Annotated in this window: 107 protein-coding genes, 4 tRNA genes and 1 pseudogene (1 of these 112 cut by a window edge); 30 read left to right on the forward strand and 82 right to left on the reverse strand. The window is 38.0% G+C overall.

The window, feature by feature from the left end; translation table 11 throughout:
- Together ME5_RS07455 and cobA are read right to left on the reverse strand one after the other, a co-directional pair.
- Positions 1–561: the 5' portion of a cobyrinic acid a,c-diamide synthase CobB gene (locus ME5_RS07455; protein WP_008039866.1), read on the reverse strand. The gene continues 735 nt to the left of window position 1, outside the view; the window shows 561 of its 1,296 coding nt (coding positions 1–561); it begins with the start codon at positions 559–561; its stop codon lies beyond the left edge, outside the window.
- A 1-nt stretch (position 562) separates the two neighbouring features.
- Complete coding sequence (gene cobA / locus ME5_RS07460; RefSeq protein ID WP_008039868.1) at positions 563–1,366, reverse strand: uroporphyrinogen-III C-methyltransferase; 804 nt, start codon at positions 1,364–1,366, stop codon at positions 563–565.
- Positions 1,367–1,476: 110 nt separating this feature from the next.
- Between cobA and ME5_RS07465 the strand changes: the two genes are divergently transcribed.
- A complete protein-coding gene (locus tag ME5_RS07465; protein ID WP_008039870.1) occupies positions 1,477–2,583 on the forward strand; it encodes a cobalt-precorrin-5B (C(1))-methyltransferase in 1,107 nt (368 codons plus the stop codon).
- Positions 2,570–3,349, forward strand: a complete 780-nt coding sequence (locus ME5_RS07470; RefSeq protein WP_245256510.1) for a cobalt-precorrin-6A reductase — start codon at positions 2,570–2,572, stop codon at positions 3,347–3,349. Before ME5_RS07465 ends, ME5_RS07470 begins: the two co-directional genes overlap by 14 nt.
- Here the strand turns inward: ME5_RS07470 and cobM are convergent.
- From cobM to ME5_RS07485, 3 genes are read right to left on the reverse strand one after another with little or no spacing between them, the layout of a single operon-like run.
- Positions 3,289–4,065, reverse strand: coding sequence for a precorrin-4 C(11)-methyltransferase (cobM, locus tag ME5_RS07475; RefSeq protein WP_008039873.1), 777 nt, complete (start codon positions 4,063–4,065; stop codon positions 3,289–3,291). The genes ME5_RS07470 and cobM overlap by 61 nt on opposite strands.
- Position 4,066: 1 nt before the next feature.
- Positions 4,067–4,432, reverse strand: a complete 366-nt coding sequence (locus ME5_RS07480; protein ID WP_008039874.1) for a cobalamin biosynthesis protein — start codon at positions 4,430–4,432, stop codon at positions 4,067–4,069.
- A 15-nt stretch (positions 4,433–4,447) separates the two neighbouring features.
- Positions 4,448–4,876, reverse strand: a complete 429-nt coding sequence (locus ME5_RS07485) for a tellurite resistance TerB family protein (RefSeq protein ID WP_008039875.1) — start codon at positions 4,874–4,876, stop codon at positions 4,448–4,450.
- Positions 4,877–5,032: 156 nt separating this feature from the next.
- On the opposite strand from ME5_RS07485, the gene ME5_RS07490 reads away from it, so the two are divergent.
- Positions 5,033–5,824: a TSUP family transporter gene (locus tag ME5_RS07490; RefSeq protein ID WP_008039876.1), complete on the forward strand. Its 792-nt coding sequence runs from the start codon at positions 5,033–5,035 to the stop codon at positions 5,822–5,824.
- A 12-nt stretch (positions 5,825–5,836) separates the two neighbouring features.
- Here the strand turns inward: ME5_RS07490 and ME5_RS07495 are convergent, their stop codons facing one another.
- From ME5_RS07495 to ME5_RS07520, 6 genes are all read right to left on the reverse strand, one after another.
- Positions 5,837–6,265, reverse strand: coding sequence for an EamA family transporter (locus tag ME5_RS07495; protein ID WP_196793541.1), 429 nt, complete (start codon positions 6,263–6,265; stop codon positions 5,837–5,839).
- Positions 6,265–6,891, reverse strand: coding sequence for a cob(I)yrinic acid a,c-diamide adenosyltransferase (gene cobO, locus ME5_RS07500; RefSeq protein WP_008039880.1), 627 nt, complete (start codon positions 6,889–6,891; stop codon positions 6,265–6,267). Before cobO ends, ME5_RS07495 begins: the two co-directional genes overlap by 1 nt.
- Positions 6,888–10,619, reverse strand: coding sequence for a cobaltochelatase subunit CobN (gene cobN, locus ME5_RS07505; RefSeq protein ID WP_008039881.1), 3,732 nt, complete (start codon positions 10,617–10,619; stop codon positions 6,888–6,890). The genes cobO and cobN overlap by 4 nt, the downstream gene beginning before the upstream one ends.
- Positions 10,619–11,686 (reverse strand): cobalamin biosynthesis protein CobW, encoded by a 1,068-nt coding sequence (cobW, locus tag ME5_RS07510; protein ID WP_008039882.1) that lies wholly within the window; start codon positions 11,684–11,686, stop codon positions 10,619–10,621. The genes cobN and cobW overlap by 1 nt, the downstream gene beginning before the upstream one ends.
- Positions 11,687–11,691: 5 nt before the next feature.
- Complete coding sequence (gene cobU / locus ME5_RS07515) at positions 11,692–12,204, reverse strand: bifunctional adenosylcobinamide kinase/adenosylcobinamide-phosphate guanylyltransferase (protein WP_008039883.1); 513 nt, start codon at positions 12,202–12,204, stop codon at positions 11,692–11,694.
- A 282-nt stretch (positions 12,205–12,486) separates the two neighbouring features.
- Entirely contained in the window at positions 12,487–13,941 is a 1,455-nt protein-coding gene (locus ME5_RS07520; protein ID WP_196793514.1) for a cobyric acid synthase, read from the reverse strand.
- A 371-nt stretch (positions 13,942–14,312) separates the two neighbouring features.
- Between ME5_RS07520 and ME5_RS07525 the strand changes: the two genes are divergently transcribed.
- On the forward strand, positions 14,313–15,398 hold the full coding sequence (locus ME5_RS07525; RefSeq protein ID WP_008039887.1) for an AbrB family transcriptional regulator: 1,086 nt from the start codon (positions 14,313–14,315) through the stop codon (positions 15,396–15,398).
- 104 nt (positions 15,399–15,502) lie between these two features.
- On the opposite strand, the gene ME5_RS07530 is transcribed toward ME5_RS07525, so the two are convergent.
- The 7 genes from ME5_RS07530 to gyrA all read right to left on the reverse strand — a co-directional run bounded on the left by ME5_RS07530 (position 15,503) and on the right by gyrA (position 23,470).
- A complete protein-coding gene (locus ME5_RS07530) occupies positions 15,503–16,489 on the reverse strand; it encodes an LLM class flavin-dependent oxidoreductase (protein ID WP_008039889.1) in 987 nt (328 codons plus the stop codon).
- An 81-nt stretch (positions 16,490–16,570) separates the two neighbouring features.
- Positions 16,571–17,698 carry a tRNA guanosine(34) transglycosylase Tgt gene (gene tgt / locus ME5_RS07535; protein WP_008039893.1) on the reverse strand — a complete coding sequence of 376 codons (1,128 nt, stop codon included), beginning with the start codon at positions 17,696–17,698 and terminating at the stop codon, positions 16,571–16,573.
- Positions 17,699–17,704: 6 nt separating this feature from the next.
- Complete coding sequence (queA, locus tag ME5_RS07540) at positions 17,705–18,772, reverse strand: tRNA preQ1(34) S-adenosylmethionine ribosyltransferase-isomerase QueA (RefSeq protein WP_008039896.1); 1,068 nt, start codon at positions 18,770–18,772, stop codon at positions 17,705–17,707.
- 301 nt (positions 18,773–19,073) lie between these two features.
- A complete protein-coding gene (locus ME5_RS07545; RefSeq protein WP_008039901.1) occupies positions 19,074–19,589 on the reverse strand; it encodes a peptidylprolyl isomerase in 516 nt (171 codons plus the stop codon).
- 22 nt (positions 19,590–19,611) lie between these two features.
- Positions 19,612–20,205, reverse strand: a complete 594-nt coding sequence (locus tag ME5_RS07550; RefSeq protein WP_008039911.1) for a peptidylprolyl isomerase — start codon at positions 20,203–20,205, stop codon at positions 19,612–19,614.
- Positions 20,198–20,710 (reverse strand): pantetheine-phosphate adenylyltransferase, encoded by a 513-nt coding sequence (coaD, locus tag ME5_RS07555; RefSeq protein ID WP_008039912.1) that lies wholly within the window; start codon positions 20,708–20,710, stop codon positions 20,198–20,200. The genes ME5_RS07550 and coaD overlap by 8 nt, the downstream gene beginning before the upstream one ends.
- Before the next feature lie 36 nt (positions 20,711–20,746).
- Positions 20,747–23,470: a DNA gyrase subunit A gene (gene gyrA, locus ME5_RS07560; protein ID WP_245256553.1), complete on the reverse strand. Its 2,724-nt coding sequence runs from the start codon at positions 23,468–23,470 to the stop codon at positions 20,747–20,749.
- A gap of 282 nt (positions 23,471–23,752) precedes the next feature.
- Between gyrA and ME5_RS07565 the strand changes: the two genes are divergently transcribed.
- Positions 23,753–24,394 carry a MarC family protein gene (locus ME5_RS07565; protein WP_008039914.1) on the forward strand — a complete coding sequence of 214 codons (642 nt, stop codon included), beginning with the start codon at positions 23,753–23,755 and terminating at the stop codon, positions 24,392–24,394.
- A gap of 274 nt (positions 24,395–24,668) precedes the next feature.
- On the opposite strand, the gene ssb is transcribed toward ME5_RS07565, so the two are convergent.
- A complete protein-coding gene (ssb, locus tag ME5_RS07570) occupies positions 24,669–25,190 on the reverse strand; it encodes a single-stranded DNA-binding protein (RefSeq protein ID WP_008039917.1) in 522 nt (173 codons plus the stop codon).
- Positions 25,191–25,523: 333 nt separating this feature from the next.
- Between ssb and uvrA the strand changes: the two genes are divergently transcribed.
- The gene (uvrA, locus tag ME5_RS07575; RefSeq protein ID WP_008039919.1) at positions 25,524–28,433 is read left to right on the forward strand and encodes an excinuclease ABC subunit UvrA; all 2,910 of its coding nucleotides are present in this window, start codon (positions 25,524–25,526) and stop codon (positions 28,431–28,433) included.
- Positions 28,434–28,600: 167 nt separating this feature from the next.
- Here uvrA and ME5_RS07580 read toward each other — a convergent pair whose 3' ends face one another.
- Both ME5_RS07580 and ME5_RS07585 read right to left on the reverse strand, forming a co-directional pair.
- Positions 28,601–29,839 (reverse strand): porin, encoded by a 1,239-nt coding sequence (locus ME5_RS07580; RefSeq protein WP_008039922.1) that lies wholly within the window; start codon positions 29,837–29,839, stop codon positions 28,601–28,603.
- Positions 29,840–29,948: 109 nt separating this feature from the next.
- A complete protein-coding gene (locus ME5_RS07585) occupies positions 29,949–31,556 on the reverse strand; it encodes a bifunctional ADP-dependent NAD(P)H-hydrate dehydratase/NAD(P)H-hydrate epimerase (RefSeq protein WP_008039924.1) in 1,608 nt (535 codons plus the stop codon).
- A 194-nt stretch (positions 31,557–31,750) separates the two neighbouring features.
- On the opposite strand from ME5_RS07585, the gene ME5_RS07590 reads away from it, so the two are divergent.
- The 3 genes from ME5_RS07590 (at position 31,751) to ME5_RS07600 (ending at position 34,363) form a co-directional block, all read left to right on the forward strand.
- The gene (locus tag ME5_RS07590; protein WP_008039925.1) at positions 31,751–32,089 is read left to right on the forward strand and encodes a P-II family nitrogen regulator; all 339 of its coding nucleotides are present in this window, start codon (positions 31,751–31,753) and stop codon (positions 32,087–32,089) included.
- A gap of 166 nt (positions 32,090–32,255) precedes the next feature.
- A complete protein-coding gene (gene glnA / locus ME5_RS07595) occupies positions 32,256–33,665 on the forward strand; it encodes a type I glutamate--ammonia ligase (protein WP_008039926.1) in 1,410 nt (469 codons plus the stop codon).
- Positions 33,666–33,817: 152 nt separating this feature from the next.
- The gene (locus tag ME5_RS07600; RefSeq protein ID WP_008039927.1) at positions 33,818–34,363 is read left to right on the forward strand and encodes a hypothetical protein; all 546 of its coding nucleotides are present in this window, start codon (positions 33,818–33,820) and stop codon (positions 34,361–34,363) included.
- A 111-nt stretch (positions 34,364–34,474) separates the two neighbouring features.
- On the opposite strand, the gene ME5_RS07605 is transcribed toward ME5_RS07600, so the two are convergent.
- From ME5_RS07605 to ME5_RS07615, 3 genes are all read right to left on the reverse strand, one after another.
- Complete coding sequence (locus tag ME5_RS07605) at positions 34,475–34,903, reverse strand: organic hydroperoxide resistance protein (RefSeq protein WP_008039928.1); 429 nt, start codon at positions 34,901–34,903, stop codon at positions 34,475–34,477.
- 116 nt (positions 34,904–35,019) lie between these two features.
- On the reverse strand, positions 35,020–35,787 hold the full coding sequence (locus ME5_RS07610) for an ATP12 family chaperone protein (protein WP_008039929.1): 768 nt from the start codon (positions 35,785–35,787) through the stop codon (positions 35,020–35,022).
- Between the two features lie 128 nt (positions 35,788–35,915).
- The gene (locus tag ME5_RS07615; protein WP_008039930.1) at positions 35,916–36,899 is read right to left on the reverse strand and encodes an RluA family pseudouridine synthase; all 984 of its coding nucleotides are present in this window, start codon (positions 36,897–36,899) and stop codon (positions 35,916–35,918) included.
- Positions 36,900–37,099: 200 nt separating this feature from the next.
- Here ME5_RS07615 and ME5_RS07620 point away from each other — a divergent pair, with 200 nt between their 5' ends.
- Positions 37,100–38,938: a glucan ABC transporter ATP-binding protein/ permease gene (locus ME5_RS07620; protein WP_008039932.1), complete on the forward strand. Its 1,839-nt coding sequence runs from the start codon at positions 37,100–37,102 to the stop codon at positions 38,936–38,938.
- 265 nt (positions 38,939–39,203) lie between these two features.
- Here the strand turns inward: ME5_RS07620 and alaS are convergent, their stop codons facing one another.
- The 36 genes from alaS to rpsL form a co-directional block, all read right to left on the reverse strand.
- Positions 39,204–41,870 carry an alanine--tRNA ligase gene (gene alaS, locus ME5_RS07625; protein WP_008039933.1) on the reverse strand — a complete coding sequence of 889 codons (2,667 nt, stop codon included), beginning with the start codon at positions 41,868–41,870 and terminating at the stop codon, positions 39,204–39,206.
- Positions 41,871–42,295: 425 nt separating this feature from the next.
- On the reverse strand, positions 42,296–43,378 hold the full coding sequence (gene recA / locus ME5_RS07630) for a recombinase RecA (protein WP_008039934.1): 1,083 nt from the start codon (positions 43,376–43,378) through the stop codon (positions 42,296–42,298).
- 222 nt (positions 43,379–43,600) lie between these two features.
- The gene (locus ME5_RS07635) at positions 43,601–44,272 is read right to left on the reverse strand and encodes a YiaD family glycine zipper/OmpA-like lipoprotein (RefSeq protein WP_008039935.1); all 672 of its coding nucleotides are present in this window, start codon (positions 44,270–44,272) and stop codon (positions 43,601–43,603) included.
- Positions 44,273–44,378: 106 nt separating this feature from the next.
- The gene (locus ME5_RS07640; RefSeq protein ID WP_155799385.1) at positions 44,379–45,677 is read right to left on the reverse strand and encodes a replication-associated recombination protein A; all 1,299 of its coding nucleotides are present in this window, start codon (positions 45,675–45,677) and stop codon (positions 44,379–44,381) included.
- 35 nt (positions 45,678–45,712) lie between these two features.
- A complete protein-coding gene (locus tag ME5_RS07645) occupies positions 45,713–47,107 on the reverse strand; it encodes a DegQ family serine endoprotease (RefSeq protein ID WP_008039937.1) in 1,395 nt (464 codons plus the stop codon).
- A 372-nt stretch (positions 47,108–47,479) separates the two neighbouring features.
- Positions 47,480–47,905 (reverse strand): 50S ribosomal protein L17, encoded by a 426-nt coding sequence (gene rplQ / locus ME5_RS07650; protein WP_008039938.1) that lies wholly within the window; start codon positions 47,903–47,905, stop codon positions 47,480–47,482.
- A gap of 23 nt (positions 47,906–47,928) precedes the next feature.
- Positions 47,929–48,942 (reverse strand): DNA-directed RNA polymerase subunit alpha, encoded by a 1,014-nt coding sequence (locus tag ME5_RS07655; protein WP_008039940.1) that lies wholly within the window; start codon positions 48,940–48,942, stop codon positions 47,929–47,931.
- Between the two features lie 96 nt (positions 48,943–49,038).
- On the reverse strand, positions 49,039–49,428 hold the full coding sequence (rpsK, locus tag ME5_RS07660) for a 30S ribosomal protein S11 (protein ID WP_008039942.1): 390 nt from the start codon (positions 49,426–49,428) through the stop codon (positions 49,039–49,041).
- Positions 49,429–49,626: 198 nt separating this feature from the next.
- Complete coding sequence (gene rpsM, locus ME5_RS07665) at positions 49,627–49,995, reverse strand: 30S ribosomal protein S13 (RefSeq protein WP_008039943.1); 369 nt, start codon at positions 49,993–49,995, stop codon at positions 49,627–49,629.
- A 174-nt stretch (positions 49,996–50,169) separates the two neighbouring features.
- Complete coding sequence (locus tag ME5_RS07670) at positions 50,170–50,748, reverse strand: adenylate kinase (protein WP_008039945.1); 579 nt, start codon at positions 50,746–50,748, stop codon at positions 50,170–50,172.
- The gene (gene secY, locus ME5_RS07675; protein WP_008039946.1) at positions 50,745–52,091 is read right to left on the reverse strand and encodes a preprotein translocase subunit SecY; all 1,347 of its coding nucleotides are present in this window, start codon (positions 52,089–52,091) and stop codon (positions 50,745–50,747) included. Before secY ends, ME5_RS07670 begins: the two co-directional genes overlap by 4 nt.
- A 202-nt stretch (positions 52,092–52,293) precedes the next feature.
- The gene (gene rplO / locus ME5_RS07680; RefSeq protein ID WP_008039948.1) at positions 52,294–52,764 is read right to left on the reverse strand and encodes a 50S ribosomal protein L15; all 471 of its coding nucleotides are present in this window, start codon (positions 52,762–52,764) and stop codon (positions 52,294–52,296) included.
- A gap of 22 nt (positions 52,765–52,786) precedes the next feature.
- Complete coding sequence (rpmD, locus tag ME5_RS07685; protein WP_008039950.1) at positions 52,787–52,993, reverse strand: 50S ribosomal protein L30; 207 nt, start codon at positions 52,991–52,993, stop codon at positions 52,787–52,789.
- Positions 52,994–53,027: 34 nt separating this feature from the next.
- Positions 53,028–53,591 carry a 30S ribosomal protein S5 gene (gene rpsE, locus ME5_RS07690; protein ID WP_008039952.1) on the reverse strand — a complete coding sequence of 188 codons (564 nt, stop codon included), beginning with the start codon at positions 53,589–53,591 and terminating at the stop codon, positions 53,028–53,030.
- 80 nt (positions 53,592–53,671) lie between these two features.
- Positions 53,672–54,034, reverse strand: a complete 363-nt coding sequence (gene rplR / locus ME5_RS07695; RefSeq protein ID WP_008039959.1) for a 50S ribosomal protein L18 — start codon at positions 54,032–54,034, stop codon at positions 53,672–53,674.
- Between the two features lie 12 nt (positions 54,035–54,046).
- A complete protein-coding gene (rplF, locus tag ME5_RS07700) occupies positions 54,047–54,580 on the reverse strand; it encodes a 50S ribosomal protein L6 (RefSeq protein WP_008039960.1) in 534 nt (177 codons plus the stop codon).
- A gap of 39 nt (positions 54,581–54,619) precedes the next feature.
- Positions 54,620–55,018, reverse strand: a complete 399-nt coding sequence (rpsH, locus tag ME5_RS07705; RefSeq protein ID WP_008039962.1) for a 30S ribosomal protein S8 — start codon at positions 55,016–55,018, stop codon at positions 54,620–54,622.
- 14 nt (positions 55,019–55,032) lie between these two features.
- Positions 55,033–55,338 carry a 30S ribosomal protein S14 gene (gene rpsN / locus ME5_RS07710; RefSeq protein WP_008039964.1) on the reverse strand — a complete coding sequence of 102 codons (306 nt, stop codon included), beginning with the start codon at positions 55,336–55,338 and terminating at the stop codon, positions 55,033–55,035.
- A 24-nt stretch (positions 55,339–55,362) separates the two neighbouring features.
- Positions 55,363–55,920, reverse strand: a complete 558-nt coding sequence (gene rplE / locus ME5_RS07715; protein ID WP_008039966.1) for a 50S ribosomal protein L5 — start codon at positions 55,918–55,920, stop codon at positions 55,363–55,365.
- Positions 55,913–56,227 carry a 50S ribosomal protein L24 gene (gene rplX / locus ME5_RS07720; protein ID WP_008039970.1) on the reverse strand — a complete coding sequence of 105 codons (315 nt, stop codon included), beginning with the start codon at positions 56,225–56,227 and terminating at the stop codon, positions 55,913–55,915. Before rplX ends, rplE begins: the two co-directional genes overlap by 8 nt.
- A gap of 12 nt (positions 56,228–56,239) precedes the next feature.
- Positions 56,240–56,608: a 50S ribosomal protein L14 gene (rplN, locus tag ME5_RS07725; protein ID WP_008039971.1), complete on the reverse strand. Its 369-nt coding sequence runs from the start codon at positions 56,606–56,608 to the stop codon at positions 56,240–56,242.
- Between the two features lie 147 nt (positions 56,609–56,755).
- Positions 56,756–56,995, reverse strand: a complete 240-nt coding sequence (rpsQ, locus tag ME5_RS07730) for a 30S ribosomal protein S17 (RefSeq protein ID WP_008039972.1) — start codon at positions 56,993–56,995, stop codon at positions 56,756–56,758.
- A gap of 11 nt (positions 56,996–57,006) precedes the next feature.
- Positions 57,007–57,207 carry a 50S ribosomal protein L29 gene (gene rpmC, locus ME5_RS07735; protein WP_008039973.1) on the reverse strand — a complete coding sequence of 67 codons (201 nt, stop codon included), beginning with the start codon at positions 57,205–57,207 and terminating at the stop codon, positions 57,007–57,009.
- Between the two features lie 10 nt (positions 57,208–57,217).
- Entirely contained in the window at positions 57,218–57,631 is a 414-nt protein-coding gene (rplP, locus tag ME5_RS07740) for a 50S ribosomal protein L16 (RefSeq protein WP_008039974.1), read from the reverse strand.
- A 36-nt stretch (positions 57,632–57,667) separates the two neighbouring features.
- On the reverse strand, positions 57,668–58,378 hold the full coding sequence (gene rpsC, locus ME5_RS07745) for a 30S ribosomal protein S3 (protein ID WP_008039975.1): 711 nt from the start codon (positions 58,376–58,378) through the stop codon (positions 57,668–57,670).
- On the reverse strand, positions 58,378–58,767 hold the full coding sequence (gene rplV, locus ME5_RS07750) for a 50S ribosomal protein L22 (RefSeq protein WP_008039976.1): 390 nt from the start codon (positions 58,765–58,767) through the stop codon (positions 58,378–58,380). Before rplV ends, rpsC begins: the two co-directional genes overlap by 1 nt.
- 2 nt (positions 58,768–58,769) lie before the next feature.
- On the reverse strand, positions 58,770–59,048 hold the full coding sequence (rpsS, locus tag ME5_RS07755; RefSeq protein ID WP_008039981.1) for a 30S ribosomal protein S19: 279 nt from the start codon (positions 59,046–59,048) through the stop codon (positions 58,770–58,772).
- A 15-nt stretch (positions 59,049–59,063) separates the two neighbouring features.
- Positions 59,064–59,897: a 50S ribosomal protein L2 gene (rplB, locus tag ME5_RS07760; RefSeq protein ID WP_008039983.1), complete on the reverse strand. Its 834-nt coding sequence runs from the start codon at positions 59,895–59,897 to the stop codon at positions 59,064–59,066.
- 20 nt (positions 59,898–59,917) lie between these two features.
- On the reverse strand, positions 59,918–60,211 hold the full coding sequence (locus tag ME5_RS07765) for a 50S ribosomal protein L23 (protein WP_008039984.1): 294 nt from the start codon (positions 60,209–60,211) through the stop codon (positions 59,918–59,920).
- A complete protein-coding gene (gene rplD / locus ME5_RS07770) occupies positions 60,208–60,828 on the reverse strand; it encodes a 50S ribosomal protein L4 (RefSeq protein WP_008039992.1) in 621 nt (206 codons plus the stop codon). The genes ME5_RS07765 and rplD overlap by 4 nt, the downstream gene beginning before the upstream one ends.
- Positions 60,828–61,565, reverse strand: coding sequence for a 50S ribosomal protein L3 (gene rplC, locus ME5_RS07775; protein WP_008039994.1), 738 nt, complete (start codon positions 61,563–61,565; stop codon positions 60,828–60,830). The genes rplD and rplC overlap by 1 nt, the downstream gene beginning before the upstream one ends.
- A 27-nt stretch (positions 61,566–61,592) precedes the next feature.
- The gene (gene rpsJ / locus ME5_RS07780; protein WP_007477064.1) at positions 61,593–61,901 is read right to left on the reverse strand and encodes a 30S ribosomal protein S10; all 309 of its coding nucleotides are present in this window, start codon (positions 61,899–61,901) and stop codon (positions 61,593–61,595) included.
- Positions 61,902–61,966: 65 nt separating this feature from the next.
- A complete protein-coding gene (gene tuf, locus ME5_RS07785; protein ID WP_008039284.1) occupies positions 61,967–63,142 on the reverse strand; it encodes an elongation factor Tu in 1,176 nt (391 codons plus the stop codon).
- A gap of 61 nt (positions 63,143–63,203) precedes the next feature.
- Complete coding sequence (fusA, locus tag ME5_RS07790) at positions 63,204–65,288, reverse strand: elongation factor G (RefSeq protein WP_008039995.1); 2,085 nt, start codon at positions 65,286–65,288, stop codon at positions 63,204–63,206.
- A gap of 35 nt (positions 65,289–65,323) precedes the next feature.
- Entirely contained in the window at positions 65,324–65,794 is a 471-nt protein-coding gene (gene rpsG, locus ME5_RS07795; RefSeq protein WP_008039996.1) for a 30S ribosomal protein S7, read from the reverse strand.
- Between the two features lie 18 nt (positions 65,795–65,812).
- Positions 65,813–66,184: a 30S ribosomal protein S12 gene (gene rpsL, locus ME5_RS07800; RefSeq protein WP_008039997.1), complete on the reverse strand. Its 372-nt coding sequence runs from the start codon at positions 66,182–66,184 to the stop codon at positions 65,813–65,815.
- Between the two features lie 666 nt (positions 66,185–66,850).
- Here rpsL and xth point away from each other — a divergent pair.
- The 5 genes from xth (at position 66,851) to ME5_RS07825 (ending at position 71,041) form a co-directional block, all read left to right on the forward strand.
- Entirely contained in the window at positions 66,851–67,639 is a 789-nt protein-coding gene (xth, locus tag ME5_RS07805; protein WP_008039998.1) for an exodeoxyribonuclease III, read from the forward strand.
- A gap of 147 nt (positions 67,640–67,786) precedes the next feature.
- Entirely contained in the window at positions 67,787–68,692 is a 906-nt protein-coding gene (locus ME5_RS07810) for a transporter substrate-binding domain-containing protein (RefSeq protein WP_008039999.1), read from the forward strand.
- A gap of 117 nt (positions 68,693–68,809) precedes the next feature.
- Positions 68,810–69,562: an amino acid ABC transporter permease gene (locus tag ME5_RS07815; RefSeq protein ID WP_008040000.1), complete on the forward strand. Its 753-nt coding sequence runs from the start codon at positions 68,810–68,812 to the stop codon at positions 69,560–69,562.
- Positions 69,563–69,564: 2 nt separating this feature from the next.
- Positions 69,565–70,281: an amino acid ABC transporter permease gene (locus ME5_RS07820; RefSeq protein ID WP_008040001.1), complete on the forward strand. Its 717-nt coding sequence runs from the start codon at positions 69,565–69,567 to the stop codon at positions 70,279–70,281.
- A 13-nt stretch (positions 70,282–70,294) separates the two neighbouring features.
- Positions 70,295–71,041, forward strand: a complete 747-nt coding sequence (locus ME5_RS07825) for an amino acid ABC transporter ATP-binding protein (RefSeq protein ID WP_008040002.1) — start codon at positions 70,295–70,297, stop codon at positions 71,039–71,041.
- A gap of 294 nt (positions 71,042–71,335) precedes the next feature.
- Here the strand turns inward: ME5_RS07825 and ME5_RS07830 are convergent, their stop codons facing one another.
- The gene (locus tag ME5_RS07830; RefSeq protein WP_008040003.1) at positions 71,336–72,130 is read right to left on the reverse strand and encodes a tetratricopeptide repeat protein; all 795 of its coding nucleotides are present in this window, start codon (positions 72,128–72,130) and stop codon (positions 71,336–71,338) included.
- A 307-nt stretch (positions 72,131–72,437) separates the two neighbouring features.
- Here ME5_RS07830 and ME5_RS07835 point away from each other — a divergent pair, with 307 nt between their 5' ends.
- Positions 72,438–72,671, forward strand: coding sequence for a hypothetical protein (locus ME5_RS07835; RefSeq protein ID WP_245256511.1), 234 nt, complete (start codon positions 72,438–72,440; stop codon positions 72,669–72,671).
- Between the two features lie 65 nt (positions 72,672–72,736).
- On the opposite strand, the gene ME5_RS07840 is transcribed toward ME5_RS07835, so the two are convergent.
- From ME5_RS07840 to ME5_RS07860, 5 genes are all read right to left on the reverse strand, one after another.
- Positions 72,737–75,460, reverse strand: coding sequence for a valine--tRNA ligase (locus tag ME5_RS07840; RefSeq protein ID WP_008040005.1), 2,724 nt, complete (start codon positions 75,458–75,460; stop codon positions 72,737–72,739).
- A 357-nt stretch (positions 75,461–75,817) separates the two neighbouring features.
- Entirely contained in the window at positions 75,818–76,336 is a 519-nt protein-coding gene (locus ME5_RS07845; protein WP_008040006.1) for a DUF2497 domain-containing protein, read from the reverse strand.
- A 226-nt stretch (positions 76,337–76,562) separates the two neighbouring features.
- Positions 76,563–77,918: a TolC family outer membrane protein gene (locus ME5_RS07850; RefSeq protein ID WP_008040007.1), complete on the reverse strand. Its 1,356-nt coding sequence runs from the start codon at positions 77,916–77,918 to the stop codon at positions 76,563–76,565.
- A 147-nt stretch (positions 77,919–78,065) separates the two neighbouring features.
- Positions 78,066–78,740: a protein-L-isoaspartate O-methyltransferase family protein gene (locus ME5_RS07855; protein ID WP_008040008.1), complete on the reverse strand. Its 675-nt coding sequence runs from the start codon at positions 78,738–78,740 to the stop codon at positions 78,066–78,068.
- A gap of 253 nt (positions 78,741–78,993) precedes the next feature.
- Positions 78,994–79,067, reverse strand: a tRNA-Cys gene (locus tag ME5_RS07860).
- 439 nt (positions 79,068–79,506) lie between these two features.
- Here ME5_RS07860 and ME5_RS07865 point away from each other — a divergent pair.
- The 3 genes and pseudogenes from ME5_RS07865 to ME5_RS10895 all read left to right on the forward strand — a co-directional run bounded on the left by ME5_RS07865 (position 79,507) and on the right by ME5_RS10895 (position 82,357).
- A tRNA-Asn gene (locus ME5_RS07865) sits at positions 79,507–79,581 on the forward strand.
- Between the two features lie 1,287 nt (positions 79,582–80,868).
- Positions 80,869–82,034: pseudogene (locus tag ME5_RS07870) on the forward strand (IS3 family transposase).
- Between the two features lie 188 nt (positions 82,035–82,222).
- Positions 82,223–82,357, forward strand: a complete 135-nt coding sequence (locus tag ME5_RS10895) for a hypothetical protein (protein ID WP_008040010.1) — start codon at positions 82,223–82,225, stop codon at positions 82,355–82,357.
- Between the two features lie 833 nt (positions 82,358–83,190).
- On the opposite strand, the gene phnX is transcribed toward ME5_RS10895, so the two are convergent.
- The 10 genes from phnX to ilvA all read right to left on the reverse strand — a co-directional run bounded on the left by phnX (position 83,191) and on the right by ilvA (position 95,311).
- Entirely contained in the window at positions 83,191–83,994 is an 804-nt protein-coding gene (phnX, locus tag ME5_RS07875; RefSeq protein WP_008040012.1) for a phosphonoacetaldehyde hydrolase, read from the reverse strand.
- A gap of 21 nt (positions 83,995–84,015) precedes the next feature.
- A complete protein-coding gene (locus ME5_RS07880) occupies positions 84,016–85,143 on the reverse strand; it encodes a TIGR03364 family FAD-dependent oxidoreductase (protein WP_008040014.1) in 1,128 nt (375 codons plus the stop codon).
- 13 nt (positions 85,144–85,156) lie between these two features.
- Positions 85,157–87,196: a putative 2-aminoethylphosphonate ABC transporter permease subunit gene (locus tag ME5_RS07885; protein WP_008040016.1), complete on the reverse strand. Its 2,040-nt coding sequence runs from the start codon at positions 87,194–87,196 to the stop codon at positions 85,157–85,159.
- A 3-nt stretch (positions 87,197–87,199) separates the two neighbouring features.
- On the reverse strand, positions 87,200–88,270 hold the full coding sequence (locus ME5_RS07890; RefSeq protein WP_008040018.1) for a putative 2-aminoethylphosphonate ABC transporter ATP-binding protein: 1,071 nt from the start codon (positions 88,268–88,270) through the stop codon (positions 87,200–87,202).
- A gap of 115 nt (positions 88,271–88,385) precedes the next feature.
- Positions 88,386–89,411, reverse strand: a complete 1,026-nt coding sequence (locus ME5_RS07895) for a putative 2-aminoethylphosphonate ABC transporter substrate-binding protein (protein WP_008040020.1) — start codon at positions 89,409–89,411, stop codon at positions 88,386–88,388.
- A gap of 541 nt (positions 89,412–89,952) precedes the next feature.
- Positions 89,953–90,483: a GNAT family N-acetyltransferase gene (locus tag ME5_RS07900; protein ID WP_008040022.1), complete on the reverse strand. Its 531-nt coding sequence runs from the start codon at positions 90,481–90,483 to the stop codon at positions 89,953–89,955.
- A 1-nt stretch (position 90,484) separates the two neighbouring features.
- Positions 90,485–91,354 (reverse strand): 3-mercaptopyruvate sulfurtransferase, encoded by an 870-nt coding sequence (gene sseA, locus ME5_RS07905; protein ID WP_008040024.1) that lies wholly within the window; start codon positions 91,352–91,354, stop codon positions 90,485–90,487.
- Positions 91,355–91,742: 388 nt separating this feature from the next.
- Positions 91,743–93,155, reverse strand: a complete 1,413-nt coding sequence (locus ME5_RS07910; RefSeq protein WP_035000373.1) for a DEAD/DEAH box helicase — start codon at positions 93,153–93,155, stop codon at positions 91,743–91,745.
- Between the two features lie 300 nt (positions 93,156–93,455).
- Positions 93,456–93,986: a hypothetical protein gene (locus ME5_RS07915; RefSeq protein WP_008040026.1), complete on the reverse strand. Its 531-nt coding sequence runs from the start codon at positions 93,984–93,986 to the stop codon at positions 93,456–93,458.
- 35 nt (positions 93,987–94,021) lie between these two features.
- Positions 94,022–95,311 carry a threonine ammonia-lyase IlvA gene (gene ilvA, locus ME5_RS07920; protein WP_008040027.1) on the reverse strand — a complete coding sequence of 430 codons (1,290 nt, stop codon included), beginning with the start codon at positions 95,309–95,311 and terminating at the stop codon, positions 94,022–94,024.
- A gap of 157 nt (positions 95,312–95,468) precedes the next feature.
- Here ilvA and ME5_RS07925 point away from each other — a divergent pair.
- From ME5_RS07925 to ME5_RS07950, 6 genes are all read left to right on the forward strand, one after another.
- Positions 95,469–95,554: transfer RNA gene (locus tag ME5_RS07925), tRNA-Leu, on the forward strand.
- Positions 95,555–96,001: 447 nt separating this feature from the next.
- Positions 96,002–97,258, forward strand: coding sequence for a glycosyltransferase family 2 protein (locus ME5_RS07930; protein WP_008040028.1), 1,257 nt, complete (start codon positions 96,002–96,004; stop codon positions 97,256–97,258).
- A gap of 80 nt (positions 97,259–97,338) precedes the next feature.
- A complete protein-coding gene (locus tag ME5_RS07935; RefSeq protein ID WP_008040032.1) occupies positions 97,339–97,566 on the forward strand; it encodes a DUF378 domain-containing protein in 228 nt (75 codons plus the stop codon).
- A gap of 73 nt (positions 97,567–97,639) precedes the next feature.
- Positions 97,640–98,815 carry a glycosyltransferase family 4 protein gene (locus ME5_RS07940; protein ID WP_008040038.1) on the forward strand — a complete coding sequence of 392 codons (1,176 nt, stop codon included), beginning with the start codon at positions 97,640–97,642 and terminating at the stop codon, positions 98,813–98,815.
- Complete coding sequence (locus tag ME5_RS07945) at positions 98,815–99,864, forward strand: hypothetical protein (RefSeq protein ID WP_008040043.1); 1,050 nt, start codon at positions 98,815–98,817, stop codon at positions 99,862–99,864. Before ME5_RS07940 ends, ME5_RS07945 begins: the two co-directional genes overlap by 1 nt.
- Before the next feature lie 4 nt (positions 99,865–99,868).
- Positions 99,869–100,678, forward strand: a complete 810-nt coding sequence (locus ME5_RS07950; protein ID WP_008040044.1) for a glycosyltransferase family 2 protein — start codon at positions 99,869–99,871, stop codon at positions 100,676–100,678.
- Positions 100,679–100,780: 102 nt separating this feature from the next.
- On the opposite strand, the gene ME5_RS07955 is transcribed toward ME5_RS07950, so the two are convergent.
- Together ME5_RS07955 and ME5_RS07960 are read right to left on the reverse strand one after the other, a co-directional pair.
- The gene (locus ME5_RS07955; protein ID WP_008040047.1) at positions 100,781–101,050 is read right to left on the reverse strand and encodes a hypothetical protein; all 270 of its coding nucleotides are present in this window, start codon (positions 101,048–101,050) and stop codon (positions 100,781–100,783) included.
- On the reverse strand, positions 101,051–103,432 hold the full coding sequence (locus ME5_RS07960; RefSeq protein ID WP_245256512.1) for a mechanosensitive ion channel family protein: 2,382 nt from the start codon (positions 103,430–103,432) through the stop codon (positions 101,051–101,053).
- A gap of 408 nt (positions 103,433–103,840) precedes the next feature.
- On the opposite strand from ME5_RS07960, the gene ME5_RS07965 reads away from it, so the two are divergent.
- From ME5_RS07965 to ME5_RS07980, 4 genes are all read left to right on the forward strand, one after another.
- The gene (locus ME5_RS07965) at positions 103,841–104,272 is read left to right on the forward strand and encodes a hypothetical protein (protein ID WP_008040051.1); all 432 of its coding nucleotides are present in this window, start codon (positions 103,841–103,843) and stop codon (positions 104,270–104,272) included.
- A 62-nt stretch (positions 104,273–104,334) separates the two neighbouring features.
- Positions 104,335–106,872 carry a protein translocase subunit SecD gene (secD, locus tag ME5_RS07970; RefSeq protein ID WP_008040053.1) on the forward strand — a complete coding sequence of 846 codons (2,538 nt, stop codon included), beginning with the start codon at positions 104,335–104,337 and terminating at the stop codon, positions 106,870–106,872.
- A gap of 162 nt (positions 106,873–107,034) precedes the next feature.
- On the forward strand, positions 107,035–108,810 hold the full coding sequence (locus tag ME5_RS07975) for a cation:proton antiporter domain-containing protein (protein ID WP_008040055.1): 1,776 nt from the start codon (positions 107,035–107,037) through the stop codon (positions 108,808–108,810).
- Between the two features lie 10 nt (positions 108,811–108,820).
- The gene (locus tag ME5_RS07980; protein ID WP_035000159.1) at positions 108,821–109,762 is read left to right on the forward strand and encodes a lysylphosphatidylglycerol synthase transmembrane domain-containing protein; all 942 of its coding nucleotides are present in this window, start codon (positions 108,821–108,823) and stop codon (positions 109,760–109,762) included.
- Between the two features lie 43 nt (positions 109,763–109,805).
- Here ME5_RS07980 and ME5_RS07985 read toward each other — a convergent pair whose 3' ends face one another.
- The gene (locus tag ME5_RS07985; protein WP_008040058.1) at positions 109,806–110,831 is read right to left on the reverse strand and encodes a dihydroneopterin aldolase; all 1,026 of its coding nucleotides are present in this window, start codon (positions 110,829–110,831) and stop codon (positions 109,806–109,808) included.
- Positions 110,832–111,085: 254 nt separating this feature from the next.
- Positions 111,086–112,654, reverse strand: coding sequence for a TerC family protein (locus ME5_RS07990; protein WP_008040059.1), 1,569 nt, complete (start codon positions 112,652–112,654; stop codon positions 111,086–111,088).
- Between the two features lie 424 nt (positions 112,655–113,078).
- On the opposite strand from ME5_RS07990, the gene ME5_RS07995 reads away from it, so the two are divergent.
- Positions 113,079–113,154: transfer RNA gene (locus ME5_RS07995), tRNA-Lys, on the forward strand.
- Positions 113,155–113,639: 485 nt separating this feature from the next.
- Here the strand turns inward: ME5_RS07995 and ME5_RS10900 are convergent.
- Both ME5_RS10900 and ME5_RS10660 read right to left on the reverse strand, forming a co-directional pair.
- Positions 113,640–113,768, reverse strand: coding sequence for a hypothetical protein (locus ME5_RS10900; protein WP_008040063.1), 129 nt, complete (start codon positions 113,766–113,768; stop codon positions 113,640–113,642).
- Between the two features lie 110 nt (positions 113,769–113,878).
- Positions 113,879–114,106 carry a hypothetical protein gene (locus ME5_RS10660; protein WP_196793512.1) on the reverse strand — a complete coding sequence of 76 codons (228 nt, stop codon included), beginning with the start codon at positions 114,104–114,106 and terminating at the stop codon, positions 113,879–113,881.
- Positions 114,107–115,343: the final 1,237 nt, after the last annotated feature.

Consider the following 115,343-nt stretch of genomic DNA (forward strand, 5'->3'; position numbering starts at 1 on the left):
TAAATGTCGTGATGGTAAGTTCAAATCTTTATTTTTATAAACTGCTCCTATAACAGGGATATTTAACGGTTTTAAAGCTTCACGGATCATATATTCATGACGTTGGCTCCCAATATTGTTCAAAAGAATAGCCGATAAATGAACACCGTCCATATAAGATTGAAAACCTTTGACAAGTGCGGCGACTGAATGAGATTGTCGCGCACAATCAACGATAAAAACTATTGGTAAATCAAGTGTTTGCGCTAATACAGCAGACGATCCGCAACCATTAATCGCACCATCATATAAACCCATCATTCCTTCAACAATCAGCATTTTATCTGTCTTAGTATGATATTGTGACAAGGACTTCACTAAATCAGGACGCATTGCCCAACAATCAAGGTTTATACTTTCAGTGCCTATCGCAGCTTTGTGAAAAGCTGGATCAATAAAATCTGGACCAGCTTTTGCTGGAGCAATCTTAATACCCATATTTTTTAAAGCACGCATCAAAGCAAGAGTAATAACCGTTTTTCCTGAACCAGAACTCGCAGCGCTTATCATAAATCCTGACATATTATACCTCACCATTATTGCCATTGAGCGGCAACCAACCAAGAAGAGAACGCATGGAGGCAACTTCACCTATAATCACAATAGCTGGAGGAAAAATTTTATGTTTTTTTACGCACTGAGCTATATCTTTTAAGGTCGTTTCAACAACTTCTTGATTTTTCATTGTAGCATTTGATACAAAAACAACTGGATCATGAGCATCTCTGCCTGCTTGTATAAGTTTATCAGCTATATCATGTATATGTTTCATCGCCATATAAAGAACAAGTACGGGGGAAGCTTTTGCAATAGCCTGCCAATCAAATGCACTTGGAATTTCACCACAAGAATCATGTCCAGTTAAAAAAGTGACACTTTGATTTATCGAACGATGGGTAACGGGAATACCTGCATATGCAGGACCTGCAATACCCGCTGTAATACCAGGTACAATTCGAAAACAAATACCCGCTTTTGCTAAAGCGACTGCCTCTTCACCACCACGACCGAAAACGAAAGGGTCGCCGCCTTTAAGCCTTAAAACTCGCTTTCCTTCTTTAGCCAAAGAAATCATTCTTTCAGTAATTTCATTTTGCTTTAATGAAGGTTGTCCACCGCGTTTTCCAGCAAATTCAAGAAAACAATCGGATTTAGCCAAACGCAGGCAAGCAGGATCAACAAGCGCATCATACAATATATGATCCGCCTGTTGAATAGCATTCACGCTATGAAGGGTAAGCAAACCAGGATCGCCAGGACCTGCGCCAACGAGCCAAACATTTCCAGGATTAAAATCAGGTAAATTGAAGCATTGTTTTGCTTCCATCGTTAAACTTTCTACTGCTTTTTTAAGGGATAAGAATCAATGTATGCTTTCTTTTATCTATTGAGAAGATTAATATCACTGTAAAATTTTATATAGTCCGCTTATAAAAGATGATGACAGAAAAAGAAAACTCCCGACAAATCATGAAAAATCGTCCCTTAAGAAAAGGATGGACAACAGGTGCTTGCGCTACAGCCGCAACAAAAGCAGCTTTAACAGCCCTTATCACTGGTGAGTTTCCTGATCCTGTAGGTATTATTCTGCCTAAAGGGGATGTTCCTTATTTTCAGCTTTCATTGAGTAGCATTGGTGAAGGATATGCCCTCGCTGGAATTATTAAAGATGCGGGAGATGATCCTGATGTCACAAATGGCGCAACTATTATATCTATTGTCCATCCTGCACCACCCAATAATGGCATTATATTTAAAGCAGGTGATGGAGTAGGGACAGTTACACGACCTGGTTTACCAATTTCTGTTGGAGAGGCTGCAATCAATCCAGTACCGAGACAACTCATGCAAACAATTTGTGAAGAAATTTGTGCTGAATATGGTCTTCCAGCTGATCTTGTTATTACGATAAGTGTTCCAAATGGACAAGAAATTGCAAAAAAGACATGGAATCCACGTTTAGGAATAGAAGGCGGAATTTCCATTTTAGGAACAACCGGCGTTGTGCATCCTTTTTCATGCTCTGCTTGGATCCATTCAATACATCGCGGCATAGATGTTGCACGTGCTGAAGGTGTAAAGCATGTTATTGCTGCAACGGGATCAACATCAGAGGATGCAGCCCAATCCCTATATCATTTGCCTGATTTTGCTTTACTTGATATGGGAGACTTTGTAGGTGGAGTGCTTAAATATTTACACAATCACCCCATAGATCGTCTTACTTTATCGGGCGGTTTTGCAAAATTTACAAAACTTGCACAAGGGCATCTTGACCTTCACTCATCAAAAAGCCAAGTTGACAAAGATTTTTTATGGATGATTGCACATAACGCAGGTTTAAACGAAACATTTAAAGAACGAATTTTAAATGCAAATACAGCAAAAGAAGTCCTTGATATGACGCTTCAGGAAAATATTGATATTGCCACACCAATTGCTCTTGAAGTGCAAAAAATAGCAAAAAAAACGTTACGTGATGCACCCGTTAATGTTGAAGTTATCATCACGGATAGAAAAGGCAAAATTCTTGCAAAAATATAATATGACCAAGAATAAAGCCAAATATAAAAAAATATTGCTCTTAGGTGGAACCCAAGAAGCCTATAAATTAGCACAACTTTTTTTCAAAAATCATTTAGACTTTCTTTCGTCTTTGGCAGGTCGTACAGTTCATCCCCGCCTTCCCGATGGAAACTATCGTATCGGTGGTTTTGGTGGAAGAGATGGACTTATAAATTTTGTCCAATCTGAAAATATAGGAGTCATTATTGACGCTACGCATCCTTTTGCTCAAACGATAAGCGAACACGCCGTTCAAGCTGCAAATTTTACAAATATCTCTTATATACGTTTGGAACGACAACCATGGCAGCCTGTCAAGGGCGATAACTGGCACGTTGTTTACAATCTTGAAGAAGCCGCACAAAAAATACCCTTTCAAAGCAAATGTTTTTTAGCCATTGGACGACAATATTTACATTCATTTCTTAAACGAAAAGATGTCTCTTTTATCGCAAGAATGGTGGATCAGTTCAATGATAAAGCTTCTCATGATAATTTACATATAATCTTAGAAAAACCTGGCTCTTATGAATCAGAAAAACTTTTTTTAATGAAGCATAATTTTGATTCTATTATATGCAGAAACTCAGGTGGAATAGCCTCTTATGCTAAAATAAAAGCTGCACGTTTCCTAAACATACCAGTGATTATGATTCATAAATTTTTGCAAACAAACACTCAATCCTATTCATCTGTTGAAGAAGTTCTTGCTTTTGTCCGTAAATATGCAGCTTCTTCACTATAAAGATATGAGTGTGTTAAATGACTATCGTGCAAGCCACGACCAATAAATATAAGAGCGGTTTTTTTAATCGATGTTTCGGCTATTTTTTCTGATATATTTGATAAATTTGCACGAAGAATAATTTCATCAGGCCAACTGATACGATAAGCAACAACAACTGGACACTCCTCACCAAAAATTGGGATAAGATCATCTTGTATTTTTGTAAGATTTTGAATGGATAAATGAATAACCATAGTTGCTTTTGATTGAGCAAGATTTTTTAAAGTTTCTAAATCAGGCATCGCAGAAGAACGAACCGACGTACGTGTTAAAATAACTGATTGGTTAATCCCTGGAAGTGTTAATTCTAGTTTCATTGCTGCTGCTGCAGCTGTAAATGAAGGAACGCCCGGAACAATCTCAAAAGGAATTTCCAAAATTTTAAGCGCTTGTATTTGTTCATTGATTGCCCCATAAAGTGACGGATCTCCAGAATGAAGCCGTGCAATATCATGGCCTTGATCGTGAGCTTTTTTGATTTCATCTATAATTTGTTGTAAATGAAGATGAGCTGTATTTATGCATTTTGCAGTCGGTGAAACCTCAGCAATGAGCATATCGGATACAAGTGAACCTGCATAAAGGCAGATTGGGCATCTTTTAATAAGATTAAAACCTCTTAATGTTATAAGATCCGCAGCACCCGGTCCTGCACCAATAAAATAGACTGTCATGTTAATAAGATCGCGCTAAAGCTAATGTTAAACCGCCAATTTTTGTTTTTTCAAGCAATAATTGGGAATTTTTTCCACAAGCGGCCAATGCGGCTGCTTCGCAAACACTGTGACAACCAATTCTATGAAAAAGATAAGAAGAAGGATTTTTCACAAAAGCTGTTTGATTTTCTAAGTCTTGAACATCAAAAGACAAAAGTGACACAGATAATACTGAAGATAATGACTGTATAATGGGATGATCCTCTTTGCTTTTAAGCGTTGCAAGTGCTGTCACTTTAACATCATGAATCATCTTCAGAATCATTTGAATATCTACTTTATTTGCTCTAGACGATAGTCCAATTCCCATAACGAGTGATTGCAAGACCTTATCCTTGAATTAAACTGAACGACGGCGCGCAGCAACAACTTCTTCTGGTGTCACGCCTAAAATTGCAGCAATTCTTTGAATAAGAGCAACCTCATCGGCATCAATATGACGGTCAGCAGCAGCAATTGCCATTAAATTTTCAATTAAAGAAATACGTCTTTCAGGTGCCATATCTGCAAAAAGCGCAGCCGCTTGACCTGTGGTTGTTTCATAACCAAAATCATATAGATATTTAATAACTTCAGGAAGCGCTTCATGCGGTATGTTAAATTGTTCTTCCGCTATTTGCGAAAATACAGCAGTTTCTCTTGCAGAATGTTCGCCATCAGCAAAACCTAAATGAATGAGAAGCAATAATTCAGCTGCTGTAGCAGGATCCTCAGCCACCTTACGTACGGCGTTATGGCGAGAAAAATAATTTGCGATGCCTTCAAACATCAAGATCTCCTGTCACGATACTTATATCCACGTTAAATTCACAATAATAAGTGCCAAGACTTCATATAAAAAACAAGAGCCGTATCGGTAATTTATGTATATCTATGGTCAATTAATGAAAGTTACTTATAGTCCATATCATTTTTGGAATAATTTATGATGTTTGCTTTTTTAATCGATCCGACGACACTCATTCTTATCGTTTCAGCATTTATTGCAGGTATTATCGATTCTATAGCTGGTGGCGGCGGTCTCATAACAATTCCTATACTTCTTTTAACAGGTGTACAACCAATCACTGCTCTTGGCACAAATAAATTACAATCACTTTTTGGTTCTTTTTCAGCAACACTTGCTTATGCACGAGCCGGACAGGTGAATATTTATAAGCAATGGAACCAAGCTTTGCTGGCATTTATAGGATCAGTCATTGGTGCCATGATGGCGTTTTTGTTGCCTATCACAGTTTTGCAAATATTTTTACCTTTTCTTCTTATCATAGTTGCTCTCTATTTTACGCTAAAGCCAAATCTCAATGATGTGGACAAGGCACAACGTATCCGCCCTATTCTTTTTGCATGCATAATTGTCCCGATTATTGGATTTTACGATGGTATATTTGGACCGGGTGCAGGCTCTTTTTACATGCTAGCCTTTATTGGGCTTGCAGGATATGGCATTTTAAAAGCCACAGCACATACAAAATTACTCAATTTTACTTCCAATTTAGGAGGATTTTTAACCTTTGCTTTCATAGGCTCAATCGATTTTCGCATTGGTCTGGTTATGGGCGTTGCTCAATTTATTGGAGCCCAAATTGGCGCTCAACTGGCTTTAAGAACAGGCGCAAAACTTATTAAACCTTTACTCGTCATTATCTCCCTCATTCTTGCAATAAAACTTTTAAGCGATCCTCATAATCCATTGCGTATTTTTTTGCATCTTTAAAAAAATTTGATTTTAAATTTTTATAGACAATAAAATAACACCAGAGCCAATCAAAAATACACCAAGCCAATTTAACAGTGATAATTTTTCACCTAAAAATGTAACACCAAATAGTGCAACAAAAATTACAGATAATTTATCAATCGGTGCAACACGTGAAGCTTCACCAAGCTGTAAGGCACGAAAATAAGCGAGCCATGATACGCCAGTTGCAAGCCCTGAAAGAATGAGAAAAACCCATGATTTTAAGGAAATGGATGCAGTATTTTGCCACTGATTGGTTATTGTCAAAAATAAACATAAAGCCGCAATAATAACAAGTGTTCGAATAAACGTTGCAAAATCAGAATGTATACCGTGAATGCCTATTTTTGAAAAGATTGCTGTCAAAGCAGCAAATATCGCTGCGATTAAAGCCCAAAATTGCCACGTCGATAGGATCAATATTCTATACCTTTTTGCCCCTTAATTCCTGAACGATAAGGATGTTTGACCAATTCCATTTCAGTGACAAGATCTGCCTTTTCAATAAGATCTGAACGCGCATTACGTCCCGTTATTATGACATGTTTCATAAATGGGCGTTGATTAAGAACCTCCATAATCTCGTCTAATGAAAGATAATCATAGCGTAAAACAATATTAAGCTCATCTAAAAGCACAAGATCTGTTGTCTCATCAAGGATCATTTTGCGTGCAACCGCCCATGCTTCTTTAGCCATGGCGATATCCTTTGAACGATCTTGTGTTTCCCAAGTAAAGCCTTCACCACTGGCAAAAGTTTTTACTTGGTCGCCAAATTTTTCAAGCGCAGCGCGCTCTCCTGTAACACGCAAACCTTTCACAAATTGGACAACACCAACATTCATACCATGGCCCAGTGCCCTAAAAACCATACCAAATGCGGCTGTCGATTTTCCCTTGCCTTTTCCTGTATTGACAATAAGCAACCCTTTTTCTTCCGTTTTGCCAGCATCAATCTTATCGCGTGCGGCTTTTTTCTTTTTCATTTTTTCTGCATGGCGGGCATTAATTTCATCCTCAGTCATGAATGCTTTTGTACTCATTGTCTAAAACCTTTCTGCAATTCTTCCAATTGATAGTGAGCAGAGTTGGAACGTGGCGTCCACAAATTTCTATCGATCGATTCCGCTAATTTATTTGCCATTTCAATAAGCGCCGCAGGATTGTTTTCTTTTAAAAAATTACATATTTCGCGATCACCAATATAAGCATCATAAATCATTTCAAAATGATGGTTTGAGACTGCATTGGTGGTCGCTGCAAAGGCAAAAAGATAATCCACTGTCGCCACCATCTCCACACCTCCTTTAAAACCATGGCGCATAGCACTTTTTATCCACTTAGGATTCACTGCACGCGCATGAAGCGTTCGTGCGATTTCCTCTTGTAACGTTTTGATCAATGGACGTTCTGGGCGTGACATATCATTATGATAAATGGTAGGCCATTGTCCCTTTTTTTCATGAATTGCTGAAGCCATTCCCCCTTCAAAGGCGTAATATTCACCAGAATCGAGCACATCATGTTCACGATTATCTTGATTTTGAACCACTGCATTAAGATCATTTAATCGCTTATCAATCATATCTTCAGCTTGAGACGGCTCTGATAATCCATAGGCAAAAGATGAATGGGCGCGCCACGCACGTCCCAAGTCTTTTTGGTTTTTCCAACTTCCTTTATCTAATAATTCTTGAACACCTGTGCCATAAACACCAGGGCGTGCTCCGAAAATACGATAACCAGCTTTCTTTTGAGAAACTTCTATAGAATAACCTTCACGTTGAAGATTGTGACAATCATTTTTATAATTTTGCGCAATAGGATTATCGACTTCATCTTCATCCAATTGCGCAACGGCACGCACTGCAAGATCAAATAAACGCATTTGATCAGGAAAAGCATCACGAAAAAAGCCTGATATACGCAAAGTAACATCAACCCTAGGACGCCCTAATACACTAACGGGAATAATTTCGTATCCCGTAACACGACGTGAAGCCGTATCCCATAGTGGTTTAACACCTATAAGCGCGAGTGCTTGAGCAATATCATCACCGCCTGTTCGCATATTTGCTGTGCCCCAAGCAGTTAAACCAAAGGCTTTGGGCCAATCTCCATGATCTTGCACAAATTGCTTGATAAGTAATTCTGCTGAACGTTTACCTAAAGTCCATGCCGACGGTGTTGGAACGGAACGCGTATCAACTGAAAAAAAATTGCGCCCCGTAGGAAGAACATCAGCCCTCCCTCGTGTTGGGGCACCAGAAGGACCAGGAGCAACGAAACACCCATCAAGCGCTTTTAAAATTGCTTGAATCTCATTATCACCACAGGCAAGAATCATCGGGCGCAAATTATTTTCAATATCTGCAAGAACGGCTTTTGTACGTAAAAAACCTTCAGGCAATGTGATTGTCCCTGAAACAAGTCCAAGTGCTAATATTTCAATACGCTCAACACTGTCACCATTGCTGCGCCACAAAGCACTATCCAAATGATATAATATTTCAGGTTTATTGCCTGTCCACACGCCATTTAAATCACAATCAAGTGGATCAAAGTCAAGTTCAAGATCTTTTGCAATAGCACGATGCAGACTATCTTTTTCGCACTCACCTCTTGGTACGCGCACCAAGGCAACCAAAAGATTTTCCAATTGTTCACCAGTGGGTGCATGCCCCAAAATATGCAAACCATCGCGAATTTGCAATTCTTTCAAATCACAAAGAAATGCATCAAGTTTTTCTAAAGCAAGATCATCGTTATCGCCCGTATCAATACCCGCATCAACATTAAGCCCCGTAGCAACGACCAAATCTAAAATTTCAGATTTTAATTTTTTTAGTCGCCTTGGATCAATGCCAGAGGCTTCATAATATTCATCGACTAACACTTCAAGGTCTTTTAAAGGACCATAGCTTTCGGCCCGTGTAAGAGGTGGGGTCAAATGATCAATTATAACAGCAGACGAGCGCCGTTTTGCTTGTGTGCCCTCACCAGGGTCATTCACAATAAAAGGATAAATATGAGGAATAGAACCCAATGCAATTTCCGGATAACAGTAACGCGAAAGCGCTAATGCTTTTCCTGGAAGCCATTCCAAATTACCATGTTTTCCCATATGCACAATCGCATCTGCTTTATAAATAAAACGCAACCAAAAATAAAAAGCTAAATAATGATGCGACGGAACAATATCGGGTGCATGATAAACTGATTTTGCATCCATACCATAAGCGCGTTCTGGCTGTATCGAAACCACAGTCTCGCCCAACATTAACACAGGAAGTGCAAATGCCTGATCAACAATATAAGCATCTGTTTCTGGTTTTCCCCAGTGTTGCAACACCTCATCTTGAATCTTTTTATCCAATTTTTGAAATAAATATTTGTAATCTTTCAAGGATATCGTTTCACGAATAATTCTATTTTCTACACCTTCATTGGTAGGACCCGCAGATAAAATATCCATCAACTGATTGCTGGTATCAGGAATATTTTCAATAGTGTAACCATGAAGTTTCATTGCATGAAGTGTTGCCATTGTCGAAGCAGGCGTATCAAGTCCGACACCATGACCCAAGCGTCCATCACCACCAGGATAATTGGCCATAACGATCGCAACTTTACGATTAGATATTTTTTTACGACGAAGATTAACCCAATTCATAGTGAGATCGCTGACAAATTCAATACGATCATCATCAGGCTCATGAATAACCACATTACATTGCGTTTCTTCATCAAAATAATCTGCCGATTTAAAAGAAACAGCACGCGTAAGTACACGCCCATCAATTTCAGGAAGCGCAACATTCATTGCCAAGTCCCGAGCCGATAGTCCTTTGTCATCATTTTCCCAAACTTCTCTTGTATTGCCGGAAAAAATAATTTGCAAAACCATTGCATCGCGCTTTTCCAATACACTTTTTTGACGATTCATCTGCCCATTCGAAACCGCAAATCCTGTCCCATTTAAAACGATATCAGGTGAAATACGATCAAAAATTTGGTCTATAATTGCCACACTTAAAGGATCTTTGAGGCTTGCAACAAAAATGGGAAGCACAATCGCACCACGCGATTGTAGATGCTTCATGAAAGCTTCTATGGCTTTTGTTTGACCACTTTGTACAAGTGCACGATAAAAACATAATCCAATAACAGGTTTTTGTGTTTTTTGATGTTCCAACACTAAATCATCTAAAGTAATTTTTTGTTGTTGTGGCCACCAAAGACCTGCTTTCATGAGTGGAAGAGCCGTTGAAGGACGACTATCACGACCTAAGAGAAAATCACAATAATGCAAAAAATTTTGAATATTATCGGCACCACCTTCAATAAGATAGGACCATAATGCTTCGCAATGAGAATGATTTACTGTAGAATATGGCTTCAAGCTTTCGTCTGGTTTATCGTCGCCAGGCAAAACAATAAGCTGAATATTATGTTCTACAGCATAAGCAAAAAATGTCTGTAAGCCGTAAGACCAATAACTTTCTCCCCCAATAACTCTAATAACAATGAGACGCGCATGGCTTGCTGTGCGTGCAAGATAATAATCAACAGACATTGGATGAGAAAGCGCCATTAAATTTGCCAACCGCAATGATGACTTAATTGACCCGAGTGAGGCTTTAGCGACACTTAAGCTTGCAATTTCTGTATCAGCCGAAGATAAAAACACGATATCACCCGGGGTTTGCCCGAGATCAATGGCTTCATCGGCTTCAGAAATGACCCCTTTTTGCGCAAGAAGTAGATGCATCAGATTTGCATCGCCTCCATCGTGTTACGAACTGCATTTTCATTAATATCATGTAGCCCTATGACGACAATTTGCCCATTTCGCGTTTCATTTGGCTGCCAGGGACGATCAAAATAAGTCTCAACACGCTGTCCCACAGCCTGAACCACCAAACGCATCGGCTTACCTTTTACATTTAAAAACCCTTTAAGGCGTAAAATACCATAATCCTCAATTAATTTTTTAAGTTTTTTTTCTAATATATTGATATGACTCACCACATTAATATTTACTACAAAACTTAAAAAATCATCATGACTATGAGGCGCACCATTTTCATGATGCATTTCGTGGTGAGATTTACGATTATCAATATCCCTTTCTGAACCAACATCTAAACCTAATAAAACATCGAGATCAAGATTTCCAAATTGGGCAGGAATCATCTGAATATGTCGGTCACTATGTGCCGTCACCATATCGCGCACTTTAGACATTGTCGCTTGATCCAAAAGATCAGCTTTATTTAAAACAATCAAATCTGCTGAATGAATCTGATCTTTAAAAAGCTCCTCTAATGGGCTATCATGATCAAGTGCAGCATCTTGTTTACGCTGATTGGTTATTTTATCATGATCATCAGCAAAACGCCCCTGTGCAACGGCTGCTGAATCAACCACAGTAATGACTCCATCGACCGTAACCTGTGTTTTAATTTCAGGCCAATTAAAGGCAGAGACCAATGGCTGTGGAAGCGCAAGACCCGATGTTTCAATCACAATATGATCAGGCTTATCCTTGCGATCAAGAAGCTTTATCATTGTTGGAATAAAATCGTCAGCAACCGTACAACAAATACAACCATTATTAAGTTCAATAATGTCTTCGTCTTGACAATTTTCAATACCACAGCCTTTAAACAACCCACCATCAACACCAAGATCGCCAAATTCATTGATTATTAATGCAATTTTTTTTCCGTGAGCATTTTGCACCAAATTTCTAATCATCGTTGTTTTACCTGAGCCAAGAAAACCTGTCACAACAGTTGCAGGTATTTTTCTGCTTAAAAATGATTGCTCCGACATTGATTTTATCCCTTTAATTTGAGTGGTAAACTCGCTGCAACAAAATAAACTTGCGATGCGGCTTCGCTAATGGCTTGATTAAGTTTTCCAGCATGATCACAAAATTCTCGAGCAAGCTGATTGTCTGGCATTACGCCTAAACCAACTTCAGATGCCACAAAGACAATTTCAGTTTGAATATCTTTTAAGCCTTCAACAAGAGATGAAACATGTGATTCAATATTTTTTTGATAATGAAAAAGATTGCCTAACCAAACTGTTAAACAATCAACCAATATAATATTTTTTAATTGGTTAAATTGCTGCAATTTGGTCAAGATATTAAGCGGTGCGGTCGTTTCTTGCCATTGTTTGCCTCGACGCTCTTTATGAAGATCAACACGCTCTTGCATTTTTTCATCAAAAACTTCAGCTGTCGCAATATAAACAGCCTGTTTCTTTTTTTGTAACACAAATTGTTCAGCAAAAGCAGATTTACCTGAACGGACACCACCCAATATTAGTGTTATATTTGCCATCTTAACCTACTCAATTCTATTGCAACACAAACTGGATGATTCATAAAATTGCTTTGCAACATATTATAATCATAACCTTTTTTATTTCGACTTCATTGTATAAAATACATGATGTATTTGTGCATAAAAACTCATTTTTCATGCCACATTGGAAATGAGCAAAATTGTATAAAAATTGTAAAGGGGAAGAGGATATTTGCTCTTCTGATGCCCGACTTGGGTCCATCATAGGCCATTCACTAAAAGAAACGACACTTTATAAAGAGGATAGCGAAACATATTTCAACGTGCAAGATGAAAAAGACGCTCACTATCGATCACATTTTCTAAACGATTAGCAATTTTATTCAAAGCTTCATCTAATCTTTCAAAATGATTGATACCATCTGAAATAGCACCAAACTTTTTCAATAAATTTTTTCGAAAGATCGCGGATTGAAAAAGACCATGAAGATATGTACCCCATATTTTACCATCGCTCGAGGATGCACCGTCTATTGTTTCAGCGATTCTAAATAATCCTTGCGCACAATCAGGACCCGTCGTTTCACCTAAATGTATTTCATAACCTTTTATTTTTATATTCGTTGGTAAATGTAAAGCCTCAACATTGCGCGTTTGTTTTTGTTTGGCGATAAGCGTATTCACATTCATCAAAGAAAGACCTTCAACTTTCGTTAAAGTTCCTTCTACAGCAAGTGGATCAATAATATTCTTACCCAACATTTGGTATCCACCACAAATACCTATGACATTCCCGCCCCCTTTTGCAAAAGCAATAATCTTATCTGCCCATCCCCTCTCCCATAATATTTGCATATCCGCTATGGTCGATTTAGAACCGGGTAAAATAATAAGATCGCTATCAGAAGGAAAAACATCATCTTTTTTTACAAAAATAAGATCCACATCTGGTTCAAAACGCAAAGGATCAAGATCATCAAAATTCGCAATATGAGGCAAAATTGGAACCGTAATTTTCACACGTCCCTTTTGTGATTTTTGATGATGCTCCAAAGCAAAAGAATCTTCTGCTGGTAAAAAATTTACCTCATCAATCCACGGAATAACGCCAAAACAGGGCCATTGTGTGTGATCTGCAATCACTTTTAAGCCATTATGAAACAACTTTTTATCGCCTCGAAATTTATTAATCAAATAGCCAGCAATTAACGCACAGTCCTCATTAGCAAGAATATGATATGTGCCTACAAGAGAAGCAATAACGCCACCACGATCAATATCACCAACCAATATAACAGGAATATCAGCAAGGCGAGCAAAACCCATATTGGCAATATCTCCATCTCTTAAATTAATTTCAGCTGGTGACCCTGCTCCTTCCACCAAGACAAGATCACATTGTTCAAAAACACGTTGATAAGACTCCATAACACGATTAACTAATTTTTTTTTCAGTGTTTGATATTCTCTCCCTTTGGCATATCCATAAACTTGCCCTTGTACAATAATTTGCGATCCGACATCATTTTGCGGCTTTAGTAAAACTGGGTTCATATGAATGGAAGGTTCAACATCTGAAGCAAAGGCCTGCAACCATGTACCGCGCCCAATTTCACCACCTTCAACAGCTATTGCAGCATTATTGGACATATTTTGTGGTTTAAAAGGTTGTACTTTCAAGCCACGATTTCGTGCAAGACGACATAAACCTGCAACCAAAACAGTTTTTCCAACATCTGATCCTGTCCCTTGAAACATTATTGCACGTGACAAATCATCCTACTTTCTCTTTTTTTAAAATAAAATGCAATCTTCATACTTCGTTAAGCGATTGATAACTGGTGATTAACATTGTTGCGCTAAACAGTCATTAGAAACATATGAAAATGTTTCTCTCTGGATCAGGTATTGCGTACCAGAGTTGTATCCTTGACAAGTGTATCGTAGCGTCAAGGCTTGAGTACTTTAAAACTGCGTTTACTGATTTTCAGGAGCGCAGTTTTTATTTTTTATAACATTTTTCATGATACCATTGAATATCGTTCATTATATTTATTTTATCGTTATCTTGACAGCGTTAGATGAAAACTTCAAACTAATAATGATTGTAAATATTTTTATTTTTTTTCATAGATTGCAGCTTCATGACGAAACGTTTTTTCTTCATACCTAATATGGAGCATAGTCCACGCTTATTATGTTGGATTATTTTATTTATTTTAACAGCAATTTTTATCACGGGTTTAGAATTGTTAGAAATACCTGCAGCACTACTCCTAGGTCCTATGATCGCTGCTATTTTAATAGGAATATCTAACTCTACTGTTAAAATAAGCTCACCCCTATTTAATATGGCGCAAGGTGTTGTAGGCTGCATGATCGCTCAAGTTATAACACTTGATATTTTAAATGAAGCAATTGCTGATTGGCCACTTTTTATTGGTGGTGTATTTTCCGTTATTATAATTGCTAACATTATTGGCTATTTTTTAGCCAAAAAACAAATTTTACCTGGCACAACGGCCATTTGGGGAGCAGCACCAGGTGGTGCATCTGCCATGGTTCTTATGGCACAAAGCTACGGCGCAGATGAACGTCTTGTCGCTGTTATGCAATATTTACGTGTTGTCATCGTCGCTGCACTGGCATCTCTATTAGCGCGGTTTTTATCAACAGGAACAGTCGTTCATGAAACAATCAATTGGTTTCCCTCAATTGATTATAAATCACTTGCCATTACGTTTCTTATTGCTTTTGGAGGATCATTAGGAGCTCGTGCTTTAAAAATTCCTGCAGGAGGTATGCTTGTTCCTTTTGTTCTTGCAGCAATTCTCCATAATCTTGGTTGGATTGTTTTGGTTCTTCCACCTTGGCTTTTGGCAATAAGTTATATGATGATCGGATGGACGGTTGGTTTACGCTTTACTCGGGCTATATTGTTGCATGCACTTAAAGCATTACCCATTTTATTTGGAACAACTTTTTTATTAATTGGTGCATGTTCAATACTTGCATTTTTTATGAGCTATGTTGCTGGCGTTGATCTTTTGACGGCCTATCTTGCAACAAGCCCAGGGGGTGCAGATTCAGTATCTATTATCGCAGCAAGCTCTCCCGTAAATGTGCCCTTTGTCATGGCCTTTCAAACAACCCGCTTTATCATTGTTACAATCACAGGCCCCATCATATCAAAATTAATATCTAAACGACTAAACCTTTTCCATCATTAAAGTTTCCATCATTGAAATGACAAGTAATTATACATTTTAAAATTTTATTTTGTAAAAGATAACAATAAAAAAAACCGCCTAAAGGCGGTTTTAATCTCTTTCTATTAAACTTGCGGCAATAAATCCGATAAAAGCGTAAACGATTGAAGGCGCTTTTGTGGATCCCAAACGGGTGTTGTCACGATAAACTCATCTGCTTGGGTTTGATCTTCTAAACGGCGAAGACCATTAATTACTGTTTCACGCCCACCAATAATTGAACACGAAAGAGATTGATCAAGCACGATTTTATTTTGCAATGGCAAATTGTCAGCGAAATTTTCAACCGGCTGAGGAAGAGGACCTGCTCTACCAGTTCTTAAATTGACAAATGCCTGCTGTTGCGAAGAAAATAAAAATCTAGCTTCTTCGTCACTTTCAGCGACAACAACATTGGCGGCCACCATTGCATACGGTTTATCCATATGTTCAGAAGGTTGAAAACGTTCTCTATACAATGCTAAAGCACGATCCAACTCAGTTGGAGCAAAATGTGACGCAAATGCGTAAGGCAATCCTAAAATCGCAGCCAATTGGGCTCCAAAAAGACTTGAGCCTAAAATCCAAACAGGAACATTAAGTCCAGCTCCTGGAACCGCACGTAAATTTTGTTCGGGCTCAGCTGGTTCAAAATAACTCATCAACTCAACGACATCACGAGGAAAATCATTGGGATCGGTTTCAAGTGTTCGCCGCAATGCGCGAGAAGTCAATTGATCAGTTCCCGGCGCACGTCCCAAACCAAGTTCTACACGTCCAGGATAAAGTGCCTCCAAAGTTCCAAATTGTTCAGCAACAATCAAAGGCGCATGGTTGGGTAACATAACCCCGCCTGAACCGACTTTTATTGTTTTTGTCGAAGCGAGCACTTGCCCGATTACGACTGATGTCGCAGCACTGGCAATGCCAGTCATATTATGATGCTCCGCGTACCAAACTCTAGGAAAACCAAGAGATTCGACATGCTGCGCAAGCTCAATTGAGCTTTTTAATGCCTGACCGACATCACTGCCTTCAGGTACGGGACAAAGATCAAGAACAGATATTTTCATGAATAGGGATATAAGTGGTTTTTGAACGAATACAATGCATCTATAATTATTTTTGCGCTCTCAGATAAAACCTTGCATTATTTATAGCGATACGTCACCTTTTTCCCAAACTCGCATTGTTTCAATGCAAAAATCATTAAATTTTTGTGCTTCAATTGCCTCACGAATAGACTGCATAAGATACTGATAATATGCAAGATTATTCCATGTAAGCAACATACCACCTAATGGTTCGCCTGATTTAATAAGATGATGAAGATAAGCGCGGCTATATTCACGCGCAGCAGGACATTCCGATTGTGGATCAAGCGGACGCGTGTCTTCCGCATGACACGCATTACGTAAATTGATTTTACCAAACCGCGTATATGCCAAACCATGACGACCCGCACGTGTTGGCATAACACAATCAAACATATCAATACCGCGTGCCACACTTTTTAAAATATCATCTGGTGTACCAACACCCATTAAATAGCGCGGTTTTTCAATAGGAAGCAGAGGACATGTAACCTCTAACATCGCCAACATAACATCTTGCGGCTCGCCAACAGCTAAACCACCAATGGCATATCCTTTTAAATCCATATCAGTCAGTGCTTTTGCAGATTGCTCACGAAGACGAATATTATCTCCTCCTTGAACTATGCCAAAAAGGGCTTTTCCTCTTTGTTCACCAAATGCATTTTTACATCTTTCTGCCCAACGAAGTGAAAGCTGCATGGCGTTTTCCATGGCATTTTCAGATGCAGGTAAAGCAATACATTGATCAAGCTGCATTTGAATATCGGAATCAAGAAGTCCTTGAATTTCAATAGATCTTTCAGGACTCATTTCATAATAAGCACCATCAATATGCGATTGGAATGTAACATTTTTTTCGTTCAGTTTCACCAATCCACCAAGCGACATCACTTGAAACCCACCTGAATCAGTTAAAATTGGTTTTTGCCACCGTGTAAATTCATGTAAACCACCCAATCGTGCAACACGTTCTGCACCAGGTCGTAACATAAGATGATATGTATTGCCCAAAATAATATCGGCACCTAAGCTTTCCAGCTGATCCATATACATCGCTTTTACAGTTCCTGCCGTACCTACAGGCATAAAAGCAGGCGTACGAATTTTGCCACGTGGCATTGTTATTTCACCACGTCTTGCTTGTCCGTCTTGAGCAATTTTTTTAAATTGGAAATCTTTAATCATAAGAGGTTAATTTCTTTCCAAAAAGCTTGTGTCACCGTATGAATAAAATCGATATCCGTTTTTAATAGCATGATTATAAGCCTCGCGCATTTTTTTCATACCACTAAATGCGGATACCAGCATAAATAAAGTTGATTTAGGAAGATGAAAATTTGTCATTAAGCAATCAACACACCTCCATTGATAGCCTGGTGTAATAAAAATATTTGTTGCACCTGACCAAGCTTGAATTTGTCCTTTTTCATCTGTCGCACTTTCCAAAAGGCGAAGTGCTGTTGTTCCTACAGCCACAATTCTGTTTCCTCGCTTTTTGACAGACATCAATGCTGCAGCAGTTTTTGTATCAATATGGCCCATTTCAGAATGCATTTTATGGTCATCAGTATTTTCAACTTTAACAGGCAAAAAAGTACCAGCTCCTACATGTAAGGTGACAAAATGTTTTTCAATACCATGTTTTGTTAAATCATCCATGAGTGATTGAGTAAAATGTAAGCCCGCTGTTGGTGCTGCAACAGCACCCTCTTCTTTCGCATAAATTGTCTGATAATCTTTTTCATCCTGTAAATCCTCACCTCGTTTTAATGCGATATAAGGAGGCAATGGCATATGTCCTATTTGGGCAATCAGTTGATGGAGATTATGCCCTGCTGTTTCAAATTCTAGCAAAACATCTCCTTCATCTCCTTTTTCTAAAACATGAGCGATGAGGTTTGTATTACCTAAAGGAGTTGATGAAGAAAATATAATTTCATCTCCTAACTTTAAGCGTTTTGCTGGCCGTGCAAAAGCCCACCATTTATTTTCTGTGACACGCATGTGTAACGTCACACCAATTTTAGCAATCGTGCCGTTTCGTTGGCGTAAACCCATTAATTGCGCCTTAATTACGCGCGTGTCATTAAAAACAAGCGCATCCCCTTCACGCAAAAGCATAATAAGATCACGAACATAGAAATCTTTCAAGCTTCCATCTTGAGCAACATGAAGCAATTTTCCACGCTCACGCGGCACAAATGGACGTAATGCTATACAGTCTTCAGGTAATTCAAAATCAAATAAATCAACATTCATAGAAAAAAATCAAGGCAATAACAAACAATCTTATCTCTTCGCACATGTGCACAGATGATAATAACATATTTCGGGTGTTTCATAAAAATATAGAAGCATGATAAAATAACTATTAAATCCGTTAAAAATATCAGCCTATTATATGTAGAAATCAAGTCTACACGAACTTAAACATCTGATCTAAAAACCGTTTCATAGTGTCGTCATTCATAGTGAAAGCAGCTCTATCAAACAAAGTTTCAAAACGGGTAACACTTATCTTATCGATCTTTCATTATCCGTTTTGAAAAAATGATCAAACTTATAATGATTTATCAGAGGCAATATGTGCTTTTATTATACTATCAGGATCACTAACAGGTTCACCACGTTTTAATTTATCAACATAATCCATGCCATCAATAACCTGTCCCCAAACTGAATATTGGCGATCAAGCCATGGTGCGTCTTCAAAACATATAAAAAATTGCGAATTGGCTGAATGAGGATTTTGAGAACGCGCCATTGATAATGTGCCACGTTTATGCGGAATATTAGAAAACTCAGATTTTAAATCTGGCTTATCTGACCCACCCATCCCTGCTCTAGAGGGATTAAAATTTTTACCATCTTTTTTGCCAAACTCAACATCACCAGTTTGCGCCATAAAGCCATCAATCACCCGATGAAAAACCACATTATCATACGCACCTTCACGTACCAACTCTTTTACACGCTTAACGTGTTCTGGTGCTAAATCTGGTAATAACTCAATGATGACTTCGCCTTTCGTTGTTTCAAGTATAAGCGTATTTTCTGGATCTTTGATCTCAGCCATAATTTCTATCCTTTTTTCTTTATTATTGTGTTTTCATATGTGCTTTTATAATAATATCGGGATCATCGACGGCACCATTATTGCTCGTGCTCCCTTTTTTAATTTTATCGACTATATCCATTCCTTTAATCACTTGACCAATAATTGTGTATTGACCGTCTAAAAACGGCGCATCTTCATAGCAAATGAAAAATTGTGAATTGGCTGAATTTGGATTTTGAGAACGTGCCATACCAACCGTCCCACGCTTAAAATGTTCTTTTGAAAATTCGGCGTACAAATCAGGATAATGAGAACCACCCATTCCAGCGCGACGCGGATTGTAATCTTCACCACCCTTTTTACCAAATCTTACATCTCCAGTCTGTGCCATAAAGCCTGGAATTACACGGTGAAAAACAACATTGTCATAAGCCCCTTCTTTTACAAGCTTTTCAACCTGATCAACATGTTTGGGTGCCAAATCAGGACGCAATTGAATGGCAACATCACCATCTTTCAAAGTCAGCACAATCGTGTTATTTCTATCCAGATTATGATTTTGCGCACTAGCAAATGCTAAAAATCCAAATAATATAAGAATAACAGCCATAATGCGTTGAATAATTTTATGCATTTTTTTCTTCCTTTAAGGATCTTTTTTCTTTTAAAGCCTGCGCAACATTTTTGGGCACAAAAGCCGAAACATCTCCATCCATTGCTGAAATTTGACGCACCAAAGTCGCTGTAATAGCACGCAATGCAGGATTAGCAGGCAAAAATACTGTTTTAATCTCAGGTGCCATGGCAAAATTCATACCAGCCATTTGCATTTCATAATTAAAATCACTGCTATCACGAAGACCTCGAATGATGCATGACGCATTAACTTGTCGCGCTTTTTCAACCAACAAAGTATCAAATGAAATAACTGTTATTCTTTTTGCCTCATTGCCAAAAAAATCATGACAACTTTCAACAATCATTTTTTGTCTATCTTCAAAACTAAATAAAGGCGTCTTCGATGCATGTATGCCAATTGCCACAAACAATTTTTCTACAATATGCAATGCTCCGCCTAAAATATCCAAATGCCCATTAGTTAAGGGATCGAAAGAACCGGCAAAAATCGCTGTTTTCATTCTTTCGCTCCCTTCGCTTTTCGAACATATTAATTGTTAATCATCAGTTTTCAACGGTGTTGTTGCCGTTGACATAGAATTTTCTATATCATGATCTACATCTTCACTTATCGATACATCATCTTCAGGTTCTGAGATGCGTTCAACAGATACAACTTTTTCATTCGCTGCGGTATTGAAAATTGTCACACCCTTTGTTGATCGCCCAGCAATACGAATTCCATCAACGGGAACACGTATAAGCTGTCCACCATCAGAAACAAGCATGATTTGATCGCGAATTTCCACTGGAAATGCCGCGATCAATTTTCCAATTTCACCGCGTTTTGAAGGATCCGTTGCACGAATTCCTTTACCACCGCGTCCTGAAATACGAAATTCATAGGATGAAGATCGTTTACCATAACCATATTCGCTCACCGTCAAAAGAGTTTGTTCGCGTTCACTAAGATCCTTATAACGCTCATCACTCAATTCTGTTTCAACATATCCTTCATCTTCAACAACAAGAGACACATCATCCGCATCGGCACCTTCTGCTCGGCGTTCTGCGATTGCCCGCTTTAAGTATGCAGTTCGCTCAGCCGGTGTAGCGTCAACATGACCCAATATTGTCATTGAAATAACTTTATCGCCCTTGCCCAAATTGATACCACGAACACCGATTGAATTTCGGCCTGCAAACACACGCACATCAGTCACAGGAAAACGAATACACTGTCCGTCAGCAGTTGTTAAAACAACATCATCATTTTCCATACAGGTCTCAACTGAAAGGATTTCATCACCTTCTTCATCAAGTTTCATAGCAATTTTACCATTGCGATTGACTTGAACAAAATCAGAAAGTTTATTACGTCGAACTGTTCCACGCGTTGTTGCAAACATCACATCAAGCGCACTCCAGCTGACCTCATCTTCTGGTAAAGGCATAATCGTCGTAATGCGCTCGCCTTGTTGAAGTGGTAACATATTAATTAACGCTTTACCCCGTGACTGAGGACTTCCTACAGGCAAACGCCACACTTTTTCTTTATATACGATGCCGCGTGATGAAAAAAACAAGACAGGTGTATGAGTATTTGCGACAAAAAGTCGTGTAACAAAATCCTCATCTTTTGTTGACATGCCAGAACGGCCTTTACCACCACGCCTTTGAGAGCGATAGGTATTTAATGGTACACGTTTAATGTAGCCACTATGACTGACAGTAACCACCATATCTTCACGAGCAATTAAATCCTCGTCATCCATTTCTGCTCCACCAAGACCAAATTCTGTCCGTCTTGGTGTTGCAAACTCGTCGCGTAAAGCAATCATTTCGTCTTTAACAATTGTCATAATACGCGTGCGTGATGCCAATATATCAAGATAATCTGTAATTTCTGCGCCAATTGTGTTTAATTCATCAGCAATTTCATCACGACCTAATGCAGTCAAGCGTTGTAATCTTAGCTCTAAGATAGCACGAGCCTGATCTTCAGAAAGATTATATGTGTTATCCTCGTGAATAATATGACGTGGATCATCAATCAACTTAATCAGCGGCGCGACATCAGAGGCGGGCCAACGACGTGTCATTAACTGTTCACGCGCACTTTGAGGATCAGGCGCTTTTCTAATTAATGCAATAATTTCATCAATATTGGCAACAGCGATAGCCAAACCAACCAAAACATGCGCTCTTTCGCGTGCTTTACGTAAAAGATATTTTGTACGACGACGAACAACTTCCTCACGAAAGGACACAAATGCTTTTAACAAGTCCATAAGTGTCATCAATTCGGGTTTACCACCATTGAGCGCAACCATATTACACCCAAAGGAAGTCTGCAGTGGTGTATAGCGATAGAGCTGATTAAGCACAACATCAGCAACGGCATCCCGCTTCAACTCAATCACAACACGATAACCATCGCGGTCAGACTCATCACGTAGATCAGAAATACCTTCAATGCGTTTATCACGCACCAACTCAGCCATTTTTTCAATCATTGTTGCTTTATTCACTTGATAGGGAACTTCACTAACAATGATTGCTTGACGATCATTTCGAATTTCTTCAATATCGACCTTTGCACGCATGATAATAGAACCGCGCCCCGTCTCATAAGCCGAACGGATTCCAGACCGCCCTAAGATGATACCGCCTGTTGGAAAATCTGGACCTGGAATGATTTCAATCATTTCATCAAGAGACAAAGCCGGATTATCAATCAGCGCCACACAACCATTAAGAACCTCACCTAAATTATGCGGAGGAATATTGGTCGCCATGCCGACAGCAATACCGCCAGAACCATTCACCAAAAGATTAGGAAAACGTGCAGGTAAAACAACAGGTTCTTTTTCACGTCCGTCATAATTATCTTGAAAATCAACGGTATCTTTATCAATATCGAAAAGTAAATTCTCTGAAACCTTTTCCAAACGACATTCTGTATAACGCATCGCAGCGGGGGGATCACCGTCGATCGACCCAAAATTACCCTGCCCATCAATAAGTGGATTACGCAATGAAAAATCTTGCGCCATGCGCACTAAAGCGTCATAAATTGATGTATCACCATGAGGATGGAATTTACCCATCACTTCACCAATAACACCGGCTGATTTACGATAAGATTTATTAAATGAAAGTCCCATCTCGTTCATAGCATAAAGGATGCGCCGATGAACAGGCTTCAAACCATCACGCACATCAGGTAATGCACGCGATACAATGACACTCATTGCATAATCAAGATACGAACGCTGCATTTCCTCAACTATGTTTACTGGTTCAATGCCATCGGGAGCATCAGAATCAGGCGGCAAAATTTGATCATTCACGGTTGTATTACCTTCCTGGTAAGAATCACTTAAACCTTTATACCGAAAAACATAGCAAAATGCCAATTTAGGCATACCAATATAAAAACAAATAATCTCTTTTTTTCAAAGACTTATGTCATTAAAATAAAAAGCAGTGGATGAACGTTTCGCTTTTTACACCAAATAAGGTAACAACAAGCATAAACAAACTATAAAGGATTGCCAAAAATGGCCGAAATCGTTCTCATCATAAATGCGCTAATCACGCTTTTAGTAACGATTGATCCACCAGGATTGGTACCTATATTTTTGCGTTTAACTTATGGCATGACTGGCGTTGAACGACGTGCTACGGCAATTACAGCAGCAATTATTTCTTTTTTTATTCTCACCGCTTTCGCTTTAGCAGGAGAAACCATTTTAAATGGTTTAGGCATTTCCATTGGTGCTTTTCAAATTGCTGGCGGTATTCTTCTCTTTGTTATTGCGTTTGAAATGATTTTTGAAAAGCGTTCTGAACGCAAAGAGCAAAGTGCACAAATTGCTATCACAAAAGATCATATTAGAAATATTGCGGCTTTCCCGCTCGCTCTTCCTATGATTTCTGGTCCTGGAGCGATATCCGCAACGATATTGATGGCAAGTAAAAATACTGGATTTTCTGGTTCGATTGTTTCATGCATTGTTATTTTAGGCGCCGTCCTTGCATGTTATGGATTTATGATGCTCGCACATCCTATCGACAGAATTCTCGGCGAAACAGGAAGAACAATAGTAACACGTCTTTTTGGTGTTTTACTTGCAGCACTTGCGGTTCAATTTGTTGCTAATGGCGTTATAGCAATTTTTCTATCACCAGTATCTTCATGATATATCAAAGAGATGTAATCTGATTTATTATCAACAATACGATAAAAGATAAAAATCTTAAGCGTGCGAAATAACACGCAATCTAAATAAATAAGAGTGATAACATAATACAAAAACACATAATAAAAAAAATTATTTTCAAATTTGCAAACAGCTATCATTAAAAATATTATTTACGTTTCGTTCTTTATCTTTAGAATATCATGTAATACTACGCTGAAAATATAGAGACTCTAGACGTCGTCTATCTATCAACCAAAAAAGACATTTGACCTTAAAAGGGCACTTCATCATCCAATTCACGAGAAAAATCACCTGGCTCTGATAAATTTCCACCACGATCATTATTAGCTCCGTAACCGCCAGAAGACGTATTACCATAATTTGATGCTCCATAACCACCAGATGATTGATCTTGCACTTGCGTACGGCCACCACCTTCGCCACGACTATCAAGCATTTGTAATTCACCACGGTACTTTTGCAAAACCACTTCTGTCGTATAACGATCATTGCCATTTTGGTCTTGCCATTTACGTGTTTGCAATTGACCTTCAATATATATTTTGGCACCTTTTTTTACATATTGTTCAACAACTTTAACCAGATTATCATTGAAGATGACAATATTATGCCATTCTGTGCGCTCACGACGTTCACCCGTATTACGATCTTTCCAACTTTCAGATGTTGCAATACGCAGACTAGCAACCTGATCTCCTGAATTCATGCGGCGAATTTCAGGATCTGCACCCAAATTGCCAATTAAGATCACTTTGTTTACACTACCAGCCATGACATGAACTCCAAATCACAAATTTATATTTTATAACGATCATTAACGATTAATTTGTATGAACACTAAAAATGTCTTCTAAAAATTTAGCAAGTCATTTGGACTCAATCAAACATAAAAATCTTTTAAACGTCCCGATATTCAATTATTTTCAATAATCACACTTATTTACACGGTTTTGTCATATAGCATATAAAAAGCGAGATAGATTTTTATCTTTCCACAGATGTTGTTTATAAAACGATACAAAACATATGATAGAGGCATGGACATTTAAATTCAAAACACTTATCTGATAATCATTGTTCCATATTTGTTCTCTTAAGGCGCGTTATGTCAGATCAAAAATTTATTTCAATTCGTGGTGCACGTGAGCATAATTTAAAAAACATTGACCTTGATCTTCCACGCGATAAGCTTATCATTATGACAGGTCTTTCTGGCTCAGGAAAATCTTCCCTTGCATTTGATACCATTTATGCTGAAGGGCAAAGACGTTATGTTGAAAGTCTTTCCGCCTATGCGCGCCAATTTTTAGAAATGATGCAAAAACCAGATGTTGATCAAATTGATGGTTTATCTCCTGCAATCTCTATTGAACAAAAAACGACAAGCCGTAACCCGCGCTCAACTGTCGGAACAGTCACTGAAATTCATGATTATATGCGCCTTTTATTTGCGCGTGTTGGCGTTCCTTATTCGCCAGCTACTGGTCTGCCTATTGAGAGCCAGACGATTAGTCAAATGGTTGATCGTGTTATGGCTCTATCAGAGGGAACACGCCTTTTTATTATGGCACCGATAGCACGTGGGCGCAAAGGCGAATTTAAAAAGGAAATGGCTGAGCTTTTAAAAAAAGGGTTTCAGCGTGTAAAAATTGATGGTGTTTTTTACGAAATTAGTGATGCTCCAGCACTCGATAAAAAATTTAAACATGATATTGATGTTGTGGTCGATCGTATTGTTGTGCGCGCTGATTTAACGACACGTCTTGCCGATAGTTTAGAAACATCATTACGTCTTTCTGATGGTTTAGCTATTGCAGAATTGGCTGATAAACCCTTACCTGCCAATGAAACTGCGGGCGGATCAGCCAATAAATCTAGAAATGAAACTCATGAAAATTTGCTTTTTTCAGAAAAATTTGCCTGCCCAGTTTCTGGTTTCACCATTCCTGAAATTGAACCAAGACTTTTTTCTTTTAATAATCCTTTTGGTGCCTGTCCTCATTGTGATGGATTAGGAGTGAGACAATCAATTGATCCCAAACTTGTAGTGCCAGACGATCACTATACTTTAAAAGCAGGTGCCGTTGCCCCTTGGTCAAAATCCTCATCTCCCTATTATACTCAAACTTTAGAAGCCTTAGGTAAAGCCTATGGATTTAAATTGGGCAATAAATGGAAAGATCTTTCTGAAGAAGCCCGTCAAGCTATTTTATATGGTACTGGCAAAAAAGAAATCGAATTCATCTATAGTGATGGGTTACGCTCCTATACAGTCAAAAAAACCTTTGAAGGCGTGATCCCTAATCTGGAACGGCGTTGGAAAGAAACAGATTCTGCATGGTCACGTGAAGAGATAGAACGCTATATGTCATCATCACCCTGCCCTGCATGTGATGGATATCGATTAAAACCAGAAGCTTTGGCTGTAAAAATTGACAAAATGCATATCGGACAAGTATCTGAAATGTCAATTTCTAAAGCAGATCAATGGTTTAGTGAAGTTACTGAAAGTTTTACTGAAAAGCAACGCGATATTGCCAACCGAATTTTAAAAGAAATTCGTGAGAGATTAACCTTTCTCAATGATGTTGGTTTAGATTATCTCACATTATCACGTAATTCTGGCACGTTATCTGGAGGAGAAAGCCAGCGTATTCGTCTTGCTTCACAAATTGGCTCTGGCTTAACAGGCGTGCTTTATGTGCTTGATGAACCCTCTATTGGTTTACACCAGCGTGATAATGCTCGTCTTCTTGAAACGCTTCATCATTTGCGTGATCTTGGCAATACCGTCATTGTGGTTGAGCATGATGAAGACGCGATATTAACATCAGATTATGTGGTTGATATAGGCCCTGCCGCAGGTGTGCAAGGAGGATATGTGATTGCACAAGGCACACCGAAAGACATTATGAATGAACCTGCGTCATTAACAGGGCAATATTTATCAGGAAAAATAGAAGTTCCAGTACCTGCACAAAGACGACAACTTTCAAAAACAAAAAAAATAAAAGTTGTCGGTGCCAGTGGGAACAATTTAAAAAATGTCAGTGCCGAAATACCACTAGGAACATTTACTTGTGTGACGGGTGTTTCTGGCGGCGGAAAATCAACATTTCTAATTGAAACATTATATAAAGCTGCTTCAAGAAAAATAATGGGAAGCAGAGAACATCCTGCTGATTATAATAAAATTACAGGTCTCGAATTTCTTGATAAAGTCATTGATATTGATCAATCACCAATTGGACGAACACCGCGCTCTAACCCTGCAACATATACAGGAGCATTTACGCCCATTAGAGAATGGTTTGCGAGCCTGCCTGAAGCAAAAGCCCGCGGTTATCAAGCGGGTCGTTTTTCCTTTAATGTCAAAGGAGGACGGTGTGAAGCCTGTCAAGGTGATGGCGTTATAAAAATTGAAATGCATTTTCTGCCCGATGTTTATGTCACATGTGATGTCTGTCAAGGCAAACGTTATAACCGTGAAACTCTTGATATCACGTTCAAAGGGAAATCAATTGCTGATGTTTTAGATATGACCGTTGAAGAGGGTGCTGTTTTTTTTCAAGCTGTACCTGCTATACGCGACAAGTTGGACACTCTTGTGAAAGTTGGATTGGGTTATGTCAAAGTTGGACAACAAGCCACGACGTTATCAGGCGGTGAAGCGCAACGTGTCAAGCTTGCAAAAGAGCTATCCCGAAAAGCAACTGGGCGCACATTATATATTTTGGATGAACCAACAACTGGCCTTCACTTCCATGATGTCGCTAAATTACTAGAAGTCTTGCACGAATTGGTTGATCAAGGAAATACTGTTGCAGTTATTGAACATAATTTAGAAGTGATTAAAACAGCTGATTGGGTCATTGATCTTGGACCAGAAGGTGGCGACGGGGGTGGAGATATTGTTGCTGTCGGCAGACCTGAAGATATCGTCAAAGTCGAACGTTCTTATACGGGACATTTTCTTAAAGAATTACTTGAAAGACGCCCTTTAAAACAATCTTAATGATAAAATCATGAAATAAAACAAAAAGTTAAATGCATGAATTTATATTAAATATGAAAATAATATATTATATAATAAAGATTTAAAACATAAAATGGCGGCTTATTAGCCGCCATACTTTTTATAAATCCAAAATAGGCTAAGTTCCAAAATAGGCTAAGTATTGTTTAAAAATTGCGTTGCATACGAACCATACCTTGAAACGCATCATCCCCATGGAAAGTTACACGAGCATCATCCGCCCATTTTTTGTCATTACCATAATTTAAATAACTCAATTCAGGAGTGATAACGAAACCAGGAACCAATTCATAGGCGACATTAATTGATGCACTGAAAATATCGGTATCATCATAAGTCAACTGAGTATTGAAAGAGGCTTTTTTTGTTGCTTTAAAAGTACCCCCACCCCAGAGTGCCCAGTCACCACCCCAATCACCGTATTGGCTCGTATGCATTCTATAATAATAATCTCTCTTTCTTTTAGGATGATTTTCATTATAGACTTCATCATAGGCATAATAATCGTCATTCGACTTATATCCCGCCATGATCCAAGCTGAAACACGATCCGTTATATTAAGGTTTACGCGAATTTTAGCAGCCCACTCTTCCCATCTGGCATCATAAGCGCCAATAGCTGCGATTGATCCCCATCCTTGTGCAAATTTGGCTCCAAATAACACATTAGGTGTATAATCATCAATTTGGCTACCACTATAAAAGTGCCGCGCAGCAGGATCATAACGCTCACCTATGCCAGCATTGATACCAACGCGTTTTCCATTGCCCTTTAAATAGTAGTTATCACCTGGATTATCACTTCCCCCATTTGTTCCTTGTTCAACACCTATAATTGCAGAAAATCCATTATCAGTACTAAAAGTATAGCTTAAAACATTTGTACGTTGAAAAGTTCCGGGATTTACAATGTCATCATTTAAGACTTTGCCAAGATATCCCGTCCAATGCCAAAAAATAGATTCATCAACACCAACGCGTAATCCACCAAGTTCGACATAAGCAAAATGCGCCTGACCACTTAATGTGTCATGCCCATCATCCCATTGGTTACGAAGTTCAACCAATGTTCGCAGTGTTCCCCAATCCGTTTCACTTGCTGTTTGGAAACGCAACTCTGCCCTTGTGCGCCAATTATAGGTATCACGTGTTTTTCTACCTTTATAGGAAGAAACATTATCACCGCCCTTAATATCAACACGTAAATATCCACCAAGACGCATACATGTTTGCGTGCCAGGAATGTAAAAATATCCCTCTCCATAAGCATCGCAAACCCGAACATAGTCTACTGGTTCAGGCTCAACAAGCACATCTGCAGCTTGGGCTGTTGCACTTATAAGTAATGCTGTCGCCGATACTGTTAATATTTTGACTATATTCATCCTAATATTCTCCCAAGATTTAACCACAATTGGACTACATATTTCTTGGATAGACATAAGCTTAAAAAAACGAAAAACACAAAGCTGTGAGCACAATATTTTGTATTATCTAAGTGATATTTTCATCACAGAAAAATTTCTTCAAAACAGTTGGTAACACAGTAATTAAATCTTCCGCAATTGTACCTCTTCCTGAATAGGTTCCACATTCTGCATGAAACCAAACCGCAGCACAAGCGGCTTCAAATACAGGCATATTTTGGGCAACCAATCCACCTACAAGACCAGAAAGAACATCACCAGAACCTGCTGTCGCTAAATGGGGCGAGCCATTTACGGTGACTGCAATACGCCCACAAGGACTAGCAATAATTGTATCTGCTCCCTTATATACAATCACAGCACCACTTATCTTAGCCGCTTGTTTTGCTTTTTCAATACGTGTCATATGACAGCTTGCAAGCTCTGGAAACAAACGCTGAAACTCACCTTCATGTGGCGTCATAACAACATGAACATGTGACTCTTTTATTAAATTATAAAAGGCTTGAGGTTTTTTAGCAAGTGCTGTGAAAGCATCAGCATCCAGAACTAAGTGATCCACAACGTGTTTTAACAGAATAAACTGTATAAGGTCATGAGCACGATTGAAATCTCCAAATGCTGGCCCTAAAATAACAGAACGCACTTTGCGTTGTGATAGAAAAGACATTACATCATCATTATTATTTTCTGGATAAATCATTATACTAGTTAAATGATTTTGTAGAGCACAAACCGCCTCATCAGGCGCAATAATCGTCACAGCACCTGACCCAATTCTTGCAGCAGCATATGAAGCCAATCTTGCTGCCCCAGTAGCCCATGAAGGCCCTGAAAACACAACGGTATGACCACGACTATATTTATGCAGTTCATGAGTCATTTCAGGAAAGAAATGTTGCCAAAGAGCTGGCATATTCAATTTCAATTTTGGCTGAATTTTATCAAGAACATTATCGGATATACCAATATCGGTAAGAATAATATCACCACAATAAGCACGTCCTGGATAACAAACATGACCAGGTTTTAAACGAAAAAAAGTGATGGTTTTATGTGCCATAAGCGCACCATTTAAAATCATTCCCGTTTCCCCCATCACCCCTGAAGGAAGATCAATGGCAAGAACAGGTGTTTTAGACTGGTTAATTTTGTCTATTAAATTTTTAATGTCACCATTAAGTTCACGATTGAAACCCGCGCCATAAAGTGCATCAACCACAAGATCAAACTTTTCAACATTAAATTCAGACAAGGGTTTTGCCTCAAAAGGTAAGTTTAAAAATGCCTTTTGAGCATCATCTGGTCGATGACGATCCACATCTGTAAAACACATCAACTCAAAACGTCTCTGTAAAACTTCTAAACCGCTTGGAACATTATCATGTTTTTGTTCATGCAAGACATTCCATAATTGTCGAGCAACAACAAAACCATCGCCACCATTATTTCCTGATCCACATAAAACGGCAATTTTTTGAGCTTTATCAAAAGTATTTAAAATATAGTCTGTAACTTTTGCACCAGCCCGCTCCATAAGCCAATATGTCTGATGATTATGAGCCTGTGCTGCAAGCATATCAGCATGTGCCATTTCATTAGGTGTCAAAAGCTCTAAAGGTAATAACGGATTATTCAAACCAATTTTTGCATGTTTTTTAATCACAGCGCTCATTTTAATATCACTTTACAATCATTCTACTTTTATAAGCGTTATAAGATTACTTCTTTTTTTATACTCAAACGAGTTAATTTAATGAAAAAAATAGTTTTTTATTTTTTTAATAAAAAATAATTTGTTGGCATGATTTATGCTTGTATGTTTTTATGGCTTTACAACGCCATTTTAAAATCTGGAGATAGCAAATTATGAAAAAAATAGAGGCCATTATAAAACCTTTTAAACTTGATGAAGTTAAAGAAGCCTTACAAGAGGTTGGGCTACAAGGAATCACCGTTACAGAGGCTAAGGGCTTTGGAAGACAAAAAGGGCATACAGAGCTTTACCGTGGTGCCGAATATGTTGTTGATTTTCTTCCCAAGATTAAAGTTGAAGTGGTTGTTGCAGATGAACTTGTTGATCCTGCCATTGAAGCTATTCAAAAAGCTGCACAAACAGGGCGGATAGGAGATGGAAAAATTTTTGTTTCACCAATTGAAATAGCCATAAGAATTCGTACAGGAGAAACAGGAAATGATGCCGTTTAAGAGCATCATTGAAGCACAATGTCTATAATATATTGGTAGTTTTTTTTGCAAAAAATAACTTCAATATTATAAAGTTTGTGTTTTTGAAATACATATTGAATACTCTCTAAAACGGCCAAGTTATATCCAGATTTACCATAATTATCTTTTAAAAAGGAAGTGTGACATGACTACTGCATCTGACATTATCAAACAAATCAACGATAATGATATTCGCTTTGTTGACCTGCGATTTACTGATCCTAGAGGTAAACTGCATCACGTAACAATGGATATTTCTGAAATTAGTGAAGACAGTTTTGCCGATGGTATTATGTTTGACGGTTCATCTATTGCAGGCTGGAAAGCCATCAATGAATCTGACATGGTGTTGATGCCAGATCCAACCACCGCCCATATTGATCCTTTTTTTGCACAATCAACTTTGGTCATATTATGTGATATTCTTGATCCCAATTCAGGTGAATCCTATAATCGTGATCCTCGTTCTATTGCACGAAAAGCCGAAGCCTATCTCAAATCTTTAGGCATAGGCGATACAGTAAATGTTGGACCTGAAGCTGAATTTTTCATTTTTGACGATGTGCGATTTAAAACAGATCCTTACAATACTGGTTTTAAGTTAGATTCTAATGAATTACCATCGAATGACGATACTGACTACGAAATGGGCAATCTTGCACATCGCCCTCGTATAAAAGGCGGATATTTTCCTGTTCCCCCTATCGATTCATGTCAAGATATGCGATCAGAGATGCTAACAGCATTAACGGATATGGGTGTTCGTGTTGAAAAGCATCACCATGAAGTCGCCGCCGCCCAGCATGAACTTGGCATTCGCTTTGATACTTTAGTGCGTGAAGCCGATAAAATGCAAATTTTTAAATATGTTGTTCATCAAGTTGCAAATTCATATGGGAAAACAGCAACTTTTATGCCGAAACCTATTTTTGGAGATAATGGATCTGGCATGCATGTTCATATGTCAATTTGGAAAGATGGAAAACCTACATTTGCTGGGAATGAATATGCAGGACTTTCTGAAACATGTCTTTATTTTATTGGAGGTATTATCAAACATGCAAAAGCAATTAATGCTTTCACCAATCCATCAACAAACTCCTATAAAAGACTTGTACCTGGTTATGAAGCACCTGTCTTATTAGCCTATTCTGCAAGAAATCGGTCAGCCTCATGTCGTATTCCATTTGGCTCTTCTCCCTATTCTAAACGCGTGGAAGTAAGATTTCCAGATCCAACAGCCAATCCATATCTTGCATTTTCAGCCATTTTAATGGCGGGACTGGATGGCATTAAAAATAAAATACATCCTGGACAAGCTATGGATAAAGATCTTTATGATCTACCACCAAGTGAATTAAAGGAAATTCCGACCGTCGCGGCCAGTCTGCGCGAAGCATTGGAAGCACTTGATAAAGATCGCGCTTTTTTAAAGGCTGGGGATGTTTTTGATAATGATCAAATTGATTCTTTCATTGAATTAAAAATGCAAGAAGTGATGCGTTATGAAATGACACCGCACCCTGTAGAATTTGATATGTATTATTCTGTATAATGCAAAAATAATGCAAAAATTTATTTTAAATTGATAAAATGGAGGCATAAGCCTCCATTTTATTTAACGCTTTTTCATCTTGCCATTTTCCTGTCACGCTTTGGTTTTAGCACCTGCACAATATTTACAATAAAAGGAAATGATGGGGTATTATGATAATTAAACGTGGAGCAGTTTTTACTCTTGTTATTTTAACAGTTTTTTTTACACATTTTCATGCATACGCAGACAGCACTAATGATGAAAACCATTTAAGAACAGCGATAATTGACTATAAGATTGCGCTTGAAAATGGCGATGTACAGTCCATTATGAAAACTATTCCACCGCAAATTATCAAAAAATTAGCGGAACAGTCAAAGATTGCACAAGAGCAATTCAACCAAATTATGATCAGTCAATTAGAACAATTATCGACAATGTATAAAATCAATAAAACAAATATTGATTTTGATAAAAGGCGTTCAGGAAAATTCACTGATGGCACCTTATACTACATTATGCCACTCGAATTTAACATTACTATGCCTAATGCAATTAAAAGCCATGTCACAGGTGATTTGGTTGCAATTCAAGAAAACACTCATTGGTATTTTGTACGCGGTGATGATCAATCAACATTACAATTTATGAACGAAACATTCCCTGGATTTGAAAAAATTGAACTCAATGCTTCCAAAGCACAACGCATTGAATAACTTAGAAAGTTATCTAAAAAATGCGTTTAATGTTATTTCACCATTAAACGCATTTTAACAAATAAAAAAACAATCATTTCATTATAAAATCATTTTATACTAAGTTTTTTTCTAAACAATGCGAATTTGAACATCAACATTACCGCGCGTTGCATGGGAATATGGGCAAATTTCATTATGTGCCGTCATTGCAGCAACTTCAGCTTGTTGTTTGTCCAAACCTTCCAGATGTACATTCAACGTAACTGCAAGCTGAAAACCACCGCCTTTACGAGGACCAATACCTACCTCTGCCTTCACATAAGTACCATCTTTGGCATCCAAACCAGCTTTTGACGCTGCAAGCCGAGTAGCTGATTCAAAACAGGCTGCATAACCAGAAGCAAAAAGTGTTTCTGGATTAGCACCAACAGTTCCATCACCGCCCATTTCTTTGGGTTTTACAAGGACTAAATCAACCGCACCATCATCTGAATGCACATGACCCTCGCGGCCACCTTTTGCTGTTGACGCTGTTTTATAAAGAATATTCGATAACATGAGCATCTCCTATTGTAACAGACAAAAGACACTTAAAAAAAGGACCTTTTGCCAGATTGATCATTCACACATGATCATCTCTTAAATTTTGCCTTTCGTCAAAGCAATTTTAAGTATTATAACAAGTCTAATAATAAGACAGCAGCGTCAAAATCTTTGCGTTTATTATGACGCATTTTTAGGGCTTCCTGATCTTCACCCCAATGTTCAATCGTCCAATCTTCTTCCAAATGTGCTAATTTCCAAGCCTCATCACTCGTAATATACTTATCGTAAAGAGCCATGGCTAAAAGTGCAGAACCACTCAATGTCGTTATATTATGCAAAGCGGCAATAATAAAAGGGGATTTAATATCGCGCAGTAAACGACCATAAGTTAATATTGCATCACGAGGCTGATCAACATGCATAACTCCTTCACTTAAAACAAAATGATAACCCCATTTTCGTTCAAACCAATCTATAATTGGATCCCATAATTTAGTTTGTCTATCAACCAATTCCTTCGGTGAAGTAGCACGATAAAATAGTAAATCGCTTGCTAAAAAACGTAAAATATCTTCTTCAACCGCTTCCCGATTATCAGCGACACCATCAATCACAGTATTTACAAGACGTGTAATAGACATTTTTCTAGGATCGATAAAATCCTCTTGAACGTTAAACTCTACTGATAAATGAGTGGCTAAATCTTGATTGGGGACGATCAATTCTTTTCTTCCCGGTGTCTTAACACATTTACCATCAAGCAAAACCGCAAAGCCATTATCTGTTGGTACAACTGTAGCATTGTCATAAAAGCGTTTAACAAAAGACTGTTGTGAAATATTTTGTGCCTTCTTAAGAAAAGTATTTTCTCCCGTATCATTCAAAATTTCACGCATACTATTTCTTTCTTTGTACTTAAACTTTTTTTGAGCCAGATAAGAACGTTCATTCTTTAAATACGCTCTTCAACCACAGTTCATTTTACAGTAATCTATATAAAACACTGTTTAATAGTGAAAAATATCTAATCACCTTCACCATCCATTTCATCGAAAGCCAAAAGATTGAAGCTTTGAACCATATGTGGCGGCAAAGGTGCTGTTACATCAAGTAGACCACCAGACGGATTAGAAATGCGTATTCGCCTTGCATGAAGATGCAATCTATTTTGAATTCCACCTGGTAATTCCCAATTGGAATCAGAAAAAAAATATTTTGGATCACCAATAATCGGATGATTTATAAATGCAGCATGAACACGTAATTGATGAGTGCGCCCTGTATAGGGTTCCATTTCCAACCAAGATAACACACGGCTTCTTGTATCTATGACGCGATAATGACTAACCGCATGATCAGAATCAGGCTCGCCATGTTCACAAACGCGCATCTTATCACCATCGGCAGTTGCTTCTTTCACAAGCCACGTTGATATTTTATCTTGCTTCTTTTTTGGAACACCTCTAACCAACGCCCAATAAGTTTTTTTTGTATCTCTTGCACGAAACGCAGCTGTTAAAGATTGAGCCGCACCTCGAGATCGTGCAACCACTAAAACACCTGATGTATCACGATCAAGACGATGAACAAGACGCGGTTTTTCTCCTTTTTTATTACGCCAAGCTTCAAGCATACCATCAACGTGACGCACGACTCCAGAACCACCTTGAACAGCCAATCCAGCTGGCTTATTAAAAACGTAGATCTTTGCGTCTTCATAAAGGAGCATTTGTTTTAAAACATCCCCATCATTTTGTCCGCGGATTGTTTTGCCCGTTAATACAGCTTTACCTTTTTCATCAATGGGCAAAGGAGGTACTCGCAAAGATTGGCCCATTTCGAGTCGTGTATCCGCTTTAACACGACCGCCATCAACACGGATTTGACCTGAGCGCAAAAGTTTTTGCAAATGTCCAAATCCAAGCCCAGGATAATGCACTTTAAACCAACGATCGAGACGCATACCATTTTCATCATCATCAATTTTTTTTATTTCAACACCGGCCATATTTCTCTCCTTGCCGATCATCCTCTATCATTAACAAAAGACATTAGCGACCTGTTTATCACGTAGCGTTACAAACAGTCGATAAAAGTGCCTTTCCCGGTCATAAATCTGGCGGTAGCGTTTACTATATAATGTGCAATATTTCATTTTGAAATTTTTCGAAAGATTTAACTATTGTTTTTTGCTTTGGAGATTTAGAGTTGTCACTCTTTAAAACATATACACGTGCTATCAGCTATTTAATGACAGAAAAAAAAGCTGTTATCATTATTTGTGCTGCTAATATTTCAATGGCGGCTATACAGGTTTTTATACCAAAAATCTTTGGCTGGATTGTTGATGATCTTTCAGCAACCGCAACGGCGGTATCAGATGGAATGGTTTTTAGCACAAGTGATACTTTTAGCACTGTTTTTCCCTATCTTGCGATTTGGACAGGTCTTGGTCTTTTTAGCATATTAACAACTGTTCTGATTGATCGTGGCGCCGATCGTTTGGCTCATCGCCGCCGCCTTGGCGTTTTAACGCAATCCTATCAAAGCATTATCAATATGCCATTATCATGGCATCAAAAACTAGGGACATCAAACGCCTTACATACAATGTTGCGAGCTTGCGAATCAATGGCAACAATGTGGCTTGAATTTATGCGTCAGCATTTAGCATCTACAATGCAACTGATCATTTTATTAAGTGTGGCTATATGGACAGACTATCGATTATCCGCAGTTCTGGTATCTTTAGGCATTATTTATATTATGATTGCGCGGCTTGTGATGTCCAAAACAAAACATGGGCAAGAGTCAGTTGAAAAACATCATCTCGCACTTTTTGAACATGTGACCGATTCTATTTCTAATGTTTCTGTTGTTCAAAGCTATAATCGTATTGAGGCAGAAAGCGCTCGATTGCTTGAAAACACAAAAAATGTTCTGAAAGCACAATATCCTGTCTTAAATTGGTGGGCATTGGCTTCGGGATTAAACCGTATGGCTTCAACCATGACTGTTTTAGTGGTTATTGTGTTAGGAACCTATCTTGTCAGTAAAGGCTTGTTAAATATTGGTGATGTTGTTGCTTTTGTATTTTTCTCACAAATGATGATTGGTCAGCTTGATCAAATTAGCAATTTTATCAATCTTATTGGCTCTAACCGTGCGAAACTTGATGCATTTTATGATATGATGGATTCAACTAAAAATGCAGCTGAACCTGATAATCTACCATCATTAAGCCATGTTAAAGGTGCCATACGTTTTGACCATGTCACACATGAATTTTCCAATACGGGTCAAGGTGTGTATGATTTAAGCTTTGAGATTAAAGCTGGGCAAACAGTAGCCATTGTCGGCCCTACTGGTGCTGGAAAAACAACACTTATCAATTTGCTTCAACGCGTATATGATCCAGCTGTAGGCCATATTACAATTGACGGTGTTGATACAAAAACTGTAAACCGCGCTTCGTTGCGCCAAACTATGGCGACGGTTTTCCAAGATGCTGGATTATTTAACCGCACAATTTATGAAAATATTGCCGTTGGACGTCCCGAAGCAGACGAAAACGAACTCTTTGAAGCTGCAAAAGCTGCTGCTGCTGATGATTTTATTGCTTTTAAAAGTGATGGATATCATACAAAAGTGGGCGAGCGGGGATCTTTACTTTCAGGTGGCGAACGCCAAAGATTAGCTATTGCAAGAGCCGTTTTAAAAAATTCGCCCATTTTGGTGCTGGATGAAGCCACAAGTGCATTAGATGTTGAAACAGAAGAGCGTGTCAAAAAAGCTATTGACCAAGTTAGTCAAAACCGTACAACCCTAATTATTGCGCACCGTTTATCTACAGTACGAAATGCTGATCTTGTCTTGTTTATGGATCGCGGTCGTGTGATTGAACAGGGCAGCTTTAATGATCTTGCACAAAAAGGTGGGCGCTTTACATCATTACTGAAAACAGGTGGTTTAACGATTGATCAACCAACGGTTAAGCCAGAAAGCGATAATGTTGTTGCTTTAAATAAATTTGCGCGAGCGCACTAAATTAAAGGATCAATCTTTACGCCTAAAATGATAAATTTTCATAGTTAAATTCTAGGCATGTCATTAAATGAAAAAATTAAGAAGAATTATCAAAATATAAATACGATAGATCAGCAACGTATATAAAGAATTTGCACTTTAAGAATCATGGTGCATAAAATGATCTATTATATCTTATAAAGCTTTAATCTTGAATGAACCCGATTAAAGCTTTTTTAGAATATTCATATAAAGCAAATGACAAAAAGAAATGAGCTTGATGGTGTTATTTCTTTAAGGCATTTTTTAAAGCAACTAGTGCATTTTCAGCTTTTGATCCATCAGGACCTCCTGCCTGTGCCATATCAGCACGACCACCACCGCCTTTTCCATCAACAGCTTCTGCAGCAATCCGCACTAAATCGACAGCGCTATACTTCGCGGTGAGATTTTCACTGACAGCAATAACGATGCTTGCTTTATTATCTTCCGATAAACCAATAAAGACAACGATACCTTGCCCCAACTGCTCTAAGCCTGCTTGTGCCAAGGGTTTTAATTCACGCGGAGAAATACCCTTAATAATACTTGCTTTAAACGCAACGCCATTAATTTCTTCACTGTCACCATCCTTTTCTTGTAAAGATGACCCTTGAAGGGCTAATTTTTGGCGAGAATCCATTAATTCTTTTTCCAGCTTGCGTCGCTCTTCCACCAAAGTTTTAGTGCGCTCTAACGCTGTATGCGGTGTTGTTTTTAAAGCTGAAGCAATATTATGAACAGTTTTTTCCTGTTCTTTTAAATAAAGACGGGCGGCTTTTGCCGTTAAAGCTTCAATTCTGCGTACACCAGAGGCAACAGCTCCTTCTGACACAATTGTTATTAAACCTATATCACCTGTTCGCTTTACATGCGTACCACCACAAAGTTCAATGGACCATGCACGAGAAGTTAAACTTTGCTGGTCTGATTTTTGTCCCATAGAAACAACCCGTACTTCATCCCCATATTTTTCACCAAATAATGCCATAGCACCTTCCGCAATGGCATCATCAACCGCCATCAAACGAGTTGTTACCGCACTATTTTGTAAAACAATATCATTGGCTAAGTCTTCAATTTTTTTAAGTTCCTCTGGAAGAATTGGCTTTGGATGAGAAAAATCAAAACGCAATCTTTGAGAAGAAACAAGTGATCCTTTTTGAGCAACATGATTTCCTAAAACCTCTCTTAATGCTTCATGAAGCAAATGCGTTGCTGAATGGTTCGCACGAATTTGATGCCGGCGTTGATGATCGACATGCAACTCAACTTCATTATTTATATGAACAGATCCTTTTTCAACATGACCAATATGAACAAAGACACCGTCTGCCCTTTTTTGGGTATCTTTGACGATAAATTCAAAATTTTCTCCCAAAATACTACCACTATCTCCAATTTGTCCGCCTGACTCACCATAAAAAGGCGTTTGATTTAAAACAATCATAGCGTCTTGTCCTTCGCTAAGAGTGTCTACAATTACTCCGTCGCGGATAATAGCGGTTACAATAGCTTCAGCATTTTCAGTATCATAGCCCAAAAATTCGGTTACCCCGATTTTATCTCTTACGGTAAACCAAATTGTTTCCGTTGCTGCTTCTCCCGATCCAGACCAGTTTGCACGTGCTTCTGCCTTTTGGTTAGCCATTGCTTTATCAAAAGCTTCTGTGTCGACGCTTATATTGCGACGACGTAATGCATCTTGAGTTAAGTCAAGTGGAAAACCGTAAGTATCATAGAGTTTAAATGCGACATCGCCATCAAATTGATCACCAGAATCTAGATTTGCACTTGCTTCATTTAAAAGTAACAATCCGCGTTCAAGCGTTTTTCGAAAACGTGTTTCTTCTAATTTTAATGTTTCTGAAATTAAGGATTCTGCACGCAATAACTCTGGATATGCCTGCCCCATTTCTCGAGTTAATGTAGGTAATAAACGCCACATTAAAGGTTCTTTTGTTCCTAGCAGTTGCGCATGCCGCATGGCTCGGCGCATAATACGCCGTAAAACATAACCACGACCTTCATTAGAGGGTAAAACCCCATCAGCAATAAGAAAAGCTGAAGAACGTAAATGATCAGCAATAACGCGATGGCTGGCAACAAAATCTCCTTCGGCCTTAATCCCTGTTGCCTCTTCTGAAGCAGTGATGAGTGTACGAAAAAGGTCTATATCATAATTATCGTGAACACCTTGCAAAACTGCGGCAATACGCTCCAATCCAATACCCGTATCTATAGAGGGACGCGGCAAATCAACGCGTTCTTCTTTAGACAATTGCTCAAATTGCATGAAGACAAGATTCCAAATTTCTATAAATCGATCACCATCTTCTTCAGGGCTCCCTGGAGGCCCCCCCCAAATTTTATCACCGTGATCATAGAAAATTTCAGAACAAGGTCCACAAGGTCCAGTATCCCCCATTGCCCAAAAATTATCATTAGTCGCTATGCGAATAATTTTATCATCTGAAAGTCCAGCGATTTTTTTCCAAAGATCAGCCGCGACTTCATCATCATGATACACCGTTACAAGCAATTTTTCTTTCGGCAAAGCAAATTCGTTGGTTAATAAATTCCATGCGAAAAATATGGCCTCTTCTTTAAAATAATCGCCAAATGAAAAATTACCTAACATTTCAAAAAAAGTATGATGACGCGCTGTATAACCAACATTATCAAGATCATTATGTTTACCCCCAGCACGCACACATTTTTGAGCAGTCGTTGCGCGTTTATAGGGACGTTGCTCAAGTCCTGTAAAAACGTTTTTAAATTGCACCATGCCAGCATTTGTGAACATTAATGTAGGATCGTTACGAGGGACAAGTGGACTTGAAGAAATAATTTCATGACCTTGTCGACGGAAATATTCTAAAAATTGAGTCCTAATTTGATTTACACTATTCATTGTTCACACCTAATTATCCGCAAAATTTAATATCTTACGGTCATTTCAACATTCTGATCTGTCTTTTAAAGTATATTGATAATTGTGGGAACCTATTTTTATTCATCATTTTAAGCAATTTATAATGCGAAAACAGTGACAATACAAAACCATCATTCTTAGTTTAAAAAAAAGCGGGCAATTTGCACCCTCAAAATTATGAAATAAATTTTAATTTATGAATATAAAATATTTTATCACAATATAATTAAAAACAACTCATTTAAAAAAATATTTCATTATATACACTCATATTATGATAATTTAAAGTTCATTAGCTTATAAATAGAGCAGTATATTGATTTTATATATAAATAAGGTCGCTGCGTATTTTTAAATACAGCGACCTTAAAAATTTAATAACTAATCATTTGATCAAAAAATATTTAAACAGCTTCACTTTCTTCCTGTGCATCTGGGCCACCATTTTCTAAAAGCTCAGCTGCAATCAATCCTGCATTTTGACGAAGGGTTGTTTCAATTTCATCAGCCACTTCCTTATTTGCTCGTAAAAATTGTTTTGCATTTTCACGACCTTGACCCAAGCGTTGCGAATTATAAGAAAACCAAGCGCCTGATTTTTCTACAACTCCAGCCTTAACACCCAAATCAATCAACTCGCCAAGTTTAGAAACACCTTCCCCATACATGATATCAAATTCAACTTGTTTAAAAGGTGGGGCAAGTTTATTTTTAACAACCTTTACACGTGTTTGATTACCAACCACTTCATCGCGGTCTTTAATTGCACCAATGCGTCGAATATCCAAACGAACAGAAGCATAAAATTTTAATGCATTACCACCAGTCGTTGTTTCAGGAGAACCAAACATTACACCAATTTTCATGCGAATTTGATTGATAAAAATAACCATCGTATTGGAACGCGCAATGGATGCTGTCAATTTGCGTAAAGCCTGGCTCATTAAACGCGCTTGCAAACCAGGAAGAGAATCCCCCATTTCACCATCAATTTCGGCCCGTGGAGTTAATGCTGCAACCGAATCTACCACCAAAACATCAACCGCACCAGAACGAACAAGCGTATCTGTGATTTCCAAAGCCTGCTCACCTGTATCTGGCTGAGAAATCAAAAGATTTTCCAAGTCAACGCCGAGCTTGCGTGCATAGACTGGATCAAGAGCATGTTCTGCATCAATAAATGCACAAATACCACCACGTTTTTGTGCTTCAGCAATTGTATGCAATGCCAATGTTGTTTTACCGGAACTTTCCGGGCCATAAATTTCTACAATGCGTCCTTTAGGCAGGCCACCAACACCCAATGCAATATCAAGCGATAATGACCCCGTTGGTATTGTTTCAATTTCCACAACCTGCTCGTTTTGACCAAGGCGCATAATAGAGCCTTTTCCAAAAGAACGCTCAATTTGTGAAAGGGCAGCATCTAAAGCTTTTGATTTGTCCACGGTTTTATCCTCAACGAGTCGCAATGAGTTTTGAGACATTGTATACTAACCCTTTCTAAAAGTTGAAGTCTTGATTGACTATACTCACAAACTATTTTGTACTCTATTTGTTCTATTTTAGCAAGTATATTAACTCTTTGAATATAAACAAATTTACAAAAAAGTTCTTGTCTTGTTCTTATTTATTTGGATGATATGCAATAAAAAAAGCCGCTATTACTATAGCGGCTTTCTATAAAAAGATACCGATCTAATAATCGATTAATATCCTGCCTGACGCAAAGGTGCGATTTGAATTTCTACGCGACGATTTTGAGCGCGCCCTGCTGGCGTTGCATTCGATGCGATGGGATTTGATGGACCATATCCCACGACCGATAGACGACGACCATCAACACCTTGACTGTTTAAATAATTTGCAACAGACAATGCACGACGTTGTGAAAGGTCTTGGTTATGCTGCAGGCTACCTGTTGAATCGGTAAATCCAAGAACGTCAACAAGAGATTTTTCATATTTTTTCAATACAAGACCAACAGAATTCAATACAGGATAAAATTGCTGTTTCACTGCATCTTGGTCTGTATTAAATGTAATATTTCCTGGCATATTGAGCAATATTTGATCCCCGTTTCTTGTGACAGAAACGCCTGTGCCTTGCAATTGTGCACGCAATTCAGATTCTTGGCGATCCATATAATTTCCTATCAAACCACCACCAAGAGCACCAACACCTGCACCTATTAAAACAGCATTACGTTGCGCACGACTGGAACCACCGACCAATAAACCACCTAATGCGCCAGCAACGGCACCGATCGTTGCTCCACCTGCAGTTTTTGAAATTTGGCTTTCACCTGTATAAGGGTTAGTTGTTGTACAAGCGGCCAAAATACTGCCAGACAAAAACAAAATACCAATTTTTTTTAACATATTGCTGTCTCTCCAGTCTAAAAGATAATTATCAATCCCCAAAAGGAAACTATTTTATTATTTTTAAAGCGTCTCAATGAAAATGAAAACCATTACTTAACAAATATCACTGTTTATTTGTTTTATAACGTTCATGTCTCAATTTTTCCCACCAATCCAAACGTTTTCGTATCTCCCGCTCAAAACCACGTTCTGGTGGATTATAAAATACTTCACGTGACATTTTCTCAGGAAAATAATTTTGTCCAGAAAAAGCATCTGGTTGATCATGATCGTATAAATAGCCTTTTCCATACCCCTCTCCTTTCATGAGCTTTGTTGGCGCATTAAGAATATGTTTGGGTGGTAAAAGTGACCCATGATCACTTGCAGAGCGTCTCGCTGCTTTATAAGCGGTATATACGGCATTGGATTTTGGTGCTGTAGCAAGATAAACACATGCTTGTGCTAATGCCAATTCACCTTCAGGTGAACCTAGATAATCATAGGCATCTTTAGCACTATTACAAATGATCAACGCTTGTGGATCTGCCAAGCCAATGTCTTCAACTGCCATTCGTACCAAACGTCTTCCAAGATAATGAGGATTTTCACCAGCATCTAACATGCGACATAAATAATAAAGAGCCGCATCTGGGTCTGAACCGCGAACCGATTTATGCAAAGCAGAAATAAGATTATAGTGTCCATCTTGACCTTTATCGTAAAGCGGCGCACGTTTTTGAACAAGATCACGCAATAAATGCGCGTCTATCACTTCATTATCACGGCCACTTCGCCATATTTCTTCAGCAAGCGTTAAAATGGCCCGACCATCACCATCAGCCATTTGAACAAGCATAATACGCGCTTCTTCATCAAGAGGAAGTTTTTTACCTTCAATTTCTTCTGCTCTCATAAGCAAAGCATTAAGGCTTTCCTCATTATGTGGCTTGAAAGTTAAAACTCGTGCGCGAGATAAGAGCGCAGCATTAAGTTCAAATGAAGGATTTTCTGTTGTAGCACCAATTAATATAACAGTTCCATCTTCCATCACCGGTAAAAAACTGTCTTGTTGAGCACGATTAAAACGATGAATTTCATCAACAAACAAAAGCGTTTGGCGCCCAGACATTTGGCGTGCGCGTGCGCTTTCAAACACTTTTTTTAAATCACTTACGCCAGTAAAAATTGCCGATACTTGTTCAAAAGCCAAATTCGTTTCATTTGCGAGTAAACGCGCTAATGTTGTTTTGCCTGTTCCGGGAGGACCCCAAAAAATCATCGAACCTAATGAGCCTGCTTCAATCATTCTGCTAAGCATTCCATCTTTACCTGTAAGATGATCTTGCCCTCTCACCTCACTTATGTGATGTGGCCGCATTCTCTCCGCTAATGGTTTATTTAAATCGCCGTGGGGATTCATCTCGGGCGAAAAAAGATCACTACTCAAAAATCACCTCAGCGAACAAATTGGCGTAACAACATACCGTTACGTTCATAAACCACTTGCCATATACGTGGACGTATTTCAGTAAGAATAGCTTGTAAATCTTCAACAGTTCTAACTTCAGCTCCATTAATCACACGAATAATATCACCAGATTGAAAAAGACGCGCTGCATTACTGTTGCGATCAACATTTTCAACAACAACACCTATTGCTTTAGGCGGCAAACGAAAACGATTGGTCATATAAGGAGCCAAATCAATGACCGTAACACCAGCAAACGGTGTGTCGCCATCGAGCTTTACTGACTTACTCATTTGATCTTGTGGTATTGCCGATAATGTTATCACTGTTGTATATTTTTTGCCATCGCGTAAATATTCTATATTAAGATCATGCCCAATCCCTGTGGTCATTAAACGATAACCCAAACCATCGGGATCATCTATTTTTGTATTTTGAGCACTTAAAATAACATCACCAATCTTCAAACCAGCTTTTTGAGCAGGACTTCCATCAATTATATCCGTTACCATTGCACCATAGGGTTTTTCCATACCCAAAACTTCTGCAACATCAGGCGTCATGTTTTGAAAAGATGCACCAATATAGGGTGTTTGAAAATGATCCTCACCGCGTTTAACCGATTCCACAACGGCACGAACGAGATTAGCGGGAATAGCAAAACCAATACCAATAGAGCCTCCTGAGCGTGAATAAATCGCGGTATTAATACCAATAAGTTCACCCTTCATATCAATTAAAGCACCACCAGAATTACCGGGATTAATCGCTGCATCTGTTTGAATAAAAAAATCAAAATTAGAAATGCCAACACGTGTACGCGCTTGGGCTGAAACAATACCACTGGTGACCGTTTGTCCAACACCAAAAGGATTTCCTATGGCTAGGACCAAATCACCCACTTCAACAGAATCAGAATTTCCTAAAGGCAAAATTGGAAATACAGCTCCCTTTGGTTCTATTTTCAAGACAGCAATATCTGTTGCCTCATCTTTTAAAACAACACGACTTTCAAATTCACGCCCATCTGACAAAGCCACTTTGATTTCATCCGCATCACGTATAACATGATAGTTTGTCACAATAAGTCCACTCGCATCAACGATAACACCTGATCCTAAAGAAGATTGAGTGCGTGATGGTCGATTTGGCATCGCACGACCAAAAAACTGTTCAAAAAAAGGATCATTCTCAAAAGGTGTACGCACGCGCACTTGGCGAGCGGCATAAACATTAACGACAGAAGGTACAGTTTTTTTAACCAAAGGTGCAAAGGAAAGCTTAATTTCATTTTGAGATTGCGGAACTTCAGCAAAAGTTAAAACAGGCATAAAGGCTGTAAAAATAACAAAAAGAATAAACGCCCATAAAGATTGTTTCATTGTATTTTCCTCGACAAATGCTTTAGTCCATAATATTCAATACATCATAGCTATAACGGTAATTAGGGCAAAAGAACGATAAATTTATCTTATTTTATCTCATTGCAGATGATGAAAGCAGTTATTTAAAAATATCTATATATAAATAACACGCTCCTTTAAAAACAATGATTACTTTAACAAATATATTTCAAATTTTAAAATTTTAAAATAAGTCTCTTTATTAAGAGAAATATAAATAAATACGAAAACAATATGAGAAATCTTAATTAGTTTACTCAATATTTTATAAAACTATTATGATCTTAGACGAAATAAATATCATAAAAAAACCCGCTAAAAGCGGGTTTTAATTTTGTCTATAATAAAAATTTACGCTGCATCAGCTTCTTTTGCTTCAGCTTCAACACGGGCACGATCAACTGCGCCTTTCGCTTCAACATTACGATCAACAAATTCAACTACAGCCATCGGTGCATTATCACCAGCACGATAACCCGCTTTCATGATACGAATATATCCACCATTGCGAGAAGCATAACGTGGTGCCAAAACATCAAAAAGTTTTGCAACTTGTTTTACATCCTTAATTGCTGAAATTGCTTGACGACGTGCGTGAAGATCACCACGCTTACCTAGAGTCACCAACTTTTCAACAATTGGTCTAATTTCTTTAGCCTTTGGAAGCGTCGTCACGATCTGCTCATGTTCAATCAACGATGTTGCCATATTGGCAAACATTGCTTTTCGGTGACTAGCAGTTCGGTTCAGCTTGCGGCCTGACTTACCGTGGCGCATGAGCCTTCTCCTTAAAGTTTAATTTAATATTGATCTTCATAACGTTTTGCAAGATCATCGATATTTTCTGGCGGCCAAGCAGGAATTTCCATACCAAGATGAAGTCCCATTGACGCCAAAACTTCCTTAATTTCATTTAATGATTTGCGACCAAAATTTGGAGTACGCAACATTTCAGATTCTGTCTTTTGTATAAGATCACCAATATAGACGATATTATCATTTTTAAGACAATTTGCTGAACGAACAGAAAGCTCCAACTCATCAACTTTCTTAAGAAGGGCAGGATTAAACGCCAGTTCAGAAACTTGTTCCTGAGGTGCTTCTTTTTGTGGCTCTTCAAAGTTAACAAAAACTGAGAGTTGATCTTGTAAAATACGCGCTGCAAAAGCGACAGCATCTTCACTTGTTACCGCACCATTGGTTTCAATCATTAAGGTCAATTTATCATAATCAAGAACTTGACCTTCACGAGTATTTTCAACTTTATAAGACACTTTACGTACAGGTGAATAAAGACTATCAACAGGAATAAGTCCGATCGGTGCATCTTCTGCACGATTGCGCTCAGCAGGAACATAACCTTTTCCTGTATTTACAGTAAATTCCATTCGAATTTCTGCACCTTCATCCAATGTACAAATGACATGATCAGGATTTAAAACTTCAACATCGCCAACAGTCTGGATATCACCAGCTGTAACAATACCAGGTCCTTCTTTACGCACAACCATACGCTTAGGACCCTCACCTTCCATTTGAATAGCAATTTCTTTAATATTCAAAATAATATCGGTCACATCCTCTCTAACACCAGCGATAGATGAAAATTCATGCAACACACCGTCAATTTGAACTGCTGTAACAGCAGCACCACGAAGAGATGACAATAACACACGACGCAAAGCATTTCCAAGGGTAAGCCCAAACCCACGCTCTAACGGCTCAGCAGTAACCACTGCTTTATTCGCACCATTTTCGGTATGAAATTCAACCTTATTTGGCTTAATCAATTCCTGCCAGTTTTTCTGGATCATATTTTTATTCCTGTCCTTTACTTCCGTCACTATTCAACCGCAACGGCCAGTCTGAACGCTGAAAGAACATCCTTCAGCAATGAAAAACATACTAGATTAAACCCGACGTTTTTTACGTGGGCGGCAACCATTATGAGGAATTGGGGTCACATCTCTTATTGATGTAATCACAAAACCTGCGGCTTGAAGAGCACGCAAAGCTGATTCACGACCAGAACCTGGACCACAAACCTCAACTTCCAATGAACGCATACCATGCTCTTGCGCTTTTTTGGCACAATCTTCAGCGGCAACCTGAGCAGCGAAAGGTGTTGACTTACGAGAACCTTTAAAGCCTTGCGCACCAGCTGAAGACCATGCGATACCATTGCCTTGCGCATCCGTAATTGTAATTAAAGTATTATTAAACGTCGAATTCACATGGGCAACACCCGATGAAATATTTTTACGTTCGCGACGACGAACACGTGTGGCATCCTTAGCCATATCTTTCCTTTCAACGATCTCTTCACCGCCGTAATTCCAGCAGCTACACCTTTTTTTCACTGTTTATTTAAACTTAAAGCGCGTGAAAACACTTTTCTATTTTATAAAATAAAATCAACTTTTATTTTATATTTTTTTAAATAAATACACTTTCATATGTTTTAGAAAATTATAAAATGCTAAATATTAAAGTGTGAATTATTTCTTTTTGCCAGCGATCGCTTTTGCAGGACCTTTCCGCGTACGCGCATTTGTATGCGTACGTTGACCACGAACAGGTAAAGAACGACGATGACGAAGTCCGCGATAGCAACCAAGATCCATCAAACGTTTAATATTCATCGCGACTTCGCGACGAAGATCACCTTCTACTTGATAATCACGATCAATTGCTTCACGTATTTGAAGAACTTCCGCATCTGACAACTCATTGACACGTCGTTCAGAAGGAATACCTACTTTTTCTACGATTTCTTTAGCAAATTTTTGTCCAATCCCGTGAATATATTGAAGTGCAATCACAACACGCTTATTCGTTGGGATGTTGACGCCAGCAATACGAGCCACGCCGGTTCTCCTTAAATTAAATTGTTAAACCGAATGAAATTTTCACTACGATTATGTATTGTATGATTTCATATAAATGCAAGCAGTATAAGCTCACCATATAAGTTTTAAATTCTGTGAAGGATTCCGACACAAAAGTCAACACCCTTTCATAAATTCACAAAAAAGAGAAAATTAATGAAGCTGATTTTCTATTGATATCGATACTTCATCAACATTAGCCATACCATCAACAGTCTTCAACAAACCACTTTCTTGATAAAACGTCGATAAAGGGGCTGTTTTTTCATGATATTCTAACAAACGTTTTTCAAACGCTTCAACATTATCATCCGAACGAATGTTACCACCTGAAGCCAAAGTTTCTTCAACACGCTTTTTCATACGATCAACAAGAGCATTATGATTGACAACCAATTCAATAACAGCATCTAATTGCATATTTTTTTTCATTAAAATCTTTTCAAGTGCTTTAGCTTGACCAACTGTTCGTGGAAAACCGTCTAAAATAAAACCATTTCGACAGTCTTCATTTGAAATTCTTTCTTCCACGATTTGGTTAACAATGTCATCAGAAACCAAACCACCATTGTCCATAATAGCTTTAGCACGCAAACCAATATCTGTCTTTTGTGCAACCGCTAATCGCAACATATCACCTGTAGACAATTGTGGAATCTTATATTTTTCGATCAGTTTTTTTGCTTGTGTTCCTTTACCTGCACCAGGAGGCCCTAATAATATTAATCTCATCTCCCTCTCTTTCCTCCACGCAATTTTGATTTTTTAATCAAACCCTCATATTGATGCGCAACGAGATGTCCTTGAATTTGAGAAATCGTATCGAGAGTAACGGTGACAACGATTAATAATGATGTACCACCTAAAAACAACGGTACACCAAGACGAGCCATTAATAGTTCTGGCATAAGGCAAACCGCCACAATATAAATGGCACCAACGACAGTAATTCTTGTCAAAACATAATCAATATATTCAGCCGTACGTTCACCTGGACGAATACCTGGAATGAAACCAGAATGCTTCTTTAATTGGTCTGCTGTATCTTTTGGATTAAACACAATTGCCGTATAGAAAAAACAGAAAAAAGCAATCAAAGAGCCATATAAAAGCATGTATAAAGGTTGTCCATGACTAAATAAATAAGCAGCCGTCTGCACCCATTGTGGCATATTTTCAGACATATCGTTCAACATGCCAGGCAGCATCAGCAAAGAGGATGCAAAAATAGCTGGAATAATACCCGCAGTATTTAGTTTTAATGGTAAATGTGATGTGTCACCCTGAAACATACGATTGCCAACTTGTCTTTTTGGATATTGAATGAGTATACGTCTTTGGGCGCGTTCAAAAAACACAATAACCGCCAAAATTGCAACAACCATAACAACAATCACAAGCAACATTAAAGTCGATAAATCAGCAGAACTATGGGCTGTCAAAAGTTGAGCAATTGCGACAGGCAAATTAGCCACAATTCCTGCATAAATAAACAAGGAAATACCATTACCAACACCACGTGAAGTAATTTGCTCACCAAGCCACATTAAAAAGACAGTACCACCGACAAGTGTTATAACTGTCGTAATTCTAAAAAACATACCAGGGTTTGTTACAAATTGCTGCCCACTATCAAAACCACTTTCAAGAACAAAAGCAAGACCATAAGCCTGTAATATTGCTAAAAGAACAGTTCCATAGCGTGTATATTGATTGATAATTTTACGACCTGATTCTCCCTCTTTTTTCAAAGCTTCAAGAGAGGGCACAACTGATGTCATTAACTGTACAATAATGGATGCAGAAATATAAGGCATAATACCTAATGCAAAAATTGCCATACGCCCGACCGCGCCCCCCGCGAACATATTGAACATTCCCAACAAGCCTGAAGAATTTCCTTCAAAAGCCTGCCGCAAAACATCCGAATTAATGCCAGGCAAAGGAATATAAGTTCCTAACCGATAAACAAGAAGTGCACCAAGTGTAAACCATATGCGTTTTTTCAACTCAGTTGCACGAGAAAAAGCACCAAAATTCATGTTAGATGCGAGTTGTTCTGCGGCTGATGCCATCCATTTTCTCCGGTATCTGTTAATGGTTAAAAACCATTTTTATGATAATCTCAAATTTACAAAGCAAAAGATCATATCATCAAAATTCAGCTTGTATTGTCTTAATTTAACGTAATTTGCAATCAAAAATATTTTAACAAAACAAAAAGCCTAGACTGGATGAAACACCCACTCTAGGCCTAATGCAAATATAATATAATTTTTATTCAGGCTTAGCAGCAGGAAAATTAATCGATCCACCAACTTTTTCCACTTTTTCAATTGCTGCTTTAGAAGCACCTGCAATATCAAAAGATAACTTTGTTTTAAGCTCACCATCTGACAAAAGACGAACACCATCTTTTTCACGACGAATAATACCGGCCATTTTTAAAGCTTCTGCATTTACTACTTTAGAAGCATCCAATTTACCAGCATCTAATGCTCTTTGAATACGTTCCAAAGATACTTCATTGAATCTTTTTGCAAAAATATTGGTAAACCCACGCTTTGGTAAACGGCGATAGATCGGCATTTGACCGCCTTCAAAACCATTTAATGCAACACCAGAACGTGACTTTTGACCTTTTACACCACGTCCGCCAGTTTTACCAGTACCTGAGCCTATACCACGACCAACACGTTTGCGATTTTTTGTTGCGCCTTCTTGATCGCGCAGTTCATTGAGTTTCATTTTCTATACTCCTGCGCCCAAATTAACTTTCATCAATCACTTTAACAAGATGTTGCACTTTAGCAATCATACCACGAACAGCAGGAGTATCCTGCAAAGTACGACGACGATGCATTTTATTCAAACCAAGCCCTTTTAAAGTAGCTCGCTGAACTTGCGGACGACGAATTGGGCTACCGATTTGCTCGACCGTTACAGTTTTACCGCTCAGAGTTTTTTTCTCAGCCATGTTTCAATTCCTTTATTTGATAAGCCCGAAAGGACTATTCTTCCGAACCAATCAAATGTTGCCGACGTGCTTGCAATGTAGAATATTTAATTCCACGCTGTGCAGCAATATCTTTTGGGTGCATTTGGTGTTTCAAAGCATCGAATGTCGCACGAACCATATTATAAGGATTTGATGAACCCAATGATTTAGCAACAACATCCTGCATACCTAAAGTCTCAAAAACAGCACGCATTGGTCCACCAGCGATAATACCAGTACCTGCTGGCGCTGAACGTAACAAAACCTTACCAGCACCGTGTCGCCCTGACACATCATGATGCAATGTCCGTCCTGAGCGCAAAGGCACATAGATCATCTCACGTTTAGCAGATTCTGTAGCTTTACGAATAGCTTCAGGCACCTCACGCGCTTTACCATGTCCAAAGCCAACACGACCCTTTTGATCACCTACAACGACAAGCGCGGCAAAACCAAAACGACGACCACCTTTTACAACTTTTGCAACACGATTAATATGAACAAGTTTATCTACAAATTCATTATCACGCTCTTCACGACGTTCATCGCGATTATTATTTCTTTCTTTTTGTGCCATTCCTCATTCCTTTTTCTTTTCCGGAAGCACGATAAAATTTAATAAATTATGAAATTTATTAAATCATTATATAAATGATTTTAAAAATTAAGACCACCTTCTCGAGCAGCCTCAGCTAATGCTTGAACACGACCATGATAAATATAGGAACCACGATCAAAAACTACGTCTTTTACACCAGCTTTACTTGCACGTTCAGCAATAAGCTTTCCGACTTGAGACGCGGCATTTTTATCAGCACCACTTTTAACAGATTTTTTTAAATCAGAATCCAAAGTCGATGCTGAAACAACAGTATGACCACGAACATCATCAATGATCTGGGCATAAATATTTTGGTTTGATCGATGAACACTTAATCTTAAACGACCATTAGCAACCGATTTAACCTGACGGCGAACACGTTGCGCGCGCCGATGAAGTATATTTTTAGGCGAAGCCATGACGCAAAATCCTTATTTCTTCTTGCCTTCTTTACGCACAATACGCTCATCCGCATATTTTACTCCCTTACCTTTATAAGGCTCAGGTCCACGATATTCACGAATTTCTGCGGCAACTTGTCCAACTTGTTGTTTACTAATACCAGAAACAACTATCTCAGTAGGCTTAGGTACGACAACTGAAACGCCATTTGGCACTTCATACACGACATCATGACTAAATCCAAGAGAAAGCTGAATATTTTTACCTTGCATTGCAGCACGATAACCAACACCATTGATTTCTAATTTTTTTTCAAAACCGTCTTTAACACCTTGAAAAATGTTTTCAATCATCGATCGAGACATTCCCCATTTAGAACGAGCATCTTTTGACTGCGTTCGAGGCGTAACAAAAACCGAGTCATCCTCATACTTAACGATAACTTCGTCATTGACGACATAACTTAATTCGCCCTTTGGACCTTTGGCTTTTACCAATTGCCCATCAACAGTTGCTGTAACACCAGCGGGAACCGGTACGGGCTTTTTTCCTATACGAGACATTTTATCAACCTGTCTTTCTGCCTGTGCCTTTTACCATATTTAGAATATACGGCAAAGAAGCTCCCCACCAACATTCTGTTCACGAGCTTCATGATCTGCCATAACACCTTTAGGTGTTGACAAAACAGAAATACCCAACCCATTCGCAACCTGCGGAATAGATTTAACAGAAACATAAACACGACGACCTGGCTTCGATACACGAGAAATTTCACGAATAACAGAGGCACCGTCAAAATATTTTAATTCAATTTCAATTTCAGACTTACCATTATTGAAATCAACTTGATTATAACCACGGATGTAACCTTCACTTTGAAGGACATCTAAAACGCGCGCACGTAATTTCGACGCTGGTGTAGAAACCGTCGCTTTTTTACGACCCATTGCATTTCTAATACGTGTTAGCATATCTCCAAGAGGATCTGACATAGACATAAATGAAACTCCCCTTACCAGCTCGATTTAACAACACCAGGAATATGTCCTGATGAACCAAGATCACGCAATGCAATACGAGACATTTTTAATTTACGATAATAAGCACGAGGTCGCCCCGTTACTTCACAACGATTACGAATTCGAACTTTAGCAGAATTACGAGGCATTTCAGCCAATTGTATAGATGCATGAAAACGTTCTTCTAAAGAAACATTTTGATCCATAATTACTGCTTTTAGACGCGCACGACGAGCAGCATGGCGTTTAACCATAGACTGACGACGTTTATTTTTTTCAACGGCACTTGTTTTTGCCATAACTTTACCTCGCTACGCTTGCCGTTACGAACGAAACGGAAAATTGAAACCACGTAACAATTCACGTGCTTCACCATCCGTTTTTGCTGTCGTACAAACGATGATATCCATGCCCCAAATCTGATCAACTTTATCATAGTTGATTTCTGGAAACACAATGTGTTCTTTAATACCCATAGCAAAATTACCACGGCCATCAAAACTTTTCGGATTAAGTCCACGAAAATCGCGAACCCTTGGCAACGCAATTGTCACCAACCGATCTATAAACTCAAACATACGATCTTTTCTAAGCGTCACTTTTGCACCTAATGGCATTCCTTCACGAACTTTAAAAGTCGCAATTGAATTACGTGCATACGTCACAACGGCTTTTTGACCAGTAATTAAAGCAAGATCTCCAGCCGCAAGAGCTGGTTTTTTTGAATCTGCAGTCGCCTCACCAACACCCATATTGATAACGACTTTGTCAATACGAGGAATTTGCAAGTGATTTTGATAATTAAATTTTTCTTGGAGAGACTTACGTACAACTTCAAGATAATGCGTTTTCAAACGCGGCTCTTGCTTTTTATCAGCCATTTATCACCTCTCCTGAACGTTTTGCTACACGAACTTTCGTTCCATCCTTTTCGATACGAATACCAACACGAGTTGGTTTACCATCTTTAGGATCAGAAATCGCCAAATTCGACAAATGAATAGGCCCTTCTTTAGTAACAATACCAGCTTCTTGAGTTTGCGTTTGTCGTTGATGGCGTTTTAACATATTAATGCCACGAACCAAAGCCGTTTCGTCTTTCGGATTGACCTTAATGACATCACCATTACGGCCTTTATCTTTACCAACCAAAACAACGACTTTATCGCCTTTACGAATTTTCTGCATCGCTATAGCCCCTTATAGAACTTCTGGCGCGAGCGAAATGATCTTCATATGGTTCTTACCACGCAATTCACGTGGAACCGGTCCAAAGATACGAGTACCGATCGGCTCTTTCTTGTTATCAACTAAAACAGCAGCGTTTTTATCAAAACGAATAACACTACCATCTGCACGACGAATATCTTTTGCTGTACGAACAACAACAGCTTTCATTACATCGCCTTTTTTTACGCGGCCGCGCGGAATAGCTTCTTTAACAGAAACGACAATAATATCGCCAACTGAAGCATATTTCCGCTTTGAACCGCCCAGCACCTTGATGCACATGACACGACGGGCGCCGGAATTATCCGCTACGTCGAGGTTTGTTTGCATCTGAATCATGACTGGCCGCCTTCTCTTAATGTTTACGTCCAGCTGTGCCTTTGACACATCTAGACTTGCCTGTCAAATATTGATTAAGATTTTTTAATATTATAAATCAAATCGTTTAAAAAACGATAGTACTTAAAATAAAAAAATCCAAGTGAATTAAGCAGTACCGTTATTTACAACGATCCAACGCTTATATTTCGAAATCGGTTTTGATTCTTGTATAGAAACATAATCACCGGTTTTGAATTGATTGTTCTCATCATGTGCTTTGTATTTTTTAGACTGACGAATGGTTTTTTTCAATAATGGATGCGCATAACGACGCTCTACTTTAACCACTACAGTCTTATCACTTTTATCACTGACGACAACGCCTTGCAAAATGCGTTTAGGCATATCTAAAATCCTTAAGCCTTACTTTCAACCGCCTTTTGGCGGGCGATTGTTTTAATACGTGCAATATCACGGCGAACCTGTTTTACACGCGCTGTTTTTTCTAACTGACCGGTTGCTTTTTGAAAACGTAAATTAAATTGTTCTTTTTTCAACCGAGCTAAATCTTCACTCATCTGATCGGGCGTTTTAGCCCGTACTTCTGCAGCTTTCATTGCGACCTCATTAATCAGCTATACGCTGGATAAAACGTGTTTTTATCGGCAATTTTGCAGCACCTAAACGCAATGCTTCACGCGCTACTTCTTCAGGAACACCGTCAAGCTCAAACATAATACGTCCAGGAGCAACACGAGCCGCCCAATAATCAACACTTCCTTTACCTTTACCCATACGAACTTCAGTAGGTTTTGATGTTACAGGAAGATCTGGAAAAATACGTATCCAAACACGACCAGAACGTTTCATATAACGTGTGATAGCACGACGAGCGGCTTCAATCTGACGTGCTGTTACACGATCAGGTTCAAGAGCCTTAAGACCGTAAGCACCAAAATTAAGATCCGTTCCACCTTTGGATGCACCGTGTATACGACCTTTAAATTGTTTACGGAACTTTGTGCGCTTTGGCTGCAACATTGTCCATTACTCCAAATCTAATTTTATACGTCTCAATCAAGTATTTTCACGACGACGATTCGTGTTCGAACCTTGACTATCTGTTTCAGTTGCACGACGTTCAGAAGCCATAGGATCATGCTCAAGAATTTCTCCTTTAAAGACCCAAACTTTAACACCGCAAATACCATAAGCGGTTTTTGCCTCTGCAGTACCATAATCAACATCTGCACGCAATGTATGAAGAGGAACACGTCCTTCACGATACCATTCCATACGAGCAATTTCAGCACCACCCAAACGACCCGAACAATTAATACGAATACCTTCTGCACCCAAACGCATTGCAGATTGCACTGCACGCTTCATAGCACGTCTGAAAGCAACACGACGTTCTAATTGTTGAGCAATCGATTGTGCAATTAATGTTGCATCAATTTCAGGCTTACGAACTTCTACAATATTTAAAGATGTATCAGCATTTGTCATTTCTGCCAATTTACGACGCAACTTTTCAATATCTGCACCTTTTTTACCAATAATAAGACCAGGTCTAGCAGAATGAATTGTGACACGACATTTTTTATGCGGGCGTTCAATAACAACTTTTGCAATCGCTGCTTGCTTTAGTTCTTCCATGACATATTCACGAATTTTCAGATCTTCATGAAGCAACTTTCCATACTCACCAGTATCAGCATACCAACGAGAATCCCATGTACGATTAATGCCGAGACGAAGCCCGATTGGATTAATCTTTTGACCCATTACGCGGCCTCCTCTTTTTCGGAAACTTCACGAACAATAATCGTTAAATGTGAAAATGGTCGCTCAATACGGCTTGCACGACCACGTCCACGAACGTGAAAACGTTTCATGACAATTGATTTTCCAACATGAGCTTCAGCAACAATTAAAGAATCAACATCAAGATCATGATTATTTTCAGCATTAGCAATAGCTGATTCTAATGTTTTGCGAACTGTTTCAGCAATACGTTTACGTGAAAAATTAAGGTCAGCTATTGCTGCATTTACTTTTTTACCGCGGATCAATGCAGCAACCAGATTAAGCTTCTGGGGACTTACACGAATCGTACGAGCAACAGCTTTTGCCTCGTTTTCTTTGAGCTGGCGTGGCGCCTTAGCTTTGCCCATTGTTATTTCCTCTTCGCTTTCTTGTCCGCACCATGACCATAATAAGTACGTGTTGGAGCAAACTCACCGAATTTATGACCCACCATTTCTTCGGATACTGACACAGGAACATGCTTGTTACCGTTATAAACACCGAATGTCAGACCAACAAATTGTGGCAAAATAGTTGAGCGCCTGCTCCACATTTTAATTACTTCATTACGACCGCTAGCACGTACCTTCTCAGCTTTCTTGAGAAGATAGCCATCGATAAACGGTCCTTTCCAAACTGAACGAGCCATTATAGACTACCTCTCTTACTTCTTGCGCTGATGACGTGAGCGCATAATAAATTTATCTGTCGACTTATTAGAACGTGTACGCTTACCTTTTGTAGGTTTACCCCAAGGTGATACTGGATGACGACCACCAGATGTACGACCTTCACCACCACCATGTGGGTGATCAACAGGATTCATAGCGACACCACGAACATGAGGACGCTTACCACGCCAACGTGAACGACCAGCCTTAGCATCATTAATATTACTGTTATCAGGATTTGAAACAGCACCAACAGTGGCATAGCAAAGACCAGAAACCAAACGTTGTTCGCCTGAATTCAAACGCAATATTGCCATTCCTTGATCACGTCCAACAAGCTGCGCATAAGTACCTGCAGACCGCGCGATTTGACCACCTTTTCCTGGTTTCATTTCAATATTATGAACAATGGTACCAATCGGCATTGAAGCAAGTGGCATAGCATTACCAGGCTTTACATCCGCATTTTGCCCTGCAAAAACTTTGTCTCCAACAGCCAAACGCTGTGGTGCTATAATATAACTAAGTTGACCATCTTCATATTTAACCAATGCAATAAAGGCAGTTCTATTCGGATCGTATTCAATACGTTCAACTTGTGCATTCATACCACGCTTCAAACGTTTAAAATCAACAAAACGATATGTCCGTTTGTGACCACCACCTTGAAAGCGTGCTGTAACACGACCGCGATTATTACGACCACCTTTAGAGGAAAGACCTTCAGTCAATGCTTTAACAGGTTTACCTTTAAAGAGACCTGATCGATCAACAATAACAAGCTGACGCTGGCCTGGCGTGGTCGGATTAAAGTGCTTTAGTGCCATTATTCTATACTCCGAGCCTTTTATAGACCTGTCGAAACGTCGATTGACTGACCTTCTGCCAGTGTCACGATCGCTTTTTTGACATCACTTTGCCGACCAACAATACCTTTGAAACGTTTTACTTTACCTTTACGGTTAAGAGTATTTACAGCTGTCACTTTCACGCCAAAAAGCGATTCAACAGCAGCTTTTATTTCAGGTTTTGTCGCTTTCGGCGCGACATTGAAAACGACTTGATTATTTTCAGAAATCAATGTCGATTTTTCAGTTATAACTGGACTGACAATTACGTCATAGTGGCGAAGATCCGTCATTTGAAACGCTCCTCAAGGGCTTCTACAGCAGCCTTGGATAAAACAAGCTTTCCACGGCGCAATATATCATAAACATTGATACCCTGAACAGGAAGAAAATCGATATTCGGGATATTCGATGCAGCACGAGAAAAATTAACATCAAGCTCATTGCCGCCAATAAGTAAAGCATTTTTAAAACCTAACTTTTCAAAGTTAGATGTCAAAACTTTTGTTTTTGGTTCTTTTAAACTTAAATCATCAACGATGATTAAATCATTAGACTTTAATTTAGCAGATAGCGCAAAACGCAATCCTAAAGCACGAACTTTTTTAGGTAAATCATGCGCATGACTGCGAGCAACAGGCCCATGAGCCTTACCACCACCACGAAACTGTGGAGCACGCGCAGATGAATGACGCGCACGACCTGTGCCTTTTTGTTTGTACATCTTTGCACCAGTGCGTGAAACATCAGCACGACTTTGAGTTTGATGCGTACCTTGTTGACGACGAGCAAGTTGCCAACGAACAACACGTTGGAGAATATCTTCTCTTGGGTCAAGACCAAAAACAGCATCAGAAAGAGTAACTTTCCCTGTCTCCTTGCCTTCCAGAGTCATAATATTGAGATCCATTATTCGACTCCTTCATCTGCTGAAGCTGCAACAACTGGTGCTACTTCTGTTTGTACTTGAACAGCTTGACGAAGAGCCGCAGGCTTTGGTGCATTATCTGGCAAATTTATTTTGACAGCATCACGAACTAAAATCCATGCGCCTTTTGATCCTGGTACAGCACCGCGTACGAGAATAAGACCACGATCAGTATCAGTCGACACAACTTCAATATTTTGAGTTGTCACACGTGTACTCCCCATGTGACCAGCCATTTTTTTGCCTTTAAATACTTTACCAGGATCTTGCCTTTGGCCTGTGGAACCATGCGCACGATGAGTAATAGAGTTACCATGCGAAGCACGATGACCACCAAAATTATGACGCTTCATAACACCTGCAAATCCTTTACCAATTGACGTACCAGTTACGTCAACTTTTTGGCCAGGAACAAAATGTTCCGCTGTTATTTCAGCACCAACATCCAAAAGATTATCTGGAGTTACTCTAAATTCAGCAACTTTTGCTTTAGGCTCTACTGAAGCCTTAGCAAAATGACCACGCATAGCTTGCGACGTATTTTTTACCTTCGCTAGCCCTACACCTAATTGAACAGCGGTATAGCCATTCTTTTCAACTGTCCGTTGCGCAACAACATGACAGTTATCTAAACGTAGTACTGTTACTGGCACATGCTCTCCAGAGTCATTATAGACACGGGTCATGCCCAGTTTCTGTGCAATTACACCTGAACGCATCGGGTTCGTTCCTTCCGTCCCCAAGCCTTAAAGCTTGATCTCGACATCAACGCCAGCAGATAAATCGAGCTTCATAAGCGCGTCGACTGTCTGAGGCGTCGGATCAACAATATCAAGAAGACGCTTATGTGTGCGCATTTCAAACTGCTCACGGCTCTTCTTATCGATGTGCGGCCCACGATTAACCGTAAATTTCTCAATTCGCGTTGGTAACGGAATCGGACCACGGACGTTGGCGCCAGTACGCTTAGCCGTCGACACAATCTCACGTGTCGAAGCGTCAAGGATCCGATGGTCAAACGCTTTTAAGCGAATTCGGATATTCTGACCGTTCATACTATTAACTTCCCTGTTATAGGAAACGTCTTTTTAAAAGACGCCCCTAACACTTAAAAAACATTTTATTCGATGATTTGCGATACGATACCAGCACCGACTGTACGGCCACCTTCACGAATAGCAAAACGTAATTTTTCTTCCATCGCAATTGGAACAATCAAAGCAACATCAACAGTAACATTGTCACCAGGCATTACCATTTCTGTTCCATCCAACAATGTAACAATTCCTGTCACATCTGTTGTACGAAAGTAAAACTGTGGACGATAATTGGTGAAAAAAGGTGTATGACGTCCACCTTCATCTTTTGTAAGAATGTAAGCTTCTGCCTTAAACTTTGTATGCGGCGTCACTGTTCCAGGCTTCGCTAAAACTTGACCACGCTCAATCCCTTCACGATCAATACCACGCAAAAGAGCACCAATATTATCACCAGCTTCACCTTGATCTAGAAGCTTACGGAACATTTCAACGCCCGTTACTGTCGTTTTTGAAGTTGGACGTATACCTACAATCTCAATTTCTTCACCAACTTTAACAATTCCGCGCTCAACACGACCTGTAACAACAGTACCACGACCCGAAATAGAAAATACATCTTCAATCGGCATCAAAAATGGCTGATCAACCGGACGTGATGGCGTTGGTATATAAGAATCAACTTCGCTCATCAATAAACGTACAGCATCCTCGCCAATCGTTTTATTGCTATCATCAAGCGCTGCCAACGCTGATCCTTTAACAATCGGTATCTCATCACCAGGAAAATCATATTTTGATAAAAGTTCACGAACTTCCAACTCAACAAGCTCTAAAAGCTCTTCATCATCAACCTGATCAACCTTGTTTAAAAAAACAACAATCGCTGGAACACCAACCTGACGCGCCAAAAGAATATGCTCACGTGTCTGAGGCATCGGACCATCAGCCGCCGACACAACCAATATCGCACCATCCATTTGTGCCGCACCTGTGATCATGTTCTTAACGTAATCAGCATGACCCGGGCAATCAACGTGCGCATAGTGACGATTTTCCGTCTCATATTCAACATGAGCCGTCGAAATCGTTATGCCGCGTGAACGCTCTTCAGGCGCAGCATCAATCTGATCATAAGCCTTGAATTCTCCAAAGTATTTCGTAATCGCTGCCGTCAACGACGTCTTGCCATGGTCAACGTGACCAATCGTGCCGATATTAACATGCGGCTTATTACGTTCAAATTTGCTCTTTGCCATTTGAGCTCTCCATTTTCTATCCGTTTAAGGATTGAGTTGAAAGTTATACGTAACCGCTTGATTACGCCATTTTTTTCTGAATTTCTTGAGCCACTGCCGTTGGTACTGGCTCATAATGATCAAATTGCATTGTATATTGCGCACGACCCTGACTCATTGAACGAAGTGTGTTAACATATCCAAACATGTTTGCCAACGGCACCATTGCATTAATAACTGTTGCTATTCCACGAGCTTCAGTACCCGAAATTTGGCCACGTCTTGAGTTTAAATCACCAATAACATCACCAACATAATCTTCAGGTGTTACAACTTCAACCTTCATAATTGGTTCTAAAAGTTGTGCTCCAGCTTTTTGTGCGCCTTCACGAAATGCTGCGCGAGCGGCAATCTCAAACGCCAAAACAGAAGAGTCAACATCATGATAAGCACCATCGATCAAAGTAGCTTTGACACCAAGCATAGGAAAACCTGCAAGAGGACCCGAACCCATCACACTATCAATACCTTTTTGTACACCAGGAATATACTCTTTAGGAACAGCACCACCAACAATTTTTGAGTCAAAAATAAAATCGTCACCTTCATGAGGCTCAAATATGATTTTAACACGCGCAAACTGTCCAGAACCACCAGATTGTTTTTTATGCGTATAGTCAATTTCAGCTTCACGCGTAATCGTTTCACGATATGCAACTTGAGGCTGACCAATATTGGCTTCCACCTTAAATTCACGCTTCATACGATCAACAATAATATCTAAATGAAGCTCACCCATACCAGCAATAATTGTTTGACCTGATTCTTCATCAGATTTGACACGGAAAGAAGGGTCTTCAGCAGCCAGACGATTAAGAGCAATACCCATTTTTTCCTGATCAGCCTTCGTTTTTGGCTCAATCGCAATTTCAATAACAGGCTCTGGAAATTCCATCCGTTCCAAAATGACCGGTTTCAATGGATCACAAAGCGTATCACCTGTTGTCGTCTCTTTGAGACCAGCTAAAGCAACAATATCCCCAGCAAAAGCTTCTTCAATATCCTCACGAGAATTCGAATGCATCTGCAACATACGACCAATACGCTCTTTTTTTCCTTTTACAGTATTTTCAAGAGAAACACCTTTTTGCACTTTACCTGAATAAATACGACAAAAAGTTAGCGAACCAACAAAAGGATCATTCATGATTTTAAAAGCAAGCATTGACAAAGGCGCATCATCTGAAGACTGACGCGTCGTCTCAGATTCAGTTTTTACATCAATACCAGCAATAGCAGGAACATCAACGGGTGAAGGCAAATAAGCAACAACTGCATCAAGCAAAGGTTGAACACCTTTATTTTTAAAAGCAGTACCACAAAGAACAGGATGAAATTCAACTGCAATTGTACCACGACGAATAAGCTGAACAAGTTGTTCATTGGTCGGCATATTACCTTCAAGATAAGCCTCTGTAGCGGCTTCATCAACCTCAACTGCCATTTCTATTAATTTTTCACGATACTCTTCAGCCTTTTCTTTCATATCAGCAGGAATATCAGAAACAATAGCCGCAGAACCAATAGAACCATCCCAAGTCAAGGCTTTCATCTCAATAAGATCAACGACACCTTCAAACTCGTTTTCAGCACCAATTGGCAACTGCACCACAAGCGCTTTTGCACCAAGACGGGTACCAACCATTTCTACACTACGGTAAAAGTCAGCACCAATTTTGTCCATTTTGTTAACAAAAACCATGCGTGGAACACGATACTTTTCCGCCTGACGCCAAACAGTTTCAGTTTGAGGCTCAACACCAGCGTTTGCATCAAGAAGCGCAATGGCACCATCTAACACACGCAAAGAACGCTCAACTTCAATTGTAAAATCAACGTGCCCAGGAGTGTCAATAATATTAAAACGACGTTTTTTACCGTCTTTACCTTCCCAAAACGTTGTCGTTGCAGCAGAAGTAATTGTGATACCACGTTCTTGCTCTTGCTCCATCCAATCCATGGTTGAAGCACCGTCATGCGTTTCGCCAATTTTATGATTTCTCCCCGTATAGAAGAGAATACGTTCTGTCATCGTGGTTTTACCCGCATCAATATGCGCCATAATCCCAAAATTACGGTAATCTTCGATTTTATATTCGCGGGCCATATCTTTCGCCTTCGATTAAAAAAAATTCTATTTCTCTACCAACGGTAATGAGAAAACGCACGGTTAGCCTCAGCCATACGATGCGTATCCTCACGCTTTTTAACCGCAGAACCACGGTTATTTGCAGCATCCATTAGTTCACCACACAGACGATCAACCATCGTTGTTTCATTGCGATTACGTGCCGCTGCAATTAACCAGCGAATAGCAAGCGCTTGACGACGATCAGGACGCACATCAACAGGAACCTGATAAGTCGCACCACCAACACGACGAGAACGAACCTCAACGTGGGGAGCTACATTTTCTAAAGCCTGATGAAACAAAGCAACAGGCTCAGATTTTACCTTCCCCTCAACCGCATCAAGTGCACCATAAACAATGCGCTCTGCTACTGATTTTTTTCCATCCAACATGATGGAATTCATAAATTTTGTAATAACAAGATCACCAAACTTGGGATCTGGATTAATTTCACGTTTTTCTGCTCTATGGCGACGGGACATCAGCTTTGTCTCTCAAACTTATTTAGGACGTTTTGCGCCATATTTTGAACGGCGCTGTTTACGGTTTTTAACACCTTGGGTATCCAAAACACCACGAATAATATGATAACGCACACCAGGCAAGTCTTTAACACGCCCACCACGGATCATCACAACCGAGTGTTCTTGAAGATTATGGCCCTCTCCAGGAATATAACCGATAACCTCAAAACCATTTGTTAAACGCACTTTAGCCACCTTGCGCAATGCTGAATTTGGCTTTTTAGGCGTCGTTGTGTATACGCGTGTACATACACCACGCTTTTGTGGATTTGCTTGCAAGGCAGGCACTTTATTACGCTTTACCGGCACGACACGCGGTTTGCGAATTAACTGGTTTACGGTAGGCATACAACCTTCCTCTTTCACTTTTTATTCATCTCGACCGCTTGGACGGATTAACTTAAACTTAGCCGTTTAATACAAAAATATATCTTCAGCACATACGACATTTTAAACAAACAATAAAACAGGCATCACTGCAATTTGCAGATCACCTGAACAAAAGCAGAGGAGACGCTAATCTCATGCACCCGTTATATGTTTACTTCAAAACCGTAAAATAAACCTTGTTTGAGACAAAATTCAAAACATGTCGCTATGAAAAATCAAATCTCACATTGGTTCTTATTTTGATCTTGATAACGGCAAAGCTTAAAATGGTCAAGTGGTTACATGCACAAAAATGCTTTAGAAAACAAAAAAACTGATTATTCATGTTATTCTGTGACTATTTCAGGCTTTATTTTATCATAATAAGCATAATTATAGATCAAATTACTTAAAATGCATCGTTTTGATCAACACGTCATATACACTAGCGCGTCATCATCCATAGCAATTAAAACGATTCTGAATATAAAATTATACACAACAAGGCATTTAATGTTATGGATAGAAACTTAGGGTGCGTTATCTGATAATCATAAGGACAATTTAATGTTCAAATTTTGATGCAAATGATTGCTCCATTTAAAATGTTATTTACTTTTTACATGACTTACAGGAATCGGACACGTGAAAATAGCAACATGGAATATTGCTGGCATAAAAGCTCGTCATGATACATTAATAAAATGGCTTAAACACTATAAGCCCGACATTGTGTGCCTTCAAGAAGTAAAAAGCATTGATGAAAATTTTCCGCGCGATGAAATAGAATCACTTGGTTACCATATTGAAACCCACGGTCAAAAAAGCTTTAACGGCGTCGCGCTATTGTCGAAAAAAACACCTGATGAAGTCCATAAAGGTCTTCCATGTAACGACAATGACGATCAAGCCCGTTACATTGAAGCGGTTTATTCTTCTCAAAATGGTGTTGTTCGTATTGCCTCACTTTATCTCCCTAATGGCAATCCAGTAAACACACTTAAATACTCATATAAAATCGGATGGCTTAAGAGATTATATGATCATGCTCATTCCTGCCTTAAAAAAGAAGAAATATTCATTATGGCAGGGGATTATAATGTTATCCCCTCCCCTTTAGATACTAAAAACCCAGAACTGTGGTCAAATGATGCCCTTTTTCTTAGCGAAATTAGGCAAGAATATCAGCGGATACTTAATTTAGGATATTACGATAGTATTCGATGTGTGACTGATGAATCCGTATATAGTTTTTGGGACTTTCAAGCTGGTGCATGGCCTAAAAATAATGGTATCCGTATTGATCATCTCTTATTGTCCCCAGAAGCTGCCGACAGATTATTAACAGCTTATATTCAACGCGATATACGTGGTTGGGAAAAACCTTCCGACCATGCACCTGCCATGATTAAAATCAATGAATCGATAGCATAAAATCCATCAAAGCATCATTAAATTGATTATAATCAAGTTTAAGCGATTGTCATAAAAGCTTAAAAATGTGATAACTGTTAAAATGAGAATTAGTCGTTTAACGACATTTTCATAAATAAATAAAAATAATAAATGAGGAGAACATTCATGAAAAAGAAACTTTTGGCTTTAACCACTATTTTATTTATGAGTGCAACAAGTGCATCACTTGGGCAACAACAAGATACACTTGAAAAAATTAAAGAAAGTGGAAGCATCACACTTGGTGTTCGTGAATCATCTGGGTTGGCCCAAGCTTTAGGCAACAGCAAATATGTCGGTTTTCACACCGAAATGGCTGAACGCATCATTGATGATATTTCAAAAAAAATCGGCACACCGATTAAAATAAATTATTTACCAATTACATCGCAAAATCGCATCCCTTTGGTTCAAAACGGTACATATGATTTTGAATGTGGCTCCACAACAAATAATACTGCGCGTGCTAAAGAAGTTGCATTTGCTTATACAACTTATGTTGAGGAAGTTCGTATTGCGACAAAAAAAGATTCCGGCATAAAAACAGTAGCAGATCTCAACGGAAAAACGGTGGCGACAACAACTGGTACAACTTCAGTTCAAACATTACGTAAAAACAAACGAGCCGAAAATATTAATTTTAGAGAAGTCAATGGCAAAGATCATGCTGATAGTTTCTTATTATTAGAATCAGGTCGAGCCGATGCCTTTATTATGGATGGATCTATTCTTGCGGCAAATATTGCAAAATCAAAAGACCCCTCTCACTATGTTATGATTGACGATATTCTTTCAGTTGAACCCATTGCCTGTATGATGCGTCTGAACGATGACAATTTAAAAAAGGCGATTGATGATAGTATTGAGCGCCAAGTAAAAGACGGGTCAATGGAAAAACTTTATAATAAATGGTTTTTAGAACCAATACCGCCATTGAATGTTGTCATTGGTCTTCCTTTATCAGACTCTACCAAATACGCGTGGGAACATTTAAATACTAAGCCTATGAACGATTACGAAGAAAATAAATAGGTCTTAATAATTCTTCAAAAGGCTTTTTCCATATTTTATGGAAAAAGCCTTTTAAACACCTTGTTTCATAAAATTTTCGCGATCATTAACGTATATATTTTTATCAGGATAGCATTTATGGATTTTTCATTTCTTTGCATGGATGATCTCGATCAGGTTCAAATCCCAGGTTGTTTCGGGGAACCCGGCGTTAGTCATACCTATCTTGATACACTTATAACAGCTTTTGCCAATACCGCTATTTTGTCGGTATCTAGTCTTATATTAGCGATTATCGTTGGTGTTTTTTTTGGTACAATGCGAACATTACCCGCCACATCATTCATTAATCGTTTTTTACGTTTTATTTCACATATTTGGATTGAAGTCATGCGCAACATTCCTCTTCTTGTGCAAATATTTCTATGGTATTTTGTAGTACCTAAAATTTATCCTGTTGCTTTGGGGTTTCCACCTATTTTATTAGTCATTTTCGCGCTTGGTTTTTTTACCTCAGCACGTATTGCAGAACAAGTACGCTCAGGTATTGAATCCATTCCAAGAGGGCAACGTTATGCAGCAATGGCTATGGGATTTACGACTTATCAAACATATCGCTATGTCATTTTACCAAGAGCCATGCGAACAATATTACCACCTTTGATCTCTGAAGCGATGGGAATTGTGAAAAACTCTGCAGTGGCATTTGCTGTCTCCATTCACGAATTAATGCAATTCCAATATCAATCGATTGAAGAAGTCAGCCATGTTTATGAAAACTATATCGTGGTCACTCTTCTTTATGTGATCATTTCATTAGCAATATTTCTTATCATGTCACTCATTGAAAGATCTGTGAAAATTCCTGGATTTCAAAAGGAAGGGCGCTAATTATGTTCGATTTTTTAGGTCCGACAATCGCTCAATATTTTACGTTTGATTTTTCAGGCTTTGACTTTTCATTTTTTACATTTGATGTATTTCGTTCTTACATTTTATCGGGTCTAATATTCAGTATAGTTTTAACAATTGTCGCTTCAATCTTAGGTCTGATATTGGGAACGCTTTTAGCAATGATGCGATTGTCACCATTTAAAATTATCTCAGGAATTGCGACAATTTATATTACGGCCATGCGATCTATTCCTTTAGTCATGGTTATTTTATGGTTTTTTGTTCTTTTGCCTTTTATTACGGGTGAATCAATTGGTGCGAACAAATCAGCCTTAATTACATTTACCCTTTTTGAAGCCGCGTATTTTGCTGAAATCATGAGGGCAGGTATTCGCTCAGTATCACAAGGACAAAAATTTGCAGCTCAAGCTCTTGGCATGACATATTGGCAAAGTATGATTATTGTTATTTTACCTCAAGCATTGAGGAATATGCTTCCTGTTCTTCTTACGCAGGTCATCATTTTATTTCAAGACACATCACTTGTTTATGCAATCAGTGGCAATGATTTGTTAAAAGGTTTTGATATTTTGGCCAATAATTTTGCTGTTAAACAAGAAGCATATATACTTGCTGCTGTTTTCTATTTCGTCATCTGTTTTACGTTATCTCAACTCGTGCGTTACGTTCAGAAAAAAGTATCTATTATTCGTTAGTGAGGAAATCATCATGTCCGACCACATGATTGAAATGAAAAACGTATCTAAATGGTATGGAAAATTCAATGTTTTAAAAGAATGTTCAACAACCATTGACAAAGGAGAAGTTGTTGTGGTTTGTGGACCATCAGGTTCAGGAAAATCAACACTTATCAAAACAATTAATGCCCTTGAACCCGTTCAAAAAGGAGAAATTTGGGTCAGCGGTAGTGCTGTGCATTCTCCTAAAACCAATTTAGCGAAACTACGCAGTCACGTCGGTATGGTGTTTCAACATTTTGAGCTTTTTCCTCATCTCTCCGTTATGGAAAATTTAACAATTGCCCAAAGAAAAGTTTTACATCGCAATAAAAAGGAAGCGATTGATCATGGCTTAAAATATCTTGATAGAGTTGGTTTAATTGATCATAAAGACAAATATCCAGGTCAATTATCAGGTGGGCAACAACAACGTGTTGCTATTGCACGGGCATTGACAATGGATCCTATAGTCATGCTTTTTGATGAACCAACATCCGCACTTGATCCTGAAATGGTTGGTGAAGTTCTCGATGTGATGGTTGGACTTGCACAAGAAGGCATGACAATGATATGCGTCACTCATGAAATGGGTTTTGCACGCAAAGTTTCTCACCGTGTGATATTTATGGATGAAGGTACAATCATCGAGGATTGCCCGTCAGATGATTTTTTTGCTGATCCTAAAGCACGCACTCCAAGAGCTCAAAATTTTCTTTCAAATATCCTTAGTCATTAAATACAAATTTAAAATTTTTTTTAATATTTTAAAATAGGTAGAATTGTCTTTCATCAAAATCTTATTTTATTTATTTAAGGATAATATCATTTTTATTGAAAATCCAACACAAAAACAACGTGCTTTTCATTAATGATAAAATGTAAAACTAATATATTTGAGGCTCAAGACCTCATCTTTGGCAACTACAATGGATTTAAAAACAGTGAATAACTGTTTTGGTCTAAAGGATGAAAACTCGATAAGAAAAAACATTAGAAAAAATTTTTCAATCATTTACATATAAAAAGACAATTAGTAACTGCTCTGATTCCCAGACATATCATTTGCTAAAGAAATAGCCGTACGCCGATCTGCTTCTTCTGATAAAGCAAATGCACGTTCTTGCATTTCTCTGATCCAGTTTTGATCATTATGAGAGGCTTTTTCATAAGCTGCGGTCATCATAGCAAGACCGCGAACTGTTTTACCTGCCTGAAACAGCATATTGCCAAGCATAGCTTGAGCTGCCGCATTTCCTTTTTTTGCAGAAAGTTGAAACCAACGTGCGGCCTGAACAGAATTCACATCTCCGCCTTCGCCCGCTAATAACATACGACCCAATCTATATTGCGCTTCGGGATTACCAAAATTTGTTGCCGCTTGCATATAAACACTGCGTGCATGAGCAATATCTTTTTTAACAGGTGAGTCGGGGATACCCGTATATAAGTATCCACCAATTTCAACCAAAGCATCCGAGAGATAGCTTTCATCCTCAGATCCTGGCTCGGCACCGTCCTGTACTATTTTCACAAAAAATTTAAAAGCTGCATAATCATTTTCAGTAACACCGTCACCATCAGCATACATACGTGCAAGTTTCCAATTTGCACCAGTATGACCCATTTCAGCAGCATAACGAAGAGCCTTTAAAGCTTGGTCTTTATGACCTTTTTTATAGGCAGATATACCTGTTTTAAAGAAATGTAATTGATTATCTGAGTCTGTTTTTTGAGAATTTATATCAAGACATAAACCATTTGAAAGACACAATCCAAATGCAACAAAAGTTACACAAGCAATACATCTTTTTTTAAAAACACTCATAGAACAACTTCCAAATCCACCCCTGCCATTTCATTGCTTTTAAGCAGCACACTGACAAATTGTATTGGCTTTGTGGTCGCAATGAGGCATTTTTCTTTTCAAAACACCTAGCATGATAAAGAGAAAATTTGTGTTGCTAATACGCAACATTTTGCACTGTTTCAGTATTTGGTTAACGTATAGAAAAGAGAGTTTTTGAATTTACATTAATGCTACATTTATATAAAAGCTTTAAGAATAATGGTAACAATCCATGAGAAATATTAATTTATATATAGCGAACTGCGTACATGTTGGGCAAAATAAAATGATGAATAGACGTTATCGTATGGCACTATGTTTGCTTTTAACTGCATTTTTATCAGCATGCAGCACTTTGGAAAAGCAAGATGAAATCAATAGCGACCTTGCGACAACAGGTTATTGGTATTTAGGCGATAATGGACAGCGCCAATGGAGAACTCTTAGTCCTTCTCAAATCACGACAGAAACGCCAGTTGTACAAAAAAATTATGCGTCTCCAGTAGGAAGCAATATGTAAAACCGCCTAAAATAATAAGGCGGTTTTCATATGATCATTTAATTGATCAAAGCCAAACAAAAGGTTTAATCTAAACGTGATTTTGCCGATGAAACTTTTTCTTTCATTTGCATAAGTTCGACAAGTTTTTGTCTATCACTTTCAACAATATCTGGACGAGCATTGGCTATAAATTTAGGGTTCCCAAGTTTTTGATTGATTTTTGATATGTCTAAATCGATTTTGTTGATTTCCTTTTCTAAACGCTTTTTTTCTGCATCAAGATCGATAAGACGACCTAAAGGCAAGCAATATACAGTATCTCCTAAAACTATTTGTGCAGAAGATTCAGGAACCTCATCTGAATAATCAAGCGTTTCTATTCGGGACAATCGTTTTATAGCTGCCATATGCGTTTGTATTTTTTGTTTGATTAGATCATCTGCACCCACAATAACAAGTGGTGCTTGCGCTCCAGCTGGAACATTCATCTCTGATCGCACCGAACGAATGCCACTGATAAGATCAATCAACCAATTTATATCATCTGCTGCATCTTCATCATAAAAATCAACACTTGGCCAATCTGCCAATGCCAGCATTGTTTTGCGCGGTTTTTCAGACGACGCAGTGAGTGCCCAAAGCTCTTCTGTCATATAGGGCATAAAAGGGTGAAGTAATTTATAGACTTCATCAAGAACAAAAGAAACACAACCCTGTGCCTCAGTTTTTGCATGATTATCATCACCATTGAATATCGGTTTTAAAAGTTCTAGATACCAATCACAAAGAAAATTCCAGATGAAACGATAAAGAAAGCTAGCCGCGTCATTAAAACGATATGTTTCAATCGCTTTGGTGACAGTTTCTACAGTTCTAGAAAGCTCTGTTAAAATCCATTTATTTAATGGTAGTGTGATCGTCTTAAGGTTAAAATTGGGGTCATGCTGAACCCCATTCATTTGAGCAAAACGTGTGGCATTCCATAATTTGGTTCCAAAATTACGATAGCCAGCGATACGTGCTGGATCAAGTTTTACATCTCGACCCTGTGCTGCCATAATTGCAAGTGTAAAACGCAAAGCGTCTGCGCCATACTCATCAATCAGTTCTAAAGGGTCGATCACATTGCCCTTTGACTTAGACATTTTTGCACCATTTTTATCACGCACCAAAGCATGCATATAAATATTATGAAATGGAACATCCCCCATAAAGTGAATGCCCATCATCATCATCCGTGCGACCCAAAAAAAGAGAATGTCAAAACCTGTAACGACAACGCTTGTAGGATAATATGTGCTTAACTCTAATGTTTTATCTGGCCAGCCAAGTGTAGAAAAAGGCCATAAAGCAGAAGAGAACCATGTATCTAAAACATCCAAATCCCGAATAAGTTCAACATCTTTGCCATAGTGTTTTTTGGCCTCAAGAATGGCGTCATTTTCGCTTTTCTCAACAAATATAGTGCCATCAGGTCCATACCATGCTGGAATTTGATGTCCCCACCATAATTGACGAGAAATACACCAAGGTTCAATATTTTCCATCCAATGATAATAAGTTTTTTCCCAATTTTTGGGCGTGATTGTAGTTTGACCCTTTTTGACAGCCTCAAGTGCCGGTTCAGCAAGCTTTGCAGCATTAACATACCACTGATCTGTTAATAATGGCTCAATGGGAACACCGCCACGGTCACCATGTGGCACCATATGAGGATGGTCCTCACTATGGCTTAAAAAGCCCCCCTCTTCCATTATTTCCAAAATTTTTTGTCTGGCGATAAAACGTTCAGTCATATCTAATGCATCGATCAGTAAATCGAGTGATTGGGATGATGGCAATCCATCCATAAATTCTTCATTATTACGCAAAAATATCTGAGCCTTTTGTGTCATAATATTAATGACACGCAAATTGTTACGCCGGCCGACTTCAAAATCGTTAAAATCATGTGCTGGAGTGATCTTAACGGCACCAGACCCTGCTTCAGGATCTGCATAATCATCTCCAACAATGGGAAGTAACCGCCCGACAAATGGAAGAACTGCATTTTTTCCTATAAGGCTTTTATAGCGAGCATCATCAGGATTAACAGCAATACCAGTATCACCAAGCATAGTTTCTGGTCGTGTCGTTGCTACAATTATAAAAGTTGTCTCGTCATAAGGATCAAAGATTTTTCCTTCCAAAGGATAACGAAAATGCCAAAGATGCCCATGGATTTCTTTTTGCTCAACCTCAAGATCAGAAATAGCGGTTAAAAGCTTTGGATCCCAATTGACCAGTCGTTTATCTTTATAAATTAATCCTTGTTTATAAAGAGATACAAAGACTTCTAAAACAGCCTTAGAAAGCCCTTCGTCCATTGTAAAACGTTCACGCGACCAATCACATGATGCACCTAGCCGACGCAATTGGTTTGCGATTAAGCCACCTGATTCTTCTCGCCATCGCCAAATACGTTCCACAAATTTTTCACGCCCCATTTCCTGTCGGCTTGGTTCATTGCGTTCTAAAAGTTGTCTTTCCACAACCATTTGTGTGGCGATGCCAGCATGATCCATTCCTGGTTGCCATAGGACATTTTTGCCACGCATACGTTCAAAACGCACCATAATGTCCTGTATCGTATTATTTAGTGCATGCCCCATATGTAAGGAACCTGTGACATTGGGTGGCGGTATAACAATACTAAACGCTTGCGCATTGGGATTAGCACCTGCACCGGCTTTAAAAGCGCCATTATCTTCCCAAGCTTTTGCAATACGAGGTTCAGTTACCCTTGCATCATAATTTTTTTCTAACATTATCTATCCAGTGGCTCATTACGGCGGAATCAATTTATACGCTTATCAAAAGATATGTGAGATCAAATTAAAATCATCTCATATTGTCACCTTATAGGAAATGAAAGGACTTTTTTAAAGACCATTTCATCAGTCAAAAAAAGGATTCAATCCTATGAAAACTTATAATAGTTTTCTTTTATATCATGAAGAATATCTTTGATAGCAGATGACAATGCTATATTTAAGTCACATATCAATAAGCAAGCACCAATCATCCCACAAACTTAATATTATAAATATGGAAACTACCAAAAATCATATTCAGACTGTAAAACATAAGTGAAACTTTTCCGAAAATCTTATAAAGAAGCTTATCTAAGCTGATGTATAATATCCACGCAATGCCTTTATAACTTCTTCACGAACAATTTTTTCAACAAGAATAGGAAGTTGCTTTTCCATCCAACCATTCAAAACTTTACGAAGGTCTTCTTCAGCGATCGTTTCTACATTTTTAACAAAAGAAGACTCATCAGTGGTTTTTGAATGAAACTTCTGTTTTTCATTTAAAGAATCAATTTCAAAATGACTGTCATTATCTGAAACACGCCTACTATAGCTTTGTTGATTTTTAAGGCGAAATGAATCAAGTTCAGGATCTAAAGCAAGACCAATACGCGCAGCTAATGCTTCCATAGCGTCATCAACGGATAATGAATCATATTGATCTTGTTGAAAATCATCATTAACCGCCTTCGTTTTATTCATATGATGATCTTTTTGATTGGCTAAATATTCTTTATCCTGTGCCGTATTTTCTTCTATAATTTCCCGGATAGAGGTTAATATTTCATCCATGGTTGGCTCACGCATTGCACTTGAACTTTGTGCCATCCCCATAACCCCTTAATTTAAAAATCTAGTAAAAGAATCATACATTATTATTAGCAAACTTAATCAAACTATAAAATGATTGAGAGACGTACAGCAAAAACAACACACAACTTTCTTTACTAAAAAAATGGAATAGCTTATTTTAAATCCAATTGGTATTCATAAAAAAACGCCGCATTCACGGCGTTAAAAAAATTAAAAAATTATTTATCGACAAATGATGTCATTAGCGTCCATCAGGTGTGCGTAAACCAATCCATTTATCTTTTACAGCCCGGTTATGTTCTTCTGGATTATAGGTCACAACTTGTAATCCTAAACGATCTGCTGTCATTTTTCCAATTGCTGATTGAACATTATAGCTGGCAACAACAACATTTCTTTCTGCCGTTACCAAAGAAATCTGAGCATTAATTAACTGTGAACGCGATTCCAAAACATCTAATGTCGTGGCTTGACCAACACGATTTTCTTCAACACGACCATTTAAAGCAATCTGTGCAGCTCTAACACTGTCACGATATGCAATTACTGATGCACGCGCACCTTCAAGTTGTGACCAAGAAGATGCCAAATTTTCACGCACACTGTCTTGTGCCATATCAAGTTGTATACGTGCCTGCCCTAATTGCTCTTTTGATTGTCGAATTTGTGCAGATGTACGACCGCCCTGATAAATTGGAACATTCAAGGATAAACCTACAGAATTGGATGTACCGCTAACACCTGGACCATTATAAGTTTCATTATAAGATGTACTTGCTGAAATATCCAATTGAGGCATCAATGCACCTTCCTTGGCTTTAACATTATATGAGCTTGCATCAATTAAATAACGTGCATACAAAATTGCAGGATGAGTTGAAGCCCCAATTTTATATCCGACATCAGGTGTTTTAGGAATTTGGTTTGCCACAGGAGGACGCTCAAGCTTATCTGGATCATCACGGATGACTTGTCGATATACAGCTTCTGCTGATTGAACATCGGCCTGTGCAAGGCTCAATTCTGAAACTGCAACCGAACGAGCAGCTTCAGATTGCGCAAGATCAGTGCGTGTACCCTCACCGACATCAAGTTTTGCCCGATCAGAACGAACCTGTTCTTCTAAAGCGGCAAGATTTTCTCGTCTTAAATCTGCGATACGACGATATTGAAACACATCTGCATATGCTGTTGCTGCATTTACTAAGATATTTTGTTCGGTATTTCGTAAAAATTCACGTTGTGCTTGTGCTTTCACTTCAGCAGACGCAACGGTATTTTTTGTCACAAAACCATCAAACACTTTTTGGCTTAATTGAATACCGATAGAACCCGTAGTTGTGTAATATTTTGTTGTAGGAGTTCGTCCGCGACCGTAAGTACCGAATCCTTCAATTTGAGGACGAAAATTTGATTTTGCGATTGCAATATCCTCATCCAAAATGCGTGTACCAGCTCTTTCGCTATTTAAATTTCCATTATTCGTATAGGCTTTAGCAAGAGCCCCCATCAAAGTCTCAGCATGCGCAGAACCCGACGTAAAAACGGCGCCCGAAAGTAATAAAGCCGTTAAAAGAGCCTTTTTTGATTTTACCACAGCTATACCTCTACCAAATAATTCTATAAAATATAAATGCCCATTTAAAGATTCATTTTATTCTTTATCGCATTCAAAACAAATTGCAATCTATGGAAACATTAAATTTTAAAAACGTTGCATATACGCAACCCTTTAATCGTATCATCAAAACACAAATTCAGGTATCTTTAAAAAATCTGCAAGTGGTTGAATAGCCAAATTAAAAAGACGCCTTGATGATACGACACCGTCTTCTTTGATATAAACCCTAGCAATACCAGCATTTCCTTGGCCTTCAACAACAACAAGTCGGCCACCTTCTTTAAGCTGTTTCAAAAGATCATCTGGTATAAAATCGACTGAACCTTCTAGAAAAATCACATCATATGGAGCTTCTTTAGAAAAGCCCACATGTAAGTCACCCAAAACTACAGCAACATTATCGAAACCATTATCATTTAGTAGTTTTACAGCATTTTTGGAAAGTTTTTCATCACTTTCCAAGGCAATAACGGAGCGCGCAAGTTGAGAAAACAGTGCGGCACTGTATCCATTACCTGTGCCAATATCGAGAACAACATCATCAGCCTTTATATCAGCTGCTTGAATAAGCTTGGCTAAAGCTGCAGGTTTCATCATGTAACGGGAAGAATTGTTTGAATTTTTATCTGTAAGAGGAATATCTTGATCGAGATAACTTAAATTTATCAAGGTTTCTGGAACGAATCTTTCTCGTTCTACAGTCAAAAAGGCCGCCAAAACAGGCAACTTCGTAACATCAACAGTACGAATTTGGTTATCAACCATTTTAAGACGAAGCTGTGCAAAATCAGTAGTCATACCCTGACCTTTCCTTCTTCACATCTGTGTTTTATGAAAACATTCATCACAGTGGAATAACAATATGCGACTTAAGTTAAGAAATAATGCTTATCGGTTTCGCAAAAAACAGCCTGCCCGTCAATGACAAGTTTATGCAATAATGAGAAATTAAATAATATAATCTACTGGAATTTGTTTTTTCAAAAGCTAAAACTGATCGTCAGCTATTGATACTGTGACATTCTATAACTTAATCACTTTGCATTTTAAGTGGAGGCCTCGCCCGGAATCGAACCGGGATACAAGGATTTGCAGTCCTCTGCGTAACCATTCCGCCACGAGGCCTCATTTCAACTATGAAAAGGCTCATTAAGTCAAGGCGAGTGATCCGTCAAGGTATTATCCGCCTTTTCAAATAAGTTTCTTAATCATGAAGACGCTAAGCACAACTTTTTATTGCTTTTCGTTTTATCAATCAACAGGGTATAATATATCTAAAAACTTAAATTTCATGAAATAAAAGAAAATGATTCTCATTTTATATAAATGTAATACGACATATTAATGTATCACGCACCTATAAATTTTTAAAATCGTAATATATTAAAGAGACATTATTATTGATCATTTTCTATAAAAGACCGTATTTTACGTACGTCAAAAGATCATAAAAACAATAAAACAAAATATGTTTTGAATTTTTTTCAAAAAAAAGACTTTTTCCACTTGGCAAATCAGTATTGCATTTGCTATAGCCCACCAACATTATACATTTGAGCACTGTTCCCCGGTAGCTCAGTGGTAGAGCAACCGGCTGTTAACCGGTTGGTCGCTGGTTCGAATCCGGCCCGGGGAGCCATTAGTTTTATAGCTAAATATTTGTCATTAAGTTTAAATTTGAAAATTAAGTTTAAAAAAATGCGTGTTGGGACCATTTTGAACCCATTTTAAGCACAATCAATAGCCCATACTGGGACTAAATTCATGCATTAAGATTGCTTACGCTAACCATTTTGTCAGGTTAATTCCAACTCGTCTATAAAAGACATGAAAATTGCATTTGACGCAAGCGTCAAATTAAGTCACTTATGAAGAGTGGTGGTTCTATTTTGCTTATATGTTTGTCTAATAATTAGATGCCTCTCATGATTAAAATAAATATGTATGTGTACTTTAACATGTGTGTATTTCTGTAAAATTATTATGCTTTAAAAATGTTGCATCGCTCGTTCTCGTCGGCAAAATCATAGGTAAGAATTCTCATAGTGATTATTAAGACGACGACCTGTTTGTTGTCGCTCTTCAACGCCAATATATTTAGTGTAGCATTATATGAAGCAAGTCTATCTGTTGTTATTATTTCTGAAAGCCCATTCTATTTCTTTTTTATAAGCCTCAAAAAAGCAGATTTATTGCGGCGCTTGGAAAAAATCATTCCAATACTTCACTTTCATGATCAACAATTCGACATAGATATTGTTTTCCTTTGATTTTAAAGAAAACTTTATTAGGCGCCACAGTCAATTAAAACATTCATTCTTATGTTTTTACGAATAGAACAAGCGATTAATTTATAGAAATGAGAAAACCAATCACGAACATAATAAATAACCGCTAAACGGATAATTTGATGTGAAGTCTTAAAATACATAAAAGGATTTATCTTGCTTACGACGTAATAAAATCACGTCATGGTTGAAACATATTTGTCTAACAATGCCTTAGATATTCTTTATATCAAAATATAATAATTTAGCTGTCATATTTAACCAATTTTTTTCGTAAATATAATTTCTAATAACCTTTAAAAATTGAGGCTGTCATAGATAAAAGAAAATAATTACTAGTCTCATATGGACAAGTCTCGTCATAAAAGTCGTCACTTACAAATACGGCAAAAACGAACTCTTCAAGTATTTTATCGCTGGTTCTAGTACCCGTTCAGCAGCCACTTTATTAGGTATTAATCTTAATATAGCAATACTCTATTTTCATAAACTACGAGAGGCTATTGTAGCACATCTTGAACAAGAAACATAAGAAATAATGAGTGGCGCTTCAAATATTGTTTAAACAGAAAATTAGAAGTAGTTTAGGAAATTTAAGCATTTACGCTCAGTGGAGTTTTTGCCTGATTTTGGCTTAGATGTCGATGACAAGAGACATTACGATAATACGACCATACCGAAACCATAGCGCAGCTTTTAAGCGAAAGTACCCCCTACTGCAATCAGGGGCAAGAAAACCTTATTGGATTCTTTCACCACTTTGACGTACACGCAAACCAGATCAAGCAATGGAAAGATCAGCTTCTTGAGAAGGCGACTTTCATATTTGGTCATGAAGCCAAGGCAGAACAGTGCGCGCCCAGCGTTGATGTGAAGACGCTTTATGCCAAGATTGGGGAGCTGACTTTAGAGAATGATTTTTTATCAGGGGCGTTCAACACGGCGGGATTGCTGAGTGCAAAGAAATGATTGACCCTGAACACAAACTATCGATCTCACGCCAATCTAAGCTTTTAGGTTTCAGCCGTGGCAGTCTTTACTATTCCCCGTGCCATGTATCAGATGGTGATTTGGCACTGATACGCCGAATTGACGAACTCCATTTTGAATATCGAATATCCGTTTGCGAGAAGCTGAATGTTGCAAGGGCTTTGAAAAGCGAAAGATGGAAGTCGGGCAACTAGATGTCGCCACGCAAATGAAGAAAATAGGGATAGAAGCGATATACCGCGACGGTCTAATACCTCGAAGCCAACTTCTGCTCATAAAGTCTATCCCTATCTGCTGCGTCATCTGGCTGTGACATGGCTTAATCAGGTCTGGGCGATGGACATCAGCTATATTCCCATAGCCTGTGGTTTTTTTATCTTTGTGTCGTTGTGGACTGGTTTAGTCGAAGGGTTTTGTCTTTGTGGCGGTCAATGACAATGGTAGCCGCTTTTTGCATAGGTGAGCGTCGTTAAGGAAGCACTTGCGCGTTATGGTAAACCCGACATATTCAATACCAACCAAGACTCACAATTGACGTCGATAGACTTCACGGCAGTACTACAGAACGCGCAAATCGCTATCTCAATGGATGGCAAGGGCGCGTGACGCCACAATGCCTTTGTTGAGCGATTTTGAAACAGTCAAATATGAGGAGGTTTATCTCCATACCTATAAGAGCGTTGCTAAGGCACGTGCTGGCATTGGCCGATATCTAACTTTTGCAATACCAGAAATCCACATTCATCGCTTGGTAGCGATAATACTGGATATGGCATACTTCAAAGCGTTGGAAACCATAATAATGACAGCGTGATCAAGACGCAAATTCACTTAACAAAACACTACAAACTGTTCAGACAAATTGAGCCATCTCTTACTGTCTAAAACGTAATCTTCACCCTTCGTGTTTTTTGACCTAAGCAGTTCCTACTTCAGTGAAATTATTTATCATTAAGCAAAAATTAGGCGAATTATCTTTTTTGGGGGCACGAATGAGAACGCATGGAATTGGTTTTCAAACAGTCGCAAATTGGAGACGAACTTCATAAAATTATCGTTCTTTTTGATGGGTTTAGTGATAGTAACCTTAATATTTCTTTTATATCAAAAAAAACCATTGCTTTTGATGGCGATTAAAAAGCCACGACTTAAAGTCAAATAGTCACCTCCTGACAAGCAAGAACTCGTTGAGATTTTTTAAATTTTTTTTGTTGTGTAAGAAACGAAACGGAGAAAATTTGAGTAAAAAAACGGACAAATGACGGTTTGGTACTATTGTCATCAATCATCCGAGAATGGTTTTGCATAGCAAAAGAATAAGGAAAAGCTGGCTATTATGGTAATTCATAAAAGGTGAATAATTTTAAAAAAGACTTCTATTTATGAACTTCGAAAAATATCGCGATGTTAAATAATTATCCTTTTAAAAATATAAAATAATCAGCATACAAATAATAACCTTATAAGAAAGGAAACAAATTTAAATGGATAAAAAAATATGCATAATAATTATATTCATTAAAATAATGTATAGAGACAAAATATTTATGTAGCTGTCGTCAAAGAAGCGGGTAAGAGTGCATCAAATTTCTGTTTCTTCTGGAGCAACTCTTGTTAATGTTATTGGCTCTAGCTTTGTGGTAGAGTAAATGAATTTTAAACTAAGGTGATTATAGTGACAACCATAAACACATTATTTGATATTTATGCAAAGCCTCCGCATAGTGTAAAAATATAATCTAATATAATTTTAAGCTGGCGCCAAAAGAATTTTTTTTTAATATCTTTACTTCAATCAATAAAGACTTTCCTAAAACAGTAACTTTAATGTTTCTAAAAAACATAGTTGTGCTTCTTCATATAAAGAAAATAAATAATTCTTTAAAAGGTCATTCTATTTTCCATCATTTATAAAAGACACTATATATTGTAATGACGAATTAGAATTATTTTGAAAAATCAATATCAAATCAAGGACGCTCACCACACTCTATTAACTGTTCGATTTTATCAATGATAGGTAATAAATCAGCGACAGTATCAATGACAAAATTTGCCCCAGCTTTACGGAATATGGGTTCAATTTTTTGTCGAAGTAACAAACGATCACTTTTATTCATAGCGTCATATTCTTTTTGTGTAAGCCCTGATTCATTACCACTTAATGCAACAGCAACAGTCCAGCACCCTGCCTCTACCCCTTCCAGGATACCAACAATTGTATCATCAATTTTAACAACTGTTGAGGCTGGCCAAACATCAAGATCAAGAAATGTGCGGTACATATTAAGTGGCGTCGGGCGCCCATGTTTAACATCTCCAGCACAAACAAGATTATCAACAACATATCCTTGTTCAGCCGCAAGCGGTAAAATACGCTCCATGATTGAACGTGTATAGCCTGTAGTTGAACCTATTTTCATTCCACGATGTTTTAATTCAGTTATAACATCTATAGTGCCAGGAATAAGTGAAGCATATTTATGAATGATAGCTTCATTTAAAGGTACAAAAACATCATAAATCGCATCAATATCTTTTTCACTTGGCTCTTTTCCATATTTAGAAGTCCATGCCGCATGAATACGACTATTATTGATCATAGCTGTTATGTGATCATGCTTTGGTAATCCCATGGGCTGGCGGGCTTCTTCAAGAGTAACCTCTATGCCAAAACGTGAAAAAGTTTCAATGAATACCCCCATTGGAGCAAAAGAACCAAAATCAATAACAGTTCCAGCCCAATCAAATACTACAGCTTTGAGATGCGACATCTTATACAACCTTACTTTTATTTATATATTATAAAGTTCATTCAATACTTCTTCACCTAAAGCAAAAGCAGTTGAAGCTCCTGTACCTCCGGTCACCACAACCAATCGAACATTAGGTTCGGGTCTATCTATCAGAACCGTTTTATCTGCTGAATATGCATAATCACCTATCCATCTTTTTACAATTTTACGCTTAGGAATATCGAAGACATCGTCAAGAGCTTCTAAAATCATATTATCAACATGATCTGAAGCAAAAGGTTGGGGACTATGTCCATACACATGACTATCACCAACCACCAATGAACCATCAGCTGACTGAACAGCTATCAAATGAATACCAGCGGCACGTTTTTCGCTCTCTTCTTTATCAAGTCTTTCGGCCAATCCTCTCGCTTCAGGCAACGCACTAAACCCTTCATAGCGTGCCAAACTTAAGTCAGACATAATGGCTGCTTTTTGTTTAAAAATTCTTTCTGGCGCAACACGTAACATTTGTAATGTACAAATAGACAAATTATGTACAGCAATACGTTCAGGATAAAGTGTTGAAAAATCATTCCCAGGACATGCAATAACGGTTTCAGCTGAAATAACCCCTTGTGTTGTTTGGAGTGTATTACCATTAATAGCATAAACAGACGTATTCCAAAAAAAATTAACATCGTGTTTTTTATGAAGCCATTTCGCGAGTTGCGGAATAACTAGAGCTGATTCAACACGCAATTCATGTGGGCTATATAATATATTTTTTATACCCTTTGTTTTAAGAGCTGGCACATATTGCAAAGCCTGATCGACAGTAATCAAAGTGCATGATTGTCCCATATCTGTTTTAAGAAATGATTCCACAACATGAGCTGCTTCATCTCTATATGCAGGGATAACAAGACCAGAATGAATAATATCAAAACCAACTTCAGCGGCAATCTCAGCCCATATTTCACGACTACGTAACGCACGTTGATAATGTGCACCGGCACGTTGCCCTGTAACGGTGACAAAACCAAAATTACGAATTGATGCACCAATTGCATGTGGTGAACGCTCAATGACAATCACTTTTTTTCCCATGCGCATAGCGGCAAGTGCTGTACCAAGTCCCACTATACCAGCACCAACAATTGCAATATCATAGCTTTTATTCATCGATATAATCTTCTTAACTGCTGCGCCAATTATGCTGACGTCGTATGACAAAATTAGTAATAGTAGAATGCGCAATCCGAACAATGACATTTGTATAAAATATCATCATACCCATAGCAGCTGCGGCTGCAACATCACCAGCATCATCCATGTTTAGGACAGCAATTGAAGCAAGGGTTGTATTTGGACTATAAATAAATACCAATGCTGAAACGGTCGTCATAGCATTCACAAATAAATATATCCAAATTTCAGAAATTGCAGGAAAACATACAGGTGCACTAACACGACCAAGAATACGCCAGAGTGGTTGCTTAAGTGATAAAGATACAGACTCAAATTCACTATCCATTTGTTTTAATGCCGTTGTAGCAGTTAAATGAGGCACAGTATAAAGATGAGTAATGGTACAAATAACAAGTATAGCCATTGTTCCATACAAAAAATGAAGCGGATTGGACGGATTATTAAAAAAGAAAATATATCCTAGACCAAGCACCATTCCAGGTATCGCCATTGGCATGATGGCTAAAAGCTGTAATAAAAACCGTCCTGCAGAAAACTCTTTAATTTTTTCAGTAATATAAGCACCACAAAAGACAACAACAATGCCTAGTGTTGCTACATAGAATGCCAACTGTAGCGAATTCCAATAAGATGTCCAACCGCCACCATCCATGTGATTAAAGTCAAAATGACTCAATACAGGTGTTATATTATATGGCCAAAATTTAGCAACAGAAGCAAGCTGACACATAGATACGAGCAATAAAATAAAAACTGAAACGACTAAGCATATAATAAAAAATATTATATCGCGTTTGCGGTTAATATCTGGAGAATACGGCACTGCACGTGCTGTTAATTGTGAAATTTGCTTTTTACTTACAAAACGTTCGATACAAAACGCAAAAATTGCTGGCAAAAGGAGCAACATGGAAACAACAGCACCCATTTGGAAATTTTGTTGGCCAATAACTTGCTTATAAATATCGATAGCAAGCATTTGATAATCATCACCTATAACTTTTGGTACACCAAAATCTGTGACAACAAGTGTAAAAACAACAAATGCAGTTGAAATAAAACCATAACGAGCAGCAGGCAAAGTAATCGTTATAAATATTCTCAAAGGTGAGGCGCACAATACTTCAGCTGCTTCATATAAACGCTTATCGGCATTACCTAATGAGACGATCATAATAACTAACGCATGCGGAAATGTAAAAAAAATACTCGCTAATATAATACCAATAGGTCCATAAACACTTTGCCCCATCAATAATGGCGTAATAATCCCTTGCCGACCGAAAAGATAAACAAGACCGATTGCGGGAAGCACAGATGGAATAAGAACGGGAATAAAAGCAACAAGACGAAATGCTGTTTTACCAACTATGCGTGTCCGTATGATGCCGTAAGCAAACAAGAATGCAATCGGTGTAACAATCAATGATACCAGAGCAGCAATCTTAAGCGAATTAAATATTGATTGACGTAAAAAAGACGTAGAAAAGTAATCAACAAAATTGGCAATACTATATTGCATAACAGGCTTAATCTGCACATTCGCCAAATCTGAAGTCGAAAGCTCAATCCAATTACCATGTGGTAGAACTTTACCATCAAGCAATAATACTCCATCAAAGCTATTATCTAAAACACGATATAGCTCAATATTTTCAAGTTCTGTTTTTGGAATTATATTGGTTATCAATTCACGGCTACGTTCACTTGCACGCAAACCATGATTGGCAACATATTCACTTTTTTCTTGCCAATCAGCAAGTGTTATTTCATCTTGCCAAGCACCATTTTTCTTCATTAAAATTTCAATAATACTTAAATCAAAACTAAAACTTTGAAATGCTTTAGATGCAAGCAATGTCAATGGTAAAACCAAAGTTATAAAAAAATAAAAAATAACAATTAAAAGAAGACCTCTTTGTAACCATGAATCTTGAAGAACTAACTTATTACGATGAGATAATGAATTTGAAGAAAACTGTTGTAAAACAGCTGAATTTTCCTCACCCAATAAAATTTTTAACATGAATTACGCCGCTTCAAAGATGCGTAATTTTTCAAAAGGTAAGTGCATACTAATCATATCACCATGTGCAAAACTTTGCTGATATTTCGAAACACCAAAAATATCCGCCAAAATAGAAGAGCAATCAAGATCCCCACCGCTTAAACGAGCTCGCACAAATGAACCAAAGAATTCACTATCATCAATACGCCCAATTATTGAGTTTTGTTCATAGCTACCAACATTACCAACTATGATATCTTCTGGGCGTATAGCTAAGACAATATTACGATTATCAACCTTAGACGTATCTGTTGTAATCATCGATTTTCCGATGCGGACTTTATTTTCAGCAATAATTTCAGCAGGAATAAAATTCATTTCACCAATAAAATCCGCAACAAAACTATTTACTGGTGAAGCATATATATCGTGTGGTGTGCCTATTTGTTCTATTTGACCATCACGCATAACAACGATACGATCCGACATGGTAAGAGCTTCATGCTGATCATGAGTAACCATAATAGTTGTAACTCCAATATTGTGCTGTAATTCTTTCATTTCTTTACGCAGATGTGTTCGAACTCGCGCATCAAGGGCTGACAAAGGCTCATCAAGTAATAGAAGTGAAGGATTTGTTGCTAGTGCACGTGCAAGAGCAACACGCTGTTGTTGTCCGCCAGATAATTTTGCTGGATACTTGTCACCTTGATCAGCTAAACCGATCATTTCTAGTAACGAATTTACACGAAAATTAATTTTCGTGCGTTTTAAGCCACGTCCATGTAAACCGTAAGCAATATTTTGTTTCACTGTAAGATTAGGAAATAATGCATAAGATTGAAATACTATGCCAAAATCACGTTTTAAAGCTGGTTGATTAGTGACATCCTCACCTTTAATAAAAATACGTCCTTCATTTTGACGTTCAAGTCCGGCTATCAATCTAAGAAGTGTTGTTTTACCACACCCTGAAGGCCCTAAAAAACATACGAACTCCCCTTCTTCAATCGACAAAGAAACATCGTTAAGCGCTATAAAGTTTTTAAATCGCTTCATTGCATGATCAATTACAATATGTGGAGTCGTCATTTTATATTTTCCTTAGGAAATTAGTTTTTTGACACATTCGCTTTACTTAAATGATAGCCAAAAATTAATAGTCTTTAGCAAAAACAGGAAATGTTTGAGTCATAAAACGTAAAAGTTAGTGAAATTGATCTTTCTTTTGGCTTCCAACATCAAAGCGTTTTGTCCACTCTGCTATAATGCGCTCACGATTTTGCGCTGCCCAAGAAAAATCATTATCAATCATTTTTTCATGAACGTTCTTAGGAAAATTTTCTACAGGCTTTTCAAATGATGGAACACCCAAAACACCATAGCCAACACTATACATGTTCATTGCTTCATCGCTAATTGAGAAATCTAACAACTTTTTTGCAGCGTCAAGATTTTTCGTTCCTTTAACAATGCCAATTGCTTCAGCTTCCCAACCTATACCTTCTTGCGGAATGATAACTTCAATTGGTGCACCAGATGACTTTTCTTTTGCTCCACGAAAATCAAATGAAATACCAATGACAAATTCTCCACGCGCTGCATCTTTACATGGCTTTGAACCTGAATGCGAATATGATGAAATGTTTTTATGTAAAGCATCCATATAGGACCAAGCTTTTTCTTCACCAAACATTTGTATCCAGCCACTTACATCAAGAAATCCTGTCCCTGATGAAGCTGGATTGGGCATGACGATCATATCTTTATATTCAGGCTTTGCTAGATCAGCCCAGCTTTGCGGCATCGATACACCTACTTTTGCCAATTCAGCGGTATTGACACAAAGAGCGGCTGCATAAGCATCTAATCCCAACCAACTTGGAGGATTAGAAGCGTCACGAAATTTTGGTGTTAAACGCTCAACACCTTTAGCAGCATATGGTTCTAACATACCTTCATTTTTGAATAAAGCGAGAGAACTTGCTGAAACGCCCCAAATTACATCTGCCTTTGGATTATTTTTTTCAGCTAAAAGCTTGGCTGTAACAACACCTGTTGAATCTCTGACCCAATCAATCTTAATATCAGGATAAGCTGCTTCAAAAGTATCTTTATAACGTTTAAGATCTTCTGCTTCAAAAGCACTATAAACAGTTAAACGTGTTTCTGCTAATGCAGTGCTTGAAAAACAAATCGTCGATAACATTATGATCGAAATAATTTTGTACATACATTACTCCTACTTAAAATCATATTAAGCAGGCGTAATAATCATGTTATGTTACTGACATGTGACAAAATTAAAAAAGAATTTAATAAATAATCAATATCTAATTAATAAAGTCTCAACTAGAGATATTCTTACTGGAACCCATAAAACAAAAATATATTTGTCTTTTAATATATACTCTCAATCTTCCATCATTTATAGACTGCAACATTTCTTAAAATGAGCAATTATTTTATCATAAATGAATGTGACTGTAGTTTTAACATAAACACAACAAATCTAATTAAGCGCATTCTTTAAATAATTAGAAAACAAAACATATAGCCCCTTACTCTCACTAAATTTGATGCCGCATACAAAAGGCCATTTTTTATAAAAATTTGGCGTAGTACGAATTATTAAATTAAATTTTTTGTTTTTTATTCAAAACACTCAGGCCTATTTCTTAGATGATAATGATTAAAATACATATTAGAATATTATGATGCATATATGGTAAATTTAGGCAGATATAGCTCTTATTACTCATGAAAGTTTTGGATCATTTCCATTTTTCAATCAAAACATCTTTAAAGTCTATAGGTTCAAAACCACATTTTTGATAGAGTTGTAACGCACGAGGGTTATCCAATGTATTGGTTTGGATAATGATTTTTTCAGGATTTTCATCCCATAAAGATAAAATAATTTCTTGCAAAAAAAACTTTGACAATCTTCTTCCTTGATAATCAGGAACAAGACCAAAATACACTATTTCACCCCTTTCAGGCATTTGGCGTAAATTAATTTCGGCAAAACCTGCAGGACAGCCATCCACATAAAGTATGTGAATTTGTGTTAACGTCGATGATAACAGGTTTTTAAGTGTTTGATCATCCATACGATGACGCACGATCCAATGGTGTTGTTTACCGATAAGCTCATATAAATAACGATAAAAATGAACTGGAACATCAAAGGCTTTCATAATAGCCAACCGTTGATGAAGAGGTGGTGTTACTGAATTTTGAGGACGTTTATACATTTCTAAAAAAGTAACACGTGCTTGAAGATAATTTGAATTTTTTATCATATTATTTATGGCCTACTGCAACTGGTGAGTCTTTTTTTGTCCCCCACTCACTCCATGAACCATCATAAAGCCTAACATTGTCATTTCCAAGCGATTCGAGCGCAAGTATAAGCACGGCTGCTGTGATACCTGAACCGCAAGTTGTGACAATAGGTTTTGAAATATCAATGTCTGCATTTTCAAAAATCGTTTTCAACTCTTTTTTAGATTTTAACAAACCATTTTCAGACAATAACGCATAAGGCACATTATACGCATTCGGCATATGCCCAAGACGCAAACCTTGACGTGGCTCAACCTCATGACCAAAAAAACGTTGCGATGACCGCGCATCAATAATTTGAATATTTGTATTTGAAACAATTTTGATCATTTCTTCATAAAAAACAACTTTGTCCCTTTGAAAATCTGTTAAAAATGAAGCAGGTGCGACTTTTGTAATTTGATTGGTGACAGGCAAACCTGCATCTTTCCATCCTTTTAGTCCACCATCAAGAATAAAGACTTTTTTGGCACCCATAATGCGCATCATCCACCAAACGCGTGGTGCTGAAAAAAAACCATTGGTTTCATAAATAATGATTGTATCCTTTTGAGTAACACCCATGGCACTAACATAACGAGCGAAATCTTCTGGTTTTGGAAGGGTATGAGGAAGATTCGTTTTTTGATCAGAAACAAGTTCATGATCAAAAAAAACAGCACCTATAATATGTGTATTTGCATATTCTTCACGCGCATCTCTATGAGCGGCGGGTAAAAACCATGAACCATCAATAATTGAAATATCAGGACGTTCAATGTGATGCTTCAGCCACTCTTGTGTCACAAGAAATGGATTATAGTCGTGATGTTGATAGTCTTTGCTCATGAAAAAACCTTCTCAACGTTCATATTTCAATTCAAAAATATATCGTGATAATTGAATTCATCATTTTTAATTTATGTCAAAAATAATGAACTTCAAATTGTTTAATCCCCGTTTGCATAAGAAAAATTGACAATAATGAGAACGCTTTCGTGCATAATTGCGATATTGAGTGAAACACTATAAGACTGATCATATGAAACCATGCCGATAATAATTTTAATTTGATGAATAAAACACAATCTAAAAAGATAAAAATCATCGCTAATATTTTACGTATCACTTACTAAGCTCTCGCAAAATTTTTTATGAAAAAAGCGAGAGAAAAACATTCTCTCGCTTTTACTTTGATTATGATTGCGACTTCATCAACATTTGTAACTTATTTAAATTAAGCAGCTCTTTTTACAGATTTGCGCAAGCGAACTGGTTTTGAACGTTTTTTAGAAGGTTTAGTATTCATCCTACGATTGCCTTCTTCATGTGGGCGTCCTTTTTGATTGTTTCTATCTTCACCTTTTGCACGAAAAGGACGTTTGCGTTTATTCGGTTTAGAAGAACGACGGTTATTGCTAGATTTTTCCTTTGTCTCATCCGACTTATAAGGTTTATCCGGTAATTGACCAAATTGAGGAGGCACCTCTTCTCGAGGAAGTTTCATACGAATAACCCGTTCAACTCCTCTTAAACGCGCGCGTTCAATGGATTCATCATAAAGTGTAATGGCTTCACCATTCGCTCCATTTCGACCAGTCCGTCCAATACGATGAACATAACTTTCAGCTTCATCTGGCAATTCATAATTAATCACATGGCTTATGCCTGGCACATCAATACCACGAGCTGCAATATCTGTAGCCACAAGAACACGAACAGAGCCATCTCTAAAACTTTTTAGGGCACGTTGACGCGCATTTTGCGATTTATTACCATGAATGGCAGCGACTGAATAACCTGTTTTTTCTAAATGACGCGTCACCGCATCAGCCCCATGTTTTGTACGTGTAAAAACAATGACTGATGAAAAAGCTGGATTTGTCAAAAGCTTACACAAAACGTCTTTTTTCTCCCGATTATTCACAGGATGAAGCTTTTGTAAAATTTCGGCGGCAGTTGTACCTTGTGGTGCTACTTCAATACGGACAGGATCATTTAAAAGGCTGTCGGCAAGAGAAGAAATCTCTTTCGGCATTGTGGCTGAAAAAAGGGCCGTTTGCCGTTCTGCGTGAACAAGTTTTGCAATTTGGCGAACGTCTTTAATAAACCCCATATCAAGCATACGATCCGCTTCATCAAGAACCAAAAAACGTGTTTGAGAAAGATCAACACATTTTTCACGTACCAAATCCATCAAACGTCCAGGCGTTGCAATCAAGACATCAACACCTGGAGCCATACGTTTAATCTGAGACAAACGCGACACCCCGCCTAAAATAAGACAGGTTGCCAAATGAGCGCCTTTTGATGCCATACGCACTGTCTCTTCAATTTGTACAGCAAGTTCACGCGTTGGTGCCAAAATAAGTGTGCGCGCAGTTTTAGGTCGTCGTTTATCACCTAAAGCAACAACTTTTGCTAAAAGTGGCAGGCTAAAAGCCAATGTTTTACCAGAGCCCGTTTGGGCAATGCCCAAAATATCATGACCTTGCAACATCGCTGGAATCGCTTCTTGCTGAATAGGTTTTGCCGATGTTATTCCAGCCTGCTCAAGATTTTTTACAAGGATAGAAGGTAAAGTAAAGGTTTGAAAACCTTTTAAAGTTTGTTCTGTCAAAATATTATCTTTCAAAAGCCCAATGATCATAGAATCGTAAGGCGATATATCAGGCTTCCGCGCAATCAGAATCCTCAACACAATTTTTGGACGAAACGCTAAAAAGGCAAAACCTTGAAGCGACTTGCGCGGCCAATGAACATCCTTATAAAAAGAATATAACCGCTTGTTAAAGGCTATTATACACATTTTTTTAAGTATGCGTGACGCCACAAGTCTGCTTATTCAGAAAGCGGACAATACTCCGCCTTAGCGCCTATTATCAGCTTATCGTTTAAATACGGCAAAAAAGCAACAGCATTTTAAAATACATTAAATATTTATAATCTCTTATTTTGTCGTAACGATTTGTTCTGGTATGCTTACATCTTTAAAAGCAGGATAAATTTCGAGAAAAATGGGATTTTGTACCGTTTTTTGTCCACCATAGATAAGATGCCATTTTGTATTATCAAAAATTGCCAATGTTTGATAATGGGCTATTGTATCATTCGTTTCTACACGTGTGGGCACCAAAGCATAAAATGTTTTGTTCTGTGTCTCATGATAAGAAATATTATTATTGTCTAAATGATAAGCACCTGCAGGAAGATTGGCAAACTGGTTTTCCAGCTGTTCGACTAAATTATCGCGTAAAGCCATTTCTTTTGTATTTAATCGACGTGCCATTTCTTTAAAAAGTCGTGTCGGCATATTATTGGCAATAACGCTCATATTCTTATTTTCTGCAGCAATGTTAAGTTGCGTGATAAGACTATTTAATTCTGCTTTTTGCATTCTGTTGGGCTCAGCGCCTAATGAAACACTCATAAGCGAGATAAATAAAACACAAAGTGCAATTATAGAAGAAACAAATTTCACAATATTTACCTTTTAATTGATACTTTAAACATGTCTTAAATCACAAAATCTGCAAGAACTTTATCGTTCGTTATATCACGATAAGCCCAACCTGAATCATCGAATTTCTTTGCCAACACAGCAAAATTTTCATAATTTTTTGTTTCAATGGCAATCAGCACAGAACCAAAATTGCGGGCTGATTTTTTTAAATATTCAAACCGTGCCACATCATCATCGGGACCTAACTGATCAAGAAAGCGTCGAAGCGCGCCGGGGCGCTGAGGAAAACGAAATATAAAATATTTTTTTAATCCCTCATATCGTAATGCACGCTCTTTCACATCAGGCAAGCGTTCAAAATCAAAATTTCCTCCTGAAACAATCAAAACGATTTTTTTGCCTTTAATATCTTGAGGAGAGAGGCTTTTTAAAGCATCAATGGCTAGTCCACCTGCTGGTTCTAAAACAATGCCTTCAACATTAAGCATTTCAATCATTGTTGCGCATAAACGATTTTCTGGAATAACTGAAACGTCAAATGGCGAAAATGATTTCAAAATATCATAATTTATCGCTCCGATTTCTGCAACAGCTGCCCCGTCAACAAAATTATCAATATCATCCAGTTTGAGACGTTTTTTCTGCTCCAAACAAGCGCGAAGACTAGCCGCATTTTCCGGTTCACTAAAACGTAATTGTGTTTGCCAGCCCTTTTCTTGCAAAAAAAGCTTTGTTCCACTGGCAAGTCCACCACCGCCTACAGGTACTATAACCATGTCAGGAACAGTATTTTTATCCATTCCAGTTTGATCATCATTCAAAAGTTTTTGCCATTGTTCAGCAATTTCATGCATAACTGTGGCTTGACCTTTCACGATTTCATAATGATCAAAAGGAGGTGCCATGACACCTCCTACCTCTGCAACATAGGTTTGTGCTGCGGCATAACATTCATCAAATGTGTCACCAATCAGCTTTATTTCTATTGCATCACCGCCAAAAATACGTGTTTTATCTATTTTTTGTTGTGGCGTGGTCACTGGCATAAAAATGACCCCTTTGCACTTAAAATAATTACATACAAATGCAAGGCCCTGCGCATGGTTGCCTGCTGATGCGCAAACAAATACAGAATCTTGTGGCCGCTCATGCAACATTTTTGAAACAAAATTAAATGCGCCCCTTATCTTATAAGAACGAACAGGCGTAAGATCTTCACGTTTGAGATAAATTTCTGCACCATATTTTTTGCTTAAAAAATGATTGAGCTGCAGTGGTGTTTCAACAAAAAGTTCGCGTAAACTTTTCGCTGCAAGGGAAACATCATGTAAAAATTCACTCATAATGAACTATATTCCTTTTTATAAGGGTAATTGAAGTTCCTTGTAGCGCTCATGGTGTATTTTGTCAGCTAAAAACTCTTAATAACAAAAATTTATATCATTTTTCTAAAATTTCGACTTCACAGATAGAAAATCATTATTTATAAGAGCGACACAAGCGGTCGTGGCGGAATTGGTAGACGCAAGGGACTTAAAATCCCTCGATCCTAGATCGTGTGGGTTCGATTCCCACCGTCCGCACCAAGATACTTTATGATTTTCATTTGTCATTTTCTAAGATTGATAGGTTTTATAAAGCTTAGAACATACGTTTATATGTTCCATTGATAAAAATAATTTTATAGCTTTTGAGAAATTTTAATAATTTTTATTCAACCACATTTTCACAATATACTGAAACACTCTGCTTTACACATAAGTGAATACAAAAAACATGAGTGAATATACATCAAAAAATTAGGCTTCTTCAAATATAATTAATAAATATTAACAGAGACTTACAACACTTTTTTGACAAAAAAGTTATAACATAAAATTTTTGTCTTTGATGAATAATATAAGTTTTTTGTTTAGTATAAGTTTTAATTTTCCAACGATAACATTGGAACGAATAACCGCGCATTTCGTTTATGCCTTCATCAAGAATCAAGAAAATCAATACAAAATTGATGCATTGTTGGAGGCTTTAAAGTGTTATCGTCAGAAAAAAATTTCGCCCTACCTGAAACGTATCGAGAAATTTTAGAAGGAGCGCATAACCGCGCAAAATTAAAAAATTGGACGCCTTCGCCACATCGTTTCACTTGTCTTCCCGATTATATCATTGTGATACCTGCGCAAAATGAGGAAAAACGAATCATAAATTGTCTTGATTCATGCGCCCAAAGTATGAACACCGCTAGAGCCGCAGGACGGATATTACTTATTGTTAATAATACAAATGATTTGACCTCAACTCTTGCACGGAAATGGGCACAAAATAATCCATTTGCTTTAGACATTTTAGACATTACCCTTCCTAAAAAAATTGCTTCAGCAGGCTATGCACGTGCCTTGGGTTTTGATATTGCTCATACGCTTCTTAACCCGCGCGGCGTTATATTAACAACCGATGCGGACAGTCTTGTCGATAAAGGGTGGATTGGAGGTCATTTACATGCAGCCACTTTAGGTGCGGCACTTACGTGTGGCCATGTAATAGTTAACAATCATGAACGAGCATATTTGCCCGATTGGCTGCTTGAAAAAGCATATCTTGAGCAAGAATATCTAAATTTATCAAGAAAATTACAGGCAGATCTTGATCCTGATCCTTTCAATCCATGGCCTCACCACGGAGACGAATCAGGAGCCAATATGTCTATAGTTGCTTTTGCATTTGACCATATAGGTGGCGCACCACGCGTGACAGCAAGTGAGGATCGCGAACTTGTTAAATGCATTATTGATAAAGACATGCCCGTACACTATTGCAACAAATCACGTGTTACGACGTCCATGAGACTTCATGGAAGAGCACGAGGTGGTATGGCTGAAACAATGAAACACAGATTAAACACCAAGGACTATCTTTGTGATGAGCGCATTGAACGTGCTGATATGATTGCTTATCGTATAACAACACGCCAAGCATTACGCACTGCATATAAAAATGAAACAGAATGTTTAGACTTATTAAAAAAACTTGGATTAAACTCAGCACAACGCCGTCAAGCCATGCATTTTTATACTTTTGGCGCGATGTGGCATTATGTTGAAAAATATAGTCCTTATTTACGCCAACATCGATTGTGTTTCAGTGAGATGATTGCACAACTACCACGTTTGCGACAACTTTCAGAAACAACCGCTAGTTTATCGGATAAACCTCATTTGCATATGAATTTAAAGGATTCAAAATCCCGTCATAGTCTTCAACCAAGCCCATGGCATTATGCAATGGCTTAAATTTTCATCAATTTTCGGAACTCTATCTAAAAAAATACGTTTAATAATAAACGAAACAAATTAAATGAGAGGAACACTCAATGCGCATACTTAACTGTACAACACTTACACTTCTTATAATAGGCGGTATTAACTGGCTACTTGTTGGTCTGTTTCAATTTGATCTTGTTGCGGCATTATTTGGCGGACAAGCAGCAATTTTATCACGTATCATCTATGTTGTGGTGGGGCTATCCGCACTTTACCAAATTTCGACATTGATAAGTTTTGCATCTCACAGTGAACCGTTGCGCCATAACAAATATTAATCAAATACGAGCCCGTTTATAACGGGCTCTTTCAAAATTATAAGATTTCCATAAAGCGTAGCAAGAGAATAAAATGTCAAAACGCAAAATTGCGATTATTGCGCATTTAAAATATCCAATTTCTGAACCTTTTGCTGGTGGATTAGAAATGCACACGCATATGTTAGCCTCCAAATTGCAAAAAAAAGGTCATGATGTCACTCTTTTCGCTGCGGCAAATAGTGCAACAGACATTAAAACGTATCCAATATGTGATGCAACTGAATTGAGCAATATTGGCACGCAAGAAGCGCATAATGAGGTTTTTTTTAAAGAACATCATGCGTACATGAAACTGATGTGTACATTAAAACGAAATCAATTCGATATTGTACATAATAATTCTCTACATTATTTACCGATAGCAATGGCTGATATTTTGCCTATGCCGGTGGTTACTACTCTTCATACGCCTCCATTTTGTTGGCTTGAAAGTGGGTTTCGCTGTGCATCAGGTCAAAACAACACAGTTGTTGCGATATCTAACACCACTGCAAAAATGTGGGAAAATATACTTAGAGTCGATAGTGTAATTCCAAATGGAATAGATTTAGATAAGTTTGCCTTTTCTCCACATTGGGACCAATCACTCTTAAATAAGCAACAAGAAACTTACGTTATTTGGTATGGGCGCATTGTAAGAGAAAAAGGATTACACCACGCCATTGATGCTGCACGCCTTGCACAAGTTCATTTAAAAATAGCTGGCCCTATTTGGGACGAATATTATTATACAAAAGAAATAAAACCACGGTTAGGTTCTGACACAGAATATCTTGGTCATGTTTCTCATGAAAAGCTTGCCCAACTTATTGCAGGAGCACGTGCATCTATTTGCACCCCATGTTGGGAGGAACCTTTTGGTCTTGTTGTTGTAGAATCTCTCTCTGTAGGCGTTGCAGTGGCAGCATTTGCACGTGGAGCGATGAGTGAGCTTCTTGATGAAAAAAGTGGTGCACTTGCATCTCCAAATGATGCACGATCACTTGCTCAGGCCATAAAAAAAGCCATGAATTGCAACCGAGCAGATTGTCGACAACGCGCTGAAGAAATTGCCAATGCCGATAAAATGATTTCACACTATGAGCGTCTTTATGAGCATCTAATTGAAAAGAAAAAAGCCAAACTTTTATCCAATTCCATAAATAAATCCCAAAAAACAAGATTGGATCAGTTTATTCAACCTGCGCATTTAAGAGTAAAAGTGTGATGGTGCAAATTGGTATATATGTCCATCATCATGGCGAAGGACATCTCTCACGTGCCATGAAGATCGCACGATCTGCTCCTCATCACTTTACCTTACTCGGCACGGGTTTAAACGGCAAAACCGAGACATTAAAAACGATTGATTTACCAGATGATAAACAAACCAATCATGAAACAGTCATCTCCCATCCAGCACTGCATTATACTCCTTTATATCATGAAGGAATAAGAGAGAGAAATCACCTTATAACAAAATGGATGAAAGAGGTACAACCCGCATTGATGCTTATTGATATATCCGTTGAAATCGCAATGCTTTCATGTCTCAATGCAACGCCTTTTATCTATACGCGCTTGTCAGGAAACAGAACAGATGTCGCACATAATTTTATCTTTAAGGCGGCACAACGCGTTTTATGCCCTTTTCATCCATTATTAGAAAGCCCACAAACACCTAAATGGCTCCGTGAAAAATCAGATTATTTTTCAAGTTTAACATCTAAAATAAAATCTTATCCTTCAGATGATAAAAGAATTTTGCTCGTTTTAGGAAAAGGCGGACATAATATAAAATCCGATCTTTTGTTTTTAATGGCCCAAGAACTTTCTGATTGGACAATTGACGTTATTGGACCATTTCAAAATCAAATCACGCTTCCCAAAAACATCAATATACATGGTTGGGTCAATAATGTTCATTCTTTTATGGCAAGAGCTACAATTGTGGCTGGTGCATGTGGTGATGGTTTGCTTTCAGACGTCATGGCAATGAACAAACTTTTTATCGCTTTGCCTCAAAAAAGACCGTTTGATGAACAAGTCGAAAAAGCACGATTATTGCATAAAAATAGTTTTGCAGTTTCATACGAAAAATGGCCGTCATCTTGGCGAAAAGCGATCAAAAAAGCACAAAATTTACGCCATTCTTTTTCAGATTTACATGACAATAATGGAATTGAATCTGCTGCAAATTATCTTATTAGTATGGCACAACGGACTGCTAAAAAATATAAATCCCAGTTAGTTATAGATACACCTATAGAGTTATGAGCTTATGATGAAATGCAGCGTCTTAACTTTGAATAAAAATCGTGTTCAACATCTCATCAATCTTATCATTGGTTTAGAAAACAACAGTCAAAAACCTGATGAACTCATTATAATCGAAATGAGTGATCAGGACTATACTCTACCGCAAATGAGCTTTCCGATTTTGAAGATTCATTTATTATCACATGAGCGATTGCCATTAGCGGTTGCACGTAATCTAGCAGTTCAACATGCTTCTTACGATAATTTAATATTTTTGGATGTCGATTGCATTCCCGCACACAATTTTGTTAAAACTTTAACGCATATATCTCAACGCCAAAATGCAATCATTAGTCCTGAAATATTGTATCTTTCAAATCAACCACTGCCTTCTCCATGGACAGAAAAAGATCTTATGGAAAAAGGAAGTCCGCATGATGCACGGTTTTTTCCCAAAAAGGGTCTTAAACGGGAAGAAGATCCAGGCTTGTTTTGGTCACTGGCTTTTTTTGTGACACGTTTTAATTTTGATAAAATAGGGGGTTTTTATGAAGAATATGAAGGCTATGGTGGTGAAGATACAGATTTTGGTTTTCAAGCGAAAAAGTCTCATGTCGATCATTTTTTAACAGCTCAAACTCGTGCTTATCATCAATATCACGAAACTTTGAACCCACCTTACAATCATTTTAACGATATTATAAAAAACGCTACTTTATTTCATAAACGCTGGGGCGTTTGGCCTATGCATGGTTGGCTTGAATCTTTCAGAAAACAAGGGTTGATTAATTGGCATGAAGATCACATTGAAATTAAAAAAATGCCTTCTTAGATGTTCTTTCAAATAAATCTCTGCTCCTGCTGAAATCAAATAATTCTTTTTTTTAAAAAAACTTCACAAAAAATAAAGAAAAATTCTTAATTCTTTTAAATTTTATTGAAAACGCGCACGACCACGTATTATGCTAATGTTATCTTCTGCCTTAATGGCAAAACGATCACCATTCGGAAATGTTATAAAACAACCTTTAGAACATATATCTACTTTTTGATCTGTTTTTAACAAAACATCGCGACGGCTACTGCCTTCTGTTATAATCAATGTTTGAGTTTCTGTATCAGAATTTACAAGAGTTGCTGCATTTGTTTGAATTGTTGTGAACAACAATAATAGTGATGCAGAAATGATCAAATATTTTATCATTTATAAAATTCCTTCATCCAAAAATCGCTTTTGAATAGCAAAACGCAATGCATTTGTTGCTGACGTTGTTGCTGTAATATCCGGAAGATAAACCGATAAGGAAAAATTTAGACTATTACTATCAAAGGAAGAAAAATTTACCCATGGAGCTGGATTTTTCAACACACCTTCAACATTTGAAGCAATTTCCATCAATACGTCGACGACGTGTTGAGGATCAATCATCGCAGGAACAGTAAGAGGAATATCCACACGCCCGATTTTATTACGATGTGTCCAATTTCCAACATTATTGTTGATCAGGCTTGAATTGGGAACAATCATTGTTTCATGTTTAAATGTTTCAACTTCAGTAGCACGAACACTGATGCGTTTCACAATACCACTGACTGTACCCGTTTCAACATAATCACCAACTTTGAATGGTCGCTCTGCTAACAATATGAGACCTGAAACAAAATTTTGAACAATATTTTGTAAACCAAAACCAATACCGAGAGACAGTCCTCCTGCAATAAGCGCCACACTGCCTAAATTAAAACCAGCAGCAGACAAACCAATAACCGCAGATAAAGCAAGTCCGCAATAACCAATAATCGTTGAGATAGAATTTCTAAGACCCGAATCCACTTTTCCCCGCGCAAGAACTGAATTATCAAGCCAGCGCACAAAAAAACGTACCAAAAACCAACTGACCAAAAAGAAAACAATGCCCGTTAAAATAGCGATTAACGAGATAGAAACATTTCCAATCTGGAATCCTGTAAGAAAATGCTTAAACGCATTGTTAATATCATGCGATGTGAAACCAAATTGCATAACAATTGGTGGAATACATAAAGCGAGAACAATAAAGTAGAGAAATATAGCTGTAAAAAGACCTAATTGATCCATAGTTCCGTCTTTAACGTTAAAACGTTTAGCGATATTGCGCCCTATGATTGTTTGTGAAAAAGCCCCTTCAGATGCTATTGCACGCGCTGTTTGAAAACCAAGATACATAAGAACAAGAAAAGCGCCACTAATCACGATTTGCTGCACGATAAAACGTGCCAAGCCGATATACCCTAAAAAAGCAATCACTATGGGTATTAATCCAAATAAAATTAAAGGAATACGGATATAAAATGGCCAAGAAGTCATCAAGTCTTCATCTGTTTTGGGATGTCGTACTTTAATAAAAGAGATAGCAAAGATTATGATGCAAACAAGGAATACAGATACAAAACTTTTAACAATAACAAGATGAGTAGGCGCAGAAACTGCGTGATAAATGGCATCCATCACATAGTCTGCAGCCATAACAAACGCTAAAAGAGATAATAAAAATACGAGTAAAACAGCAGGGCGATGCGCGACATTAAGCAAACGAATATCAGGATTTTTTGATATAAGAATAACGTAAGACATACGCGCAATGAAAAAAACAAACACTATTTGATGAGAAATAGTGCGGAAAACATGCCGAAGTTCTGGCCAAAATAACTTAAAATAATTGGACATTCCAAATATTGAAAACACAAAAAATGCACAAATAAGAGTTGGAATGAGGGTTGATAGAAAAACAAGTGATAGACGTTTTAAGAAAGGAATATTATCCTCTTCTAAGATGATTGTTTGTCTAAGATTGCGCATCATTCTATGAGAAAAATACGTAATGAGAGTTGTTAATAAAAATGGAATCAAAATAGAAACAAAAAGCTCTATCATTTTGAAATTATAAATAAATTGCCACCAAGAAATTATTAAAGCATTAAAATCGTGCATTGCTTCCTTAGCAAAGATTTTAATCTGTTCACCCAGAGCAAAGGAAAAGTGGACACGATGGGTTAATGTTTGCGTAAAAAGCTGGCGCGAAAGCATCATAGAATTTTCAATAAGACGATTAGCCGTCAAATATGATGTATCTAATTGCGCCACCAAAACATTGATCTGATTTTTTTCCTGTCTTAGACGGCTACGTTCATCATCAACACTGACAGCATCAACATTGCCTTCATCTGGTTCACTTATTTGATCCAATCGCAGATTGATATCATTTAATGGCGCTCGAAATTTTAAAGCAGCTGTAATGATTTGATTTTTAATATCTTCTGCTTTGATACGAATGTCATTTAATAAAGAACTATCATAAGTGTCATTTTCAAGTTGGTTCTTTAAGTTTTCTAAATGCATTTGCGCATTATTTGCCAATTCTTGTTGTCTTTCTAAAAACTCGTCTTGTGAAATTATACCGTTATTATTTAATAATAACGCATCACTTTGTACTGTTTGCGCTTGTGCAAAAAAACCAACATTTTCAATTAAGGAAGAAGATATTAAAAAAACAACCGCCCCCAAAATAAGCATTATGGTAGTACAGACGTTTTTTTTAACCAACACCACTTTGACCTCACTTAAAAAGCAAATTATGCAGACGCATCATAATAAAAATTTTAACTGCATTTCAATTATCATCTTAATATATTGCCAATAACTAAAAAAACGGGGCATTAAATATTAAAAATAACAATTATAATTCTATTCATAAGAATAGTCTTATGTGAAGAATAAAAATCATTAAGAGTTCCATCAATGATCAAATAATCACTCTAAATCCACATAAATAATATAATTTTGACTTCTCATATGCTTTCCCTTGACGAGGATTGCTGATAAGGATGAAATCTAAAAGACACATTTTTTCATCTTGAGGTGCAAACCACCCTTATCTTTAAGGATGCGATGGATATATGTGAGCTTTAAATGAAACTATAAACATAATAAACGTGCGAATAGAAAGTATATGACATGCCCTTATCGCATCAACGCCTAAAAAATGAAAATATGGCCTTGCTGTCGAGTTATATATTACTAGGCGGTTTTTTATTGTGGCTTACATCAAGTTTTATTCCTCAGATCAATTTACTCTCGCATCGAGAAACGTATCGTGAAAAAACACTTCATCACAAATCATTTGAAGAAAAAAATGTAGACAAAATAGATCGTTTTGCACAGCAAGAAAACAGACAAAAAAAGCTGCATATTCTTTCGTTTGATAAACGTTCATTACACTCTCAACATAGCGTTGAACACATTTTTTTTAAATATACTTTCATAGCATTTCCTATTAATTATGATAGCATTTTGGCCTTTACTTTATTTAAAGTTATAAAAAAGTCACAACATGATATAAAAGCGGTTCAACGCGCGCCGCCATTAACGACTAATCCGCTTTTATAAATTCATAATACTCTGTCGCGCGTTTTAAATTTTGTTCATCGCGCTCAATACTGGAAAATAATATGCGTACATCACGCTGGCTCACAGCTTTTTACTTTCTTATCGTCTTGGCTGGCATTATCATTGCTTTGCCCAATCTTTTCACAAAACAACAAAGGCAAGACTATTTAAGTTTCCTACCAGATACCAGTGTGACACTTGGTCTTGATCTTCAAGGCGGATCTTATCTCGTCTTAGAAGTGGATGCTGATGCTTTAAAAAGAGACCAATTGCGTATAGTTTTGAATAATGTTCGCGCAAAATTACGTGAAGAACAAATTTCTACAACAAGTGTCCGTATGGTTGGTGATGCCATTGTTGCTACAATCTCTGACTCAGCCCAACGTGAACGAGCACTTAATGCATTAAATGCGTTAATTGCGCCCACACAAACAGCTTTTGGCACTTCGCCTGCAGATCTCGATATTGGGGAACAAAATGGCACCATTCGCGTGGCCTTAACCCAAGCTGGTCTTAATTACCGTATCAATAATGCCGTTACGCAAAGCATTGAAATTATCCGTAATCGCGTTGACCAAGTAGGGGTTTCTGAACCTTCTATTCAAAAAATCGGAACTGACCGCATAATGGTTCAACTACCAGGTCTTGAAGATCCTAATCAATTACGCCAACTTTTAGGTACAACAGCCAAGATGACTTTTCATCTGGTACCGACAAATGTTGACATGAACAATCCGCCAGCAGGTGTTTCCGTAGTATCAGGATATTCCGATGACACACAACGCTATGCAATTTATGACGATGTTGCTCTTGATGGAAGCACCCTTGAAACTGCTGCGCAATCATTTAATCCACAAAATCCAGGCCAACCAATCATTACATTTAAGCTGGATCAAGTTGGAAGCCGCATTTTTGCTGATATATCGCGTGAAAATATTGGTCGTCCATTTGCGATCGTGCTGGACAATAAAGTTTTAACAGCACCTGTTTTGCAAAGCGTTATCCCAAATGGAAATGGACAAATCACAGGCGATTTTGATGCAAAAGAAGCCTCCACCATTGCCGCTTTATTGCGTGCTGGCGCCCTCCCTACTCCTTTAACCGTTATTGAAGAACGAACCGTTGGACCTGAACTTGGTGCAGATGCCATTAAAATGGGTCTGTTCACTGGAATATTCGGCTTTGCACTTGTTGCCGTTTTTATCTTTTTTCTTTATGGCTTATGGGGCCTTATTGCCGATATTGCGTTAGCATTTCACACAATTTTAACGCTCGCTGTTTTAGGACTATTAAATGCAGCACTCACACTTCCCGGCATTGCAGGTATTATTTTAGGAATTGGGATAGCTGTTGATGCCAATATTTTGATTAATGAGCGTATACGCGAAGAAAGTCGCAAAGGTGTTGGCGCAATGGCAGCGCTTGATCGTGGCTTCAAACATGCATTTGCAACCATTGTCGATGCGAATGTGACAGCAGTTATTGCAACCATTTTACTTTTTTGGTTTGGCACAGGTCCAATTCGTGGATTTGCCGTGACGATGCTGCTTGGTATTATTATTTCTATGTTCACTGATATTACTATTGTGCGCATTATTATGGCATGGGTTATACGTAAGTTTAAAATTAAAACGCTTCATATTCAGCCTTTTTTTAATTTCATTCCACAACATACGAATTTCCATTTTATGAATGCTCGTTTTCTCGGTATTGGTATTTCAGTTGCCTTATCACTAGCATCTATCTTTTTATTTTTTAAACCTGGGCTAAATTTTGGAATTGATTTTATTGGTGGCAGTCAGGTTGCAATTACAACAAAAGAGCCTGCAGATCTTGCGACAATGCGTGCACAATTATCCAATATAGGTGTTGGTGAAGTTGCTTTGCAAAATGTCGATAATGAAAATACAATTATGATCCGCGTTCAACAACAAGAAGGCGGTGAGAGTGAGCAATCAAATGCTGTTGAAAAAGTAAAAGCTGCTGTCCAATCACTCTATCCAGATGTCACATTTGATGAAACACAAGTCGTTGGACCCAAAGTCTCTGGTGAACTTGCAACGGCAGGTTTTACAGCAGTAATTTTAGCAGCTTTGGCCATGACACTTTATATTTGGTGGCGATTTGAATGGTTCTTTGCAGTTGGTGCTATTGTAACTCTTGTTTTGGACACGACCAAAATGGTCGGTTTTTTTGCTCTTTTTCAACTTGACTTTAATCTTACTGCAATTGCCGCACTTTTAACAATTGTTGGCTATTCAATTAATGATAAGGTTGTGGTCTATGATCGGATGCGTGAAAATATGCGTCTGTATAAAAAAATGCCCTTACGTGAATTGATCGATATGTCTATCAATCAAGTATTAGTAAGATGTATTTTTACCTCTATGACAACTGTTTTAGCAATGTTGCCGATGGCGATTTGGGGTGGAAATGCTGTTCATAATTTTGCACTTCCAATGGTTGTTGGTATAATTGTGGCCACATCATCTTCTATTTTTATCGCCGCGCCCATTCTTTTGTTCTTGGGAAATTGGTGGCACAAACACCATAAAGGGCGTGCAGATTTACAGAAACTTGAAACAGCAAATAAACAATAATGAATGGGTATGGCGCGAAAAATTTTTCGCGCCATTTTTATAAAACCACTAGGCAAATATAAAACAAGACCATAAGCTTAAATAAAATGAATCAAATTAATTTTATATGCACTACTCTTGGACAGTATGACCTAACTATTAAAGAGAAAGACTTCGTTTAAAATGCCGCATGATACGCCATTGATAACAACTATTGTCGTCGGTTTATGTTTGGCATATCTTTTTGGTATTACTGCCAATCGTCTGCGCATCTCTCCTCTTGTCGGGTATTTATTAGCTGGTGTTATTGTGGGACCTTATACAGGTGGTTTTAGGGCTGATCCTGAAATCACCAATCAACTTGCTGAAATTGGCGTTATTCTTTTAATGTTCGGTGTTGGTTTACATTTTTCATTAAAAGATCTTCTCTCAGTTAAAACTATAGCCATACCAGGTGCGATCGCGCAAATGCTTGTCGCAACGTTATTAGGCGTAGCTCTTGGTAGTCTTTTAGGTTGGAGTTTTGCGACAAGTATTCTTTTCGGTGTCGCTTTATCAACAGCAAGTACGGTTGTTTTAATAAGAGCTTTGCAAGAACGTCGGCTGATTGAGACTGAACGAGGCAAAATTGCGGTTGGTTGGCTTATTGTCGAAGATATGGCAATGGTTTTATGTCTTGTTCTTGTTCCAGCACTTGCAAGCATTGCTGACACGCAAATTAATGCACCCACAGATCCTATCATTGGCTGGCTTAATCTTGGTATATGGGGTGTTATTGGTTTTACAATCATTAAAGTTATACTTTTTATTGCTGTTATGCTTATTGTTGGACGTCGATTGATACCTTGGCTTTTAAAAATAACAGCACAATCAGGATCTCGCGAACTTTTTCGTTTAGGTGTTTTAGCCATTGCGCTTGGTGTGGCGTTTGGTGCTGCCACTCTTTTTGGTGTATCCTTAGCGCTTGGTGCTTTTTTTGCTGGTATGATTATGAGTGAATCAGAACTTAGTCATCGTGCAGCAGAAGAAACACTCCCCTTGCGCGATGCTTTTGCCGTTTTATTTTTCATATCAGTGGGTATGTTATTTAATCCAATTGAATTGCTTCAAGATTTCTTTCCACTTCTTGCAACCCTTTTTATTATTATCATTGGAAAGTCCTTTGCTGCTTTCTTCATTGTACGCGCTTTTCGTCATTCAAAAGCAACAGCACTGACAATATCTGCAAGCCTTGCACAAATTGGCGAATTTTCATTCATATTGGCAAGTTTGGGATCCAATATTGGGCTTTTAAACGACACAGCACGTGATCTTATTGTTGCAGGCGCGATCTTATCAATTCTGTTCAATCCGCTTGTGTTTATTGTGATTGACAAACTTAAATTGCGATTTGAAACCATTAAATATGATGAAGAAATACCAACAGTTATTGAAATTGATCCTATCAAAAATTTTGATAACGGTTTTAATATGACAACAAAAAGCAATCACATTGTTATTGTAGGTTATGGTCGTGTTGGCAAAAAGGTAGCGCAGCACTTATTTAATAAAAATGAAAATGTCATTTTAATAGAAGATTCCACCAAAATTGCGGAAAGCGCAAAACAAGACGATATTGAAACAATTTGTGGTAATGCCATTAATCGCGATATCCTTATCGCAAGCAATATCATCCAAGCGCGTCAATTAATTATCGCCATGCGAAGTACAATTGAAGCTGGTGAAGTTTTGGCACAAGCGCGTGCCATTCATAATAATTTAATGATCATTACCCATGCTGTCTCAGAAATTGAAGCACAATATTTACTAGAATTAGGCGCCAATATTGTCGTGACAGATGAAGATGAAATTGCAAATGGAATTCTAAAACATATAATCGATCCTTGTCTTGAAGAAACGCAAAACTTAGATGAGGAAACAACACTGACAAAGCAAAACAATGCTGATTTCGATAAATGAGTAATAAAGCGTGAAACTAAAGAAATATATATGGCCACTTATAGGTATCACCGCTATGGTGGTATCAATTTATCTTCTATTTGAGAAATTATCGTCAATTTCTTTTGACGATATTGTCATCAGATTAAGAGATTTAAGTCCCCATCAATGGCTCTTTGCTTTGTTCTCATCTCTTGTCGCTTATGCGGCTCTTGCAGGATATGATCGCATTGCGCTTCAACATCTTGGCAAAAAGATTTCGTGGCTTTTTATAGCCATTTGCTCATTTACCACTTATGCATTGTCCCATAATATTGGTGCTTCTGTCTTTTCTGGTGCGGTTGTTCGCTACCGTGCTTATAGTATGAAGGGATTGAGTGGCGCTGAAGTCGCGGTTCTTGTTGGCTTTTGTTCATTCACTTTTGCTTTAGGTACGGTATTATTATCTGGAATAGTTTTGTTAATAAAACCAGAACTGATAGAATTGGTGCATGACGGAATACCGTTTTGGTTGGCTCTTGTTATTGGTGCCGTCATGCTTCTACTTGTAGGTCTCTACATACTTGGAAGTTTATTAGGTTTTAAACCTCTTAAACTAGGAAAAAATTTATCCATAACCTATCCTCGGTTTCATATTGTTGCGCAACAGCTTATTGTTGGTCCGTTAGAATTATTAGGTGCAGCGGGAATTATTTACGCCGTCTTACCAGAAGTTGGAAATCCTGGTTTTATTGCTGTTCTTGGAGTTTTTCTGGTGTCTTTTACTGTAACAATATTATCAAATGCTCCAGCTGGTGGAGTTGGGGTATTAGAAGCGGTTTTTATGGCTGGTATGCCAACCATGAATCCTGCTGATGTCATTGCAGCACTTATTGTTTTTCGATTACTTTATTTGATTATTCCACTTATTATTTCTTTGTTTTTTGTCGCAATATTTGAAATTGATCAATATCGAAAACGAAAAAACACTTAACCACATGAATAAAAATGACAATTTGTATTCCTTTGTATTGTTGTCATGATATATTTATGCGCTCTATCTCCACGCCGACTGCTGCTGGACCCAATTCTAATTTATCAACGCGTACAATGACCTTTTGAACAAGTGGATAGGCTAGGATAAAAGCAGCTATACGTTCAGCCAATGTTTCAACAAGTTCAACATGCCCAAGTGAAACGAGTGTTTTTATTCCATCAAGTATAAGATCATAAGAAAAAATATGACGCATATCTTCTGGATTTCTTGTCTGTCGAACCACGTCAGCAATAATATTAAAACGGACTTTTTGCTGACGTCCATATTCTCCCCGATAAGCACCAATTTCAATGGGCAAAATAAAATCCTCGACGATTATTCGATCTGTTCCAAGTGTATTTTTTTCAGCAATCTCATGATTTTGCAATTCGAAAGGAACAAGTGCACGAATAAGTCTATTGGTTTCACTATCACCAAAATGGCCAGGTTTTATTGGTTTTTTGATACAAAACCCAAGCCAATTTGGTGTAAAAGGAAGTAATCTGGGAATATCAGGGGCTTCTATATCTCCAAGAAAACCCGTTTTTAAGCCGATTTTTTGCGTTTTACTTAAAACATCGCCAATTTCTGAAATATCATGAAGACTTAATAAAGGGCTTTCAAAATTGTTATATTGCCAAATAAGCCCATTAAAACCATTTTTTTCAATGTTTTGAATAAAGGTGAAATCAGCATTTTGCATCATATTCACCATAGCAATTGTTTGATAATAATCAAAATGAGACTGAAATGTAGCCAATTCTTTCTGATCATCATTGTTAAAAGATAAGGATAAAACAACAGCATCGGGATTAAAAATTTTAAAAGCAGAATGCTTATTTGCTATTTTCTTATTGCATATAAGCCAGAGATGCAGTTGCCTATTACTATAATCACTTAATAATTCACGAAGAAATTTTTCATGCACAACAGCATCATCAGCGGAAATTAAAATAATATCCGCTTGCGCTTCAGCTGCAATTTGTAAATCTTCACATGATTGAATATGTACCAACAATTTTGACATTTTTTTACCTATTTATCGTCACCATTGTCCGTGTATGAAGCACTATTATCTTTCATAAAGTTGCATAATTTCATAAACACACAATGAATTTTGTACAACTTAAAAAATGCAAACAACTATGATCATAATGAAACATTTAATGTTTTATGAACACTTCAATCAAATAAAACAGTGTTGCGATATCTTAGAAAAATCTTTTAACCGCTTTTATAAAAGATCTTAGCTTAATGATTATTAAGTTTTCATAAAAACAGTTACTCATCATGATCTTCATTCTTTAAAGGTGTAATCAAGACCTTTGCAATGTTGCGCCGTTCCATTTCAACTACTTCAAAGTGCAAACCTTCAGATTCAAATCCTTCACCAGCAACTGGCAAATGGCCAAAATGCCATAACATAAATCCGGCCAACGTTGTATAACGATCATTTTCATCAACTAAATGTTTATCCAAATACCCACTTAACCGACGAATATCAGCATATCCTTCAACCAGCAAACTACCATTATCAAGCTGTTCAGCAACTACAGAATCTTCATCATCATCTGGAAAATCACCTGCAATCGCTTCCAATATATCTGTTGGTGTTGCAACACCTTCAAACGAGCCATGCTCATCAACAACAATGGCAAGTTGAATTGGCGAATCGCGTAATTGTTCCATCACACGAAGAACACTGGTATTTTCATGAACAACTAAAGGTTGGCGCATTGCTTTTTGCCAATCAATATTTTGACCTTCAGCAAGATCAAGAAGAAGATCTTTAGTGAGCGCAACACCAACAAATTCATCAATCTTATCGCGTGCTAATACCAAGCGACTATGCTTAAACTGCTTTAACTCTTCACGCATTTCAGCTTCTGCAGCATCAAGATCGAGCCATTCAATCTCATTACGGGGCGTCATGATAGAACGAACCGGACGATCAGCAAGATAAAGAACACCGCGTATCATTTCCTTTTCTTCTGGTCGAAATAAATCTGACGTTGCGGCCTGTTCAGCAATAACATCAACAGTTTCTCCAAGATTTCCTTCTTGTTTACCTCCTCCTAACAAGCGCAAAACAGCACCAGCTGTCCGTTCACGTAAATCATTGGTTGTGATAAGTTTTTCTCTGTTGTGTCGCCCAATTTGATTGAAAGCCTCGATAAGCACAGAAAAACCAATAGCAGCGTAAAGATATCCTTTTGGAATATGGAAACCAAAACCTTCAACGACCAAGCTAAAGCCAATCATCATTAAAAAGCCAAGACAAAGAATAACAACCGTTGGATGGCGATTGACAAAATGCATCAGTGGACCAGATCCCCACATCATGACGCCCATAGCAACAATAACGGCAATATACATAACCGCCATTTGATCTTTTGGGATCATTCCTGTGGCTGTTATAATACTATCAAGTGAGAAAATCGCATCAAGAACAACAATCTGTACAATAACTTGCCAAAAAACAGCATGTGCGGCACCCAGTTTTTTTTCATGGGATTCACCCTCCAAGCGCTCATGCAATTCAAGAGTGCCTTTTGCTAATAAGAATGCTCCACCCACAATTAAAATCATACTGTGCCAGCTAAAATCAAACGAACCAATAGAAAACACTGTTTCATCAAGCGTCATGACCCAGCCTATCACCATTAAGAGTGATAAGCGCATAATGAGCGCTAGGCTTAAACCAGTTAAACGGGCACGATTACGTAACCGAACAGGTAATTTTTCAGCAAGAATTGCAATAAAAACGAGGTTGTCAATGCCAAGAACAATTTCAAGAAAGATCAACGTTACAAGACCTAACCAAGCGTGAGGATCAATAATCCATTCCATGTTTTTTGTATTCCTAAAAATAATTAAACGAAAAAGTTATGTGTAGCTTGGAATATGGAGATCTATTCACGCAAATTGTGCAAATCAAAATGATAAAAAAGATTGAGCACAACATCACTAATGTCGCCATTAAAATAATGGCGCATTCTAATTTTTTTAAGAGAACAAAAATCGAATAGCGGCCTACACCGCACGATACAACTGGAAGGGTCTTCCAAACTTTGGCCGGGCATTACGCTCGAACTTCCTTTTAATATAGCACTTCAAATGTGCTTAATTGCAAAAAAACTAATAATTGCATATTTTTTTTAAAAATCAAGAGTTATCATAAAGTATTATGAAAAAAATTATATTTAAAATATGATAGACAATCCTTCATGTGATAGATATACATCATTTTTTAAACATACTGATCATTTTATTAGGGTGATTAGCTCAGTTGGTAGAGCAGCTGACTCTTAATCAGCGGGTCGTGGGTTCGATCCCCTCATCACCCACCATTAAAATTAATAAATTGTGTTAATCTTTCCTATTATTGTTTTAAATTGAATAGGGAAATGTTTTGGAAGGTATTTCTGTCTTGCCTTATCATAAATGTCGGCCTTCCATAATTCAACTTACATCTATTACAAAACAGTACCAAAAAAAGCTTAGCTTCATCCGCAATAATAACAACTTTGTGGATAAAATCAGCGGTGATCTGCCTTATTACAATGTTGTCTGTTGCATTTTATCTCGCATTGGCTGTCCTTGGTTGATGAAAGAGTCACTTTGCCAGATTGTGTTCAATCCATTGCTGTCTGCTACGGATAACTGGCAAATTTCTTTTTATGCATTTCATAACGATATACATCGCTATACCACCCAGAAACTCTTATGATGCGCTCCTTCAAGTCCCGTCTGCACTGTACTTTTTGGAAAAATCATCACTATCTGGATAGTCGAAGTCAATCAGCTTCGATGATCGGGTCGGTATTGCTTTGTTTCACCTATCTGGAGCGCCTACCATTTCTTTCTTCCGTGCCGTTGGCAAGCATCCTTTTAACTGAAACAAAGTTGCCGTGTTGTAACCACGACACTCTTTTTTTTTATCAATCCATGTTTCTACAGACATAAGGTAAAGCTCACTATTTTCTGACTCGCAGCTTGCCGCTCGTATCCAGACAGCTCCTGACCTTAAAGAGCTACAACGTGATTACCAGAGCAATCCATGGACTGGTAGCATCAAGGCACCGCATCAACAAGAGCAGTTAATCCCAACTGATACCAATCCGGCCAACAGTGGCATACGACGCGAACCCAATCTGCCAGATCATGAGGAAATCGTACCGTTGAAACCTGATTACGATCCATCGGCGGAATTTTCCATGCTCGATGATGCCGAAGAAGAACATACAAGTCGCAATGTTCGGCAGATGAAAAACGACATGCACGACCTTGTTCGTAAGGCAACACTCGACTCCAATGATGGTATCGACCTTTGAAAGGAACACCTATGAAAATCCGCAATACGTTCTATCTCACATCTAAATTACAAATTCAGCTCTATCGGCTGGCTAAGGCCAAAAAACTATCCCGAACGTCAATCATCGAGACCTCCATTGCTTTGTTGTTATCAGCCGATGCCCAGGATCGGCAGTAGGCAGCCTTCACCCATCTTCTTGACCAGATGAGCCGCCAGTTACAGTGCCTTGAGAGCGATACCCTGATCCTCACGAACATGACAGCTCTGTTCATCCGCTTCTGGCTGTTGGCGACTTTGATAAGTCTTGTTATATTTTTAAAAATATTTGCTTTATTCGCCGATAATAAAATAATTGTAATGATATCCATGTTAGGAATTGGTTTCGTTGGCGTGACAATGAAACCAGCTATAGTTTCGCGTGTTAGCAAATCGTCAATGGTCACTCGTTAGTGAATATAGTACATATATTCTTGATAACCTTTGGGATAATGATCGGTGTTTTTATCGGAGGACCAGTCCTGTCTCATGGATTGGGTCTTAGGGCACCGCTGTGGGTTTGCGTTATTTAGGCGATTATGTGGTTATTGTGTTTAACTCCTGAATAACCGAAACGTATTATAGATCATCAATATGAGGAGATTTAAATGTCTAATTTAGATGGGAAAATTGCTGTCGTTGTAGGTGGCAGTCGAGACATAGGTGCAAAATAGTGAAATCGTTAGCTCATCAGGGATCTGAAGTTATAGTCATATATAGAAACAATCGAGATGCGGCTATAAAGCTAAATGACATTAACAAGATAGGCGGTCGTTTACGTGCTGTTCAATGAGACCTTATGAACTTCAATGATATAAAATCGTCAATTATTGAAATTCAGAAACTCCATTGCAAAATTGATATTCTCATTAACAGTGCTGGTTATATGGACAGCGGCAGAACATCCCTTGGTTCGATTACTCTAGATAATAAAGTGGAGCGATTTTTTGTTAAAGTAAGGTGTATTTATGAAGAGTTCCTATTCAGCGAGATGCAGATTGTCACTATCCTGAAACTGATGACCCTGGTATTCTGATTAAGGACATTTGCCGGCAGGCATCATCATCGTTCCATCTTTATTAGCCGTTCTCATTTGCTTGCTTTTGCCTATGTGACGTTGCTTCTTACTGCCGCTCTTCAGTTTGCTTAATACGCCCAACCTTCGTCACTTTCCAACGGACTGTGATT

This window comes from Bartonella tamiae Th239, assembly GCF_000278275.1.
Taxonomy (GTDB): domain Bacteria; phylum Pseudomonadota; class Alphaproteobacteria; order Rhizobiales; family Rhizobiaceae; genus Bartonella; species Bartonella tamiae.

Coding starts and splice junctions, on each gene's coding strand:
- ME5_RS07615 (WP_008039930.1), bottom strand. CDS start 36,899: ATGGCCGGTGTTGAAATAAAAAAAATTGATGATGATGAAAATGGTATG.
- ME5_RS07485 (WP_008039875.1), bottom strand. CDS start 4,876: ATGTTTGAAGGCATCGCAAATTATTTTTCTCGCCATAACGCCGTACGT.
- queA (WP_008039896.1), bottom strand. CDS start 18,772: ATGAATGTTGATTTATTTGATTTTGAATTACCTGAAGACTGTATAGCA.
- ME5_RS07835 (WP_245256511.1), top strand. CDS start 72,438: ATGATGAATAGACGTTATCGTATGGCACTATGTTTGCTTTTAACTGCA.
- cobN (WP_008039881.1), bottom strand. CDS start 10,619: ATGCATCTACTTCTTGCGCAAAAAGGGGTCATTTCTGAAGCCGATGAA.
- rplB (WP_008039983.1), bottom strand. CDS start 59,897: ATGGCACTAAAGCACTTTAATCCGACCACGCCAGGCCAGCGTCAGCTT.
- rpsE (WP_008039952.1), bottom strand. CDS start 53,591: ATGGCACAAAAAGAAAGAAATAATAATCGCGATGAACGTCGTGAAGAG.
- ME5_RS07610 (WP_008039929.1), bottom strand. CDS start 35,787: ATGCGTGAAATTTTGAATGATACGGGAGAAAATACTTTTCTTAAGAAG.
- rplV (WP_008039976.1), bottom strand. CDS start 58,767: ATGGGCAAAGCTAAGGCGCCACGCCAGCTCAAAGAAAACGAGGCAAAA.
- rplF (WP_008039960.1), bottom strand. CDS start 54,580: ATGTCTCGTATAGGAAAAAAGCCCGTACCGGTTCCCGCTGGTGTTACA.
- ME5_RS07990 (WP_008040059.1), bottom strand. CDS start 112,654: ATGGAATGGATTATTGATCCTCACGCTTGGTTAGGTCTTGTAACGTTG.
- ME5_RS07895 (WP_008040020.1), bottom strand. CDS start 89,411: ATGTACAAAATTATTTCGATCATAATGTTATCGACGATTTGTTTTTCA.
- rpsQ (WP_008039972.1), bottom strand. CDS start 56,995: ATGCCTAAACGCATTTTGCAAGGCGTTGTCGTCAGTGATAAAAGTGAT.
- ME5_RS07645 (WP_008039937.1), bottom strand. CDS start 47,107: ATGAAACAATCTTTATGGGCGTTTATTCTTTTTGTTATTTTTACAGCC.
- tuf (WP_008039284.1), bottom strand. CDS start 63,142: ATGGCAAAGAGCAAATTTGAACGTAATAAGCCGCATGTTAATATCGGC.
- ME5_RS07955 (WP_008040047.1), bottom strand. CDS start 101,050: ATGATAAAATATTTGATCATTTCTGCATCACTATTATTGTTGTTCACA.
- ME5_RS07565 (WP_008039914.1), top strand. CDS start 23,753: ATGGCCGAAATCGTTCTCATCATAAATGCGCTAATCACGCTTTTAGTA.
- ME5_RS07855 (WP_008040008.1), bottom strand. CDS start 78,740: ATGACTACTGATTTTGCACAGCTTCGTCTTAAAATGGTTGATAACCAA.
- rpsS (WP_008039981.1), bottom strand. CDS start 59,048: ATGGCTCGTTCAGTTTGGAAAGGACCGTTTATCGATGGCTATCTTCTC.
- rpsJ (WP_007477064.1), bottom strand. CDS start 61,901: ATGAACGGTCAGAATATCCGAATTCGCTTAAAAGCGTTTGACCATCGG.
- secY (WP_008039946.1), bottom strand. CDS start 52,091: ATGGCATCAGCCGCAGAACAACTCGCATCTAACATGAATTTTGGTGCT.
- ME5_RS07490 (WP_008039876.1), top strand. CDS start 5,033: ATGATGTTTGCTTTTTTAATCGATCCGACGACACTCATTCTTATCGTT.
- ME5_RS07900 (WP_008040022.1), bottom strand. CDS start 90,483: ATGATAAAAAATTCAAATTATCTTCAAGCACGTGTTACTTTTTTAGAA.
- rpsL (WP_008039997.1), bottom strand. CDS start 66,184: ATGCCTACCGTAAACCAGTTAATTCGCAAACCGCGTGTCGTGCCGGTA.
- ME5_RS07550 (WP_008039911.1), bottom strand. CDS start 20,205: ATGCATAAAATTATTCAACGCATTATGGCTGTTATTCTTATATTATTT.
- rplR (WP_008039959.1), bottom strand. CDS start 54,034: ATGGCTTCGCCTAAAAATATACTTCATCGGCGCGCGCAACGTGTTCGC.
- rpsC (WP_008039975.1), bottom strand. CDS start 58,378: ATGGGTCAAAAGATTAATCCAATCGGGCTTCGTCTCGGCATTAATCGT.
- gyrA (WP_245256553.1), bottom strand. CDS start 23,470: ATGCAGCGTTCGTATCTTGATTATGCAATGAGTGTCATTGTATCGCGT.
- ME5_RS07845 (WP_008040006.1), bottom strand. CDS start 76,336: ATGGCACAAAGTTCAAGTGCAATGCGTGAGCCAACCATGGATGAAATA.
- ME5_RS07945 (WP_008040043.1), top strand. CDS start 98,815: ATGGTGCAAATTGGTATATATGTCCATCATCATGGCGAAGGACATCTC.
- ME5_RS07530 (WP_008039889.1), bottom strand. CDS start 16,489: ATGAAAATATCTGTTCTTGATCTTTGTCCCGTACCTGAAGGCAGTGAT.
- rpsH (WP_008039962.1), bottom strand. CDS start 55,018: ATGTCTATGTCAGATCCTCTTGGAGATATGCTAACACGTATTAGAAAT.
- rplN (WP_008039971.1), bottom strand. CDS start 56,608: ATGATTCAGATGCAAACAAACCTCGACGTAGCGGATAATTCCGGCGCC.
- coaD (WP_008039912.1), bottom strand. CDS start 20,710: ATGAAAACAGCGATTTTTGCCGGTTCTTTCGATCCCTTAACTAATGGG.
- cobM (WP_008039873.1), bottom strand. CDS start 4,065: ATGACAGTCTATTTTATTGGTGCAGGACCGGGTGCTGCGGATCTTATA.
- ME5_RS07655 (WP_008039940.1), bottom strand. CDS start 48,942: ATGATCCAGAAAAACTGGCAGGAATTGATTAAGCCAAATAAGGTTGAA.
- rplO (WP_008039948.1), bottom strand. CDS start 52,764: ATGAAACTCAATGAACTGCGCGATCAAGAAGGCGCAACAAAAAATCGC.
- ME5_RS07545 (WP_008039901.1), bottom strand. CDS start 19,589: ATGGCTGAGATCAAAGATCCAGAAAATACGCTTATACTTGAAACAACG.
- ME5_RS07985 (WP_008040058.1), bottom strand. CDS start 110,831: ATGTCAAAATTGTTGGTACATATTCAATCATGTGAAGATTTACAAATT.
- ME5_RS07910 (WP_035000373.1), bottom strand. CDS start 93,155: ATGATCATTGGGCTTTTGAAAGATAATATTTTGACAGAACAAACTTTA.
- secD (WP_008040053.1), top strand. CDS start 104,335: ATGCGTACATCACGCTGGCTCACAGCTTTTTACTTTCTTATCGTCTTG.
- ME5_RS07965 (WP_008040051.1), top strand. CDS start 103,841: ATGCCCTTATCGCATCAACGCCTAAAAAATGAAAATATGGCCTTGCTG.
- ME5_RS10895 (WP_008040010.1), top strand. CDS start 82,223: ATGGAATTGGTTTTCAAACAGTCGCAAATTGGAGACGAACTTCATAAA.
- phnX (WP_008040012.1), bottom strand. CDS start 83,994: ATGTCGCATCTCAAAGCTGTAGTATTTGATTGGGCTGGAACTGTTATT.
- ME5_RS07590 (WP_008039925.1), top strand. CDS start 31,751: ATGAAAAAAATAGAGGCCATTATAAAACCTTTTAAACTTGATGAAGTT.
- uvrA (WP_008039919.1), top strand. CDS start 25,524: ATGTCAGATCAAAAATTTATTTCAATTCGTGGTGCACGTGAGCATAAT.
- ME5_RS07640 (WP_155799385.1), bottom strand. CDS start 45,677: ATGAATCCCCACGGCGATTTAAATAAACCATTAGCGGAGAGAATGCGG.
- ME5_RS07840 (WP_008040005.1), bottom strand. CDS start 75,460: ATGTTAGAAAAAAATTATGATGCAAGGGTAACTGAACCTCGTATTGCA.
- ME5_RS07975 (WP_008040055.1), top strand. CDS start 107,035: ATGCCGCATGATACGCCATTGATAACAACTATTGTCGTCGGTTTATGT.
- recA (WP_008039934.1), bottom strand. CDS start 43,378: ATGTCTCAAAACTCATTGCGACTCGTTGAGGATAAAACCGTGGACAAA.
- rpsG (WP_008039996.1), bottom strand. CDS start 65,794: ATGTCCCGTCGCCATAGAGCAGAAAAACGTGAAATTAATCCAGATCCC.
- ME5_RS07580 (WP_008039922.1), bottom strand. CDS start 29,839: ATGAATATAGTCAAAATATTAACAGTATCGGCGACAGCATTACTTATA.
- fusA (WP_008039995.1), bottom strand. CDS start 65,288: ATGGCCCGCGAATATAAAATCGAAGATTACCGTAATTTTGGGATTATG.
- rpsN (WP_008039964.1), bottom strand. CDS start 55,338: ATGGCAAAAACAAGTGCCGTTGAAAAAAATAAACGTCGTCAGTCTATG.
- cobU (WP_008039883.1), bottom strand. CDS start 12,204: ATGGCAAATATAACACTAATATTGGGTGGTGTCCGTTCAGGTAAATCT.
- ME5_RS07830 (WP_008040003.1), bottom strand. CDS start 72,130: ATGAGTGTTTTTAAAAAAAGATGTATTGCTTGTGTAACTTTTGTTGCA.
- ME5_RS07635 (WP_008039935.1), bottom strand. CDS start 44,272: ATGTTAAAAAAAATTGGTATTTTGTTTTTGTCTGGCAGTATTTTGGCC.
- ME5_RS10900 (WP_008040063.1), bottom strand. CDS start 113,768: ATGTCTGTAGAAACATGGATTGATAAAAAAAAAGAGTGTCGTGGTTAC.
- cobW (WP_008039882.1), bottom strand. CDS start 11,686: ATGTCGGAGCAATCATTTTTAAGCAGAAAAATACCTGCAACTGTTGTG.
- cobO (WP_008039880.1), bottom strand. CDS start 6,891: ATGAGTACAAAAGCATTCATGACTGAGGATGAAATTAATGCCCGCCAT.
- rpmC (WP_008039973.1), bottom strand. CDS start 57,207: ATGAAAGCTGCAGAAGTACGGGCTAAAACGCCCGATCAGATGAGTGAA.
- alaS (WP_008039933.1), bottom strand. CDS start 41,870: ATGAATAGTGTAAATCAAATTAGGACTCAATTTTTAGAATATTTCCGT.
- rplP (WP_008039974.1), bottom strand. CDS start 57,631: ATGTTGCAGCCAAAGCGCACAAAGTTCCGTAAACAATTTAAAGGTCGT.
- ME5_RS07890 (WP_008040018.1), bottom strand. CDS start 88,270: ATGACGACTCCACATATTGTAATTGATCATGCAATGAAGCGATTTAAA.
- ME5_RS07670 (WP_008039945.1), bottom strand. CDS start 50,748: ATGAGATTAATATTATTAGGGCCTCCTGGTGCAGGTAAAGGAACACAA.
- ME5_RS07600 (WP_008039927.1), top strand. CDS start 33,818: ATGATAATTAAACGTGGAGCAGTTTTTACTCTTGTTATTTTAACAGTT.
- rpmD (WP_008039950.1), bottom strand. CDS start 52,993: ATGGCTGAGAAAAAAACTCTGAGCGGTAAAACTGTAACGGTCGAGCAA.
- ME5_RS07810 (WP_008039999.1), top strand. CDS start 67,787: ATGAAAAAGAAACTTTTGGCTTTAACCACTATTTTATTTATGAGTGCA.
- rpsK (WP_008039942.1), bottom strand. CDS start 49,428: ATGGCTAAGGATGCCACACGTGTTCGTCGTCGCGAACGTAAAAATATT.
- ME5_RS07815 (WP_008040000.1), top strand. CDS start 68,810: ATGGATTTTTCATTTCTTTGCATGGATGATCTCGATCAGGTTCAAATC.
- ME5_RS07885 (WP_008040016.1), bottom strand. CDS start 87,196: ATGTTAAAAATTTTATTGGGTGAGGAAAATTCAGCTGTTTTACAACAG.
- ME5_RS07585 (WP_008039924.1), bottom strand. CDS start 31,556: ATGAGCGCTGTGATTAAAAAACATGCAAAAATTGGTTTGAATAATCCG.
- ME5_RS07820 (WP_008040001.1), top strand. CDS start 69,565: ATGTTCGATTTTTTAGGTCCGACAATCGCTCAATATTTTACGTTTGAT.
- rplE (WP_008039966.1), bottom strand. CDS start 55,920: ATGGCTGATAAAAAGCAAGAGCCGCGTTTGAAAACGCATTATCTTGAA.
- sseA (WP_008040024.1), bottom strand. CDS start 91,354: ATGAGCAAAGACTATCAACATCACGACTATAATCCATTTCTTGTGACA.
- ME5_RS07950 (WP_008040044.1), top strand. CDS start 99,869: ATGATGAAATGCAGCGTCTTAACTTTGAATAAAAATCGTGTTCAACAT.
- ssb (WP_008039917.1), bottom strand. CDS start 25,190: ATGGCTGGTAGTGTAAACAAAGTGATCTTAATTGGCAATTTGGGTGCA.
- ilvA (WP_008040027.1), bottom strand. CDS start 95,311: ATGAGTGAATTTTTACATGATGTTTCCCTTGCAGCGAAAAGTTTACGC.
- ME5_RS07940 (WP_008040038.1), top strand. CDS start 97,640: ATGTCAAAACGCAAAATTGCGATTATTGCGCATTTAAAATATCCAATT.
- ME5_RS07935 (WP_008040032.1), top strand. CDS start 97,339: ATGCGCATACTTAACTGTACAACACTTACACTTCTTATAATAGGCGGT.
- ME5_RS07880 (WP_008040014.1), bottom strand. CDS start 85,143: ATGAATAAAAGCTATGATATTGCAATTGTTGGTGCTGGTATAGTGGGA.
- ME5_RS07465 (WP_008039870.1), top strand. CDS start 1,477: ATGATGACAGAAAAAGAAAACTCCCGACAAATCATGAAAAATCGTCCC.
- rplC (WP_008039994.1), bottom strand. CDS start 61,565: ATGCGTTCAGGTGTAATTGCACAGAAACTGGGCATGACCCGTGTCTAT.
- ME5_RS07525 (WP_008039887.1), top strand. CDS start 14,313: ATGACGAAACGTTTTTTCTTCATACCTAATATGGAGCATAGTCCACGC.
- rplX (WP_008039970.1), bottom strand. CDS start 56,227: ATGCAGAAAATTCGTAAAGGCGATAAAGTCGTTGTTTTGGTTGGTAAA.
- rplD (WP_008039992.1), bottom strand. CDS start 60,828: ATGGATCTCAATATTATGACTCTGGAAGGCAAGGAGACAGGGAAAGTT.
- ME5_RS07605 (WP_008039928.1), bottom strand. CDS start 34,903: ATGTTATCGAATATTCTTTATAAAACAGCGTCAACAGCAAAAGGTGGC.
- ME5_RS07825 (WP_008040002.1), top strand. CDS start 70,295: ATGTCCGACCACATGATTGAAATGAAAAACGTATCTAAATGGTATGGA.
- ME5_RS07765 (WP_008039984.1), bottom strand. CDS start 60,211: ATGACGGATCTTCGCCACTATGACGTAATTGTCAGTCCAGTTATAACT.
- rplQ (WP_008039938.1), bottom strand. CDS start 47,905: ATGCGCCACGGTAAGTCAGGCCGCAAGCTGAACCGAACTGCTAGTCAC.
- tgt (WP_008039893.1), bottom strand. CDS start 17,698: ATGATTAAAGATTTCCAATTTAAAAAAATTGCTCAAGACGGACAAGCA.
- cobA (WP_008039868.1), bottom strand. CDS start 1,366: ATGGAAGCAAAACAATGCTTCAATTTACCTGATTTTAATCCTGGAAAT.
- glnA (WP_008039926.1), top strand. CDS start 32,256: ATGACTACTGCATCTGACATTATCAAACAAATCAACGATAATGATATT.